This window comes from Photorhabdus khanii NC19, assembly GCF_000517265.1.
GTDB classification, from domain to species: Bacteria; Pseudomonadota; Gammaproteobacteria; order Enterobacterales; family Enterobacteriaceae; genus Photorhabdus; species Photorhabdus khanii.
The window spans coordinates 1-115,343 of sequence record NZ_AYSJ01000006.1 but is presented as its reverse complement, the minus strand read 5'-3'; the positions used below and the strand labels follow the sequence as shown (position 1 = coordinate 115,343).

Annotated in this window: 96 protein-coding genes, 1 tRNA gene and 9 pseudogenes (1 of these 106 running past the window's edge); 56 read left to right on the top strand and 50 right to left on the bottom strand. The window is 44.6% G+C overall.

Features of this window, described 5'->3' with window-relative positions; translation table 11 throughout:
- The 7 genes from PTE_RS07525 to tssH form a co-directional block, all read left to right on the top strand.
- Nucleotides 1–35, top strand: the final stretch of a protein-coding gene (locus PTE_RS07525) for a DUF2169 family type VI secretion system accessory protein (RefSeq protein ID WP_051477257.1). Its footprint begins 2,515 nt before the window's first position; only the last 35 of its 2,550 coding nucleotides appear in the window; its start codon lies beyond the left edge, outside the window; the stop codon is at nt 33–35.
- Nucleotides 32–1,090 (top strand): pentapeptide repeat-containing protein, encoded by a 1,059-nt coding sequence (locus PTE_RS07520; RefSeq protein WP_036844607.1) that lies wholly within the window; start codon nt 32–34, stop codon nt 1,088–1,090. The genes PTE_RS07525 and PTE_RS07520 overlap by 4 nt, the downstream gene beginning before the upstream one ends.
- Nucleotides 1,091–1,114: 24 nt before the next feature.
- Nucleotides 1,115–1,750, top strand: coding sequence for a DUF3540 domain-containing protein (locus PTE_RS07515; protein WP_051477255.1), 636 nt, complete (start codon nt 1,115–1,117; stop codon nt 1,748–1,750).
- Between the two features lie 3 nt (nt 1,751–1,753).
- Nucleotides 1,754–2,287: a GPW/gp25 family protein gene (locus PTE_RS07510; RefSeq protein WP_051477253.1), complete on the top strand. Its 534-nt coding sequence runs from the start codon at nt 1,754–1,756 to the stop codon at nt 2,285–2,287.
- 3 nt (nt 2,288–2,290) lie between these two features.
- The gene (gene tssF, locus PTE_RS07505) at nt 2,291–4,159 is read left to right on the top strand and encodes a type VI secretion system baseplate subunit TssF (protein WP_036844605.1); all 1,869 of its coding nucleotides are present in this window, start codon (nt 2,291–2,293) and stop codon (nt 4,157–4,159) included.
- On the top strand, nt 4,156–5,247 hold the full coding sequence (tssG, locus tag PTE_RS07500; protein WP_081738177.1) for a type VI secretion system baseplate subunit TssG: 1,092 nt from the start codon (nt 4,156–4,158) through the stop codon (nt 5,245–5,247). Before tssF ends, tssG begins: the two co-directional genes overlap by 4 nt.
- A gap of 64 nt (nt 5,248–5,311) precedes the next feature.
- Nucleotides 5,312–7,936: a type VI secretion system ATPase TssH gene (gene tssH, locus PTE_RS07495; RefSeq protein ID WP_036844603.1), complete on the top strand. Its 2,625-nt coding sequence runs from the start codon at nt 5,312–5,314 to the stop codon at nt 7,934–7,936.
- 864 nt (nt 7,937–8,800) lie between these two features.
- Here tssH and PTE_RS07490 read toward each other — a convergent pair.
- The 12 genes from PTE_RS07490 to PTE_RS07435 all read right to left on the bottom strand — a co-directional run bounded on the left by PTE_RS07490 (nt 8,801) and on the right by PTE_RS07435 (nt 21,580).
- Nucleotides 8,801–9,100, bottom strand: a complete 300-nt coding sequence (locus PTE_RS07490) for a helix-turn-helix domain-containing protein (RefSeq protein ID WP_021324192.1) — start codon at nt 9,098–9,100, stop codon at nt 8,801–8,803.
- Nucleotides 9,097–9,387, bottom strand: coding sequence for a type II toxin-antitoxin system RelE/ParE family toxin (locus PTE_RS07485; RefSeq protein ID WP_051477251.1), 291 nt, complete (start codon nt 9,385–9,387; stop codon nt 9,097–9,099). Before PTE_RS07485 ends, PTE_RS07490 begins: the two co-directional genes overlap by 4 nt.
- Before the next feature lie 317 nt (nt 9,388–9,704).
- Nucleotides 9,705–10,694 carry a type VI secretion system-associated FHA domain protein gene (locus tag PTE_RS07480; RefSeq protein WP_036844599.1) on the bottom strand — a complete coding sequence of 330 codons (990 nt, stop codon included), beginning with the start codon at nt 10,692–10,694 and terminating at the stop codon, nt 9,705–9,707.
- Between the two features lie 139 nt (nt 10,695–10,833).
- Nucleotides 10,834–11,355, bottom strand: a complete 522-nt coding sequence (locus PTE_RS07475) for an Hcp family type VI secretion system effector (protein ID WP_036844597.1) — start codon at nt 11,353–11,355, stop codon at nt 10,834–10,836.
- Between the two features lie 35 nt (nt 11,356–11,390).
- A complete protein-coding gene (tssC, locus tag PTE_RS07470) occupies nt 11,391–12,893 on the bottom strand; it encodes a type VI secretion system contractile sheath large subunit (RefSeq protein ID WP_036844595.1) in 1,503 nt (500 codons plus the stop codon).
- A complete protein-coding gene (tssB, locus tag PTE_RS07465) occupies nt 12,880–13,437 on the bottom strand; it encodes a type VI secretion system contractile sheath small subunit (protein ID WP_036844591.1) in 558 nt (185 codons plus the stop codon). The genes tssC and tssB overlap by 14 nt, the downstream gene beginning before the upstream one ends.
- A gap of 72 nt (nt 13,438–13,509) precedes the next feature.
- Entirely contained in the window at nt 13,510–14,523 is a 1,014-nt protein-coding gene (gene tssA / locus PTE_RS07460; RefSeq protein ID WP_036844588.1) for a type VI secretion system protein TssA, read from the bottom strand.
- 11 nt (nt 14,524–14,534) lie between these two features.
- Entirely contained in the window at nt 14,535–18,095 is a 3,561-nt protein-coding gene (gene tssM, locus PTE_RS07455) for a type VI secretion system membrane subunit TssM (protein ID WP_036844585.1), read from the bottom strand.
- A gap of 16 nt (nt 18,096–18,111) precedes the next feature.
- Nucleotides 18,112–19,275, bottom strand: coding sequence for a type IVB secretion system protein IcmH/DotU (icmH, locus tag PTE_RS07450; RefSeq protein WP_036844582.1), 1,164 nt, complete (start codon nt 19,273–19,275; stop codon nt 18,112–18,114).
- Nucleotides 19,272–20,621, bottom strand: a complete 1,350-nt coding sequence (gene tssK / locus PTE_RS07445; RefSeq protein ID WP_036844579.1) for a type VI secretion system baseplate subunit TssK — start codon at nt 20,619–20,621, stop codon at nt 19,272–19,274. Before tssK ends, icmH begins: the two co-directional genes overlap by 4 nt.
- A 25-nt stretch (nt 20,622–20,646) precedes the next feature.
- Nucleotides 20,647–21,174: a type VI secretion system lipoprotein TssJ gene (gene tssJ / locus PTE_RS07440; protein WP_036844575.1), complete on the bottom strand. Its 528-nt coding sequence runs from the start codon at nt 21,172–21,174 to the stop codon at nt 20,647–20,649.
- 13 nt (nt 21,175–21,187) lie between these two features.
- Nucleotides 21,188–21,580 carry a DUF4150 domain-containing protein gene (locus tag PTE_RS07435; protein WP_036844572.1) on the bottom strand — a complete coding sequence of 131 codons (393 nt, stop codon included), beginning with the start codon at nt 21,578–21,580 and terminating at the stop codon, nt 21,188–21,190.
- Between the two features lie 322 nt (nt 21,581–21,902).
- Here PTE_RS07435 and PTE_RS22720 point away from each other — a divergent pair, with 322 nt between their 5' ends.
- The 6 genes from PTE_RS22720 to PTE_RS07405 all read left to right on the top strand — a co-directional run bounded on the left by PTE_RS22720 (nt 21,903) and on the right by PTE_RS07405 (nt 31,069).
- Nucleotides 21,903–23,696: an inverse autotransporter beta domain-containing protein gene (locus PTE_RS22720; protein ID WP_051477249.1), complete on the top strand. Its 1,794-nt coding sequence runs from the start codon at nt 21,903–21,905 to the stop codon at nt 23,694–23,696.
- 378 nt (nt 23,697–24,074) lie between these two features.
- On the top strand, nt 24,075–26,876 hold the full coding sequence (locus PTE_RS07425; protein ID WP_036844570.1) for a two component system sensor kinase: 2,802 nt from the start codon (nt 24,075–24,077) through the stop codon (nt 26,874–26,876).
- A gap of 1 nt (nt 26,877) precedes the next feature.
- A complete protein-coding gene (locus PTE_RS07420; protein ID WP_036844568.1) occupies nt 26,878–27,513 on the top strand; it encodes a two component system response regulator in 636 nt (211 codons plus the stop codon).
- Nucleotides 27,514–28,172: 659 nt separating this feature from the next.
- A complete protein-coding gene (locus PTE_RS07415) occupies nt 28,173–28,610 on the top strand; it encodes a DUF29 domain-containing protein (protein WP_036844566.1) in 438 nt (145 codons plus the stop codon).
- Nucleotides 28,611–28,876: 266 nt separating this feature from the next.
- On the top strand, nt 28,877–29,977 hold the full coding sequence (locus PTE_RS07410; protein ID WP_036844564.1) for a toxic anion resistance protein: 1,101 nt from the start codon (nt 28,877–28,879) through the stop codon (nt 29,975–29,977).
- 60 nt (nt 29,978–30,037) lie between these two features.
- Nucleotides 30,038–31,069 (top strand): 5-bromo-4-chloroindolyl phosphate hydrolysis family protein, encoded by a 1,032-nt coding sequence (locus PTE_RS07405; protein ID WP_036844562.1) that lies wholly within the window; start codon nt 30,038–30,040, stop codon nt 31,067–31,069.
- A gap of 450 nt (nt 31,070–31,519) precedes the next feature.
- Here the strand turns inward: PTE_RS07405 and PTE_RS26400 are convergent, their stop codons facing one another.
- On the bottom strand, nt 31,520–31,669 hold the full coding sequence (locus PTE_RS26400) for a hypothetical protein (RefSeq protein ID WP_245219001.1): 150 nt from the start codon (nt 31,667–31,669) through the stop codon (nt 31,520–31,522).
- A gap of 664 nt (nt 31,670–32,333) precedes the next feature.
- On the opposite strand from PTE_RS26400, the gene PTE_RS07400 reads away from it, so the two are divergent.
- Nucleotides 32,334–33,746 (top strand): ABC-F family ATP-binding cassette domain-containing protein, encoded by a 1,413-nt coding sequence (locus PTE_RS07400; protein WP_036844560.1) that lies wholly within the window; start codon nt 32,334–32,336, stop codon nt 33,744–33,746.
- Nucleotides 33,747–34,434: 688 nt separating this feature from the next.
- A complete protein-coding gene (locus tag PTE_RS07395; protein WP_036844751.1) occupies nt 34,435–35,196 on the top strand; it encodes an IS5 family transposase in 762 nt (253 codons plus the stop codon).
- A 668-nt stretch (nt 35,197–35,864) separates the two neighbouring features.
- Here PTE_RS07395 and PTE_RS07390 read toward each other — a convergent pair.
- Entirely contained in the window at nt 35,865–36,539 is a 675-nt protein-coding gene (locus tag PTE_RS07390) for a Tm-1-like ATP-binding domain-containing protein (protein WP_241826089.1), read from the bottom strand.
- A 140-nt stretch (nt 36,540–36,679) separates the two neighbouring features.
- Between PTE_RS07390 and PTE_RS07385 the strand changes: the two genes are divergently transcribed.
- Both PTE_RS07385 and PTE_RS07380 read left to right on the top strand, forming a co-directional pair.
- Complete coding sequence (locus PTE_RS07385; protein WP_036844558.1) at nt 36,680–37,300, top strand: hypothetical protein; 621 nt, start codon at nt 36,680–36,682, stop codon at nt 37,298–37,300.
- A 134-nt stretch (nt 37,301–37,434) separates the two neighbouring features.
- Nucleotides 37,435–38,781: pseudogene (locus tag PTE_RS07380) on the top strand (ISNCY family transposase).
- Between the two features lie 57 nt (nt 38,782–38,838).
- Here the strand turns inward: PTE_RS07380 and PTE_RS07375 are convergent.
- Entirely contained in the window at nt 38,839–39,441 is a 603-nt protein-coding gene (locus tag PTE_RS07375) for a DJ-1/PfpI family protein (RefSeq protein WP_209435493.1), read from the bottom strand.
- Between the two features lie 783 nt (nt 39,442–40,224).
- Here PTE_RS07375 and PTE_RS07370 point away from each other — a divergent pair.
- The 7 genes from PTE_RS07370 to PTE_RS24445 all read left to right on the top strand — a co-directional run bounded on the left by PTE_RS07370 (nt 40,225) and on the right by PTE_RS24445 (nt 53,048).
- Nucleotides 40,225–41,265 (top strand): IS630 family transposase, encoded by a 1,041-nt coding sequence (locus PTE_RS07370; protein WP_036844556.1) that lies wholly within the window; start codon nt 40,225–40,227, stop codon nt 41,263–41,265.
- Entirely contained in the window at nt 41,262–41,408 is a 147-nt protein-coding gene (locus PTE_RS23475) for a helix-turn-helix domain-containing protein (protein ID WP_081738175.1), read from the top strand. The genes PTE_RS07370 and PTE_RS23475 overlap by 4 nt, the downstream gene beginning before the upstream one ends.
- Before the next feature lie 255 nt (nt 41,409–41,663).
- On the top strand, nt 41,664–42,026 hold the full coding sequence (locus PTE_RS07360) for a hypothetical protein (protein WP_051477244.1): 363 nt from the start codon (nt 41,664–41,666) through the stop codon (nt 42,024–42,026).
- Between the two features lie 208 nt (nt 42,027–42,234).
- Nucleotides 42,235–42,663 carry a transposase gene (locus tag PTE_RS07355; RefSeq protein WP_157890151.1) on the top strand — a complete coding sequence of 143 codons (429 nt, stop codon included), beginning with the start codon at nt 42,235–42,237 and terminating at the stop codon, nt 42,661–42,663.
- Nucleotides 42,664–43,081: 418 nt separating this feature from the next.
- Nucleotides 43,082–43,411, top strand: coding sequence for a lysozyme (locus PTE_RS07350; protein ID WP_422615317.1), 330 nt, complete (start codon nt 43,082–43,084; stop codon nt 43,409–43,411).
- A gap of 208 nt (nt 43,412–43,619) precedes the next feature.
- The gene (locus PTE_RS07345) at nt 43,620–51,137 is read left to right on the top strand and encodes a Tc toxin subunit A-related protein (protein ID WP_036844554.1); all 7,518 of its coding nucleotides are present in this window, start codon (nt 43,620–43,622) and stop codon (nt 51,135–51,137) included.
- 367 nt (nt 51,138–51,504) lie between these two features.
- Nucleotides 51,505–53,048, top strand: a protein-coding gene (locus PTE_RS24445; protein ID WP_422615316.1) for an IS3 family transposase whose coding sequence is annotated in 2 segments (ribosomal slippage) — nt 51,505–51,982 and nt 51,982–53,048 — 1,545 coding nt in all. Because the reading frame shifts where the segments join, the coding sequence is not laid out codon by codon here.
- Between the two features lie 44 nt (nt 53,049–53,092).
- Here the strand turns inward: PTE_RS24445 and PTE_RS23470 are convergent.
- Both PTE_RS23470 and PTE_RS07325 read right to left on the bottom strand, forming a co-directional pair.
- Nucleotides 53,093–53,440 (bottom strand): annotated as a pseudogene (locus tag PTE_RS23470) (IS66 family transposase); the annotation flags it as partial.
- Between the two features lie 312 nt (nt 53,441–53,752).
- Complete coding sequence (locus PTE_RS07325; protein ID WP_036844545.1) at nt 53,753–54,562, bottom strand: hypothetical protein; 810 nt, start codon at nt 54,560–54,562, stop codon at nt 53,753–53,755.
- A gap of 333 nt (nt 54,563–54,895) precedes the next feature.
- Between PTE_RS07325 and PTE_RS23465 the strand changes: the two are divergent.
- Nucleotides 54,896–55,363 (top strand): annotated as a pseudogene (locus PTE_RS23465) (IS66 family transposase); the annotation flags it as partial.
- Between the two features lie 269 nt (nt 55,364–55,632).
- Here PTE_RS23465 and PTE_RS25435 read toward each other — a convergent pair.
- The gene (locus tag PTE_RS25435; RefSeq protein ID WP_131601449.1) at nt 55,633–55,815 is read right to left on the bottom strand and encodes a hypothetical protein; all 183 of its coding nucleotides are present in this window, start codon (nt 55,813–55,815) and stop codon (nt 55,633–55,635) included.
- 168 nt (nt 55,816–55,983) lie between these two features.
- Here PTE_RS25435 and PTE_RS07320 point away from each other — a divergent pair, with 168 nt between their 5' ends.
- The 3 genes and pseudogenes from PTE_RS07320 to PTE_RS07310 all read left to right on the top strand — a co-directional run bounded on the left by PTE_RS07320 (nt 55,984) and on the right by PTE_RS07310 (nt 58,803).
- Nucleotides 55,984–57,354, top strand: a complete 1,371-nt coding sequence (locus PTE_RS07320; RefSeq protein WP_036844542.1) for an IS4 family transposase — start codon at nt 55,984–55,986, stop codon at nt 57,352–57,354.
- 39 nt (nt 57,355–57,393) lie between these two features.
- Entirely contained in the window at nt 57,394–57,750 is a 357-nt protein-coding gene (locus PTE_RS07315) for a conjugal transfer nickase/helicase domain-containing protein (protein ID WP_339366717.1), read from the top strand.
- Nucleotides 57,751–57,828: 78 nt separating this feature from the next.
- Nucleotides 57,829–58,803: pseudogene (locus PTE_RS07310) on the top strand (tyrosine-type recombinase/integrase).
- 549 nt (nt 58,804–59,352) lie between these two features.
- On the opposite strand, the gene PTE_RS07305 reads toward PTE_RS07310, so the two are convergent.
- From PTE_RS07305 to aspA, 5 genes are all read right to left on the bottom strand, one after another.
- Nucleotides 59,353–59,428: transfer RNA gene (locus PTE_RS07305), tRNA-Phe, on the bottom strand.
- A gap of 127 nt (nt 59,429–59,555) precedes the next feature.
- Nucleotides 59,556–60,128, bottom strand: a complete 573-nt coding sequence (gene dicD / locus PTE_RS07300) for a division control transcriptional repressor DicD (protein ID WP_036844536.1) — start codon at nt 60,126–60,128, stop codon at nt 59,556–59,558.
- 16 nt (nt 60,129–60,144) lie between these two features.
- On the bottom strand, nt 60,145–61,872 hold the full coding sequence (locus PTE_RS07295) for a protein-disulfide reductase DsbD (protein ID WP_036844735.1): 1,728 nt from the start codon (nt 61,870–61,872) through the stop codon (nt 60,145–60,147).
- Between the two features lie 179 nt (nt 61,873–62,051).
- Nucleotides 62,052–63,353 (bottom strand): anaerobic C4-dicarboxylate transporter, encoded by a 1,302-nt coding sequence (locus PTE_RS07290; RefSeq protein ID WP_036844535.1) that lies wholly within the window; start codon nt 63,351–63,353, stop codon nt 62,052–62,054.
- Nucleotides 63,354–63,578: 225 nt separating this feature from the next.
- A complete protein-coding gene (aspA, locus tag PTE_RS07285) occupies nt 63,579–65,003 on the bottom strand; it encodes an aspartate ammonia-lyase (protein ID WP_036844533.1) in 1,425 nt (474 codons plus the stop codon).
- Nucleotides 65,004–65,380: 377 nt separating this feature from the next.
- On the opposite strand from aspA, the gene PTE_RS07275 reads away from it, so the two are divergent.
- From PTE_RS07275 to PTE_RS07255, 5 genes are all read left to right on the top strand, one after another.
- The gene (locus PTE_RS07275; RefSeq protein WP_036844528.1) at nt 65,381–65,869 is read left to right on the top strand and encodes an FxsA family protein; all 489 of its coding nucleotides are present in this window, start codon (nt 65,381–65,383) and stop codon (nt 65,867–65,869) included.
- 199 nt (nt 65,870–66,068) lie between these two features.
- Nucleotides 66,069–66,362 (top strand): co-chaperone GroES, encoded by a 294-nt coding sequence (locus PTE_RS07270; RefSeq protein WP_011148251.1) that lies wholly within the window; start codon nt 66,069–66,071, stop codon nt 66,360–66,362.
- A gap of 49 nt (nt 66,363–66,411) precedes the next feature.
- On the top strand, nt 66,412–68,058 hold the full coding sequence (gene groL, locus PTE_RS07265) for a chaperonin GroEL (RefSeq protein ID WP_036844524.1): 1,647 nt from the start codon (nt 66,412–66,414) through the stop codon (nt 68,056–68,058).
- A gap of 763 nt (nt 68,059–68,821) precedes the next feature.
- Nucleotides 68,822–69,703, top strand: a complete 882-nt coding sequence (locus PTE_RS07260; protein WP_241826110.1) for a LysR family transcriptional regulator — start codon at nt 68,822–68,824, stop codon at nt 69,701–69,703.
- A 753-nt stretch (nt 69,704–70,456) separates the two neighbouring features.
- Nucleotides 70,457–70,801: a DUF4156 domain-containing protein gene (locus PTE_RS07255; RefSeq protein ID WP_036844518.1), complete on the top strand. Its 345-nt coding sequence runs from the start codon at nt 70,457–70,459 to the stop codon at nt 70,799–70,801.
- A 59-nt stretch (nt 70,802–70,860) separates the two neighbouring features.
- Here PTE_RS07255 and epmB read toward each other — a convergent pair whose 3' ends face one another.
- Entirely contained in the window at nt 70,861–71,889 is a 1,029-nt protein-coding gene (gene epmB / locus PTE_RS07250) for an EF-P beta-lysylation protein EpmB (RefSeq protein ID WP_036844515.1), read from the bottom strand.
- Nucleotides 71,890–71,928: 39 nt separating this feature from the next.
- Here epmB and efp point away from each other — a divergent pair, with 39 nt between their 5' ends.
- On the top strand, nt 71,929–72,495 hold the full coding sequence (efp, locus tag PTE_RS07245; protein ID WP_036844513.1) for an elongation factor P: 567 nt from the start codon (nt 71,929–71,931) through the stop codon (nt 72,493–72,495).
- Between the two features lie 230 nt (nt 72,496–72,725).
- Nucleotides 72,726–73,040, top strand: coding sequence for a quaternary ammonium compound efflux SMR transporter SugE (gene sugE, locus PTE_RS07240; RefSeq protein ID WP_036844732.1), 315 nt, complete (start codon nt 72,726–72,728; stop codon nt 73,038–73,040).
- 272 nt (nt 73,041–73,312) lie between these two features.
- Here the strand turns inward: sugE and frdD are convergent, their stop codons facing one another.
- From frdD to frdA, 4 genes are read right to left on the bottom strand one after another with little or no spacing between them, the layout of a single operon-like run.
- Complete coding sequence (gene frdD / locus PTE_RS07235) at nt 73,313–73,666, bottom strand: fumarate reductase subunit FrdD (RefSeq protein ID WP_036844510.1); 354 nt, start codon at nt 73,664–73,666, stop codon at nt 73,313–73,315.
- Between the two features lie 16 nt (nt 73,667–73,682).
- Entirely contained in the window at nt 73,683–74,075 is a 393-nt protein-coding gene (gene frdC / locus PTE_RS07230) for a fumarate reductase subunit FrdC (RefSeq protein WP_036844507.1), read from the bottom strand.
- 17 nt (nt 74,076–74,092) lie between these two features.
- The gene (locus tag PTE_RS07225) at nt 74,093–74,827 is read right to left on the bottom strand and encodes a succinate dehydrogenase/fumarate reductase iron-sulfur subunit (protein WP_036844505.1); all 735 of its coding nucleotides are present in this window, start codon (nt 74,825–74,827) and stop codon (nt 74,093–74,095) included.
- Nucleotides 74,820–76,610, bottom strand: a complete 1,791-nt coding sequence (gene frdA, locus PTE_RS07220) for a fumarate reductase (quinol) flavoprotein subunit (RefSeq protein ID WP_036844503.1) — start codon at nt 76,608–76,610, stop codon at nt 74,820–74,822. The genes PTE_RS07225 and frdA overlap by 8 nt, the downstream gene beginning before the upstream one ends.
- A 1,022-nt stretch (nt 76,611–77,632) precedes the next feature.
- Between frdA and epmA the strand changes: the two genes are divergently transcribed.
- Nucleotides 77,633–78,610 carry an elongation factor P--(R)-beta-lysine ligase gene (gene epmA / locus PTE_RS07215; protein ID WP_036844500.1) on the top strand — a complete coding sequence of 326 codons (978 nt, stop codon included), beginning with the start codon at nt 77,633–77,635 and terminating at the stop codon, nt 78,608–78,610.
- A gap of 41 nt (nt 78,611–78,651) precedes the next feature.
- Here epmA and glpQ read toward each other — a convergent pair whose 3' ends face one another.
- Together glpQ and glpT are read right to left on the bottom strand one after the other, a co-directional pair.
- The gene (gene glpQ / locus PTE_RS07210) at nt 78,652–79,728 is read right to left on the bottom strand and encodes a glycerophosphodiester phosphodiesterase (protein WP_036844498.1); all 1,077 of its coding nucleotides are present in this window, start codon (nt 79,726–79,728) and stop codon (nt 78,652–78,654) included.
- Nucleotides 79,729–79,907: 179 nt separating this feature from the next.
- Entirely contained in the window at nt 79,908–81,260 is a 1,353-nt protein-coding gene (gene glpT / locus PTE_RS07205) for a glycerol-3-phosphate transporter (protein ID WP_036844496.1), read from the bottom strand.
- A gap of 544 nt (nt 81,261–81,804) precedes the next feature.
- Between glpT and PTE_RS07200 the strand changes: the two genes are divergently transcribed.
- The 3 genes from PTE_RS07200 (at nt 81,805) to PTE_RS07195 (ending at nt 82,889) form a co-directional block, all read left to right on the top strand.
- A complete protein-coding gene (locus PTE_RS07200) occupies nt 81,805–82,236 on the top strand; it encodes a DUF29 domain-containing protein (RefSeq protein ID WP_036844494.1) in 432 nt (143 codons plus the stop codon).
- On the top strand, nt 82,214–82,387 hold the full coding sequence (locus PTE_RS25610) for a hypothetical protein (protein WP_152962676.1): 174 nt from the start codon (nt 82,214–82,216) through the stop codon (nt 82,385–82,387). Before PTE_RS07200 ends, PTE_RS25610 begins: the two co-directional genes overlap by 23 nt.
- 70 nt (nt 82,388–82,457) lie before the next feature.
- The gene (locus PTE_RS07195; RefSeq protein WP_036844492.1) at nt 82,458–82,889 is read left to right on the top strand and encodes a DUF29 domain-containing protein; all 432 of its coding nucleotides are present in this window, start codon (nt 82,458–82,460) and stop codon (nt 82,887–82,889) included.
- A gap of 124 nt (nt 82,890–83,013) precedes the next feature.
- Here the strand turns inward: PTE_RS07195 and PTE_RS07190 are convergent, their stop codons facing one another.
- On the bottom strand, nt 83,014–84,114 hold the full coding sequence (locus PTE_RS07190) for a glycerol dehydrogenase (protein WP_036844491.1): 1,101 nt from the start codon (nt 84,112–84,114) through the stop codon (nt 83,014–83,016).
- A 248-nt stretch (nt 84,115–84,362) separates the two neighbouring features.
- On the bottom strand, nt 84,363–85,037 hold the full coding sequence (locus PTE_RS07185; protein WP_036844488.1) for a 7-cyano-7-deazaguanine/7-aminomethyl-7-deazaguanine transporter: 675 nt from the start codon (nt 85,035–85,037) through the stop codon (nt 84,363–84,365).
- 185 nt (nt 85,038–85,222) lie between these two features.
- Here PTE_RS07185 and tusA point away from each other — a divergent pair, with 185 nt between their 5' ends.
- On the top strand, nt 85,223–85,477 hold the full coding sequence (tusA, locus tag PTE_RS07180) for a sulfurtransferase TusA (protein ID WP_036844486.1): 255 nt from the start codon (nt 85,223–85,225) through the stop codon (nt 85,475–85,477).
- Nucleotides 85,478–85,663: 186 nt separating this feature from the next.
- On the opposite strand, the gene PTE_RS07175 is transcribed toward tusA, so the two are convergent.
- The gene (locus PTE_RS07175) at nt 85,664–87,937 is read right to left on the bottom strand and encodes a zinc/cadmium/mercury/lead-transporting ATPase (protein WP_036844484.1); all 2,274 of its coding nucleotides are present in this window, start codon (nt 87,935–87,937) and stop codon (nt 85,664–85,666) included.
- Between the two features lie 671 nt (nt 87,938–88,608).
- Here PTE_RS07175 and PTE_RS07170 point away from each other — a divergent pair.
- Both PTE_RS07170 and PTE_RS07165 read left to right on the top strand, forming a co-directional pair.
- Complete coding sequence (locus tag PTE_RS07170; protein ID WP_241826109.1) at nt 88,609–89,418, top strand: HesA/MoeB/ThiF family protein; 810 nt, start codon at nt 88,609–88,611, stop codon at nt 89,416–89,418.
- Nucleotides 89,397–90,578: an MFS transporter gene (locus PTE_RS07165; RefSeq protein ID WP_051477236.1), complete on the top strand. Its 1,182-nt coding sequence runs from the start codon at nt 89,397–89,399 to the stop codon at nt 90,576–90,578. The genes PTE_RS07170 and PTE_RS07165 overlap by 22 nt, the downstream gene beginning before the upstream one ends.
- A 127-nt stretch (nt 90,579–90,705) precedes the next feature.
- Here PTE_RS07165 and PTE_RS07160 read toward each other — a convergent pair whose 3' ends face one another.
- Both PTE_RS07160 and rsmD read right to left on the bottom strand, forming a co-directional pair.
- Nucleotides 90,706–90,969, bottom strand: a complete 264-nt coding sequence (locus PTE_RS07160; RefSeq protein ID WP_036844481.1) for a DUF1145 family protein — start codon at nt 90,967–90,969, stop codon at nt 90,706–90,708.
- Between the two features lie 23 nt (nt 90,970–90,992).
- On the bottom strand, nt 90,993–91,577 hold the full coding sequence (rsmD, locus tag PTE_RS07155) for a 16S rRNA (guanine(966)-N(2))-methyltransferase (RefSeq protein ID WP_036844479.1): 585 nt from the start codon (nt 91,575–91,577) through the stop codon (nt 90,993–90,995).
- A 227-nt stretch (nt 91,578–91,804) separates the two neighbouring features.
- Between rsmD and ftsY the strand changes: the two genes are divergently transcribed.
- The 5 genes from ftsY to PTE_RS07130 all read left to right on the top strand — a co-directional run bounded on the left by ftsY (nt 91,805) and on the right by PTE_RS07130 (nt 97,125).
- Nucleotides 91,805–93,127: a signal recognition particle-docking protein FtsY gene (gene ftsY, locus PTE_RS07150; protein WP_036844476.1), complete on the top strand. Its 1,323-nt coding sequence runs from the start codon at nt 91,805–91,807 to the stop codon at nt 93,125–93,127.
- 5 nt (nt 93,128–93,132) lie between these two features.
- Nucleotides 93,133–93,798: a cell division ATP-binding protein FtsE gene (ftsE, locus tag PTE_RS07145; protein WP_036844474.1), complete on the top strand. Its 666-nt coding sequence runs from the start codon at nt 93,133–93,135 to the stop codon at nt 93,796–93,798.
- Nucleotides 93,791–94,771 (top strand): permease-like cell division protein FtsX, encoded by a 981-nt coding sequence (gene ftsX / locus PTE_RS07140; RefSeq protein WP_036844471.1) that lies wholly within the window; start codon nt 93,791–93,793, stop codon nt 94,769–94,771. Before ftsE ends, ftsX begins: the two co-directional genes overlap by 8 nt.
- A gap of 247 nt (nt 94,772–95,018) precedes the next feature.
- Nucleotides 95,019–95,876 carry an RNA polymerase sigma factor RpoH gene (rpoH, locus tag PTE_RS07135; protein WP_036844470.1) on the top strand — a complete coding sequence of 286 codons (858 nt, stop codon included), beginning with the start codon at nt 95,019–95,021 and terminating at the stop codon, nt 95,874–95,876.
- Nucleotides 95,877–95,985: 109 nt separating this feature from the next.
- Nucleotides 95,986–97,125, top strand: coding sequence for a glycerate kinase (locus PTE_RS07130; protein WP_036844468.1), 1,140 nt, complete (start codon nt 95,986–95,988; stop codon nt 97,123–97,125).
- Here PTE_RS07130 and panM read toward each other — a convergent pair.
- Nucleotides 97,113–97,511 (bottom strand): aspartate 1-decarboxylase autocleavage activator PanM, encoded by a 399-nt coding sequence (panM, locus tag PTE_RS07125; RefSeq protein ID WP_036844465.1) that lies wholly within the window; start codon nt 97,509–97,511, stop codon nt 97,113–97,115. The genes PTE_RS07130 and panM overlap by 13 nt on opposite strands.
- 389 nt (nt 97,512–97,900) lie before the next feature.
- Here panM and PTE_RS07120 point away from each other — a divergent pair, with 389 nt between their 5' ends.
- The 5 genes from PTE_RS07120 (at nt 97,901) to livF (ending at nt 102,758) form a co-directional block, all read left to right on the top strand.
- Entirely contained in the window at nt 97,901–99,013 is a 1,113-nt protein-coding gene (locus tag PTE_RS07120) for a branched-chain amino acid ABC transporter substrate-binding protein (RefSeq protein WP_036844463.1), read from the top strand.
- Nucleotides 99,014–99,074: 61 nt separating this feature from the next.
- Nucleotides 99,075–100,001 (top strand): high-affinity branched-chain amino acid ABC transporter permease LivH, encoded by a 927-nt coding sequence (gene livH / locus PTE_RS07115; RefSeq protein WP_036844460.1) that lies wholly within the window; start codon nt 99,075–99,077, stop codon nt 99,999–100,001.
- Nucleotides 99,998–101,284 (top strand): high-affinity branched-chain amino acid ABC transporter permease LivM, encoded by a 1,287-nt coding sequence (locus tag PTE_RS07110; protein WP_036844457.1) that lies wholly within the window; start codon nt 99,998–100,000, stop codon nt 101,282–101,284. Before livH ends, PTE_RS07110 begins: the two co-directional genes overlap by 4 nt.
- Nucleotides 101,281–102,054: a high-affinity branched-chain amino acid ABC transporter ATP-binding protein LivG gene (gene livG, locus PTE_RS07105; RefSeq protein ID WP_036844454.1), complete on the top strand. Its 774-nt coding sequence runs from the start codon at nt 101,281–101,283 to the stop codon at nt 102,052–102,054. The genes PTE_RS07110 and livG overlap by 4 nt, the downstream gene beginning before the upstream one ends.
- Before the next feature lie 2 nt (nt 102,055–102,056).
- Entirely contained in the window at nt 102,057–102,758 is a 702-nt protein-coding gene (livF, locus tag PTE_RS07100; protein WP_036844727.1) for a high-affinity branched-chain amino acid ABC transporter ATP-binding protein LivF, read from the top strand.
- Here the strand turns inward: livF and PTE_RS27200 are convergent.
- From PTE_RS27200 to PTE_RS07090, 4 genes and pseudogenes are all read right to left on the bottom strand, one after another.
- Nucleotides 102,721–102,867 carry a type II toxin-antitoxin system TacA family antitoxin gene (locus tag PTE_RS27200; protein ID WP_422615318.1) on the bottom strand — a complete coding sequence of 49 codons (147 nt, stop codon included), beginning with the start codon at nt 102,865–102,867 and terminating at the stop codon, nt 102,721–102,723. The genes livF and PTE_RS27200 overlap by 38 nt on opposite strands.
- 309 nt (nt 102,868–103,176) lie before the next feature.
- Complete coding sequence (locus PTE_RS07095) at nt 103,177–103,656, bottom strand: helix-turn-helix domain-containing protein (RefSeq protein ID WP_036844451.1); 480 nt, start codon at nt 103,654–103,656, stop codon at nt 103,177–103,179.
- A 131-nt stretch (nt 103,657–103,787) separates the two neighbouring features.
- A pseudogene (locus tag PTE_RS23455) lies at nt 103,788–104,018 on the bottom strand (helix-turn-helix domain-containing protein); the annotation flags it as partial.
- Nucleotides 104,012–104,176, bottom strand: a pseudogene (locus PTE_RS07090) (transposase); the annotation flags it as partial. The pseudogenes PTE_RS23455 and PTE_RS07090, both read right to left, overlap by 7 nt.
- A gap of 56 nt (nt 104,177–104,232) precedes the next feature.
- Here PTE_RS07090 and PTE_RS26395 point away from each other — a divergent pair.
- The 3 genes from PTE_RS26395 to PTE_RS07075 all read left to right on the top strand — a co-directional run bounded on the left by PTE_RS26395 (nt 104,233) and on the right by PTE_RS07075 (nt 106,344).
- Complete coding sequence (locus tag PTE_RS26395) at nt 104,233–104,424, top strand: helix-turn-helix domain-containing protein (RefSeq protein WP_241826108.1); 192 nt, start codon at nt 104,233–104,235, stop codon at nt 104,422–104,424.
- Nucleotides 104,425–105,114: 690 nt separating this feature from the next.
- A complete protein-coding gene (locus tag PTE_RS07080) occupies nt 105,115–105,726 on the top strand; it encodes a papain-like cysteine protease family protein (protein WP_036844449.1) in 612 nt (203 codons plus the stop codon).
- A 9-nt stretch (nt 105,727–105,735) separates the two neighbouring features.
- The gene (locus PTE_RS07075; RefSeq protein WP_036844447.1) at nt 105,736–106,344 is read left to right on the top strand and encodes a hypothetical protein; all 609 of its coding nucleotides are present in this window, start codon (nt 105,736–105,738) and stop codon (nt 106,342–106,344) included.
- Between the two features lie 118 nt (nt 106,345–106,462).
- On the opposite strand, the gene fis is transcribed toward PTE_RS07075, so the two are convergent.
- The 8 genes and pseudogenes from fis to PTE_RS07035 form a co-directional block, all read right to left on the bottom strand.
- Nucleotides 106,463–106,759: a DNA-binding transcriptional regulator Fis gene (fis, locus tag PTE_RS07070; RefSeq protein ID WP_010847912.1), complete on the bottom strand. Its 297-nt coding sequence runs from the start codon at nt 106,757–106,759 to the stop codon at nt 106,463–106,465.
- A gap of 25 nt (nt 106,760–106,784) precedes the next feature.
- Nucleotides 106,785–107,750 (bottom strand): tRNA dihydrouridine synthase DusB, encoded by a 966-nt coding sequence (gene dusB, locus PTE_RS07065; RefSeq protein ID WP_036844721.1) that lies wholly within the window; start codon nt 107,748–107,750, stop codon nt 106,785–106,787.
- Nucleotides 107,751–108,034: 284 nt separating this feature from the next.
- The gene (prmA, locus tag PTE_RS07060; protein WP_036844444.1) at nt 108,035–108,925 is read right to left on the bottom strand and encodes a 50S ribosomal protein L11 methyltransferase; all 891 of its coding nucleotides are present in this window, start codon (nt 108,923–108,925) and stop codon (nt 108,035–108,037) included.
- Nucleotides 108,926–108,966: 41 nt separating this feature from the next.
- Nucleotides 108,967–110,412 carry a sodium/pantothenate symporter gene (gene panF, locus PTE_RS07055; RefSeq protein WP_036844441.1) on the bottom strand — a complete coding sequence of 482 codons (1,446 nt, stop codon included), beginning with the start codon at nt 110,410–110,412 and terminating at the stop codon, nt 108,967–108,969.
- On the bottom strand, nt 110,402–110,644 hold the full coding sequence (locus tag PTE_RS07050) for a YhdT family protein (protein ID WP_036844437.1): 243 nt from the start codon (nt 110,642–110,644) through the stop codon (nt 110,402–110,404). Before PTE_RS07050 ends, panF begins: the two co-directional genes overlap by 11 nt.
- Nucleotides 110,645–111,016: 372 nt before the next feature.
- A complete protein-coding gene (locus PTE_RS07045; protein ID WP_036844434.1) occupies nt 111,017–111,484 on the bottom strand; it encodes a nucleoside deaminase in 468 nt (155 codons plus the stop codon).
- A gap of 156 nt (nt 111,485–111,640) precedes the next feature.
- A complete protein-coding gene (gene cynS / locus PTE_RS07040) occupies nt 111,641–112,111 on the bottom strand; it encodes a cyanase (protein ID WP_036844431.1) in 471 nt (156 codons plus the stop codon).
- Nucleotides 112,112–112,143: 32 nt separating this feature from the next.
- Nucleotides 112,144–112,796, bottom strand: a pseudogene (locus PTE_RS07035) (carbonic anhydrase).
- 115 nt (nt 112,797–112,911) lie between these two features.
- Here PTE_RS07035 and cynR point away from each other — a divergent pair.
- Nucleotides 112,912–113,811 (top strand): transcriptional regulator CynR, encoded by a 900-nt coding sequence (gene cynR / locus PTE_RS07030; protein WP_036844429.1) that lies wholly within the window; start codon nt 112,912–112,914, stop codon nt 113,809–113,811.
- Between the two features lie 38 nt (nt 113,812–113,849).
- Here the strand turns inward: cynR and PTE_RS26390 are convergent.
- A pseudogene (locus PTE_RS26390) lies at nt 113,850–113,960 on the bottom strand (zinc ribbon domain-containing protein); the annotation flags it as partial.
- Between the two features lie 1,086 nt (nt 113,961–115,046).
- Nucleotides 115,047–115,169 (bottom strand): annotated as a pseudogene (locus tag PTE_RS26385) (aminotransferase); the annotation flags it as partial.
- Nucleotides 115,170–115,343 lie beyond the last annotated feature (174 nt).

Genomic DNA, 115,343 nt, shown 5'->3' with positions numbered 1-115,343 from the left:
AAACCCTGCCTTGTGCCGGCGGGAAATTAATATGAAAACTTTAACCTCAGAACAATTGAGTGCGCTGATTTCGCAAGGGGAAATTATTCAAGATACATGCCTGACGAGTGATTTGCTGGCAGGGAGAGATCTTGCCGGTATGGTGTTTATCAATGTTGTCTTTGACAGCGTTGATTTCAGTTATTGCCGGCTTGATGAAACTGTATTTCAGCAGTGTCAGCTATCATCTGTCTCTTTTCAGGGAATGACGCTGAAAGGGTGTTCGTTTCAGCAATGTATCTTGTCGCAAGCCTGTTTTGATCTCGCTCATCTGGATAACTGCATCTTTAATGACTGCCAGTTGGAACAACTTTCTTTGCAAAATGTCGATCTTGGCCGTACCTATTTCATCGCTTCCCATCTTAATCGTGTGCGTTTTATCGATAGCACGCTTGATAAAGTCATACTGCATGACAGTGACATTTGTCATGGCGTTATGCATAACTGCCGTTGCCAGAGCTTGACGCTGTTCGGCATGGATCTGCGCAAGATCACCTTTACAGGCAGTTATTTTGAACGGGGGGTGTTTGCACATTGCGATCTGCGCAAAGGACAGTTTCAGGGGCTGACCTTTTTGGCCTGCCAGTTTACCGATAACCGGCTGGATCACGCCGATTTCCGGCAGGCGATATTGACGCAAAGCTGTTTTAAAGGTGCATCGTTACGCGGTGCCTGTTTGAATGAGGTACAGGCCGAAGGCGCGTTGTTTATTGAAAGTGATTTACGTGAAGCACAGTGCCGACAGGCAAAAATCAATCACGGGCAGTTTATTGCTGCCCGTCTGCATCAGGCTGATTTCTCCCATAGCACGTTAGTACAAAGCCAGTGGCGCTATGCGCAAGCGGATGGCTGTTTTCTTGTGGCCTGCGATTTGAGCTATGCCGATTTCAGTTGGGCGGATATCAGTAATGCTGATCTGCGTCAGGCGCGTTTTAAGCGCACGTTGATGCACCGGGCCTGCCAGCGGGGCAGCCAATTTTCCGATCGTCAGGGCATTTTGGAACAAGATGACGCACTGTTTGCGGCAGAGACGTGGAGTGCGCGCAGTTAGCGCTATTAATCATGAGGTTATCCTATGAACGCAACACAAAAAGCATTTCCATTAGAGATTAATCTTCCTCAACAGGCCGTGGGGCAAGTCGTCAATACATTGCCAATAGGGGATGTGATCGTGGAGTATCAGCAGCGTGGCTGGCAATGCAGTGTTGCCATAAGTTGTTTGCTGATGCCACAGATCAGTGACGAGGTGCTGATTTGCAGTGACGATAGCCAGCGGCTATGGGTGCTGGCGGTGTTAAGCCGCGCTGATGAACAGCAGCCGGTGACGCTCAGTGTTCCGGGGGATTTGCATATCGCTCCGCAAGGAGAGCTGATGCTCCATAGCGCTGAACAGATCAGTATTGATAGTCAATCTGTACAGATCACAGCGCAACAGAGTGATTGTCATATTACCCATATGCGTTACAGCGGTGATGAGTTGACGGCGTGGGTCAATGTGGCCTGTTTGCTTGGCCGGCGCGTGGAAGCATTGTGGAAAACCGTGGTGCAAATTAGCCAGCGCGTATTGCGTAAGGTCGAACAGACAGAACATGTGCGTGTTGGGCAACTGGATTGTCAGGCCCGTGATTATGTCCGTTTGCATGCACGTAATACCATTATTACCTCGCAGGCGGTGACAAAAGTGGACTCTGAACAGATTCATATAGGCTGAACGATGAGCAGAATATCAGAGAAAAACACCGGAGAACGCAGAGCTTCGGCGATATATACCGGTTATCAGACCTTTCCTATGTTGCTTGAACGTCTGACAGAAAACGGCAATGGCCGGGAAGAGGTATCGTATGGCGGCTGCGTCCGGCAGTATCGTCTGTCAGTACTGCATAATTTGCAGGCGCTATTTAACTGCGACCATTATTCCTCTGGCACTGATCTCTCATCATGGCCGAATGTTAGTACCAGTACCTTGAATTTTGGTATCCGGGCACTGGCGGGAAAGTTTGTTTCTCAGGTGAGCTGGGAAAGTATTGAGTACACGATACGTGAAGCCATTATTTATTTCGAACCGCGCATTATGCCGCAGGAATTAATTATCACGGGTATGCAGGGTAATCAGGAACTGGATGTTCACAATATTCTCTGCTTTGAAATCCGGGGGCATTTGCGGGGTTCTCCCCGCCCATTAGCATTTACTTTCAGCAGCCATGTTGATCTGGAAAACGGGCGTTTTGAGCTGGTGGATGGAGGGTAAATCATGCATGAAAAACTACTGGAGTATTACAACCGTGAGCTGGCATGGTTGCGTGAAATGGGGGATGAGTTTGCTCGCCATTATCCTGGTGTGGCCGGGCGATTAGGGATGCAGGGCAATGAAGTGACCGATCCTTACGTTGAGCGTTTGCTGGAGGGCGTCGCTTTTCTGACTTCGCGTATTCAGCTCAAGATGGATGCTGAATTTCCGCGTTTCTCCGCCCAGTTACTGGAAGCGCTTTATCCTAACTATCTTGCGGGTTTGCCTTCAATGGCAATTGTGGAATTACAGCCCGACCCCACTAAAGGGGATCTGAGTAAAGGTTTTCTGGTGCCTCGTGGTTCACTGATGGAAAACCCGGCATTGAAAAAAAAGGGACTCAGTTGCCGTTACCGTACAGCACAGGATGTGAGCTTGCAGCCGTTGCGTTTATCACTGGTAGAGTTGGGCGGTGTACCTGCGGATATCCCTCTTTCCGCGTTTGGTGGTGCTGAGGTACAGGGTGCTTTGCGTATTCAACTATCGTGTTTTGATAATGTGTCACTGGGCGAATTGCAATGTGATGAGCTGATGTTCTACCTCAGTGGCGGTGATGTTCCCGCCTTACAACTGCTGGAATTATTGATGGCGCACTGTCAGGGGGTGTTGTGCCATATTCCCGGCAGTTCGGTGCAACGGTTATTGCTACCGCCACAGGCATTGTGTCATGAGGGCTTTGCTCCTGAGCAGGCATTATTGCCGGTTGATTTGCGCAATGTCGAAGCGTATCGCTTGTTACAGGAATACTTTGCTTTTCCGGCCCGTTTCCAGTTTTTCAGCATTAGTGGTTTACAGCCACTGCTGGCACAGGCAGGCAAGCGACAGTGCTTGGAAATTCAGATCTTGTTGGATGTGCGTTCGCCACAATTGGAAAAGGTGGTGGATATTAGCCATCTGGCTTTGCATTGTACCCCTGTCATCAATCTTTTTCCGCGTACTGCCGAACCGATGACGATCAATGAGCAGCAACATGAATACCATGTGGTGGTTGATAACATGCGTCCGCTTGATTATGAGGTTTTTTCCGTCACAGCATTACGCGGTATTGGTAGCCAGCATGACGGTGACGAGCGCTATATTTTTCATCCGCTTTATCACACGCCGCATGATGATGCATTGGTTAATGCGGGGTATTTTTCTATCCGCCGTGAATCACGTTTGCTGCCACAGAATATGAACCGCTATGGTATGCGTTCTGATTATCTTGGCAGTGAGGTTTATCTCTCTCTGGCGGATGAGCATCATCCGCCCTGGCGCAGTGATTTGAAATACCTCAGTGCGGAAGTTCTGTGTACCAACCGTGATCTGCCGCTATTGCTGCAACGACAGGCTCAGGAGAACCTGGTGATGCAGGATTCGGTTCCCGTCTCTGCGGTGCGGTTGCGCAAAGGTCCCAGTGAACCCCGCCCGGCTCTGGCAGAGAGCCGGGTTTGCTGGCAGTTGATCAATCAGTTACAGCTTAACTACTTTAGTTTGCAGGATTGCGCCACTGAACAGGGTGAAACGGAATTACGGCGGCTATTACGTTTTCATGCCAGTCAGGCGGATGCGGTTATTGCACAGCAGATTAGTGGTATCCGGTGTTGTCGATTGCAAGCGCAACATCGTCATATGACTGGTATGCCACTGTTTCGACGTGGAATTAGTGTGCAGTTGGAGGTAGACGAACAGGCATTTTCTGGTCGATCCCCTTGGTTAATGGGGAGTGTTCTGGCGCACCTGTTTAGCCGTTTGGTGACGGTGAACAGTTTTGCCGAAACGACGTTGTCCAGTGTGCAGCGGGGAACGATCGGGTTCTGGTCGGGGTGTGACGGCGTGAGGGCATTGCTATGAAGATATTCGCTATACATGCCGACAATCAGATCGTACAGGCCGGGGAGAAAGCGCATACCGCGTCATCTGCACTTGGTGATCATTTTTGGACAGCAAGAGAAAAAGCGCCGTGGGATTTCGATCTGTTTCAGTTGTTGCGGCGTATTGATGCACAGTCAGGCGCACCTTATCCATTGGGGCGTTCACCTTTACCGCGCTATGAGCCATTGCGTCTGGGGCAACAGCCGGCATTGTACTTTGCGCCGGCAGAAATTGCGGCTATCGTGCCTTATCCAGATGGCATCCACTATCAGATTAATATCAATAACTTTGGTCTGTTTGGCCCGAATGGCCCTCTGCCTTTACATGTCACAGAATTTGCCTGGCAACGTCAGAAGCAACATAAAGATTATGCTCTGAGTGCCTTTTTCAATCTGTTTCAGCATCGTTTGATAACGCTATTCTGGCGGGCATGGGCGGATGCCCAGCCTTGTCTCTCCTTTGATCGTAGTGACAACCACCGTTTCGACCATTTTTTTGCCAGCCTGATCGGCATGGGTCACGTTTCAGGTTACCGCCTCCGGCAGGAGCGGACACATCACTATATGGCCGGGCACCTGAGCCGCTATCCGCGTAATAAAGATGGTTTGCTGTGTTTACTGCGTTACCACTTTGGCTTGCCGGTGACGTTACATGAAAATCAGTTTCACTGGCTGGCGATTGACCGTGATGAACAGTTGCGGTTGCATAACGGTCATGGCGGTGCCCGGTTAGGGAATACTGCTCGTCTCGGTATCGCTGTGGCTGATGTGCAATATGCATTTTGTCTGGAACTTGGCCCGCTCTCTTGGTCGGCATATCAGCGTTTTTTGCCATCTTCACGGTTTACAACATCCAATTGTGATGATCTCCGGCAATTGTGTGACTGGGTTCGGGGTTATGTCGGCCTTGAATATACTTGGAAGCTCAGAATCACGCTGGATCATCAATATTATCAGGGATGTTCATTAGGAGGCCATCAGTCGCTGGGGCAGAGTTGTTGGTTAGGATTTAACATCTCCCATCACGATCGCAGTGATCTCTGTTTCCGTCCGGATAACGCTGCGTAGTCATAGCAGACTGCACCTGTTTTCTTTTCTATTTTTCTTTTCTATCAATATGGACGAGGGTTCTATGTCGGATATCAATCGCCAGTCACTGTTTAATAAACTTAATCCGCCATTGTTTAGTGCTCTGGAAAGCGCCAGCGTATTTTGTAAACTGCGGGGCAATCCTTATGTTGAATTGGCGCACTGGTTGCATCAACTGATGCAGCAGAAGGCGGGTGATTTGCAACAAATCATAGGCCACTTTGCACTGGATGAGCAGCAAATGGCACAGGATATCGTTCGCTCTCTGGATGCATTGCCGCGCGGAGCCAGCGCGATTTCTGATCTCTCTGCCCATATTGACGAGGCAGTGGAACGGGCTTGGGTGTGTAGTTCAGTTACCTTTGTGTCAGACGAGATTCGTGGTGCACATCTATTGCTGGCATTGTTAACCACCTTTAATCTGCGTCAGCATCTGTTAGCTATTTCTGCTCAGTTTGCCTGTATTAACGCAGAAAGTTTGGCACAGGATTTGAATCGCATCCTGCATGACAGTACGGAAAACAGTTCTCAGAAAACAATGGCAGAGGCTGAAAATCGCCAACCGGCGTCAGAGAGTGCGTTGCAATGTTATGCGCAGGATATGACCGCATTGGCGCGAGCCGGGCGAATTGATCCGGTTGTCGGGCGGGATAAAGAGATCCGCCAACTGGTTGATATTCTGCTGCGCCGCAGGCAGAACAATCCGCTGATTACCGGTGAGGCGGGGGTGGGTAAAACGGCGCTGGTGGAAGGATTGGCGCTACGCATTGCATCGGGTGATTTGCCGCCGTCATTGTGCCATGTTCAGCTTTGGTCATTGGATATTGGCCGTTTGGCGGCAGGTGCCGGAATGAAGGGAGAATTTGAGGCGCGTTTACAGGCGGTCATTAATGAAGTTCAGCAAAGTTCGGTTCCCATTATTCTGTTTATTGATGAAATTCATATGTTGATTGGCGCTGGAGGGGCGCAAGGGGTGGGTGACGCGGCTAACTTGTTGAAACCGGCACTGGCGCGTGGACAGTTGCGTACCATTGGTGCGACTACCTGGGGGGAATACAAAAAACATATTGAAAAAGATCCGGCACTAACGCGACGTTTTCAGGTGTTGCAGGTCGAACAGCCGGACGAAGCGCAGGCTTTACAGATGATACGCAGTCTGTCCGCAAAGCTAGAACAGCATCATAGCGTGTTATTACTGGATGAGGCATTGGAAGCCGCGGTATCGCTCTCCCATCGCTATATCCCGGCTCGCCAGTTGCCCGATAAAGCCATCGCCCTGCTTGATACCACTTGCGCACGGGTAGCTGTCAGCCAGCACAGTCTGCCGGCGGTATTGGAAGATTATCATCGTCAGCTTGATGCACTCCAGATTGAATATGAGATTGTCTGCCGTGAGCAGCAACTGGGTGGTGATCATTGTGCTCGCTTGGCAAAACTTGACGACCAGCGCCATCAATTGCAGGCAGAAGAGCAGCAAATGGCACAGCGTTGGCAGGATGAAATGACGTTGGCTCAACAAATTATCAGTTTACGCCAGCAACTGATTTCTGGTGATGAAATACCGACGGATGATGCACAGCGTTTGGTCTGGCAGGCACAATTACAGGATTGCCGGCAACAGTTGAGTTTATTGCAGGGGGAGCAGCCATTAATTGCGGTCGCGGTGGACGCACACAGCGTTGCTGCTGTGGTTGCGGATTGGACCGGTATTCCGCTTGGCCGGATGGTGAAGAATGAGATCAATGTTGTCCAGAATCTGGAACACAGCCTTGGGCAGCGGGTGATTGGTCAACAACATGCGTTAAGTATTATCAGTGAACGGGTGCGTACAGCGCGTGCCCATCTGGGTGATCCCAATAAACCTGTGGGGGTATTTCTGCTATGTGGCCCTTCCGGGGTCGGGAAGACCGAAACGGCGCTGGCGTTGGCTGAAAGTCTGTATGGTGGTGAGCAGAATCTGATTACCATCAATATGAGTGAGTTTCAGGAGCCACACAGCGTATCAACCTTGAAAGGGGCACCGCCGGGATATGTCGGCTATGGTGAAGGTGGTGTGTTAACGGAGGCGGTTCGACGACGTCCATATAGTCTGGTGTTACTTGATGAGGTGGAAAAGGCACATCCTGATGTGCATGAACTGTTTTTTCAGGTATTCGATAAAGGCTGGATGGAAGACGGTGAAGGCCGTCGCATTGATTTCCGTAATACGCTGATCATATTGACCTCGAATATTGGCAGTCAGGAAGTTATCAGGGCTTGTACCCGGCAGGAGGGTTTGCCGGATGTGGAAACGCTGACGCAACAGTTACGTCAACCACTGTTACGGACGTTTCCCGCCGCTCTGCTTGGCCGTCTGACGATCATTCCTTTTTTATCATTGAGTAACGAAGTACTGGAAAATATTGTGCAACTGCAATTGGCGCGGATAGTACAACGTCTGTGGGAAAATTATGGGATTGAGGCACAATTTGACCACAGTGTGACGCAACAGATTATGGCCTGTTGTATGGAACAGGAATCAGGTGCCCGCAGGATCGATTCGATCATTACAAATATTTTGTTGCCGCGGATAAGTCGCAGGTTGCTTACCGCAACGATGGAGAACCAGCATTATTCACAATTAGATGTGATTTGGGAAAATGCGGTATTTCAGTGTCATTTTTGTTGAGCAATTGTCTTTCAACTTAAGCCGTGTGAATGGATTTGTCTCACGGCTTATTTGTTTTTATCATCGCATTAAGCATGACGAGTAGTTTACGCATGCAAGCAATGATCGCCACTTATGTTGTACTTACCGGCATCTTTACTTGGCAAACTTTTTAAGGTGGGGTTTCAGTATTCTCATGCTGGTTATTGTTTAAATAGATGGAAGAAGAATTTGTAAAGTATTTTGTATTTAATCAGGAAGTAGGTGTTGGTATTAAACGTATTAGTACATAGTCACTGACCGTGAAATATTATGAAGAATAAGTATCGAAAAGTCATATAAATAGTAAAACACAGGTCTTGTTGGCGGAAAAACTTAATTGGGCAAGTAAAGGCGAAATGGATCAAAAGAGGCTTCCTTTTGGGAAACCTCTTTTGAAAACCTTCGCATTCCTGAAATCCTACCATTGATCTGTTCTTGGTTGAGCCAGGGTTTAGTACTAACAGCCGTACTTCCTGTTTTCAACAGAAGGGCCACTGATAGAAGAGCTTAATTCATACGGTTTCTTAGAGTTGTGAGCATCAGGAAAAATGCAAATGTCGGTCGAGTAAGCGAAGAATGTGGATAGATTCAGCTAGCTTGCTCTCCAATTTCGGCTGATTTGCGGATAACCACCATCCCATATAGCAATAAACTCATCCAGACGCTGCAACGCTATTTCTTCCGTTGTGGTCTATAGGCCAGTGGGAGCATTTATTGGAACACTTCCAGGATCAGCAACATCGTGGGCGGGCTGAGGAACCAAGGGGGACACCGTGGACGATGACACCCTGGCACAAGGTGAGATGACCGTTAAGATAAGACTGGTCACCTATTTGGATACATTCAGATATGGAATATCCGTCCACCTCCTTCGGGCAGTTCAACGGCCAGACTCAGTTTCCCGCCCATCGCTTCAATATAACGTTTCAGTGTTGCCAGCTTAACGTCATTACCTCTTTGCTCAATTTGAGCTATGGCTGGTTGGCTTACTCCCATCGTTTCTGCCAAGGACTTTTGTGATAATTGCAATTCTTCCCGCATTAGCTGTAATCCAGTTTCCAGAATCATTTCTTCCGCCATTTCTTTAATTCGGGCTTGGCTCTCTGGCGAACGGGCAGCTATAGCATCACGTAATGTTTTCATTTCTTTTCCTCCATCGCGGCTAAATGTGCGGTAAATTCTTCATCCGCAATGCGGATCATCGTATCGTAAAACCGTTTGTCGTTACTTTTGTCACCGGCACACAGCACGATGGCTTGTCGTTTGGGATCGAAAGCAAAGAATGTGCGTACCGGACGACCTGAATACTGTATGCGTAGCTCTTTCATGTTGTTATGTCTGGAGCCTTTTACTGTATCGGCATAAGGGCGGGATAGTTTCGGGCCATATATTTCAAGGTTAGTCAGATCGGCCAGCACCTTTTCCTGCATCCCTTCTTCTTGCTCTTGCAACCAAGTGTTAAAACCTTGAGGTTAAAACTACTGCCCACAAAATCCAATCCTCATAAGCTATAACTTATGTTATATAATATAAGCCATGGCTTATATTTTCAACCCTTTTGCCACTTTTCACCGATCTCCGTGCCTTGTTTAGCATTCCTCACTACTCAGATCACCGTTCTCTCCGAAACACCTGTGAGTCTGGCCGTATCTCTATTGTGTAGATACCTATGCCTCAAGGACGATATTTCTCAGAGGCTGACTATGATAGTGGCATCATTAATGGAACAAAATTATCGCCCGTTTTATTAATCATCGCTGCTGTCGAAAGCAGCATTCAGCTTCTGTTGGTAAACACTAAGAAAAAAAGCGTTGAATAGTGTTGGCGACTGTTGACGTATCTCTTCGGCGGTTTGTTGATAGCGGTCAGTAAAGTTATCCCATAACTTTGCTTTACGGTGCTGCGTGCCATTCATGTGCCAGAAGTATGCCGCAGGGACGCTGTTTTCGTCATAGGATGGGTCAAAGCGACTGATGATGGCGTTAAGACAATAAAAAAGCGCTTCTTTCATTGCCTGCTCATGCCCGTCCGGTATTTGATATGTCTGTGGTGCAGTCATGTCGTTGGCTGTCGCTGTTGGCGGCTCTTTCTGGAACAAACATAACGGATCAAGTTGTTTTACTTGTTCTTCCCATAACTGTAGCGGTGTGACAGAAAGGCGAGGGGGCTGTTGAAACAGGGGATGACTGCCGGCACTATGACGTTGGGCCGTAAAAAGTTGTATTGGATCGATGGAGCGTGTAGCGAGTTGATCAAGGGATAGCGTGGGCTCTGTCCTTTGTTCCGGTAACATAAAATCTGCTGGAGAAAGTTGATCGCGTGTTTCTGAACTTTTTTCTGTGGGCGCTGTTTCATTTAATTCTTCCCATAGCGCCCCGGAAAAATTGGTTGTCATTTCCTGTTCGGCAAAATGATCTTTTGCTGTCTCTATTTCATTGACGATCAGGTTATAGTCGCCAATCTGGAGCTGATTATTTTCTTGCAGAGAGGTGGTTTCTCCACGCGCTAATGGAATATTATTAATCATCATGAAAGCAGTTCCAATATTAGTAATAGTGCAGGCACCTTGGGTAGAAATATGTACACTGGCTTGTAATGCCGAAATACAACCGTTCGGATTTGGTAATACAAAATGATTATTTTCGCTGGTACCGATAGTTCCACCTGGAGGATAGAAAATATGACTACTATTTTCTATCCCCTTGTCTGATGGAATATTGACAAGGGTTATTTTCATAACAACGTCGCTTATTATCTTGAGTCATCACTTAACCTTCCGCCACAAAAAAGTATGCAGTATCCTAATGGACACGAACATATCGTATTCCGGGCGGGAGGTTATTTTTTTACTGACTTAGTTGTCAGTGAGTATTTTATTATTTACTGATGTTCTTTTGGGTATCCCAATTAAATTCCACCTCAGCGCCACTTTTTCCTTCGTTATCCTGTTCCTTATAAACTACTTTGGCAATATTCGGTGAGAAGCTGTATTTCACACCGATAGTGCCGGGCATAATGGCAGCTGAACCTTCTGTCAGATGCGGAATATCGCGGTTAAAATCAACCAGTTCGATGCTATCAAGTAATGCACTGCCCAACGTAATGGTGGTGAACTCCTGTTGTTCTCCTCCAGCTTTGCGCATAGTTAATTTCACTTCAGGAAGATGTGCCCCCTGCGCTAATTTCTGCATTAACGTTGGCATTGCTTTATCCATACGGGCATAGACCACCAAAGAATGAACTTTAGCTCTTCCACTTCCGCCACCGCCGCCGCTACCGGTTTCTACCGGCTGTGACAGCTTCCATTCAAAGGTATGCACATCAATGCCGTTGGGGTGATTGCTGTCTTTGCATTCACCGGAAATATCTTTGATATCTAAATAGATGCTGTTATTCATAATCGTATTCCTTATTCATTCAGTGACTTGCAGAATTAACCACCACTCTGTTTTAAGGAGGGCAGTTTTGATACCAACCGCAGGGAAACCGTCAATCCCTCCAGTTGATAATGGGGACGCAGGAAGAATTTGGCCTGGTAATAGCCGGGGTTATCTTCCTGCTCGTTGACTTGTACTTCGGCAGCCGCCAGCGGTTTGCGCGCTTTGGTCTGTTGTGAGGAGTTGGCGGGATCGCCATCAACATAGTTGATGATCCATTTATTCAGCCAGCGTTCAATCTCATCGCGACTCTGGAATGAACCCACTTTGTCACGCACGATACATTTCAGATAATGTGCAAATCGGCAGCAGGCAAACAGATAAGGTAAGCGAGCAGCCAGATTAGCGTTTGCCGTGGCATCAGCATCCATATACTCCGCCGGTTTTTGCAGTGATTGAGCGCCGATAAACGCGGCAAAATCAGAGTTTTTGCGGTAAACCAACGGGATAAAACCGTTTTTTGCTAATTCCGCTTCACGGCGGTCACTGATGGCAATCTCTGTCGGACATTTGATATCTAAACCGCCATCATCCGTCGGGAAGGTGTGACATATCAGTTTATCTACCGCTCCACCTGACTCGACGCCCCGGATGGATGCGCACCAACCATATTCTTTAAAGGAACGGTTAATATTCACCGCCATCGCATAGGCTGCGTTGCTCCACACATAGTTACTGTGCGTGGCTCCTGCGGTTTTTTCTTCAAAATCGAATCCTTCAACCGGATTGGTGCTAATACCGTAAGGTAAGCGAGCCAAAAAACGCGGCATAACCAAACCAATGTAACGGGCATCTTCTGATTCACGCAGGCTACGCCAGGAGGCGTATTCGGTATTGAGAAAGATTTTGCTCAAATCGCGCGGATTTGCCAATTCCTGCCAGGTTTCCATCTGCATAACTCCAGGTGAGGCGCTGCTGATGAAAGGGCAGTGAGCAGCAGCAGCGATACGGGCCATTTCTCCTAACATTTCGACATCTTGCGGATTGTGATCGAAATAGTAATCGCCTACCAGGCAGCCGAGCGGCTCTCCACCGAATTGACCATACTCTTCTTCATAAATCCGCTTGAAAACTGGGCTCTGATCCCAGGCGGTTCCTTTATAGCGTTTCAGTGTGCGTCCCAATTCTTTCTTTTCGACGCTCATAATCCGTATTTTCAGCATGTCGCTGGTTTCGGTATTGCTCACCAGATAGAGCAGACCACGCCATGCGCCCTCCAGAGTTTGAAAATCAGGATGATGGAGAATTTCATTGATCTGCTGAGAGAGTTTGTTATCAATGGCGGCAATCAGCGCCTGAATGGTGCTGAAAGTGTCGCTCGATAAGGTCAGGCTGTTTTCCAGAGCCTGATGGGCCAGGGTTTTCACCGCGTTTTCCACGGCAAGACGAGCCTGATCTGTTTTAGGACGAAACTCTTTCCTGAGCAGAGCACTGAGTTCACCTTGATTGTAACCGGTAGCCTGAGTTTCACTGGCAGCATTGATTTCAGATTGGCTCATTAGTGCCTCCTTGATCTTGTTCTGCGACTGGATCGGTGGATTCTTCATTATTCAGCGGTGCGGTACTGAGCGATTTCAGCAATTCAGGATTTTGCAGGATAGAGGCGATCAGCTCTTCGGCCCCGCTTTTGCCATCCATATAGGACAGCAGGTTGGCGAGCTGAGTACGTGCTTCCAGGAGCTGATTAAGGGGTTCTACCTGGCGTGCTATCGCATCCGGCAGAAAATCATCCATCGTGTTGAACGTGAGGGCGACCTGGATCTTGCCTTCACCGCTCAGGGTGTTGTCCACCGGAAAGGCAACACTTGGGTGCAGTGATTTCATGCGGTCATCGAAATTATCAACATCAATGTCGAGGAATTTTCGCTGACTGAGCGGAGGAAGTTGATCGGCAGATTTTCCGGCTAAATCCGACATGACCCCCATGACAAAAGGCAGTTGAACCTTACGTTCATCACCGTATAGTTCGACGTCGTATTCAATTTGTACTCGTGGAGCACGGTTACGGGCGATGAATTTTTGCCCGCTGTTTGATCCTGACATAATATTCTCCATCGATAAAATCAGTGGTTATGGATAATTGGCGGAGTACAACAGCCTTGTTTTCTACCTACGTTATGTGTGATTTTTACGGCCAAAAAAGTGTTCAAGTTGATCGATGGCCTCTGGTGCAAGGTTGCTCATAATGCTCATAAAATCCTGGCTAATCAGGTGTTGTATCCGCTCAATCATCAGTGGTGCCGGATGACTGGATTCATGTAATAGAAAGTACTGTCGCACTGCTTCCAGCGCCTGTTGAGCTTGTTCACGATTTTGGATACCGGATGTTTGCCAGCGGTTGGATACCTTTGGTTGATACTCATTGCTGCCATTGTCCGGCAGAGAATGCCCGCTATCCTCTGTCGTTTGAACCGTACTGGATTGGGGAGCGAGAAGCTGAGCCAGACAATGAAGCGTCGCCATCTGGCGGCGCATATCGGGTAGTCCGCTGTCGCCAAGATGGCCGCGTAGTGTGTTAAACAAGCATTGAAGGGTGTTTGTTATTTGTGGGATCAACTTAGTGGCCGGTACTTCACTTTGTCGTAATTCAGCCATCAGAAGATCGATCCCACCGGGAAATGGGCTCTCCTCTGTATTGCTGCCATCCAGGCATTTCATCACATCCGCCATTGTGAGAATGATCCCATTCAGACGGGCAAATTCGCAGAGGCGTACCTGTTTAGCCAGTGCAAAACCATCACCCAGCCCCTGTAGAGCGTTGATACGCATCAGCGGATCCGGTTCACCATCCAGCACTGCGGCTGGCCACAATGTTTCCCAATAACGTGTGACCATCTGTTCCAATAACACAAGACCTTGTGCATATCCTGCCAGACCGTGTTGGCGGCACCAGGCTTGGATCAGCAAGATGATGATGTGCAGATCTTTGCTGCGCGCCAGCAGAGCCAGTGCGCTTTTCTCTATCTGGCGCCAGTCAGGTTCCTGTGTCGGAATGATAAAGTCGCCAAATTGCTGTTCGGCTTTTCCTTGCGCCAGTTGGATCAGGTGTATGAATTCAGCACTGTACTCCAGATCTTCTCCACAAGGGTGTTCCTGGCTGACCGGGTTAAGTAAAGATGCGATATCCATTAAGATTCTCCTTATGGTTTGATACAGGTAAATTCCGGTATGACAAACGGGTTGTGTATGCTGTCGGGGGTGAGTATCAATGTGGCTTGATGTCCTGCCAGATTGAAGGTGATCCGGTAATGCATGCTGTCTTCCCGAACCCACTTTCCGGCGTCAATCAGCCTGTTTAATGCCCAGGGCCCCGAGGTTTCCAGTGATTTGGTTTTGCCATTTGCCAGCAATATGGTGAGTTTGGCTGTACCGGTGTTGTTACTGCTGGGCCAGGTGAAGTACCAGGGTGTCAGGGGACCGTGGCTGTAGCTGACACGCTGATCGTTAAGTGTTAACGACAGGGTAAGAATATCGTTATCCATTTGCAGCGGCTGCAAGGTAAGAGAGAATGAAGGCTGTGAAGAGGCCGTACTAAAGAATGCATCCCGGATAAATTGCGCCTGCCGGAATGTTTTCAGCAGTGATTGATCTTCCTGTTTGGTGCTGCCCAGTGCCCAGGGGAAAAAGCGCCATTCATCACCCTGAGTGTTGACTTTATCCGCCAGATATTGATTAAAAAAGCGATCAATCAACCCTTGATTCGGCGCAAACATATGCGCCATATCATCAGGTGCAATATCACGTTTGCTGTAGTGGGACAGTGGATAACGTCCGGCAATTGCTTCACGGCAGAAGTCACTGAGTTGTGCTCCGGCGAGTTGGTGTATGCGTGAAACAGCCTGTTGTTGTGTATCGCCTTTTGCACCCTGCGTCATATCCATGATCATGCTGCGGAACGGCACCGGCAGACGACCGGCGTCAGCCTGTAATTGTGTCAGTATGGTGTCGGAAGAGGATGCGGTGCTTTCGCCATTTTCCTGTAAAGCGGTGAGGTAGCGATACAGATCACCCAGTTTTTTGAATAGATCGTCAAAGGCAATGGTATCGCTATGATCGCCCTGTGGACGAGCGAGATCGAGCAGGTCGCGGTAGTGGTTTCTGACAATCTGTTCTGGTGAAGGCAGTGCAGGGGGAGGGCTGACAGCCGGAAACAGGTTTTGCAGTTTACGGGTTGCTTCATCATTCAATTGCTGGCCTAGTTGTGTGAGTTTGCCGTTATCTTCCGGTGGAGAGAGTGCGACAATGCGGCTGGTATTGATCAGCAGATTGCGCAAAGGGGAATGGGCCCCGGAGAGAATACGGACATTATTAATACGCTGGTTCAGACTATGGGCTGGAATTAGGGCGATATCATTGAGAAATGTATCCCATTCCAACATAAAATCACTTATATAAAGCTGGCGCACCTGGTAAGTCGCATCCGGTTTTTCCTGTACCTGCGACGGTATATTGAGGACCCAGTGATCAGTGTCATGCAGTGCTTTTACCGTATCATCTACTTGTGCAATCAGGCCGTGCCAGTATCCGTCTGGTGTAAAGAAGCCGGGGATTGCCGCAGTATCCGGCAGGGCACTTTTTCGTTTTAACACCAATTCAGCTTGAGAACCGGCCAAATCAATCAGATTGACGGATTTAAAACGTCCGTTATTGATCACTCTTTTTTTGATGCTGGTATAAACCCGCTGGGAAAATGTGGAGCGCATGATATTTTTTATCGCCTCCTGTATCAGTTGCTGATCTTTGCGCTGGGACCAGGCAGGCTGATTCTGATTCAGTAGTTGATAGAGATGCATCTGGAGTGCTTCGCGCTGTGTCTCATCCAATTTTTCACTACCGGGGATATGAGACAGGTTCAGCATCAGCCAGGCAGTAAGGAATTTGCCGTCGTAATGTTGTGGTTGAAATAGCATCTGGTAGGCTTTCAGCGCCTCGTAGGTTGATTCGTTGCTATCGCCATCGGTTTGCTGGCGTAAAATGCTCTCGACTTGCTGTGTCACCAGCGGCAGCAATAAATTTTTTAACGCATGCTGATAAACAGGATAGCTCGTGCTGTTCAGTTGAGGGCCCCGATACAGCCCCATGCCATAAACCAATGAGGGGCTGTCCGAATCAATTTGGTGATTTGCGGTGAGTGACTGTAGTTGTGTTAAATATTGGATCAAGTGGGGTAGATCACGGGTTGATGGTTGGCTCAGTGCCTGTCCCTGCCGTTCCAGCACTGGGAGCCGGGCCATAATTTGTGCCAGATAGCTGTTATTATTGTGATAACTGGTTAGTAACAGTACGCAGATCCCGGCCATTAAAGAGAGTAATAAACTACATCCTATCAATAGGGCAAAGCGTTGGCGTAATGCATACATGCGGTTGATACCGGCTAGCCCGCTTTCAGCCAAAATGACTTTTTGAAATAACTCTCTCAGGAAGTAACTGCGGGCAGTGCGGCTGGTTACTTTGCTATCGTTGTTGCTTACAGAAGAGAGCGCATAACTGTAGTCAAACAGATTATTCTGCATAACGCCGTTGTTGTGCCATGATTCCCCTTTTTTTTGATTGGCGCTGGTGAAATAGAGGCCGTGTGGTAACCACGGCCGATCAAAGCCAGAGGTGGCGAAAATAATACTCAAATAACGCATCAGCACCGGACGCAGGGTTGCAAATGCCTGCGGGAAGGCGAAGCTTTGTTCCCGCTGAGTGATATCTTGCTGAGTTAATAAGGTATCCGTCAGTGCGGCATCCAGACGTTGTTGCAGGTGGTTGTACTGTTCATCCAGCATCTGTTGTAAATCAGTATGAGAATGCAATTCCTGTTGCCAGGGGAAGGTAAAGCCCCAGACCTGATCCAGCTCTTCGCCGTAAAAATGGCTGAAATAGCTGCTGAATCCTGGCAGGAGATCGGTTTTGGTGATCATCACGTAGATGGGAAAGTCAATTTTCAGTTGCAAACGCAGGTCCATCAGTCGCTTACGCAGCAGTAAAGCTTGATGGTATTGAGCGTCATTATCCTGTTGCAGTAGATCCTGCACACTGATTGCCAGAATAACGGCGTTGATTGGCTGGCGTGGACGATAACGTTTTAACAGTTTCAATAAAATCTGCCACAGGGGATTACCTTCTTTAAGGTATTCTCCGGCGGGGCTAAGGATGATGCCTTGAAAAGTGAAATACCATGAGCAGTGTGATTCGGCGCTGGTTTCAGGAAAGGCAAACTGACTGGGATAGGTTGTGTGGTAGAAATCTAATCCTGAGTTCAGCAAGGCTTTGTCTTTGCCGCATCCTTGGGTACCCAGAACCAGATACCAAGGCAGATGATAGAGATAGAGTTTGCCCAGACGTGTGGTTAACCGTTCACCATTCAGACGCAGCCCGCGTTTAATCAGGATTGCTGCCTGTTTAAAGCTGTCCGTCAGGGACTGAGCGGCACTGCGGGTTGTTGGTGTGACGACATTGCTGACATGGTGTAAGCGGCGGCGCAAACGGCCATTTAGCCAAACCTGATAAAGAAAAGGTAACAGCCGTAGTAACAACCACAGCGAAATTAGCACGGTAATGGCGATTTGGCGTTGCGTTTCCGTCATCAGTGGATGCAGATCGCCGATGGCGATAAATGGCCCCATGATCCAGATGAGCAGACACAATGCGGCAACAATGAGTGCTCCCCAAAACAGGCGACTGGTGATAATCGCGATAAATGCTTTCAACATTTTCTTTCTCTCCTGTCTACTGCTCTGAATTATCTGGCGTGGTGTTGAAAATAATGTCAATACGACGATTCAAGGCCCGGTTTTGAGCGTTGGTGTTGGGGACTAAAGGGGCTTCTGCGCCGGCACTTTCAACCTGTAGCCGTTGTGGTTGGAGTAAGCCGGTGCGTAACGGTTGTGCCACGGTTTCCGCTCGCGCCAGTGACAAGGCATAGTTGGAGGAATAGGCATGTGTATGAATCGGCAAGTTGTCACTGTGTCCGCGTACGATGATCTTCCCGGTAGTCAGGTTCAGTTGTTTGGCAAGATCTTGGAGAGGTGCCTGATAACGCGGATTGAGTGTTGCTGATGCAGAAGCAAACAAGTCTCCCCCCTGTAGGGTAACACTGACATGATCCGCGTTTTGGCTGACGGTGATGTCCTGCTGCTCTATCGCGGGTTGCAGCACTTGCCGTAAATGCGCAACAGAAAAGCTTTCAGCTGGTATGGTGGCTTCTGGCAATGGCAAATCGTATATGGATGTCAATACGGGTTCTGTCTGCTGATTAAGCCGGGTGTTCAGACCGAGGTAGAGCAGACCGGTCATCAATGTGCCAGATAGTGTGAAAAACACCAGGAAACGGGATAACCGTGACGGTTGATGAGTATTGATTGCGGGAGGAGGAAGAGTGCTCAATGCGGCAGGATACTCTCCTCTGACCTGACGCAAGCGTATTGCCAGACGCTGGATCAGGGTTTCCAGTTGAGCGAGGCCGTTGTCAATCAGGCGGTAGCGCCCACCAAATCCCAGAAGCAGACAGAAGTAGAACAGTTCGAGCAGATCGATATGTTTACTGGGTTGTTGCAGCAACATATCCAGTAACTTGAAAAATTTCTCACCGCCGCTGCTCTCTTTGTGGAATGTAATCAGCAAGCCATTACCTGACCATATGCTATTGTCTCCCCAGGAGGTCAATGCGACCGCTTCGTCCAGAGAAGTACACAGACAATAACGGGCGCCGAGGACAGTTTCATAACTGAATCCCGCTTGTTGGCACTGTTTCTCAAAGCGATATATTTCTCCGATCAATTGTTGACGTAACTGACCTGAGTCTTCCGGTTTGGCTGTATGACGAATATGTGGCATGGCGTTTAACAGAGGATAAGCCGCCTGCACTAAAGCATTACGATAGTCACGATTCATATACTGATATCCTCATCATCAGGCAGGCGTTTGAGTGCCCAAAATGCTATTTTCAGACCAGGAAATTCTCCGGCGACGTAAAAAGCAAATACCCTGGATTTCTCCAGCGATTGTTCAGTTTTATCGTCGAATTCCAATTTGAAGTAGCAGTACCCATTCTGATAGGGAAGTTGTCTGGGGATCTGTACCAGGTGGCGTAAGGCGATACCCGGCAACTGCAAACGCACCAGATCACGTATGCAGTCGGCTGACGAGATTTTAATTTGGGCCGGAAAGTGAGCCATAAAAGTGTCATGTACCATCTCTGACTTCACAACCAGAATAAAGTGGTAATCATCCAGGCTCATTTGTTCCGGCAATGATGCTACGCTTAATCCCGGCAGACGTTTGGTCAAGGGCAGCGATATAACATGCTCTTCCAACACAATGGACAAGCTACGTTGCAGTAAAGTAGAGAGGCGGGTGAAGCAACTGCCAATATCCAGATGATTGTAGCGGGGTAACTCTCCTTCCAGTGTATAGGGGGCTTGAAAGGAGCTCATTTCCAGTGCATAGCCGATCCAGATGAGAAAAAGCGTTTCCGGTGCCTGTTGAGGCAGATGCATGATGTGTTGAAGTTGAGCACTGAAACGGTTTAATAGCGCCAGCCGTAACAAATCACAGGTGCTGGCACCGTTACATTGCAGATGACGGCTGAGTTGTTGGCTGCGTTGCAGTAACAGGCCGTAAAGATCATGAGTCATGTTCTGTAACAACGGGTTTGCCCAACAGTTAAGTAACGGTGGAATATATCCGGTATCCAGCATGACGACGCCATCCTGATTTTTTTCTAAAACCCGCAGTACTCCCATAGCAACCCATTCGCCGTTGAGTTCATTTTCTGGTAGCAGACGCAGGCGTAATTTACCGCAATGCAGGATGGTACTGCCAAGGACCAAAGAGTTAACGTCGCTAACCTCTTTTTCAAATGCCTGATAACGTGCCAGAGAGTTTGGCGCATCATCGAAACTGACTGATTCGCGCCCGGCCAGATATGCCGGTATAGCCAGAGTGATAATCTGTGAACGCAGTGAAGTGCTGATAGTTAACGCAGGTGGAGCCTCGCCAGTTTCAGTGAATCCAAAAGCCGTACCGTCGGGCATAATACCACTGGCGGCCAGCAGTGAGATTTTCCCTAAAGCAAGTTGGCTCTCATCAAGTTTTAATGATGAAAATCCCCAATTGTAGGCTCGTTGCAGCGCTCCCCATTGATGCAGGCGTGCATCCACATATTCATCTGCTTGCTGAAAATGGTGGGGCCGTAAAAACATGCCCTCCATCCAGAGAACTTTGTGTGCATTTTTCATGGGTAGTCTCCTGAGCATGTGTGATTCATTTAGCAGATTCAGATTTCATCTGTAATCCGTGCGAAGTAACGGTAATCAACTGATAAGGCTCAGAGGATGAAAAAGGATTTAAAACCGATAAATAAGATACGGTTGTAAACGATGATAAAGGAATAACGAGCCGCCACTGTTTATCGGTAATATTTTGGTATTCTGCCCAAATAGCAATATATTTTTCTTCTGCCGGAGTATTAACCGTAATACTGATATCACTTTTTCCTTTTATTGGCAGTAAGAAGATTGATTTTTGATAAAGTACAGTATTGTCCAGAGTTGAATTAGACGTTTTTTGTAAAGACGAGGTGTCTGCCTGATTAAATTTATCTGGATCATTTAATAGCAATATATTTAATTTTAAAGGAGCGCTATTGTTAATATTCCCTTGAGCTTGAAATTTAATGGTGTAAGGAATATTTTTTTCCACTTTATTTGCAGAACAACTTACAGTCAGAAGTATGCTCAACAGAATAAAAGAGGAAAAACAGTGACTTTTATAGTGAGGAAAAAACAGCATAGAAAGTCCTCCATCACAGGCCCAGCAGGAGTACCTTAAGTTGGCTGGGAATTAAACGCATACCGATCATATTAGTGCTGTTTTGCAAACTCAGGCTAGTGACGCGCGTTGCAGGAAACCCTTTAATTAAAGTGGTGAATGAGCCGATTAAATGACGTGAAGGCCCCATGACAGTACCGGAAACAATACCGAGATTGACGCCAAGGTTATCGCCGAAACTTGAATTAGTCACTGTCGCCATATTATGTGCCGGCATTCCCATAAACAGCACTTTATAAGTATGAGGTGTTGCCATCAGACCCAGAGTCATATTGGGATAGGGAACGGGCACTGGGATAGGTAAAGGTGTCATACAGACATCTGGAAATGCCAGGTCCATACCAAAAAGTTGACAGTTTGCAAACATATCATCACCTACCAAATTAACGTGTTGCTATTTCTGTCAAATAGATTAGCAAAGGGAAAAATATAACCAATAAGGTGTTGACCTTATTTTAATTAGAAAGTGATTTCAGATATTGGAATATTAATGCTGTTGCTTGCTTTATTATAAAAATAAGGGTTTTGGCTGATTCCAATTAAATTTGTATTTCGGAAGAATTTCAGCAGTCGTAGGAGGTGAAATTGGTAATTAATATGCGGATGGAATGGCATTGTCTTTCTCTGTTTAGTGGCATGGCAGTGCCTGGATCTATTTCTAATATAATGATATTTAAATAAAAGCGCTCATGAATAAAAAAATAGGCTATGTATCTGCCATCAGCGTAGCATTGCTATTGGCAAGTTGCTATAAACCCAATAAGAAAAAAGAACCCGTGGTGAATGAAACTCAAGAAGAGAATCTTAATACCGTTGGCAGCGAACATAAACGGAAAAAAAGGTGGTTACAGCCTCAGACTGATGAAAATGTAAAACAGGGAGGCGATATTCCTAAACTGGGTACAGAAAAGGATTCCTCCGGGGAAGTGCGTGCTAATTTACCTTTATCTGATGGTGAATTGACCAGTGGTTCAATCGATCTTTTTTATCCATTATATGATGGAGATGAGCGCATACTGTTTGGTCAGGCGGGTGCTCGTCGCTTTGATGGGCGCAGTATAGTTAATTTGGGGATTGGTCAACGTCATTTTCAAGAAGACTGGGCTATAGGTTACAACACATTTTACGATGCTCAGATTTCCGGCAATGCTCACCAGCGGCTGGGGATCGGCTTGGAGTATTGGCGTGATTATCTGCATTTGGCTGCTAACGGTTATTTTGGCTTGACGGACTGGCACTCATCTTCTGCACTGAATGGTTATGCTGAACGTGTGGCGAATGGTTATGATATCCGTGCTCAGGGTTGGCTTCCCTCTTACCCGCAACTGAGTGGTAAACTGAAATTTGAGCAATATTTCGGTGATGATGTTGCGCTGTTTAATCACCAGAATCGTTACAAGGACCCGCGAGTACTGACGGTAGGGCTGGATTATACGCCTATTCCATTGATTTCATTAGGTGTTGATAGAACTTTTAGTCATAGTGGCAAGGACGATACAAAGGTTGGCTTGTCCTTCAATTATCAGCTTGGGGTACCTTTATCCCAACAGATTGATCCGACGACGGCACCGGTAAGACGCACTTTGGCTGATCATCGTCACCGTCTGGTTGAACGTAACAACAACATTGTGTTGAAGCATCGGGAAAGATCGCAACTGAGCCTGAATTTGCCAACAATACTTAGTGGATTTGGTGGCGAAAGGAAACTGATTAATTTCTCTTTCAATGGAAAATACCGCCTGAAATATATCCAGTGGGATGACAGCGTATTACGCGCGAGGGGTGGCCGGATAGTCCCATTATCGGATAATAGTTACGCAGTACATTTTCCCCGTTATAGCAACCAGCAAAGTAACCATCTTACTATTTCAGCTATGGCGCATGATGAACAGGGAAATGTATCAAATAGTAGTGAGATGGTCATATTGATTAATGAGCCGGTTGTGCTGTCTGCGCCTGTAATAGAGCCGGCAGAAGATGATGAATCTGAATTAGTTATGATCCCCGGCGAAGGTGATGAAGAGCCGCCTTTATTGGAAGAGGATGAATTGGCCCCGCCGCCGCCGCTGGATAATGAGGTATTGGTGAATGTCGATGAATTGGCCCCGCCGCTACCGCTGGATAATGAGGTATTGGTGAATGTCGATGAATTGGCGCCGCCGCCTCCGCTGGATAATGAGGTATTGGTGAATGTTGATGAATTGGCGGCGGCAATTCATCTGGATAATGAGGTATTGGTGAATGTTGATGAATTGCCACCGCCGCCGGGTAATAGACGAACATTTTTAGATGAGATAAATAGTTTGGGGCCGGATGGGATACAGGGAAGACTAAGAAAAACACCTAAAGCGGAGGAAGTAGAAAAGCCTAAACCAGGTCCATCTGGTGTAGCAGAGATCCTCGCAAGAAGGATACATATTGAAGATTCTGATTCTAGTTCTGACTCTGAGGATAGTAGTTGGAGTGATGATGAGGATAAATAACAAATGACTGCCTGCCAGGCGGTTTGTCCCATCCGTCTGAATAAAAGTGATAATCCTTTCCTGTAGATATTGTTTATAGGAAAGGAAATCCCTATCTCTGGATAATATTGATTTTCGTTTGGGTTCTGTTGATGTTAAAGAGGTGTAAAATTGATTTTAGTCACAATTTGATTACGAGATTTTGATAAATTTTATCTGATTGTTATCTGCCATAAAGCATTTATTATCTTTTGGTGTGTTTTTCTTGAATTATGGAGCATTGTAAAAATATAGCCCAAATGAGACAGGTTCTAAACCTGTTGTTAATTAACGTGATAGACACGGAGTAATTTGGGTTTTTCACAAGAAAATATCTCTGAATAATAAGGAGATTATAAAATGAGAACACGCTCATCATTAGTGATAAAACTCACTATATTTCTATCACTGATGCTGTTTCTTATATGGCTGATTTCTGTCGTAGCGACGGCATTTTTTTCTTTCAAACACGCACACCAACATGTGATGGATGAGTTATCACATCTTGCGACCTTACGGGCAGATTTAAGTAATCACCGCTTTGAAGGCGCAGAGAAAGACGCGCAGGAACTGGCGAGGCGCTATGATGCTTATTATGAAAAGTATGAAAATGATAAAAATATTTCGTCGAATACTGATAGCAAATATCTACCTATTAATGGCAACATCTGCCAGCCCGATCACGAAATAAGTCAGGATAACTGGTTTATTCAGGCATATGGCGCTGCCGGACAAGCTTATTATCTGGACAGCTTTATTTTTAAGCGATCTCAGGGAATATCTATTTATCCCCCGGAAAAAATTTCAGATGACTATTTTATCAAACGATGTCTTGAGTTGGCGAATTTCCCCATGATCCCCAACCACGATAATATTTATTGGGGACAGCCTGAGCATATTCCCGGTAGTGGGTGGAGTATCTCTGTTGCTGCGAGCGATAAAATAGGCCGGCTGACCGGATATGCTATTAAGTTCAATGATCTATTGTCATATGGACAAGCGGTAACTAATTATGACATCGATCTCTGGCTGGACAGTAATCAGCAATTATTGCCGTTTTTCAAAGGGAAATTACCGCAGGATACAGAACACCATATTTTAGCATTGCTGAAAGATGTCAAGTTGCATGATGGCTGGCAACATATTCCCGGTTATCAGGTATTACGTATCCAGCTTAGAGGCCCTGGCTGGCAGCAATTGGTACTTTATCCTACTAAGAGTGTATTTGAGGAAGTCATCGATCAAGCGATTATTCAGCTTCCCTTTGCGTTGGTCATTTTATTGATGATAACGCTGACTTTATTCTGGATGTTGCACCATTATCTGGCTAAACCGTTATGGCAGTTTGTGGATATTATCGATAAGACCGGTCCACGTGCGTTGGATGTTCGTTTACCGGAGAGTCGGCGTGATGAACTGGGTCAAATAGCCAGGGCTTACAATGCGTTACTTGATACCCTGAATCAGCAATATTCTACATTGGAAAACAAGGTAGCAGAACGTACCAAGGCATTAACAGAAGCGAAACAACAGGCAGAGTTAGCTAATAAACGTAAAAGTAGCCATTTGACGACAATCAGCCATGAATTGAGAACGCCGCTTAGCGGGACGCTTGGTGCATTGGAATTGCTGAAAACCAGTGAGATGAGCAATGAACAGTTGCAACTTGCAGAGACAGCACACCAATGTACGTTATCTTTACTGTTTATTATCAATAAATTACTTGATTTTTCGCGCATTGAAGCTGGGCAAGTTGAGTTACAGTATGCCACCAGTCAGTTGTTACCCTTGTTGGATCAATCAATGGCGACGATACAGGGAATGGCGCACAATAAAAAGTTGATGTTAGAAACCTTTGTCGCAGCTGATGTTCCACAGATATTGGAGCTTGATGCAAGCCGTGTCAGACAAATTCTGGTGAATCTATTGGGAAATGCCTGCAAATTTACCGATGATGGTGGCATTTGTCTGACTGTCACCCGCTCGGATAATACGTTGATTTTTGATGTGACTGACAGTGGGTGTGGCGTAGCGCGAGAAAATATCGCATTGGTATTTAATCCCTTTTATCAGGTGCAGGAACATGCTCAAGGAACGGGGCTTGGGCTGGCTATTGCGGCTACGCTGGCCAGAATGATGGGAGGTAATCTGGAGTTTAACAGCGCTTTTGGTTTAGGCACCAGCGTGGTATTTCAACTGCCGCTGATGGATTTTACTGAGCCGGAGTTGTTGCAGGGCGAGATAGACGCGCCGCTTGTCTTACATCGTCAACTGATAGCATGGGGTCTCATCTGTTTACCAGAAAAGCACGTTGGTGAGCTGTCCGCCAATGATTTACTGTTTTTACCCGGTCGCCTGCGGGATATTGCAGAACGTCAGTTGTCCGGTACTCCGCCACCGGTTCAGGATAATGTACCGTTACAGCCTTGGCGTATGCGGGTATTACTGGTTGATGATGCGGTGACTAATCGGGATATCATTGGCATGATGCTGACCCGGTTAGGGCAAGAAGTGCAGCATGCCCAGGATGGTGCAGAAGCATTATTATTGGGGCAGCGTTACCGTTTTGATCTGGTGCTGATGGATATATTGATGCCGGGGCAATGCGATGGTCTGGAAACTACCCGGCTTTGGCGTATTGATCCTGACAATCAGGACTCAGATTGCATGATTGTGGCGCTGACGGCAAATACAGTTGCTGAAGAAAAAGAGCGCGCTGCTCAGGCCGGGATGAATGATTACATATCCAAACCGGTCACCATTAAACAATTGGCTCAGATTCTGGAGATGACTGCTGAATATCAGTTGCGGCGTGATATTCACCTGACAGTGCAACAGGAAACGGATAAGCCGTTATTGTCGATAAATTTGTTGAGTATGCAGGAAAAAGTCCGCAGGGAATTATTCACTTTAATCGACGAAGCTGAACAACATATTACTCAACAGGAGGTATTAGAAAGGCTCTTACATTCCATGAAGGGAGTGAGTGGGCAGGCAGGACTTAATTTGTTGTTATGTATGATTGCTGAAATGGAAAACCAAGTACATAACGGTTCACTGCCGCAAAAAAATGAGCTGATGAAACTACGCAAATTGATTAACGCAACACTGTGCTCTGCTGAGGAACACGAGCAGAATGCACCTTTTTCCGTGAGGTCCTAATATGATTTGCTATAAAGTTTTGCTGGTGGATGATCATGAGCTGATCATAGATGGAATCAAGAACCTTCTTGCTGCATATCCGCGTTATCAGGTCGTCGCGCAGGTTGATGATGGGCTGTCTGTTTATGCTGCCTGTCGGGATCTGCTACCGGATATTGTTATTCTTGATCTTAGCCTTCCTGGGCTGAATGGGTTAGATATTATTCCACAACTTTGCCAACGTTGGCCGGATTTACGCATCCTTGCCCTGACGGCCCATGACGATGAGCTGACGGCCAGCCGTGTACTGCGTGCGGGGGCATTAGCCTATGTTTTGAAAACCAGTTCGCAGCAGATATTACTTGCTGCGATTACCAGCGTTGCTGCCAAAAAGAGTTACGTTGATCCTCACCTGAATCAGGAAGCAATCCGCTTATTGGGGGAAGGCATAAATGATGACAGTACATTGCTTACCCGACGCGAGCGTCAAATATTACAGCTAATCAGTGAAGGCAATGGTAATCGCCATATTGCTGAGATACTCAGTATTAGTGTTAAAACAGTAGAAACTCACCGCCTTAATATGATGCGAAAACTCAAAGTTCATAAGGTGACTGAATTACTTAAATATTCAAGAAAATTGGGGTTGATAGCTTGATCATGCAGGTAGCATTAATGCTGCTGGATGGCAAGTGGCTATTAAAAATAGCATGCAGAAACAGCTCGATTATAGAGCTGTTTTTGTGTTTTTAAGTAATATGCGAAACCGCAGGATATTTTTTATATGTCATGTAGTGATTGTAGGATAGAAAAACGACGATTCTAATTTTTTTCTGTTATTTTTTTAATAATATTGTGTCAATTTTATATTTTATTTGGTTTTTTATAAATATGTTGTTTTAAATGCCTTAAATGCCTTAAATGCCTTTAAGTTTTTTAATATTAATTGTGGTTTTTTTAATTGAAAGAAAATATATAATCATATGATTGCAAGATATTGTTTTTTATCTAAAATAATAAATGAAAGTCAATGTTTAGATTGAGTTTATTTGTGAGTTTTTTACTTATAATTCTTAATTAATACTTATTTTTGCAATTTTAATTTTCTAGGATGAAATATCTATGTAGACATTTAAATAAAACTATTATTTAACGCATCGTGTATATGGATGAAGCATATAGAGTGCATATCCGTATACCGAAACTTGCCATTCATACTATTGTTTTAATACCAATGGATTTTGACGGTTTTGATTTTCTCTGACACACTGCAATAGTGTCTTGTAAATACATTTCCTTAACCTATCGGAGGCTCCCATGGGAACCCATTATGAGACTGACGTGGTAGCTTGGGCAAATGAACAGGCTGCATTACTGCGGGCTGGTAAACTCAGTCAGATTGACATTGAAAACATTGCTGAGGAGATAGAAGACGTGGGCAAAAGTGAAAAACGCGAGCTGGCAAGCAGGATGGCGGTTTTACTGGCTCACCTTCTGAAATGGAAATTCCAGCCGACTCACCAAGGTAAAAGTTGGGAATTAACCATTAAAGGACAGCGAGAACTGATTCAGCGGCGTTTGAAAAAAACGCCAAGTTTGAAAGCGTCACTGTCTGATCCTGAATGGTTCGAAGATACTTGGTTTGATGCCCGTTCTGATGCGTCTAAAGAAACAGGCATTGGTTTGGAAATTTTTCCGACATCCTGCATCTGGACGGCAGAACAAATACTGGATACTGAGTATTATCCTGATTAGGTGTTTTGACATATTTAAACGCTGGCTTATGTTGGCGTTTTTCATTTTTGTACGCAAGGCAAATCACAGTCTGGTTAGCAAAAACCGCCGTAAATCCTTGCCCAGTGCGAGGGTGTCGCAAAAGGTTAAGGTCACTTTTTGCGACACCCTCTTGACGGCGGGGAGTAGTCACAAAGTAGAACTTGTTTTACACTCTCTGTAGACGCCATATAATATTCCTTATTTTACATGCAGTTATTTAATTATTCAGCTAACAGGATTACTTCATGAGTATTAAGGTTATGCCTATACCATCATCGGGTCATGACATGATTGCCAATGAGTCAACTGCTTTGGTTGATCAGGAACACATCAATACATTAATAGCGAAAATCGATATTTCTGAGCCTGCGGCAGTGATCAGCTATGGTGCCAAGCCTATGGGAGAAATAGCCCGTTTTGCTGATACTTTGCTGGAGAATGTACGGACAAAAGAGGCTGATGAAGTTGGTCAGAAGCTCTCGGATTTGGTTATGTTTATTCGTGGACATGATGCGTTGTCCGCAGAAGAGAAGAACAGTGGTTTTTTGAGCAAATTACCGCTGATTGGTGGGATTTTCAAGAAAATTGAACGCACCGTTATTGATCAAAAGACGTTGACACAGCAGGTCGATACCATCGCAACCCATCTGGATAATGCAATGCTTAATTTGCTGCGTGATATCACCGTGTTGGAACAGCTTTACGATCGTAACCTGGGTTTCTATAGAGAAATATCGTTCTATGTTGAAGCGGGCAGACAGAAGCTACAGCAGATTAAAACGGTGGAGTTGCCCATGTTACAGAGAAAGGCTGAAGGGTCTAAAGACCTGATGGATGCGCAGGGTGTTAAAGACATGCTGGAAAAGATTAACCGTTTTGAACGCCGCCTTCACGACTTGGAACTGTCAAAAACCATCGCTGTACAGACCGCACCACAGATCCGTATCGTGCAAAATAACAACCAGCAACTAGCGGAAAAGATCCAGAGCAGCATCCTTTCTACATTACCGATCTGGAAAAGTCAGATGGTACTTAATCTGTCACTGCAAGCTCAGGGTAAAGCAGCCAGATTGCAAAAAGCAGTGGCCGATACGACCAACGATTTATTGCGTAAGAATGCCGAAATTTTGCAACAGAGCAGCATTGCAACGGCCACTGAAGTGGAACGCTCTATCGTCGATATTGAGACCTTACACGATGTGCAGAATCGCCTAGTTAATACTATTGAGGATACGATGCGCATTGCGTCGGAAGCGCGCATTAAGCGTACTGAGATTGAAAAAGAGTTGTCCACTATGGAAGATAATTTACGTCAGCGTTTAACCTCAGCAGCTGCGCAATATTAGTCATGATCTCAACAAGGTACGTTCCTGATTAATGGATAACAGGTAAGAGTAAATACGTATATGTCTACACCTCAACCACATGATGTGGCACAGCGGAAGGAGCAGGGCGTGATGTCCTTGTTCGGTGGTATCAGACGGTCTCTATCGCGTGTACTGTTTCATATTAAAACCTTTTTGCTTGCGTTTGTGCTGTCCTGCATTGCTCTGTTTACTCCTTGGTCTTTTTTGACCTTGCCTGCGGATAACCATCATATCTCCAGCATAGTGTTGTTATCGGGCTATATCGGATTACTGACTCTTTATCCGCCGCGTCCACATAGGCTGGCTACTTTGGCCGGTTGGCTAGTAGCGATATTGAGTCCGCTCGCGGGGCTGTGGGCCGCTGCACTGTTGTTTGGCGGGCTGGCGACCTTGCTTATTACTATCATTAGACAACGTAAACTGGAGGTAGGCAGATTCCTGTTGTTGCTGATAGCAGCGAGTACCATTGTCATGCTGTTTAGAATGGACGCCTATGCGATCCCCGTCTGGTTTGGCGTCGTATTTGTTGTCATTGTGTTGGTGGCGGCGTTTGTTGAGCCCTGGCGTAATCTCCGGCAGCAGAAAGCGCTGCAACAGCAGCAACAGATTGTTGCCTGTCAACAGGTGGAAGAACAGCGTCAGCGGGATGATGCACAGGCAGTGTTGGCTGAATATCATGAACAGCTGGTGCAGATCAGGCGCTATCAGTCTGGCATGTCGTCTGATATACAGGAGTTAGTCAGCCAGATTGAAGAAAAAACTCAGGCGATAATTGGCTGTATGCGGGCTGATGCCAGGGATGTTGCTCCCGGTAAGGCATTTCTCAACCGTTATCTGCCGATGATTGCTAAGGCGCTGGAACGCTGTACTTTGTTGGAGGAGCAAAATGCCAATAGTGCACAATCCGAAGAGGTCAGGTTATTGACTTATCAGGGCCTGCAAGAAATGAGCGCGGCATTTAGTGAGATGCACCAGCATCTGTTGGATAATGATATCGACGATTTACTGGTGGATCTCAAGGTAATGAATCAGTTGATCCGTTCCCAGGGGTTTGGTGCTAAACACGATTAATGTTCGTACCGCGTGCGATTGCTCCTTCTTTTCTGATGGCGCAATCGCAGTGGCTATCCTATTTTGTGGTAGTTAAGAACTCATGAAAAATTATTGAATTACATAAATTGTCGTTTCTGGATGCATGGAATAATGTCAGCTAAACACTTTCGTTTCGATGAGTTCAATATGTAGGTTGAGATTCAGTGATGCTAAGACAATCGGTGTACCGCTGATCTGGTTTCAGATATGAGTTTAGTCCCAGAGGTATTCACTCTGATTATCTTGATGAAAATATTTTTGTTGGGGGGGGGGATATCTATCCAAGGGAATGTTATGCATTGACTTGACAAGATCGTATGATGATTAACTGATGTTTTCTTGTTTTGTGAAAAAGAGTTGTTAATTGAGTATACTGGATGGTCACTGAGCAGTGATGCCAGTATCATCACTGTTCAGGAATGCCCCAAGTCAATCAATATTAACACGAGTGCGAGCATGTTCCTGCTCACGGATTCGTTGTTGGATTTGGGTATATAACTTGGCTTTTTCATTATCACGGTCTGTAACGGTGACGACTAGGGCATAAGGTTCTTGTTCTGCACTTAATCGGTACCCCAATCTCGGTCTTGGCGTGTTACAACTACAAACCACTTTTCATTTGGATGTCGTTGACGGAATGTCCAGATCGATGACTGTACGGTACCTTTATCTCTTTGTTGAGCCGTGATTTCTCGATTGCTTGTTGCATCATCGTTTCTAGCCTTTGTTTCTGCTTGCGTTTTATGATTAAAACAGGCCTGTACTTCATTATAATTTTATTAATAGGTTTTGATATTTCTCTTTATGTTTATTGAGTATGTAAAGCGTTATTTTTACCCATAGTAACCACATTAAAAATGTGATATCTGGCCCTAAAACCAAATTAAATTACTATTGCTAATTGAGTTCGCTTGGTTAGATGGCTGGGTGGCAGTTGACTCACGATAGCGTAATGTGACAAACAACACGAAATAGTTTTTGCTAATATATAGCATCTAATGTTATTGCCGTCAGGTCATAACATATTATAAAAGTAGTAGTAAGTGTGGTTTTCGGCTTTTATGTGTGCCTAAAGGTTGTAATGGGTATAAACATTACTGTACATGTGATGACGGATAAGTGCTGATCGTTTTTCTATCCATTTTGCGGAATGCCTTGATTCTAGCTCCAGCTCCTCTGTTTGGTGTTCTGTAGGTCGGGCGATCCTACCACTTTTTACTTATTACTGGGAGCATTCATATACATGATTCAACTACATGATCTTGGTGTTTCTTTTCCCCATAAAATCTGCTTCTCTGAATTTAATGCCATTATCAAAAGGGGGCAACGTATTGCGATTGTCGGAGACAATGGCTGTGGTAAGTCGTCACTCTTACGAATTTTATATGGCAGCTTGGAGCCAAGTGAAGGAAAAGTCATTACAGATTTGGAACTTAATATTGGTTATGTTGCTCAGGAGCATGGGGACAAAGATGGCTTAAGTGGAGGACAACGTGTAAATCAGGCATTAAGTCAGGCAATGGCCAATGCATCCGATGTATTATTGTTAGATGAACCAACTAATCATCTTGATGATGGTAATCGCCGCTCGTTATCTCGCATGTTGCAGAGATCACATAACAATATCAGTATCGTGCTAGTTACTCATGATGAAACTTTAATGAATGAGGTATGCGATACTATTTGGCATATCCGAGATGGGCGTATTGAAGTATTTTCTGGCCGATATATGGACTATATTGCAGAGCAAGATCTCCAGAGGAAAATGTTGGAAAAACAATTGACAACTATTAAGCGCGCCAGAAAAGACACCCATAAGGCATTAATGAAGGAGAATGAGCGTGCAAGCCATGCGCGTCAACGTGGTATCAAAAGTATCCAAAACCGAAAATGGGCCACAGTAAAGTCTCCAACTAAACTTAGTAGAGGTAGCTCAACAGCCGGACGCAAACAAGCTGAAATTACGGAACACCGTAAAGAATTATTGGAGCAATTGTCTCAGTTGAATCCTGTCAAAGTTGTCACGCCACGTTTTCATTTACCAGCAGTTGTAAGATCAAAGCAAACTGTTTTGCAGGTTACGAATGGCGCAGTAGGATATGAAAAATTACTGTTTGAAAATATTAATTTTAGTCTTGCACAAGGCGAACGTTTAGCGCTGAAAGGCTGCAATGGTAGTGGTAAATCTACATTAGCACGTGCGATTCTTGGAGATCCGGAAATTATACGTAGTGGTGATTGGCTGATACCTCAACCCCGAGACATTGGCTATTTGGATCAACACTATGCTAATCTCAATCCTAACCATACGGTGCTGCAAGCGTTGATGAATGTTGTCCCAGATTGGAGTCAGCCAGAATTACGCAACCACCTCAGCAATTTCCTATTTCGGCAAAACGAGCTTGTTCAATCCCAAGTTTCTGTGCTTTCAGGAGGGGAGAAAGCACGTTTGTCACTGGCTTGCATTGCTGCCAAAGCTCCGCCGTTGTTGATTCTTGATGAACTGACTAACAACCTTGACATAACCATACGACAGCATGTAATAGATATTCTTCAAGCCTATCCTGGCACTTTAATCCTCATTTCCCATGACATAGAATTTTTAAAAAAAGTTAGAATTACAAAAAGTTATGTCATTGATGCGGTATACCAGTAAATGCACAGAGAAAAACCCTCTCTATATCTTCTATTCCCGATGTTGTGTTTCAACCTGGACACAATCAGATATAAATTTGCTGTGAAGATATGCATTTAGAGAGTGATTGTGAATCGTTCCTGTTTTTCTTAGGTCATAACACTCTTGGACTGACTAAATAAAAATGATGTAGTGGTGTATCAATTATTCCTGAAGCCCGATAGATTCCCAAGGAAACTCTGAAAAATGTCTAATACTCCAATAAAATCAAAATATAATATCCCAGTTCAACGATATTAGATCTGATTCACAGATAGAATTATTAAGAAATAATAAACTAAAATAAATGGAAGAATCAGACTAACGACAAAGTGCTATACTTCTAGTCGACGCTTTAGTTCTAATATAAGACTCGCACAAAAAGCGACCGACTCCCATATTAAGAAAGCACTTCTCACTACAATATCAGCCCGAAATAGGTCAATCTCGACGAATTGATGCCAAAAGATCAGCTAGGTTTGTAAAATTGACTTCTCCATTCATTTTGGTTCATTCGTGATTCTGATTAAGACAAGGTTACTGAGCTATTTATTTGATATCGAAATTAAGTATTATATCTAGGGGCTGTTGACGTTTTGAGAGGGCTTATTGAACAGCATGATGATTGGGTATAATTGCTTTCGCCAAAAACCAACCATGCCTTACCATCATGCCGAGAACAATGTTATCAAAACCCCTATGGAATACGCTAGCTGTATTCATGCAACAAAGTGGACTGATTTATCACAAAGAAGAACATCACCTGACCTTTGAGGGTATCCTTTACCGCATGAGAACCGGTTGTCCCTGGCGTGACTTACCGCCTGAATTTGGGAAATGGAATACCGTCTTTCGACGTTTTAATGAATGGGCAAAGAAAGATATTTTTAATTTAATATTCAAATTGTTATCTGAATATTCTGATACGGAGTGGCTGTTCATTGATGGGAGTATTGTGCAGGCTCATCAACACAGTGCAGGCGCGGCCTCTAAAGAAAATGAATCGATAGGAAAAAGTCGGGGTGGACATTCAACCAAGATCCATTTGGCTGTGGACAGTGACGGTTTACCTGTGCATTTTGAGCTTTCTGGGGGTCAAACACACGACATCGTTCATGCAGAAAGTCTGGTGTCACAGTCACCGCCATCGGATTTTGTGATTGCGGATAAAGGTTACGATAGCGAAGCCTTCAGGCTTGCCGTGAAACAACAAGGTGCAACGCCGGTCATTCCCTACAAGAAAAACCGTCGAAAAGCCGATAAGCGTATTGATAAATGTTTATATCGTTACCGCCACTTGGTGGAGAATGTGTTTGCTAGAATTAAACATTTTCGTGCAATAGCAACAAGATACGATAAGTTGGAGCGTAATTACGCCAGTATGCTGGCTCTGGGTTTTATCATTATCTGGTTGCCTATGTGGGCTGAATAAATTATGTACCCGAAAGGTAAACAACCCCTAGTGAAGCGTATGAGTGTGTCAAAAGATTACCAGAATCTCTTAGCTGAATTTAGTAGAAGGCAGGCCAGCAGTCTGACCACCGTTTATTACTCCCGTACCTTGTTACACTGGCTGCGGGCAGCTCTCAATCGCAAGCTCCATATTCGTTACCTTTGCTCTATGCAGCCCCCAAGTGAACTGTTCCCCAATTTCTGGACAGTTTCCTCCGGAAGCTGGTATAGCCCAAGCTTGGCATCACTCATATTTTTAGCACGTGGCCTCTCGGACTAAAAAAGCGCTCCAAGACGTTGTTGACTGAGTATCAAGCCGCACTGGAAAAATTGTTTATAACTGACTGAGTATATGGGGGTAGCGGGGGAATTTGAATATTCATCATTATCAATAAGTCAGAGTCATTACCAAAGAAAGCGCTACCGACCTTGATTAAGATATATAAATAGAGCACGACAAATTTCTTGATTTATATCACACGCCAATGTAATAAGACCTGATAAGGGTTATAAACATTCTTTAGCTACTTTTTCAAGGATCACCTCATATAAAGAAGTTGCCAGAACTGATATATGCATATCATTGATCTAATGAAACCTGTTTTTATAGTATTCCTTTGAATACACAAAAATAATAGTGGATTTAAATTAGGACTGGATAGCATATCGACTATTATCATTAGTTCTGTTATTCAAATAATCTTTAATGTTAGTCTGATCAATGCACGGAGTCGTCATACCAAACATCGTTAACCCTAAAGCGGGTTTATGAATATCAGCCAATAGCGTAAAATAATTGACAGAGCCCGCCATCATGTTTGCAGCATTAGACAAGACTGAACGAGAAATACGGTTTAGTCCGTTGAGATCGGTTACCGTATAAAGCATGGCAATATCGCTGGCTCTAACGTAGGCTGAAACATTCCCTGACGCCATAGTTGATACCATGATTTTAGGCAAACCGATAGGCAGGCTTTGCATAGCCGGAGTAATCAGCGCTGTTCCGCCTGAGCCGCCGATACCAATCACCCCCGCAATATCGTCGATTGAACTGTTCAGGAAATTCGTGAGGGCGACAGACATCGCTGTTATCGCTTTATTCTGCACGCCACAAAAAACGGGATCAGCGCCAGCAGGATGATACTCAGCCACCTGAAGTGAGTGAATATCTACCTTTTTATTCTGATGATTTTTCCCAGGAATTGATGTAGACACATAAATGATGATTGAATCAACTCCTGCGAGGTGTAAACAACATTTCAACCAGACCAGCTCGTCCAGTTTTGTGTCTGCTGTGCCAACGACAACCACAAATCGCGTCATAGTGTTCACCCCATGTGGCATACCTAGTTCAAAGACGAATGTAAACCTATTGTAATATTTTACAACATGCAAGTTATTTTTTATCATTAGTGATATTTTTTATTGCGAATGCTATACGGTTAAAATTTTAAGGGGTTTAAATGATTCTGTTCGATGAAGAAAAACTGTCGCCAGTCCGGCGTCGTACCCTGGAGCGTATCACTCATTCAGCGCTGAAGTTATACCGTGAAAAAAAATTTCCGTCTCCTGAAGAGATTGCTAATGAAGCTGAGTATGCGAAGGTCACGTTGCGCAGCTACTTTTCAACCCATAGTGATTTTGTAGAATATGTTGTAAAACAAGTCATTGGGTCATTCGTTGTCCCCCCTATGGGCAATGATGCAGAGGAAAATATTGAGAAATTATTAAGATGGGGTTATGAAGAAATAGAAGCCAATGAGGCACTGATGAGGGATGCTTTACGCATTTCTCAGCTACGCTGGCAGGAATCTTTATCAGGTGAAGGTAACCACGAACGACTCGTTTTGAAGAAAAAAAGTAACCGTAAAGAGACGCTTTCTACGGCGTTAGCGCCTCTAAAAGGTCAGCTTAAAGATGACACAATACATAAGATTATTATGTTGATTTCCGTTTTATATGGTACAGAGGCTATGACTATTCTGAAAGATACTTTTGGTTTAGAAAATGATGAAATCATCAACTTAACGAGTTGGGCCGCAAAGTTGATTGTTCGGCAGGCCATTAATGAGGAGCTAAAATAATCAGAAGACCATTTTTTAACATTAAGGGTAAAAAAACCGGGCATGAGGTGTAGCAGTAAAGTAGTAATGTCACTTTTTGCAGCATAAAGGATAAAACCTTTTGCTGCGACAAGGACATTCGGATGTTGGTGACTATGTCAGATAAAGAATTAAACCGGGTTAACGTCATTCAGGCGGTTTGTGAAAAACGGCTCAGACGGCGTGATGCCGCTGCGCAGCTGAACCTGACCGAGTGGCAGGTTCAGCGTCTCGTCAGTCGTTACCGTGCGTCAGGTGTTGCTGCATTAGCTCACGGCCACCGGGGAAAGCAAGGAAATCATTGCCTGCCTGAATCCTTTAAACTTCGGGTACTGGCTCTGCGTCATGAAAAATATAGTGATTTTGGTCTGACACTGGCGGCTGAAAAACTCAAAGAACGACACAATGTTATCGTGTCAGTTGAAACGCTAAGAAAATGGATGATCGCTGATGGTTTGTGGATCCCTTACGTTCGACGTAAGCCCCGTATATATCAGCTCCGTAACCGCCGTGATTGTCTTGGCGAACTGATCCAAATCGATGGTTCCCCTCATGATTGGTTTGAAGGTCGAGTGCCAAAATGCTGCCTATTGGTCTTTGTTGATGATGCGACGGATCGCTTGATGCACCTGTGTTTTGGTGAAACTGAATCCGCATTTGATTACATACTGGCAACTCGAGAATACATTGAAAAACACGGTAAACCCTTAGTTTTTTACAGTGATAAACATGGCATTTTTCGGGTAAATCATCCTAATGGTGCGATAACAGGAACAACCCAGTTTGGTCGGGTACTTCATGGTATTGGTGTTGAGCTTATCTGTGCTAACAGCCTGCAGGCTAAAGGGCGCGTAGAGCGTACAAACCAGGTGCTTCAGGACAGGCTTATCAAAGAAATGCGACTGGAAGGTATTAGCAGTATTGAAGAAGCTAATGCATGGCTGGAAGCCTTCATGAATGATTTTAACCAGCGTTTTGCCCTAGCCCCAAAATACCCCAAAAACTTACATCGACCAGCCACTGAGAGCGACGAAGGACTTGATGATATGTTTGCCTGGCAGGAAACACGCAAGCTCACTAAATCATTAACATTCCGCTATGACAAAATGATTTATCTGGTTGAGCCGACAGAAGAAAACTCACGCATTGCTGGTGAAACTATCAAAGTCTATAACTATCCGGATGGCACACTGGCATTTAAATATGGTTATCGCTCACTGAAATATCAGGTGTTCGATAAACTGGATTGTATTGACTAGGGACAAGTCGTTGATAACAAACGTCTTGGTATAGTGCTGAAACTGGCTCAGGACAAAATGGACGAACTGGAGCGTCAGGATAAGCGAAGCAGAAGTAAAGCAATACCAAGACGCCGAGCTTAGGCCAGAATTCAGGAACAACTGAGAGCCATCAATCCGGTGCTTGCTGACCCTGATGAATTCAGAAAAAGCCTTAAAAGTTAGTGCAACGAAAAAGTATGTTAATATCTACTCAATATTACTGGGCTAATATTCGCCTGCCTATTTGAATGGATCTTCTTCATATTGAAGAAGATAATTGTAATAGCCTAATCTAAACAACTCATGATCTTTTTTAATTATATCTAGTGTTTCAAAATCGATATTTTTTAGTACATTTTCTGATAATTCAATACATGCCGTACCATTTGCAGTAATTAAATTTCTATCAACAACCACTTGTTTTAAAATGAAGTTATCAGTATTTCTATATTTGTTGTAACCTCTCCATAAATATGGAGAGTTTCCAGTGTGTTTATAATCATTTAACATTCCACCTCTAGCCAAAAAATCAACAGCTCCACAAATTGCAGCAACAACAACCCTATCATTGAGATAAGTGGAAATAAGCTTATTTAGTTTACTTGATTCTATATTCCATGAATTTCCACCGATCAAGACAAAAAGATCAACGTGGCGCGGAAGAGCTTCAATGGAGTGTTCAATCATGGTGGTGAAACCACCTATTGATTTACAGATGCCTTTTTCCAGAGAAGCGGTCTCTACTGTCCACCCTTTGCTTGCATTCAGCCTACTGGCAAGAAAGGCACCTTCCCAATCTGCATAGTTATCAAGTAAGAAAAATAAAGCTTTTTTTATCCCCAACCTCTTTTTGTACCTGAGTTTCAAATCATTAATCAGTATCTCTATTCTTTCAGATAAAAGGTGACATTTCTACTTTGCAGGATTGGGTGACAGTTTAAAATTGGTTTGACAAATATTCTTTAGAAATATATAAGTGTGGAGTGCAGATGGTTCTAATTGCTGTATCGTATGGTGCTCTTTCGGCTAAGGCTATTTGATCGTGGATGTGTAATGCAATGTGAGTGAATACTTGGTCAAGATTATCAACAGCTCTATACCAAGTGTCAGTATATCAATGTATTAACCATATATGGATGCCTCCAGTTTGCAAGAACTGAATTGATACGGTTTACGACTATATATCCGGCGTCATTATGGGCTAAATCACCCGTGCCATAATGTCATCCAAACCTTGTTTCCTTTATCACTACTGGAAATAGATACCTTTCATTGCACTATACACTCCGTTTTATTTCTGACCAATTCCTCGGTTATTGGGGCATTTTATTCACCAAGGCAGTAACGGCTTTATTCACTCCGTTGCGGGATATGAGCCCTTTCAGCCCATGTTATAACCCGTTACATCGGTCATCCGGTATTTTACTCACCCGATAAACGACTGAATGGTCACCGTGGATAACGTGTTGTGATACCCAATAAGTTGATTTTTCACCACAACTGTGCCCTTTGGGAACCCACCCTAAATAAGCTTTCGAAATAATAGATCACTTGGAAGGGAACTCAGTCCGATTTTTGCGATCTGATCAATCGCTAAAAATCACAAACCCCAAAACGGACTGAGCGATGCCCATCATAGCACCCATCCCCCGAAATGAACGACAGCAGATGAAAAAACTTATCCATAAAACCCGTGATAAGGATTATGCCCGCCGATTAATGGCATTATTAATGCTACATGAAGGTCATACGGTGACTCATGTCGCCGAAACCCTGCATGCTGCACGTTCTTCGGTTAATCGCTGGATTCACTGGTTTACCTTGTATGGCCTGGAAGGGCTGAAAAGTTTACCCGCCGGCAGGCCCATTGTCTGGAATTTAGCCCCGCTCTATCCGCTCTTGTCTTTCTTATTGCAGCACTCGCCTCAAGATTTTAGCTATCTTCGCTCACGCTGGAGCCTGGAGCTCATCACTCAGACTCTCAATCAATTGCTCAAGTTATCTCTCACACAAAGTACGTTATATCGCGACTGCCAACAGGTCGGTATTGTCTGGCGCAGGGCCGCCCCCACCCTAAAACGACCTGATCCTGAATATCATGAAAAAATAGCAAAAATCACAGAAGCCCTGACCCATATCTCAGCACAACATCCGGTGTTTTATGAAGATGAGGTCGATATTAATTTGAATCCGAAAATCGGGGCGGACTGGTGTTTTAAAGGGCAGCAAAAACGCGTTGTCACGCCAGGAAAAAATGAAAAACATTATCTTGCCGGCTGCCTCAATGCCGAAACAGGGAAAGTGACTTATGTTAAAGGGACAAAGAAGGACTCTAATTTATTTATCAAGATGTTAGATGAGCTTAATACCCACTATCCTGATGCGAAAACGATAACATTAATCTTAGATAATTACTGCATCCATAGCAGTCAGAAAGTCAAACATTGGTTGGCACAGCATCCGAAATTTAACCTCGTATTTTTACCGAGTTATTCCCCCTGGTTGAATAAAATAGAACGGCTCTGGCAATCGTTGCATGAGACAGTCACCCGGAACCACAGCTGCCAATCTATGTGGCGATTGCTAAGTTATGTTGATGCTTTCTTGGCGTCGATTTCAGCACAGCAAAAACCAGGAATGAATAAAATCGGTGTAGCATCATTATGAATTCTTATTTAGCATCATCAACATTATCTAATGCTTTGCAAAGACCTTGGCATAAAGGTGAAACAATTATTGCGAATGCATTAGGACAGAAGCCAGATGAAATCTGGCCTTCCCGTTATCAGAAAAGAAGGAAGAGATATTGATCTCTAAGAGAAAGAATATGTTGACAGTTATAGGAACTATAAAAGCAACGCTCTGAAAGTGCTGCAACACAATCAGAGCGTCTAACCAAAACATTATCGGAACTAATGCTATGGCTAATATGAATAGTAACATATCCTCATACTCAAAGCGTTATACATTTAACGCTCAATCTAATGTAGAAACCGAAGTACACACTTTGCTCACAGACTTTTCTTTGGTTTTAATTTTTTGTAAACCAATTGAGAAGCAATATTATGCACAGTAGCACCCCAGACACTCCCGGCGACAGTGATATATCTGATGTGAATATCCTATGGTCTGGCATGTCGGATGCGATTGCATCACTGGATCTTTCATGTGTTAGCGATACTGTACTGTGTCAGCTAATTGAATCATCTAAAGAAAATGCTATGGGTATTTGTCATGGTGTAACTTTTCTTGGTGACTCAATGTTGTCGTTTGCCGGTAACGGTATCCATGAATTTACTCCAGAGAGTTTGTGTCAGCTCGGGCATAGCCTATCGGCGCTGAGTTCTCTATTACCTATGTTGTTTACCATGCATGAAAAAGCGAGTGGTGAATATCGTCGTAGGGTTTTGAAAGACGAAATAAAATAGCCTTGTCAAATGAAACCGGAAAATTTTTGGATAGTTTTCCGGTTTAATGTATGAACCATTAAGTAATTAGATCTCTTTAAAAATTAATATGTTCATCAATCCTTAATGGTAACGACTTATGTTTGACGTTATGTAAGTCTGTATTTATCTGAAGACAAATCGTTTATCCTGCATGTTGCGCCGTCTGCTGAATTCGTTACAGGAAGCGATGCGAGAATTAAACTGTTGTATTGATGAAATGGACAATGAAATCACCGCGCTTTCTCGCCAGCAAACGGCTTATCCACACCTGCTTACTATTCCCTGTGTCGATCCTCTGATTGCAGGTGCTTTTGTGAATGAAGTCAATGCGGAACAATTCTTGAATGGCCGACAGTTGTCCGCTTGGTGCGGTCTGGTTCCACGGCAACATAGCTCAGGTGGTAAAGCTCGGTTATCTTCTCTGAGTAAAAATGGGAACCACCACCTGCGAACGTTGATAATTCACGGTACCCGGTTCGTGATGCGCTGTGCCAGAAAACGGGATGATACGTTAGGTTGGAAACATATCAATCTGATCGACGATTGCGTCTGGCGTAGCAGCATGGAGATAGGCTCGGAGCAAGTTCAGGTTGTTATGGTCATGCCCTCAGCTTAACAGGTTTTAAATTCCGTTTTCTGAGTTACTTCCATTATCTGCAGATGCCTGAACTTATCAACAAAATAAAAACATGCTTAGTACACCACTTGCTTATATTAAACATATTATTCTCTAACATGCTTTATTATTTCATAATGAAACAATAAAGTATGTTGTCGTTTTGATATATCCATCTTATTTTGCTAATCATTCAGGCCGCTTAATTAAAAAATCTCTATTTCTCAGTAAGTTTGCCAAGCATATGTAAAAAAATAAATAACTATACAAATTAAATGGGTTAGCAAGAGCTGATACGTTGGCTACTATTGTTTCCGGACTTGATTATGTCATAAGACATAGTTTTCTGAGCATTAATGTCTCTGTGTTCTTTGTTCCGGGCGTAAAGATAACCTGTTTAACGGAGGAGAGAATGAAGGTGAGCGAAAAAGAAGGGCTTGAACTGATAAAACATTTTGAAGGTCTTTGCTTTTATGCCTATCAGTGTTTGACAAACGTCTGGACCATCGGTTACGGCCACACCGCCAGCGAGCGCCCCGGCGATGTTATCAGTGCTGAAGAGGCGGATACTTTTCTGTACCAGGATGTAGTTGATGCTGAACGCACGGTAAACAATGTGGTCAGGATTTCGATTAATCAGTATCAGTTCGATGCGCTAGTCTCCTTTGTTTTCAATCTGGGGGCCGGGAATTTCCGTTCTTCAATGCTGCTGAAAAAACTGAACATAAGCAATTATGCCTGCGGGTAAAAACTGGACGGTCTGGTGTACCGGCGGGAAGCCGAAAAAATGCTGTTTGAAACACCAGTGTAACTGGTATCCGGACAAAATCATGACGCATTTTGTTCAGGGGAAGGTTCTGCTGTGGAGCCGAATGCAGCCTGCATCCGTCACGGATGAGTAATAGACATACGTTGCCTGTCGGCAACTGGACACTGAAATGATGAGGGTAATTTCGATGTATTTTACTGATGACATACTGGAAAAACTGAACAACCATGAAAAGACAAAAAACGGCCGGGAATCAGACGATAGCCGACTGGTCACCCTGCCTGATATTATGGTGTGCTCCTTTCCGGAAGTCAGAACGCTGGTCGGGGATGCCCTGACCTGGGGAGAAACAAACTTCCTGTATAAACAGGCACAACAGGAACTAAAAGAAAATAAAATGGCAGAATCCCGCATTCTTAGCCGTGCCAATCCACAGCTGGCCCGTGCCGTGCGTCTGGGTATTTGTCAGTCAACCATGCTGCGCGGCTATGATGATCTGTTTCCGCAGCGCGCCAGTAAGTTTGTTAAACCGGGCTCCGTGGCCTCCATGTTTTCCCCGGCAGGTTACCTGACCGAGCTCTATCGTGAAGCCAGAAAAATACACCCGGACGACTCGAAATATAACTTGGATAAACGCCGTCCGGACTTGGCTTCCCTTTCCCTGTCACAAAACAATATGGATGATGAGTTGTCCACCCTCTCACTTTCCAGTGAACTATTGCTGAATAATATTCGGACGCAAGAGAATAAGAATTATGACGGTGTGATGGAGATGTTCTCTACCTACCGCCTGACTGGGGAAACCCCGTATCATCAGCCTTATGAGGCGGTACGTCAGGCTATCCTGCAGCGGGATGCGGATTTTGATGCCTTCCGGCGTAATCCGGACGTGGCGGCCAGGATGGATGATGCCTCCCTGCTGGCGATTGAGGCGAATATTTCTCCGGAACTGTTTAATATTCTGAAGGAAGTTATTCCTGACGATGTCAGTAATGACACTAACAAAAATACAGTGGAAAAACTGCTGAAAGATAATTTTGGAACCAGCGAAGATATCAGTATTTATCAAAGCCTGCCCTATCTCGCCCGTTACTATGACCTGACCTATGATGAGTTAACCTCGCTGCTGGGCATGGTCAGTGCGGGTAGCAATTCTGATCCGTCTGTGCAGTATTACAGAAATGACCAGCTGGTAACCCTGACAGGACAGGGTGGTAATGTGAACTCTGTTCTGCTAAAACGCACGCCGAAAGATAACTATGGACAGTTTGGCTACATTGAACTGATTCCTGTCAAAGAAGATAACTATGTTCTTAATCTTACAATTGCAAGCAATGCAGCCCAGGGGTCATTCAAAGTAGGAACTAAGGGATATCTTTCTGATGATATCTTTTCCAGTGACGATTTCGACAATCAGAATAATGTACCCGTCTCCTTCCCGGTCACCTCATCACAAGACAGAGTCACTATAGGAGTGACACGCCGGGGTGGTGGGTATTATGCCGAAGTCATATTTGACGTCAAAAAATTCCCTTTTAGTATTTTCCTACTGAAACTGAATAAATTTATCCGCCTTTATAAGGCTACGGGTATCTCTCCGTTTGATATCCGCACCGTGATTGAAAGCTGCAATGACCAGCTGGCTATTGATTACAACGTGCTGGCGCGTCTGTCCCTAGTTAGTTATTACACGAAGTATTACCAGACAGACAGCGCGACGGCGTTAGTACTGGCGGGCGCGGCTATTAGTCAGGCCGCACACACCAACCGCCCCAGCGCCTTTACACGTCTGTTTAATACGCCGCGGCTGAATAACCGTGAGTTCTCGGCTGATGGAGAAATGCTTGACCTGACTCCCGGAGCTTTTGCTGACAGTTTCCGTACCGGCGTACTGAAACGGGCATTCCAGGTGAACGATACAGAACTGTATACGCTTTATACTCTTGCCTTTAGCGATAGAGATAATGATGGTAAAGACATCGCCTTTACCACCACCCTCAGCAACCTGTCCGCGCTTTACCTCACCCGTCTGCTAGCCTCAGTCAATAGCCTGTCGGTCACCGAACTGTTTATGCTGATTTCCGTCTCTCCTTATGCCGGGAAAAAAGTGGACGCTCTCTCGGTGGATGAACTGTCCGGGCTGGTCAGTTTCCTTGACCTATACGCGCAATGGCTGAAGACGCAGGGGCTGACGGTCGGTGAGCTGTACCTGATGACCACTAATAAATACAGCACGGATATGTCGCCGGATATTAAGAATCTGGTCACCACGCTGAAAAACGGTCTGGCGAATCAGGATAAAAATCTTGATCAGATGAAAGAGTCTAAACGGATCAAGCTGGCAGCACCGTTTATTGCCGCCGCCACCCAGCTGGCTTCAGCGGAAACTGCCGAAGCGGTTCTGCTGTGGCTAGACCAGATTAAACCTCAGGGTATGATGTTTAAGGATTTCTGGGCGCTGGCGAATAAATATAAACCCGAACTCAAACCCGAAAACGAAGACACAATAAAGCTGGTCTCTTTCTGCCAGGTTATGGGGCAATTAATGCTGATTGTTCGTTCCCTGTCTCTGACCACAGGCGTGCTGTCACTGGCTGTCACGCAGCCTGACAAATTCCGAGTCGGAGCAACAACCTTAGCGCATGATATTGCTACCATACGCAGTCTGGCTCGTTTTCATAGCTGGCTGCAGCAATGTGGGGCATCAGCGACGGAAATACTGTCAGCGCTAGGTGATGGCACGCTGACGCCGGCGCAGTTGGCACAGTCTATGACGCTGGATGAGCAGATGGTGGCCCAGGGGCTGGCGCAGCAGGACAGTGCAGCGAAGACATTTAGCAGCTGGGAGGCGGTGGATATCACCTTACAGTGGGTAGATATGGCCAGCACGCTAGGCATCACGCCTTCTGGTGTTGCCGCACTGATAAATCTGAAATATATCGACAATGCGTCCATTCCCTCCTATGAGAACTGGCTGGCTGTCAGCCACACCCTGCAGGGCGGGCTAAGTGAGCGGCAGACCACGCAGCTACAGGGCATGCTGGATGAGTCGCTTAGCAGAGCTGTCAGCGCATACGTCATTAAAAATATTAGTCCGGACTCAGTCAACAATCGCGATGAGCTCTATAGTTGGTTACTGATTGACAGTCAGGTCTCCGCGCAGGTGAAGACCACCCGCTTGGCGGAGGCGATTGCCAGCGTGCAGCTCTATGTCAACCGCGCGCTCAGTGGTCAGGAAGACGGGGTGGTGAGCAGTATCAGGTCGGGAAAATTCTTTAAGGAGTGGGACATCTATAACAAACGCTACAGTACTTGGGCCGGGGTGTCGCAGCTGGTCTACTACCCGGAAAACTATGTTGACCCGACAATGCGTATCGGACAGACCAGCATGATGAATGAAATGCTGCAGTCGCTCAGCCAGAGTCAGCTGACCAGTGATACGGTGGAAGATGCCTTTAAGACGTATATGACACGTTTTGAAGAGATTGCCAATCTCGATATTGTCAGTGGTTACCATGACGATGTCAGTGATCAGAAAGGTTTGACTTATCTTATCGGGCGTTCAGCTATTGGCGATTATTACTGGCGCTCGGCAGATGTTGGAAAAATGTCGGATGGCAAACTGCCGGCTAATGCGTGGAGTGAATGGAAGAAAATTACCGCAGCCGCCATTCCTGTTAGTAACCTTATCCGTCCAGTTATTTTACAGTCAAGACTGTATATTTTTTGGATGGAAGAAAAAGAAACCGTTACTGTTGGCAAGGACGGTAAATCAAACAAAGCACAGGAAAACTTACTGAAGTATGCGCATATACAGCATGACGGAACATGGAGCGCACCGTTAACCTATGACTGGAATGATATAAAATTATCAGGCATGTCCAGACCTGGAATGTATTGCGCAAAAATTCAGGGTGAAAGCGATATCATTATTGTTATTTATGATGGAGAGAATAACAAAATTACAACTCCTGAAAACGGCTTTGGCGTTAAAGTGAGCCAGAATGGAGAGGTGAAAAAAATACAGGATTTAAACTCAATTATTAAATTCATTTCCACTCAGTTTGACAATAATTCCAGCATCATGCTGAACACTCCCTATATTAAAGGGAGTTCGGATATGGTAACGGTATCCACACCCGAAGTATCGCAGAATGGTTCCAACCTGCCGTACCTTTTTATGTTCAAAGACACTGGGAAAATTCTGAGTATAAATGCCGATATAGACAAAAAAAATGTCATACTAAAAATAGATGCCAGACAGTCTTTCAACTTCACAGATATGGACAGCCCCATTTTAAAAATGATACCTGACACCGGTAATATGGGAGATACTTTCTACATATCTTCAAAAAAATCCATATACCCCACATCTGGTAATACTGACAATAAAATACAATGCGTAGCTTCAAGTTCAGGTGCATCGATACAAACCAATTTCAGCGGTTTAGGCAGAGAAGCATATATTGATGGAGTGGAGAATAAAAATCTGCGTGTCATGGGTAGAAAATATCCTGGCTACCACATAATGAAAATAATACAACAGCTCAAATCTGCCCCTTCCAGCGTGGAGCTTATTTATTATGCAGATCAAAGATATGTGCATAAGTTTTCAGATTTCAACGGAACTATTGATACCACTATTGATGTTGAAAAGGTAGGTATTAGTCTTTATTCGAATTCTGGCGACAAATTGGGGGAAGAAACTGCTTCGAAAAGAGATTGTTACACATTTGATGAAACTTCCTTTTCATTTGATAATGTAAAATTTAATATTCCGCTGGAAAATTTTAACGAATCTAACAGCATTGATGTTAAAATAAGCATGGGTATTTTCGGAAACGAGGGTTATACGGCTCATTTACAGGTAACCAGAACGCTGAATAACAAATTCCCCGTAATTCCGCTGTATCGACTTAGTCATGGCGCCCAATACTTACAGTACGGTCCATATCGCATAAGGGTGAATACCTTGTTTGCTAGGCAGCTGGTCGCCAGTGCCGGCTTGGATAATATTCTTTCTATGAATACGCAGCAACTGCCGGAACCCAAAGCTGGGCATGGCAGTTATATCACTATAACTCTTCCCAGTTATAATGCATCGTTACACGGCACTAATTCACATGTGCAGATATTGATATCTCCTGAAGGAAACAATACCGCCACTAAGCGTTATTCCTTCTGGTCTGGTGAGTTGCAAGATACAAAACAAACTGTGACACTTTTTGTCCCCATCTCGCGAACTAAACTGGGCGATCCTGTCCAGTTTCCGGCAGACCTCACTAGTGGGCTGGCGGTTTTCTTTCAGTGTCAGGCAAAGACTTACTATCAGGGCGTTCTGAACGGGATATCTGAAAGTGACTACTCGCTGGGCAAATTTACACCCGGGAGTGACAGTGATGATGCGCGGGATATCTCCATTGCCGTGTTACCACAGAGCTATACCGAAGCCATGGACTTCAATGGCGCCAACGCCCTCTATTTTTGGGAGATGTTCTACTACGTCCCGATTATGGTGTTCAGGCGCCTGCTGCAGGAAAGCCGCTTCACCGAAGCCACTCAGTGGATAAAATATATCTGGTCTCCGGACGGCTACTTGGTTAATGACCAGTCTGCTACTTATCAGTGGAATGTGCGTCCGCTGCAGGAGGAGACCACTTGGCACAGTAACCCACTGGACTCCACAGATCCGGACGCTGTGGCCCAGGCTGACCCAATGCACTACAAGGTCGCCACTTTTATGGCTTGGCTTGACCTGCTGATTGCCCGCGGAGATGCGGCCTACCGACAACTTGAACGCGACACCCTGAACGAGGCGAAAATGTGGTACATGCAGGCGCTGACGTTGCTCGGAGATGAGCCCTTGATGACTCAGGACAACACGTGGACCAACCCGAGTCTGAAGGATGCGGCCGATAAGACCGTTCAGGCTACAATCCAGCAGGCCCTGCTGACCGTGCGCCAGCATACAACGTCGGATAGTATACTGTATACCGCCAACTCCCTGACTAGCCTCTTTCTGCCGCAGCAGAATGAGAAGTTGCAGGGGTACTGGCAGACGCTGGCGCAGCGTTTGTATAACCTGCGTCATAATCTTTCCATCGACGGCCAGCCCCTTTCTCTGTCCATCTATGCCTCTCCGTCCGACCCGGCGGCCCTACTAAGTGCGGCGGTCAACTCTTCGCAGGGCGGCAGTGCGCTGCCAACTGTTGAAAACATGCCACTCTGGCGTTTCCCAGTGATGCTGGAAAGCGCACGCAGCATGGTCAGCCAGTTGACCCAGTTTGGCAGCACCCTGCTCAGCATCAGTGAACGTCAGGACGCGGAGGCGCTGTCCGAGCTGCTGCAGACGCAGGGCTCAGCGCTGGTACTACAGAGTATTTCCCTGCAGGAGAAGAATATTGATGAAATCGATGCGGACAAAACGGCGCTGGAGGCCAGTCGAAGCAGGGCGCAGTCGCGGCTGGACAGCTACACTACGCTGTATGATGAGGATGTGAATACCGGCGAGAAGCAGGCCATGGACCTTGCCCTGTCCGCTTCGGTGCTTTCCACCACTGCTACTGTGTCCTATACCGTTGCGGCCGGGCTGGATGCTGTGCCCAATATTTACGGCATGGCGTTCGGTGGTTCCCGGTATGGCTCCATTGCCCGGGCGGTCGGCACCAGCATTGAGATTGGTGCGGCGGCTTCACGGACTGCTGCGGACCGCCTCAGCCAGTCCGAAGCCTACCGCCGACGCCGTCAGGAATGGGAAATCCAGCGCAACGCCGCTGAGTCTGAAGTGAAGCAGATTGATGCCCAGCTGGACGCGCTTGACGTACGCCGCGAAGCGTCCGTGCTGCAGAAAACCTATCTGGAAACCCAGCAGAGCCAGACTCAGGCCCAGCTAACCTTCCTGCAGAATAAATTCACCAGTAAGGCGCTGTACAACTGGCTACGGGGCAAACTGGCTGCCATTTACTACCAGTTCTACGATCTGACGGTCTCACGTTGCCTGATGGCCGAGAAAGCTTGGCAGTGGGCACTGAATGACACCGGGATGTCATTTATTCGTCCGGGTGCCTGGCAGGGCACCTGGGCCGGTCTGATGGCAGGGGAAACCCTGATGCTAAATTTGGCGCAGATGGAGCAAAAATATCTGGAAAAAGATGAGCGGGCGAAAGAAGTGATGCGTACAGTATGCCTGTCTGAGGTCTATGCGAATCTTTCCAGCGGTAAAATTGACGACTTAGCTGCTGCGCTTGCTGATGTGATCAATAATCCGAATAAAACATACGGGGATGGGACGAATGGCCTGAAGGTGGAGAATAAACAACTGCAGGCCACCCTGAGACTCGCTGACCTGAAGATTATGGATGATTATCCGGACTCATTGGGAACAGTCAAACGTATCAAACAAATCAGCGTCACCCTGCCGGCGCTGGTAGGGCCGTATCAGGATGTGCGCGCGGTGCTCAGCTATGGTGATCCGAAAGGGCTAGCACGGGGCTGTGATGCGTTGGTGGTGTCGCACGGCATGAACGATAGCGGCCAGTTCCAGCTCGATTTCAATGACAGTCGCCGGCTGCCATTTGAGGGTATTCCCGTGGCTGACGGTGGCACGCTGACCATGAGCTTCCCGGATGCAACTGGCAAGCAGAAAGACCTGTTGCTTAGCCTAAGCGACATGATTCTGCATATCCGTTACACCATCATGAGCTGAATCCCCCTTTAACTTCACCAGGCTCCCTACGGGGAGCTTGTCAGGAGTTCTGTATGCAAAATTCAGATGAGCCGCTTACTTTGCTGCCGCAAACTGTATTAACTTCGCTTCACTGTTGGGTATCCCTCCGGCAACAATTTCCGCCGCTTTCTGTGGCGTCATCTGCTCATTTGATAGTAAGCGTCCGGTCATCTCACCTTGCTTTATCAGATAACAACAAAATAGGATGTTAACTGAAAGTATTATCCGGCCAGGGGAGCAGCTCATTCAACAGATTGTTCGGCCATAGGTATTTTCATCCAAGCAGATCACCCAATAACCCCCTGTGTCAGCATAGTTGTCGCCCCAATTTTTAAGGAGAATTACTATGCCTGCACATGCAGTACCGATTGATGTTAAAGAACAAGGGATTATTTGGCTTCTGCCTCCCTATTGCTGGTCCCACAGACAGATAGCCCGTAAACTGGATATCAGCCCTTCTGTTGTATCAAAATGGAGATGTGAACTGGTGGAGCGCGGTTTATTACCTGAAAACGAAAAGGTTTCCTCTGCTGACAGTGATGAGTGGACGCCTGAACGACGATTTTCAGTTGTGCTTGAAACAGCAACATTGTCGGAAATGGAGTTGGCTGACTATTGCCGACGTATGGGACTTTTCGTCGAGCAGGTCAAAGAATGGCAGGTTATCTCCATTCAAGCCCATGAGATTAAACTCACAGAAAACCGTCGTGCCGATAAGGAACTGCGTGAAGCCCGGAGTAAATTACGGGAACTGGAGAAAGAGCTTCAACGCAAGAATAAAGCGCTGGCTGAAGCTGCTGCGCTCCTGATATTAAGGGAAAAGTTCAATGCCCTCTGGGACAACAGCGAGGAAGGTTGACACCTCTTCCAGAGCGGCAAAAAATAATTTCGCTCGTCAACGACGCCGTTACACAAGGGGCGAGTAAAACCCGTGCATGTCAGTGCATAGGTATCTCAGTCAGAACGCTTCAGCGCTGGGTGGAATCGCCAGACGGGCAGATACTTGCCGATCGCCGTCCCGAAGCCATTCACCGGCTCCCTGCGAATAAATTATCGGAGACTGAGCGTCAGCAGATTATGGATATTTGCAACTCGCCGGAGTTTGCTGGATTGTCACCAAATGTCATTGTTCCCGCACTTGCTGATAAAGGAATTTACATCACTTCAGAAGCAACTTTTTACAGGATACTTAAAGTGAATAAACGACTGACCAGAAGACGTCGGGAAAGCCAGTATAAGCGTCCTGACGCATTAAAAGCAGTATCACCCAATCAGGTCTGGAGCTGGGATATCGGTTATTTGCCTTCATGGATCAAAGATCAACATTTTTATCTTTACATGATTCTGGACATATTTAGCCGGAAAATTGTTGCTGCTGAAGTCTTCCTCAACGAATCAGGAGAACATGCAGCAAATCTACTTCAACGGGCCGTGTGGAGCGAAAAGTGCTCAACCCAGAATATCATATTGCATTCAGATAATGGTGGCCCGATGCGCAGCTACACCATGCTGGCTAAGATGTACAGTCTCGGTATCCTCAGTTCCTATTCTCGCCCCAGGGTCAGTAATGATAACCCGTATTCAGAGTCGCTGTTCCGTACGCTGAAATATTGTCCCTGGTGGCCCAAAAATGGATTCAGCAACATTGATGAAGCAAGGGGCTGGGTGACTCGTTTCGTCAACGGGTACAACTTTGAGCATAAACATAGCGGGATCAGGTATGTCACCCCGGATGAACGTCACCGGGGCATAGATACCCAAATATTATTGAACAGAAAAGCAGTATACCTGGCCGCATGTCAACATCATCCGGAGCGCTGGAGTAAAGAGATCCGTAACTGGGAGCACATACAGGAAGTTTATCTAAATCCGGAAAAAGAAGCGGCATAAACGTAATTTTATTACATCAGGCGACAGCTACCTTGAAAAACGCCGGCATTCTCCGCCCGGTTGTTGTCTATCGGCACCCGGCCATCATCCAGGTAACACACTAGGGCTGGCCAGCGCTTCAGGGTATAATCTATCGCTTTGCGTAACCCGGAGTTGGGGGCCGTTTTGGCCTGAGTCGTCTGCAACCAGGACCGGAACTCATTCAGCCATGGCCGGGCATAACGCTGCCGCCACTGACGCCGTTTATCCGGGGGCCGGTGTTTGATTTTTCGCTCCAGTTTGTACAGTTCACGAATACCCTCCAGCGCCTGTTTGGCCGTCGGATTGGCGCTGGCCTGGTAGTGTTCAAAGAACTTACGCCGGGCATGGGCCCAGCAACCCGCTTCGGTGATTCAGCCCGGGTGAATATTACCATGAAAAATGCCGTTACTCAGTGATCTCCATCGTGGTAATACGCACCCGATGAGTTACCCATGATATATACGATGAATTGATGTAGTAGAAGTCCTTAAGTAGATGTATTGACAGGTAGTACCGATTCTCTGTGAACTTGGTAAATAACTCAGTCTATCGAGACTGTTGAAATAATGAGGGCAGAGAGTGCGGATTTTCATCAGGGCTCATTGAAGCCGAATATATGTTTGCGACTACATTGTCAAAAAAAATTTACTCACCTACTTGAATTAAGTCGGTGTCCATATAAGTCATTTAATTATTGGGTAGCTAACACAAGTATGGCCATTACTTAAGGCATACATTTGATTACCTTTAAGGCCAACAAATGGAAATGTCGTAAATTCATAATTCTTAGTTGTCATGTTAAAAACGAGGTGCGTGTCTTTAAGGTTTAAAGAAGATGCGTGAGCTGGAAAAGTCCCCTGTTCTTTTACCGTGATAATGAAACCGATAGGGAAAAAATGCAAAGCGCACATGAACGCTACATGACCTTGATTCATGAAAGCTACACTTTGAGCTGAAATATGCATTCGGTGGGGATAAAACCAATAGTAGATATCATGTGTATCCTCAAAGCTTGAAGTTTTCCCTAAGACAAAGTTTTTTAATGGCGTATAGAATGGGCTATCGACTGGTTCATTTCTACAATCCTCAACAGAAGTGGCAGATAAAATGTGACCAATCATGGCCTTAGTAAAAGATAAGCTATCGAATGGTATTCTAATGACTGGGTTCATTTGTGTTCCTGTCAAGTATAGCTCTAACTTAGACTTAAATTCCTTAGTAACATCTTCAATTGATTTATCTAGTCCCCCTAATACATAGTTATTACAGTGACGGCAGATCGTTCTAAAATATGCGCCATTTTTGGCATTTAATGGTTTTACCGGCTCGCTGGTATGAAAAAATTCACTAACTGTTTTTTGTAGGACGGGCCCTAAAGTTATGGCACACTTTGGTGGCACATGATCTTTTGTAAGCAAATCGTATTTGCCACAGATATTACAATAACCATGAGTAATACCGTTGGGCTTCTGCCTTTCACTAATTTTCGTCATGTGTACTTCACGTCCTTCGCAACTTACCTATGCTTTATTGGCATCAACCAACATCTATCACACTCATATATTAGCTTTTAATAGATTACCATTTTGTGTGTAAAGGTGACATTTTAACTTTGCGAAACAACACGACATTTTAACTTTGGGTAGACAATGAGGCCCGGTAAAAGTTTCTTTTGGTGTATGGACCTGTGCATTTTGTGAGTGGTTATGTAATGTTCTTGTCATCTTATCTTGCAATGTCCGTAGCTCTTTGGCAACAGCAACACATTGCTATGCACCTGTACAGCTTGTTATTCTCTTCAACAAGAAACTACATTAACTACAGATTTGCCGCTGTATCGTCAGGAAACGTTGTTTAAACAATATGGCATTGAACTCAGCCGCCAGACACAGAGTGGTTGGATATTAAAATCGGCCCAGTTGTTTTGTCCCTTTGGTAGCAAAATTCAGGGAAACTCTGTTACAGTAGCCGATTCTTCATACGGACTAAACCACAGTAAAGATGGTGACTTCAGAAAAATGACGCATTATATGTGGGTCTATTGTGTGGGTACTGACTCCCCGGTGCCACACACAACAACGCCCAACATCGTGTTGTATGACTATTGCGTATTACCGCGAAGGAGTTCGCTCTTTAATGCGTTTTTCAAGGTAACTGATCCCCTCAGGTATGAGCAGGTGCATTATTATCCAATGACGATAATCTGTTACCCCACATCTGCCTTCCGAATATTTCCGGTGCCATGCCCGTGTCATCGAGAATTTGCGAATCTAACTAACCTGAACTCTGCTTAAGAAAGGAAAGAAAAAAGGAACTAAGAGCCTGAGGCACGATCAACGTTTTTGTATAGAAAACAAAATCGTGGAGATCCTCAGGCTATGATGACTTTAGAAGAACTTTATTGCTACTAGGCTATTACACGGTTTAACTGCTCGTCGACGCTTTCTCAAAATTCTCTGCTCGTGCAAAAGCTCTCGAGATAATTGCTTATCGCCACCGCGCAGCCTTCCGTACCAGTCGAATCTGACGCCCCTATTCCATTCTACTGAGCCATATTCGTCTTCTAAAGCGCCCCACACCAGCACTGCAACAGCATCCAAGGCTCGACCCCCCCCATCCGGTCAGTGACAACCGAACAACAACCTCGAAGAAAGCGCGACCACCCCGCCTGCGCCCCCCCCCCCTCACGCAAAGAAAAATCACAAGGCATGGCCCCCACCGACTCACCAAAATCGCCGCCCGCCACAATCCTCGTATTCTCCGAAACAAGGCCCCCAGCGGGTAGCACAACGGGGGAAAACCAGTATGGGGCTTTCTCTTATACAGAATCCTTCACTTAATGTGAAGGATTTTTTGAACTAAATACTTTCCTCGTGATCAGATCTTCAAAGTGTTTAATTTGAGGATTTCTGTGATGATTAAAAGCAATGTTGAATGGGCTTGCCATTTTGGCCACGCTGAACTCGGTGACCCAAGAAGAGCCGCAAGATTAGTCAAAATGGCTTCAGAGTTAGCCCTACACCCCGGTAAATCCGTTGTAAAATCTTCATTATCTCCAGCCAGTATGGAAGGCGCTTATCGATTCATTCGCAATGATAATATTGCCTCGAAAGATATTGCCGAGGCGGGATTTACAGCAACGGCAAATCAGATTGAGCAATACCCATTACTCCTTGCTTTGGAAGACACAACAACGTTGAGCTATCAGCATCATTCGATACGGAAAGAATTAGGACATGTAAATCAAGGTAACCGCTGGCGAGGACTTTTCGCCCACAGCATTTTGTTATATGCGCCAGATAAAAATGACCTTGTTGGGCTGATAGAGCAACAACGGTGGACAAGAGATATAAAAACTCGCGGCATTCGTCGTCATGGCCTTAAACGACCCTATGAAGATAAAGAAGGATATAAATGGGAAAGAGCATCTAGAAATATGACTTCTCGTTTAGGTGAGGCAATGACAAATGTTATTTCTGTCTGTGATCGTGAAGCAGATATTTATGACTATTTAACCTATAAGGTATCAAATAACCAACGTTTTGTGGTTCGTTCAATGATGAGTAGACATATCCTTGAAGGAGCAAACAAATTATACCAATTTGTCGCAGAGCTTAAGAGTGCTGGGCAACGACAAATACGCGTAGCTCAAAGAGGAGGACGGAAGGCAAAAGTCGTGACTCTTGATATAAAATATGCGCCTGTAACATTAAAAACCCCATCCAATAAAACGGGAAATGCGATCCCTCTCTACTACGTCGGCTGCTCAGAAATAGGCAGTGAGGATAAGAAGCTCATTTGGCCTATTTTAACGAGTGAACCGATCCATAATGAAGAAGATGCTCTTACGATCATGGGTTATTACGAAAAACGCTGGCTAATAGAGGAATATCATAAAATCTGGAAAAGTGAGGGGACTGATGTAGAAAAACTGAGAGTTCAAAGCAAAAACAATCTAGATAGATTAGCCACAATTTATGCCTTCTTAGCGGTAAGGATATTCCAGTTAAAATTTGCTAATGAGCAACTTGAAGATATTAACTGTGAAACAATATTGTCACCAAAAGCGTGGAAACTGCTTTGGCTGAAAAGTGTCAAAACAGCGCTTCCTGAAACCCCACCTACCGCTAAATGGGCCTATGAACATCTTGCAAAATTAGGTGGTTGGAAAAATAGCAAACAAAGTGGTAGAGCATCAGTCAAAACGTTGTGGGAAGGATGGCTAAAATTACAAGCCATCCTTGAAGGTTATGAACTGGCGCATTCTATCCAGCAAGACTTGTGATCAAGAGACAGCTGTATTGGAGAGCAGTTTTGGGACTAGCTGTCCGCTGACTTAATGCAGGGTGTGATGACCATTAATACGCCGAAAGCCCGGATACATCTGGTTGGTGGCTTTGTGTTTGTGAGTGCGCCGGCCATTTTCTTCCCGTTTCTCAGTGAGAAGAAGCAGGCGGATGGCAACGAGGTTAACCAAAAATGGAAACGGGTACAAACCGCATTTGAGCGGCTGGGACGACATCGAGTCAGTAGTGGAAAGTGTTTTTGTTGCTGTCATCTTTATGATTCGGCTGATCGGACAGGCTCCTATCAACGTGTTCATGGTTACTTAATCAAAAGCACTTTGCTTTATCGTGGCCGTTCTGTACCAGACGATAGCCCTTTTCTAATGATTTTCTGAGAAAGCATCTTTAATAACAATGTGTTATGTTCTGTGCCCCGCAATGGGTTTTTAAATTGAAGACGTGAGGAAGTAGAGATGGACAGTATGACCTGGGATAACCTGCTGGATGAATATTTTTTTGCCAAAATCTTGCGGCCGGATACTGAGTCAAGTTATCGCAAGGTGATGAATACATTCCTGGTGTTTGCAGGTGTAGACAATCGGCCTGCTCAAGTGACCCGACAACAGGTCCTGGCGTGGCGCAGATATGTGTGACCTGGAACAGTAAGATTGCGCATATGCGGGCGGTGTTCAATTTTGCGATAGAAGAAAAAATACTGTCCCAAACGGAAAACCCATTTTGGTGTGGTGGTTAATGCGAACAAGAATAAAAAGAAAACATTGACCCAAAAACAACTGACAGCCTTGTATCTCACGATGGGGCAATTCGAAGAGCGGGAGCGACAGATGGGGGATAACCATCGTGCCCACTGTGCATTATATCCGACCNGGTACTGGCNGACGGTACNGGATACGNNGCGTTANACCGGGATGCGGCAAAATCAGNTGNTACATGTCCNGCTCGNGGATATNGACCNGAATGAGCGTCGGANTATTCTTNGCTCCGAGGGGAGTAAGAACCATTATGAACATCAGGNGCCGGTGGTGAAANGGTTATATCCGCGACTGGAGATTTTGCTGGAACGTGCGCAAGCCGCCGGGGCAAAACTGAGTGATCTCCTGTTCTGTGTGAATTATTTTACCGCCAAAACAGACCGAGGAAATGAAACTGATCAATTACAGACGATAAAATCATTTTTTCGGCGCTTGTCAAAGGAGTGTGGATTTGATGTGGGCCCCCACCGTTTCCGGCATATTTTGGCAACTGAACTGATGAAAGCGCCTGATCGTAATTTGCAAATGGTGCGCGGATTATTGGGACACCGCAATATTGCCACGACGATGGAATATATTGATATCAATCTGGATATTGCCGGGCGTGCGCTGGAGCGCGAATTGATGCTGTATATTGATGTTGAGCCAGAGAGAGGAGAAATGTTAATCAGATAAACCGAAATATTTTCGCGGTTGCCTGGACTTGTTTTTTCTATACAAATTCCCTGTCGCAAGATGGGGAGTTTTTTCGAACTGATGCAATCTCCCATAACTGACCTTCTTCTGAACAATTAGGAAAATTGAGTAACCGATAAATAGCTTTCCATAATACCGATACACCTATGCACTTTGTTTTCTTCTTGAACAATATTGGTTCTATAGCCTATCTCACTGTTTCCACGGGCCGTTTAGATGAAAAGGCTGTATGTCTTGGTACACAAGGGCTGGTTGGAAGTGAAGCATAATTATGAAAACTTATTTATACAACATCGTGTTAATTAATTCATTGATTTTGGTTTGGATGGCTTGACAGTTGCAATAGAACTTGTAAATATCTCCCTCGAACGAAAAAAGGACATCTGATTTCTCAGATATCCTAATCTTAGAACCTTTATACTTATATCTAAGTAGCGCAAGATTGAACAATCTACAATTATGCACTTTTAGGTTCCGGTATCGAACGCTCGTTGAGTTTTCTCATCTCTCAACCAACGCACTTTGATATGGTGCCCGGAGGCGGAATCGAACCACCGACACGAGGATTTTCAATCCTCTGCTCTACCGACTGAGCTATCCGGGCAACGGGGCGAATTAAACCGTATTCAGCCTAAGTCGTCAATGCCTTTCTGATAAAAAATGATAAAAGACGATTGATTGCTGACTTTTTACCCCAAATTTGTGTGGTTATTCATCTTGGCTGATTTTTATTAGCTTAACGCACCATTTTTGCGGCATTTGGCGATAGCCAAAACATCTTCTGCCAGCAGTTTTGCCGTCGCGATATCATCAATATCCCGTTTGATCAGTAGCTTGCTCAGGCAACCTTCCAGAATCAGTTCCATCTGTTTGGTAATCAGTTCACAATCTTCGATATCTAGTTGATGTAATAACTCGGTGGTGTAATGGGAAGAATTCTGTTTTTGCAATTCAGCTAATTGATGGATAGGGTGGTCAGATTCAGGGAATGCACTACAGGCCGCGATAAACAGGCAGCCTGGATAGCGTTTCTCTTTTACTTTTTCACCAAGCGCTGCATAACGAGCCAGTAGCTTTTGCTCTGGTGTCAGATTTTCATCCAGTAACATCTGTCGTTGCCAGACTTCAATCTGTTGGCCGTGATAACGCAGGCAATCATAAAGCAGCGCTTCCCGATCGGGCCAGAACTGCTTTAGATATTCCATATCCATGTTAAGTGAACCAAGGAGTATCTCAGTTGTGGCGGATAAGCCATGTTGTTCCAGCAAGTTTAAGACATGACTAAGAACTTGTTCTCGTTGCACGGTGTTCTCCTTCAGATCATTTTTGCAGATGTTGCAAATGCTCGTTAAAGCGGGTTGTATTCATAAAACCATTTACCCGTGAATCAGGGATCTCTTTTCCTTGAGAGTCAAAAAACAGAATAGTCGGTAATCCCCGAACATTCAGTTTTTCCAAAAGTTGTTTTTGCTGTGGGCTGTTATTGGTGACATTTGCCTGTAATAGTAAGGTTTCACGTAGTTGTGATTGAACCTGTGGATCACTGAAAGTATATTTTTCAAATTCTTTACATGCGGCACACCAGTCAGCATAGAAATCAAGCATGACGGTTTTATGGTTGTTTTGTGCCATTAGGTGTTCCAATTCTTGCCAGTTATTTATCTGGCGGAAATTGAGGCTGTGTTGCGATTGTTGTGTCGCTGCCGTACCCCAAAACCAATCCTGCAATGGGCGGGTGGCTATCAGCGTCAGAACTAACAATATCAGTTGTATGACTCTTATCCAGCCATTTTGGCTTCTGAGTGTCAGAGCAAATCCCCATCCCAGGAAACTGACCGCCAGCAGGCTCCATAATCGTATTCCCCATACATCGCCGATAACTCTTTCCAGCAGGAAAACAGGCAGTGCAAGGATAATGAAGCCAAAAGCTTCTTTAACATATTGCATCCAGGGACCGCTGCGTGGCAGGAGTTTATGACCAAACAGGGTGACGGCAATAAGCGGTAATCCCATTCCTAAAGCATAAAGATAAAGGGTTACGCCCCCTGCTACTGTATTACCACTTTGGGCAATATAGAGCAGTATGGCGCTTAAAGGCGCGGTAGTACAAGGTGAGCAAATTAATCCCGCTAATGCACCCATAGCGAATACACCAAAGAATGAGCCACTTTTTTGCTGGTTACTCCAGCTGACCAGGCGGGTCTGAACGGAGGAAGGCAGTTGCAGGGAATAAAGGCCGAACATCGATAGTGCTAGTAGAATAAACAGTATCGACAAACCAATCAGCACATATGGATGTTGCAATGCGGCTTGAAATTGTAAACCCGCAGCCGCGACAATCAATCCAAGTAAGGTGTAGGTGATTGCCATTCCTTGAACATAGCTTAGGGCCAACCAGAAAATCTGTTTTAGGTTCTTAGGGCGCTGACCACCAAGAATAATGCCGGAAATCAGTGGATACATCGGCAGTACACAAGGTGTAAAGGCGATACCAATGCCAATCAAAAGTGCCCAAAGTGGTGAAAAAGGTAAATTTTGTTGGTCATTTGATGCACTTTCTGGCGTTTTATGAACAGGTTCGGTGGGTATTACGTTAGTTGTTTTTGATGGGATAACTGTACTTAATGGAACCAGGCGGGTTTCCGGTGGGTAGCAGTATCCTGCCGCGGCACAGCCCTGATAAGTGACGACAATATTGGATTTATCATTTGCCTCTGTAACAGGAACATTTACCGCGAGTTGTTGGAAATAAACTTCAGTTTCACCAAAGAATTCATCCTGATGAGCCGTACCTTGTGGCAACGTAATTTTACCTAGTGTGGCCTGCTGTGGCTCAATACGAAGTTGTTTGCGGTAAAGGTAATAACCCGGTTTGATCTGCCAATTTAGTGTCAGTTTGTCGCCTTTTTGCTGAAAATCAAACATGAATGCCTGATCTGCCGGCAAATACAGGTTTTGCCCCGGTTGTTCAAACAGCGCATTCGCTGCCAGTGGGGTAAACATCGTACTGCAAAGCAGTAAAAACAATATCAGAGTACGTTTAATCATAAGGTTAATGATCGCTAATAGAATAGAAATATTCAGCACTATAACCGAAGGCTGTCAGACCAGAAAGTGTTCTGGTTAAGATTAAGACAATAATTAAGGGCTTGCAGAGAAAAGAACATTATTTCAGAGAAGAGTTCAGGAGCGGTGTACGCCCCTGAATTAGGTTGTTATTGACGGGATTAGAGGATCATACCGCCGAACAGGAAGCCGAGGGCAACCGCCAGAGCAACCCCGATGGTGCCGGGAATAAAGAACGGATGGTTGAAGACGAAACGGCCGATACGGGTAGTTCCAGTGTCATCCATCTGAACTGCGGCAACCAGGGTTGGATAGGTAGGCAGAATAAACAACCCGGAAACTGCGGAGAAAGAAGCGATTGCCGTCAGTGGTGTGACGTTCAGAACCAGAGCCATCGGCATCAGCGCTTTTGCGGTTGCCGCCTGTGAATAGAGCAGGGCGGAACAGAAGAAGAAAATAACCGCCAGCAACCAGGGTTGAGATTGGATTAAGCCGCCGGCAGTGCCTTTGATCCAATCAATATTCGCCTGTACAAAAGTGTCACCTAGCCATGCAACACCCAGAATACAGATACATGCGCTCATTCCTGCTTTAAAGGTACTGGAATTCAGGATGGCGTCAGTATCAACTGAGCAGGACATCGTAGTGATAGTTGCGACACTCAGCATAATGATCAGAATAGCGTGAGTGGTGTTCATCAGTGGTTCTGCAACCAGACCGATACTTGGGCTATTGACGATAGCGTAAATAACAACACTGATAACACCTACTAAGAACAACAGAACAGAAGCCTTAGCCCTTGGTTTAACTTCAATCTGTTTGCTGCCACGCAGAGTCACCAGGTTTTCTGCCAGACGTTTTAGATAAACAGGGTCATCAGACAGTTTGGAATTAAACACCCAAGAGACGATGAAGGACATTAGAACGATAGCCGCGAAAGTGGATGGCAACAGGACCATCAGCAGATGAATATAGCTGACTCCGTGGCCTTCCATCAGAGAAGACATATAAACGACCGCAGCGGAGATTGGCGAGGCGGTGATACCAATCTGGGCTGCGACAACCGCAGTGGAAAGCGGACGGCATGGTTTAATGCCTTGTTCTTTTGCAACTTCGGCAATCACCGGCAGTGCTGACAGAGAGATGTTACCTGTACCTGCAAACAGTGTCAGGAAATAGGTAACGATAGGTGCGAGGATCGTGATGTATTTTGGGTTTTTACGCAGCAATTTTTCAGTTTGTTGAACCAAATAATCCAGACCACCGGCGACTTGCATGGCAGAGATTGCAGCGATAACCGCCATAATGATGGAAATAACATCGAATGGAATATGCCCCGGTTTAACACCCATTGCTGACAGCACCAAAACGCCAAGACCGCCGGCAAATCCAATGCCGATCCCCCCTAATCTGGCACCCAGGAAGATGGCCAGCAGAACGATAACCAATTCTACGGCTAACATAATATTTACTCCTTGAAATAATTAAAAATTTGAAAATTTTAGGTTAATACTTTGTGCATGTAGGGAAGTAAAAAGGCACGCTATCCAGTTGGAGTTGCGTGCCTTGATTGCTAAGAGCTATTTTTTATTATATTCAAAAAGTTATCACTATTATCGTTAGGCTGTTTTATTTGTCATTCTTTGCCGTTAAGAGCAGCCTGCAATAATAACGCCTACTCGATAGGTTTAATCATCACAACGTTTTGCTTTATAAGCCGGGCGTTTTAAGTTCTCTACACAGAAGATATCATCCAACTCAGTTTCAGTCAGTAAGCCACGTTCCAGCACGACTTCACGAACACTTTTGCCAGTTTCAGCACAGATCTTACCAACGATATCACCATTATGGTGACCGATGAATGGGTTCAGATAAGTAACGATACCGATCGAGTTGAATACGAAGTTTTCGCAAACTTCTTTGTTCGCCGTGATGCCGTTAATGCATTTTTCTACCAGGTTGCGGCAAGCGTTGCTTAGCAGGGAGATAGATTCAAACATGGCCTGACCAATAGCGGGTTCCATTACGTTTAGCTGTAACTGGCCGGCTTCGGATGCCATAGTAACACAAATATCGTTGCCGATGACTTTGAAGCAAACCTGATTCACAACTTCTGGAATAACAGGGTTAACTTTTGCCGGCATGATAGAAGAACCCGCCTGCAATTCAGGCAGGTTGATTTCGTTCAGGCCAGCACGAGGACCGGAAGAGAGTAAACGCAAGTCATTACAGATTTTAGACAGTTTAACAGCCAGACGTTTCAGCGCGCCGTGAACCATAACGTAAGCACCGCAGTCGGAGGTTGCTTCAATCAGGTCTTCGGCGGGTATGCAGGGTAAGTCAGTGACCTCAGCCAGTTTTTCAACAGCCAATTTTTGATAACCCGGTGCGGTGTTCAGACCGGTGCCGATAGCAGTAGCACCAAGGTTAACTTCCAGCAACAGTTGAGAAGTCCGGTTCAGGTTTTTAACTTCTTCTTTCAGCAGGATTGAGAATGCATTGAATTCCTGTCCTAGCGTCATAGGAACTGCATCCTGTAACTGGGTGCGACCCATTTTCAGAATGTCATCAAATTCTTTGGCTTTTTTATCGAAGCCGGCGATCAACAGTTCAAGAGACTCGACCAGTTTCATGATGGAGTTATAAACTGCGATGCGGAAACCGGTTGGGTAGGCATCGTTAGTTGATTGGCTTTTATTCAGATGATCATTAGGGTTCAGGTGTTCATATTCACCTTTTTTATGGCCTAACAATTCCAAACCGATGTTTGCCAGAACCTCGTTGGTATTCATGTTGAGTGAAGTACCGGCACCGCCTTGAAACACGTCAATTGGGAACTGGTCCATACATTTGCCAGTATTGAGCACTTCGTCGCAGGCTTTGATAATGATATCCGCAATTTTTTTGGGGATGGTTTGCAATTCCTTGTTAGCTAAGGCGGCGGCTTTTTTTACCATCACCATGCCACGGATAAATTCGGGTACATCATTGATGGTGCTGTTACTGATGTAGAAGTTTTCAATCGCACGTAAGGTGTGAATACCGTAATAGGCTTCAGCGGGGACTTCTCGTTTACCTAACAGGTCTTCTTCGATACGAATGTTGTTTGACATGAGAACCTTCTTATTAGATTACGTTTTTACTGTCTAATGATGCGTTTGTTAAATAATTATGTTGCCAACAGCAATAGTTATGATATGAGCCCTTCATCACCAGATTGCTGGCGTGATCATATGCTGGTTAGCAATAAATGCATTGAATCTGGATCACTTTATAGTGGTATTTGCTTAACGTGATTTGATATATGTGATATTAATCACAATTATGAGCCTGATCAGTAAGATTTTCAGAGGATTGAAAACGATGGCTGTGACCCCAATCATATCTCTAATAAACTGAAAAAATGTTAATTTAGTTGTTCCTTGGATTTTGTTGATATGATTTATCCAGGATACAACCTTTTCATCCCAATTAATTGAAGGAGCACCAAGTGCGTTGGTTGCCATTGATCCTGATATTTTTGCTTGTCTACATTGAGTCAACCTTATTTGTACGTGTTGCCTCTGAATTAGGTGTGTTATTAACGCTGTTACTGGTGCTGTTTACTTCTTGTGTCGGTATTTCTCTGGTACGCAATCAGGGTATGAAGAATTTTATCCAGATCCAGCAAAAGTTGGTTGCCGGGGAGAGCCCGGCGGCAGAAATGGTAAAAAGCGTGTCTCTTTTGCTGGCGGGTTTCCTATTACTATGCCCTGGCTTTTTTACTGATTTCCTTGGTTTGCTGCTGTTATTGCCGCCGGTTCAAAAAACATTAATGATGAAACTGATGCCACATATCAATTTCTATCGTCCTCATAATAGCGGTGGGTTCAGACGGGATAATAATACCTTTGAAGGGGAATATGAGCGCAAGCAAGATGACCCCTCCCGTAAGTTGAACGACCCTAAATCCGATGATGACGAACATAAGCCCCGTTGATAAGAGGTTATCTGCTGAATGTTGTGTCAAATCATCAGTTTTTTTCTGTAGGTAAGAAAAAAGTAAAATATTTTTTTTTGCCTGCCCTTGAAGTATCATAAATAAGTCCCCATTTAATCTATTATGATACTAGTTCAATGAAAGCATACTGGTATCAATCCTCTTACCTGATATGGACTTTCTTATAGGAGAGCTATCAATGAATATTCGTCCATTGCATGATCGTGTAATCGTCAAGCGTAAAGAAGTTGAATCAAAATCAGCTGGCGGTATTGTGCTGACTGGCACTGCTGCGGGTAAATCTACTCGTGGTGAAGTTTTGGCTGTAGGCAATGGCCGCATCCTTGAAAGCGGTGACGTAAAAGCACTGTGTGTGAAAGTTGGAGATATCGTTATTTTTAACGATGGTTACGGTGTTAAGTCAGAGAAGATCGACAACGAAGAAGTGTTGATCATGTCTGAAAGCGACATTCTGGCAATTGTTGAAGCGTAATTGTTGCGCTTAGATCTTCTTAACTGAACGAATTTAAAGGAAAGAAACAATGGCAGCTAAAGACGTAAAATTTGGTAGCGACGCTCGCGTTAAGATGCTACGTGGTGTGAATATTCTTGCTGATGCAGTAAAAGTAACCCTGGGCCCTAAGGGCCGTAATGTTGTTCTGGATAAATCTTTTGGTGCGCCTTCAATCACTAAAGATGGTGTTTCTGTTGCTCGTGAAATTGAACTGGAAGACAAGTTCGAAAACATGGGTGCTCAGATGGTGAAAGAAGTTGCCTCTAAAGCGAATGATGCTGCGGGTGACGGTACAACCACTGCAACTGTATTGGCTCAGTCTATTGTTACTGAAGGTCTGAAAGCCGTAGCCGCTGGCATGAACCCAATGGATCTGAAACGCGGTATTGATAAAGCCGTGGTTGCCGCAGTTGCAGAACTGAAGAAGCTGTCCGTACCTTGCTCAGATTCCACCTCTATTGCTCAGGTAGGTACTATCTCCGCTAATTCCGACGAAACTGTGGGTAAATTGATCGCACAAGCGATGGATAAAGTCGGTAAAGAAGGTGTAATCACCGTTGAAGAAGGTACAGGTCTGGAAGATGAACTGGATGTTGTTGAAGGCATGCAGTTCGACCGTGGCTACCTCTCTCCTTATTTCATCAATAAACCAGAAAACGGTTCTGTTGAGTTAGAAAACCCATATATTCTTCTGGTAGATAAAAAAATCTCCAATATCCGTGAACTGTTGCCAGTTCTGGAAGGCGTAGCTAAGGCAAGTAAGCCTTTGCTGATTGTTGCTGAAGATGTTGAAGGTGAAGCACTGGCAACTCTGGTTGTTAACACTATGCGTGGCATCGTAAAAGTTGCTGCGGTTAAAGCGCCTGGTTTCGGTGACCGCCGTAAAGCTATGTTGCAGGATATCGCTGTTCTGACTAACGGCATTGTTATCTCTGAAGAGATTGGTCTGGAGCTGGAAAAAGCCACTCTGGAAGATCTGGGTCAGGCAAAACGTATCGTTATCAACAAAGACACCACAACCATTATTGACGGTGTTGGCGAAGAGACTGCGATTTCTGGCCGTGTTGTTCAGATCCGTCAGCAGATCGAAGAGTCTACTTCTGATTATGACCGTGAAAAACTGCAAGAGCGCGTAGCTAAACTGGCTGGCGGTGTTGCTGTTATTAAAGTCGGTGCGGCGACAGAAGTTGAAATGAAAGAAAAACGTGCCCGTGTTGATGATGCTCTGCATGCAACCCGCGCAGCAGTGGAAGAAGGCGTGGTAGCTGGTGGTGGTGTTGCACTGGTTCGCGTTGCTGCTTCTATTGCTGGTCTGAAAGGCGACAACGAAGATCAAAACGTAGGTATCCGTGTTGCAATGCGCGCAATGGAAGCACCTTTGCGTCAGATTGTTGACAACGCAGGTGAAGAACCATCTGTTATCGCAAACAACGTGAAAGCAGGTGAAGGCAATTACGGTTATAACGCGACTACTGAACAGTATGGCGATATGATCGCAATGGGTATTCTGGATCCAACCAAAGTGACCCGTTCTGCACTGCAATTCGCAGCATCTATTGCTGGCCTGATGATCACTACTGAATGTATGATCACTGATCTGCCTAAAGATGATAAAGCTGATTTAGGTGCAGCAGGCGGTATGGGTGGCATGGGCGGTATGGGCGGCATGATGTAATGTGACGAAAGTCGCATTGTTTTGATGTAGCTATACGTCTTGTGTGAGCAGGTTAATCCTGCTCACACGCCCTTTTATAGAAAACATGCCACAACAAGATGAATAGTTTTGTGCGGTGTTTCAATTCAAACTCAAAATAAGTCACTGGCTGTGACAATAGCGATTTTCCCCACCGCGAAGTTGCAATCCACGATCTCGGTGGATTCTTGTAACCTGTCCCGTGTCAGATATATTGATACTTCTATAGAGTACCTTGCCTTAATTGTGAGCTAAGATTAAGAGAGGGTATCCTCAGCAAGTTCGTCGAGCATTTCAAGCAATAGATCGAATGCCGTAGGTGCATCCCTGATAGTCAACCCCTGTAGTGTAGGGTTTTCGTAAGTAAACAATTAAAGGTTTCCGTCTATCTTTGCTTCGAATCAGTACGGGATTGGGGGCAGTTCTGGATCAAATGACAAATTCAGATAGTAGCCGCTTTCCTGACCATACCTTGTGCAAATAATCCACTGACTCTCGCAGAGAATTTCCTATTTTATCAAAATTAACTGCCCATAGGAGGAAACTTAACGGGTCGATTCCCGGTGGTGAACCCCAAAATTAGGCGTCTTTTGGAAAGGGCAAACACTAAAGCTGCCGGGTTGTCGTAGTAAAAATATATCTTTAACTTTAGAAAAAACGAGCTTATTAGACTAGAATTCATTTATTCATAGGATTTTGGAAAAAAATTCAAATATCTATGCACAAATTCAATAGATCTACAGAAATGGCTGTATTCGTTCAGGTAATTGAGTCGGAAAGCCTCTCTGCTGCTGCTCGCAAGCTCGGTATGACGCCATCAGCAGTCAGTAAGCTTATCAATCGACTAGAGATACGACTCGGTGTACGGTTGCTGAATAGAACGACACGTAAGCTTCAGTTAACATCTGAGGGCTCTGTTTTCTATGAGCGCAGTATTAGGATTTTGGAGGACATCGTAGCCGCTGAACAAGAAGCAAATCAGGGTGCGGCGCCTCGTGGACGAATACGCGTGCATTGCCATGTTGCGTTTGGAAAACACTGCTTGATGCCTTTGTTGCCGGATTTTCTGCAACGCTACCCGGAGATCACACTCGACATCTCATTGTGCGACTTGATAGTGGATTTACTTGATGATCGCAGTGATGTGGCGATTCGCGTTGGTCCTCTGGACGACCCGCGTCTTATGGTGCGGCGGTTGGGTTCAAGCCGAATGGTTGTGGTAGGAGCTCCTTCATACCTTGAAAGGATGGGGATACCTTCTACGCCTGGAGACCTTGGTCGCTACAATCGGCTCGGTTTTGGCTTTACCCGCCATGTGAAAGCTTGGCCTTTCATCGATTCAGAAGAGCGGGTGCAACAACTGCCTTCAGGAAATTTGTTGCTCGGTGATGGAGAAACCATGCGCAAAGCTGCGATAGCCGGACTTGGTTTAGCACGTCTGGCACGTTTCCATGTGAGTGCCGATATTCAGGCTGGTCTGTTGCTACCTGTACTCGAAAATTATAATCCTGGTGATGAGGAAAAGATATATGCGGTTTTTGTTGGTCCAGGTCGCCAATTCCCATCACGAGTTCGGGTATTTTTGGACTATCTGACAGAGAATATCCACATTGGTGATGAGGAGTGATAACTGCAAAATATGACATCATGAAAATGCCTGATTGGGTGTTATCATGGTGTCAATGGATACTATTTTCGGTATTTCTGACTAAATGCGACACCTCTTTCTTAACTCATGTTCCATATTAGTGAACGGCAGTTAATGATCACTTTTACACTCTGTTGTTAATAGTTCCTTTATAATCGTGTTTGATACAGTGATGTATTATCCCCGATATGTCAGCTGTCACTGTGACAATTGAAAAACAGAAAATCTTCAGGTATTTAATATAAAAAATACCATTATATTTAATCCATTAGAGTAGTGATTGAAAAAGTAGTAATTATTTAAATATAATCAAGTCCATGTAAAACCTAGATGAATATAATATCTAAATACCTTAATGGGTGGCTTTCCATAAGATGTAATGTCATATAATTTCTCGATAAAAAATCAAATGGAGTTAATTAAATTACAGGCTCATTTTTGTGCTTGTACTATGAATGTAACGGATGTCACTTATTTTTCTGTTTTCATACGATATAAAATAGTCAATGTACTAACCAGCTAATTAATTTTCATGAGATAAATAGTTTATCCATATTATCTATTCGGCTATTCTCTCTATTTTTTGCTGAATTCATACTGGTGCAAAAAGTTTCTGGCTTAAACACTTCATCTTAAGGGTTCCTTTATAAATTATTTGTTTTGCGATATTGGTGTACAACAAGGTATATTGATGATTAGTTGTGAAATTTCCAACGATAAATGGGGAAAGAAATGCGAATTAAAGTTTTGCTCAGTGCTTCAGCATTGTTACTGTTAGCAGGGTGTACAGCCTCAAATCAATTAACTTCCGGCGGTTCACAGGTTCGTTTTGTTGATACTAAGCCAGGCAGTGAGTGCCAGTTATTAGGTGAAGTGGCAGGTACTCAAAGTAACTGGATGACTGGCGTAAGTAATGAGAGTAGCTCAATGCGTGGTGCGGCTAATGATTTACGCAATAAAGCCGCAGCTATGGGCGGAAATGTGATTTATGGTGTAACCAGCCCAAGTGAAAGCCTGTTATCGAGCTTTGTTCCACTGGATAGTAAAATGATTGGTCAAGTCTATAAATGTCAGTAATTGTATTCTGGATTTGAATGACATGCCCGGCTGAAAAGCATCCGGGCATGAATTTTCTGTTAATTTTGCCTTAGTCCCAAATCTAATGGCGTCTTACTCGGTTCTCCGCCTATCTCCCTTGCCAGACGTGGCACCAGATAACCTGAAACTTTTGTCAGCAATTCCCGGATAAGCTCTCTGGCTTCCTCATCACTGACCATAAAATGAGTGGCTCCTTGTACTTTATCCAGTACATGAATGTAATAGGGCAGAATCCCCGCATCAAACAGAGCGTTGCTCAGATCAGCCAGAATATCAGAGTGATTATTGATACCGCGTAATAATACACTTTGGTTTAGTAACGTGATGCCTGCTTGTTTTAGCATCATCATACTGCTCTGTAAGGATGGGTCGATCTCATTAGCATGATTGATATGCGTCACCATGATCACTTGTAATCTCGATTGTGACAGCCGATCGCAAAGTGTTGTTGTGATCCTGGCGGGGATAACCACAGGCAAACGGGTGTGAATACGTAGTCGTTTGATATGGGAAATTTTTTCCAGGTTGCTGATCAACCAGTCCAATTCATGATCTTTTGCCATTAACGGATCGCCGCCAGAGAAGATAATCTCATCAAGCTCAGGATGCTGTTGAATATAATTTAACGCTTGCTGCCAGTTGCGCTTATTACCTTTGTTATCCTCGTATGGGAAATGACGGCGGAAGCAGTAACGGCAGTTAACCGCGCATCCTCCTTTAACCAGCAGCAGTGCGCGGTTACGGTATTTATGCAATAAACCGGGAACGGCACTTCGCTGTTCATCCAGAGGATCGGTGGAAAAACCAGGTGTAAGCGTAAATTCTTCTGGTGTCGTTATGACCTGTAGTAACAACGGATCATTAGGATCGTTTGCTTGCATACGGGCAGCAAAGGCTCTGGGTACTCGTAGTGGAAACAGCCGACGAGCGCCACTCCCTTTGGTTAGCTCCGGGTGTTCATGTAACGACAATAATTGTAATAATTCGTCAGGATCGGTAATAACATCTGTAAGTTGTTTCAACCAGTCTTCTCTGATGAGGATCTTTGGGGTTATAATATGCGCCATTTTTTGGCAAAGCCATTTTGTTTAAATTAGAGGGTCTCCATGGCTACTTATAGTACCAACGAATTCCGTTCAGGTCTTAAAATCATGTTAGATGGCGAGCCATGCTCTGTTATTGAGAGTGAATTTGTTAAGCCGGGCAAAGGCCAGGCGTTTGCCCGTACTCGTATTCGTAAGCTGATTTCCGGCAAACTACTAGAAAAAACGTTCAAGTCTACTGACTCTGTAGATGCCGCAGACGTAATGGATATGAACCTGACTTACCTGTATAACGATGGTGAGTTTTGGCACTTTATGAACAACGAAACCTTCGAGCAGTTAGCCGCTGATGAAAAAGCGGTTGGAGAGAATGCGAAATGGTTGGTTGAGCAGGCTGAGTGTATCCTGACGCTATGGAATGGTCAGCCTATCTCTGTAACGCCACCGAACTTTGTTGAATTGGAAATCACTGAGACTGATCCAGGTCTGAAAGGTGACACTGCGGGTACGGGTGGTAAACCAGCAACCCTGAGCACTGGTGCTGTGGTAAAAGTACCTCTGTTCGTACAAATCGGTGAGGTGATTAAAGTGGATACTCGTTCTGGCGAATATGTTTCCCGCGTAAAATAACCGCTGGTTGTATTCGGTAAAAACCGCCGTTCTGGGCAACAGGCTGCGGTTTTTCTTTAATTAATGTGGAAGGCAATAGCTATTTATGTCTTCAGACTGCTGTAATATTATTTTATTGATACCACACTCTTACACGATTATAATCTGCCTTCATTTCTAATAGTTATTCGGGACGACCTGGATATACTTCGGTTTTTCGGGGACGACCCCACAACTCTATGGGCGTTGATATGTCCTGGTTTATTCTTATTATCGCTGGTTTGTTTGAAGTTATTTGGGCGGTTGGCCTGAAATACACTCATGGTTTTACCCGCTTGACACCAAGTCTTATTACTGCCGGTGCTATGGCTATCAGTGTAGGGATGCTCGCTTATGCAATGAAAGGCTTACCAGTGGGCACAGCCTATGCCGTATGGACTGGAGTAGGCGCAGTAGGTACCGCCATTTTTGGCATTATGGTTTTGGGTGAGTCAGCAAGCCTTGCCAGAGTATTGAGCCTCGTCCTGATTGTTGCCGGTATTATTGGTCTGAAACTGGCTAGTTAATTTTAAACCGCACTCCAAAGGTTAAATATAGCGTCTTACAGGTTGGCAGTGCGGTTGGTTAATGAGATTCACCCCTACCCTGTGAGCGGTACGCTGGCCTTTTGCGATAGCTTCATATGATTGGCGGGGCACAAACAAGCAATCAGAAAGTCCAATATCAGAGCAGTATGATTTAAAACTTATCCAGATGATGTGCCGCCGCGCATTTACTCATGAGTTTTTACGCTATTGTCATCAGTACCTTCCTCATACTTCGGCGACTGCTTTGCCAATTACAGAGTGAAAACAGCGATGATAGCGACAACACTCAGGATCGCTGCCAGACCGTAGAAAACCCATTTACCTGCTGGGACATGAATTTTCAGGTCATGCATACCGTGATGAATACGGTGTAAACCGCACCATAGCGGCAGAGTAATCATTAGTAATAAGAAAGCACGACCAATCAAGCTCTGACAGAAAACCAAAATTCTTTCATAGCTTAACGTTTCCGGTGCTATTCCCAGTGGTAATAGGATAGTTACCAGTAAGATAATGGCTGGAGCCACAATTGCGCCCCACATACCCCCGGCACCAAATAATCCCCAGAAAATCGGTTCATCGGAACGTTTAGGTATTTGATTCATCAGATTCTCCTTGGGGTTAAAGTAAGGCTATGCCTAAGATCATAGCGGTGACAATAATAGTGACGGCCCATAACAGCTTGATTATGGGTTCAGGTCCCATTTTTTCACCTTTTATCACTACGTTAGCTGCCTTTGGTGCCAGTTCAAACCACGTTTTGGTGTGTAGCAGAGCGCCCAGTAGAGTGACGATGTTAATCAGTAGGATAACTGGGTTTTGCAAGAAGGTGACGAATCCATTCCAGCTTTGTGCACCACCTTTTAGAGCGAATACACCGCATATCAGCAAGATACTGAACCACACAGTCGTAACCGCAGTACTTTCACGCAGAATATAGAAGCGATAAAAGTCCAGTTTCTGCCACCAGTTGGGAGCCATGCCGCGGACATAAGGTTTACGTTTGGTAGTCATTGTACTATTTCTCCCCTTTATTGTGGTTTCAGCATGGCGATCATGAAGTCTTTTGCACTTTCGATCTTGCCTTGTTGAATAGCGGCAGCCGGATCGACATGTTTTGGGCAGATTTCAGAACAATAGCCGACGAAAGTACAGCTCCATACCCCATTCTGGCTGTTAAGTTGTGGCATACGTTCCTTCTTACCGTGGTCACGGTTATCAAGATTGTAACGGTGAGCCAGAGTAATTGCTGCCGGTCCGATAAACTCAGGGTTCAAACCGAACTGAGGGCAAGCGGCATAGCAAAGGCCACAGTTGATACAACCAGAAAACTGATGATATTTTGCCATTTGTGCCGGAGTCTGAATGTTCGGACCTTCAGAAGGTTTACGATCATTTCCGATAATGTATGGTTTGATAGCTTCCAGACTTTCAATAAAGTGAGTCATATCCACTACCAGGTCACGCTCAATAGGAAAGTTAGCCAGCGCTTCAACTTTCATACCTTGTGGATAGTCACGCAGGAAGGTTTTACAGGCCAGTTTCGGCACACGGTTAACCATCATGCCGCAAGAGCCACAGATAGCCATCCGGCAGGACCAGCGGTAAGAGAGGTCGGCGGCCAGATTGTCTTTAATGTAACCTAACGCATCAAGTAACGAGGTCTGTTCATCGTAAGGAACCTCATAGGTTGTAGAATGAGGTTCAGCATCATTTTCCGGGTTGTAACGCATGACCTCCATTCTCAGTGTTTTCATATCAGCCATTCGCCTGCTCCTTTTTTTCTTGTGCCGCTGCTTCACCGCCGTATACTCGTTTCGCTGGAGTGGATTTGGTAATTTTTACGTCACTGTATTCCAGACGAGGTGCACTTTCAGAGTGATAGAAAGCCAGCGTATGTTTCAGGAAATTTTCATCATCACGCTCGGTACAACCTGTATCTAGACGTTGATGCGCCCCCCGGGACTCTTTACGGTTTATCGCAGAATGAATCATACATTCGGCTACATCCAGACCAAAGCCAAGCTCAATGGTGTACAGCAGATCAGTGTTGAAAACACTGGTTTTATCAGTGATATTCACGTGTTTGAAGCGATCTTTCAGCTCAGCAATCTTATCAATCGTTTTCTGCATGAGTTCAGGGGTACGGTAAATGCCGCAGCCTTCCTCCATAGAGATACCCATTTCATCACGGATCTTCGACCAACTTTCCGTTCCTTCCTGTTTCAGCAAGTTGTTCAAACGCGCAGCTACATCACTTGCCTGGGCATCCAGTGCGCGGTTATTGACAGATTTGGCTTGTTGAGCGTGTTTAACTGCTTCTTCACCAGCCAGACGACCAAAGACCACCAGTTCAGCCAGAGAATTGGAACCAAGACGATTTGCACCATGTAGACCGACAGAAGAACATTCACCGACAGCGAACAGACCTCTAATGCGGGTTTCACATTTCTGGTCAGTTTCAATACCGCCCATAGTGTAGTGTGCGGTAGGGCGAACCGGAATGGGTTCTTTAACCGGATCAACGCCAACATAGGCTTTTGCCAGTTCGCAGATAAAGGGCAGACGCTCAAGTAATTTCTTCTCACCCAGATGGCGCAGATCCAGATAAACCACGTCGCCACGCTGAGTGGAAATAGTACGACCGGCACGCCATTCATGCCAAAAAGCCTGAGAAACTTTGTCACGGGGACCCAGTTCCATATATTTGTTTTCAGGTTTGCCCTGTGGGGTTTCAGGGCCGAGGCCATAATCTTGTAAATAGCGGTAACCATCCTTGTTGACCAGAATCCCACCTTCACCACGACAACCTTCGGTCATCAGGATACCGGAACCTGGCAGGCCAGTTGGGTGATACTGAACAAATTCCATATCACGTAGTGGTACGCCATGACGGAATGCCATGCCCATACCATCACCCGTTACGATACCGCCGTTCGTGTTGTAGCGGTATACACGGCCTGCACCACCGGTCGCCATAATAACAGCATTGGCCCGGATCTGAATTTTGGTGCCTTCCATCATATTCAGTGCAACCAAGCCATGTACCTGTCCTTCATCTACCAAAATGTCGAGGACAAAATGTTCATCAAAACGTTGGATTTGGGGGGATTTCAGAGAAGTCTGGAATAGGGTATGCAGCATATGGAAGCCGGTTTTATCCGCCGCGAACCAAGTGCGCTCTATCTTCATACCACCGAAACGACGCACATTGACAGAACCATCTTCTCTACGGCTCCACGGACAGCCCCATTGCTCCAGTTGGATCATTTCTGTCGGACAATGTTTGACAAAGTATTCAACAACATCTTGTTCACACAGCCAGTCACCACCGGATACAGTGTCATTGAAATGGAAATCGTAGGAGTCGTGAGCTTGAGTGACAGCCGCTGATCCGCCTTCTGCTGCCACCGTGTGGCTACGCATTGGGTAGACTTTTGAGATTAAAGCAATCTTCATTTGAGGATTGGCCTCAGCTGCGGCAATTGCGGCACGTAGACCTGCTCCCCCGGCTCCGATGATAGCGAGATCGGCATTAAAGGTTTGCACTGTGCTTCTCCATTGTTTAAGTGAAATGAGTTAGTAAATAAAAGTGTCGGTAACTTTCCTGAATGTTGTTGTTATTGTTTCTCATATAGTAGGATTCTATAGGTAAAATCCGGTGCTTTAACGATTAAGGATAGCTATTTGTTACTTTTTGTGTGGGATTAAGTATAGCGAATGGCAAGCGAGGGAAATTTGATATGAAAGGGTGTTTTGTCCGATTTGATCACTAAAACATGATCTGAGACAGGAATTAGTCACCCAGAATTGGGTTGTAGAACGGTTGTTTGAGTATAATGATAGTATGAAATTATGGTGCTGAACATTCAAGCTATTCAATGTAAATTTGACTTATCCCATATTTGTGTATTGATATAAAAATTATGCAAATTCAACGATATTATAAAAACGTGTTCTTTCTTATTTTTAAAATAATATGATGAGTAATTTAATAACACTAAGTTAAAAAGGATAATTACTTATTATAAAATAAAACGTTAAAGATGTTCTCTTAGAATTATTTATAATATTGTAATTAATAATTTTGAATGTTTTTTATTTGACTTATGTTTTTTTTAATTTAAATGTGAAAATAACTCGTGGTTATTTAATAAATAAATGTGACAATAGAATATGATGGCACTATCAGATCACACTATCGCATTGCAGGCAGATAATGGAAAATATTTGAGTCGGATTAACATAAATGGTCTTAATTATATTAAGCCGGATAAGACTGATATAGACGTATTTTGCCAATTTAAATTGATAACTCTGTTTGAGTAGATAGTGATTTTGGCTAGCATCGTTTTTGTCGTGATTAAGTAAAATCTCTCATGACTTTAGTATTTATTTGACGATAATATTTCGGCAGGTAGCTGATAATGATATATCTGGCTATAGCAAATTTGCTGTAGTTTTGAGGTAAGGCAATTTAAGTTGTTCCGGGATGATCAGTCGGTAATAATTTGTCTGATATGTGTGATGCAGGTAGACTGCATGTTTTGTTTTATTTTGGAGTCATTTACATGAGCGAAACAGCAAACTGGCAGCCAAGTGCACCTATCGCCAACTTGTTGAAACGGGCGGCTATTTTAGCAGAAATACGACGCTTTTTCGCAGAACGTGGGGTACTAGAAGTTGAAACACCTGCGATGGGGCAGTCTACAGTGACTGATATTCAATTGTTTTCTTTTCAGACAGAGTTTGTTGGTCCAGGCGCCGCAGATGGCATGACTCTATATCTGATGACAAGTGCGGAATTTCACATGAAACGCCTGCTGGCGGCAGGAAGTGGCCCTATTTATCAGATCAGCCGCTGCTTCCGTAATGAAGAAGCGGGTCGTTATCATAATCCTGAATTTACCATGCTGGAATGGTATCGGCCTCACTATGATATGTATCGTCTGATAAATGAGGTTGATGACTTACTTCAGCAGATTTTGGACTGTGAAAGTGCAGAGCCACTCTCTTATCAGCAGGCTTTTCTGCGTTATCTGGATATTGACCCGTTGTCCGCAGAGAAAGAAAAATTGCGTGAAGTAGCCGCTAAACTGGATCTGAGCAATATTGCTGATACAGAGGAAGATCGGGATATTTTGTTGCAACTTTTGTTTGCCGTCGGTGTTGAACCGCATATTGGTACTGAAAAGCCAACTTTTATCTACCATTTTCCTGCTTCTCAAGCTTCTTTGGCGGAAATCAGTAAAGAAGATCATCGGGTTGCAGAGCGTTTTGAAGTCTATTTCAAAGGTGTTGAGCTGGCAAATGGTTTCCGTGAACTGACTGATGGTGATGAACAACGTCAGCGTTTTGAACAGGATAACCGTAAACGTGCGGAGCTGGGTTTACCTGTCCGGCCGATTGATGAAAACTTGATTGGCGCTCTGAAACAGGGGATACCTGAGTGTGCCGGTGTGGCGCTTGGTGTTGATCGTCTGGTGATGCTGGCTTTAGGTGCAGAAAGGCTCAGTGATGTCATTGCCTTTTCGGTAAATAAGGCATAAAACAACAGGGCGTTGATTAAGACGCCCTGCTTGCATCTGTCTCACTTATGTTGATGCTGTTTTTGTAGGAATTTCACACCTAAATCAGGAAAATCGGTAAATACGCCGTCTACATCCGCTTGGTTATAAATAATATCGAAAAGTTGATCGCCGTTGGTGGCATATTTAGGAAGTGCATCAACCCGAATGGTGTATGGATGGACTTCCATATTATTAGCGTGGGCATCTTTCACCATACCGGTTAATTTAATATTGGTTGGTGTGGAATCTTCCGATATAACCATATGGTAATCAGGGCCAATACCATCGGCATATTGTGCCACTTCTTTCATTGCCCCTGGTTTGAACATCCAATCATAGCTGTAATTTACCCATTTGCCGTTTGATTTTTGTTCATAGGTTTCATTCCAGTTGGTATAGGCGATAAGTTGAACCAGTTTCAAATCCATGCCCAGCTTAGGTTCAAGCTCGTTTTTAATCCGCTTGAGTTCGTTGGCATCAAAACATTGCAGATAAACTTTATCGCTTTTCTTGGTGTAACCATATTCTTTCAATACTGCCAGCACCTGAGTGGAAATATCTTTGCCCTCTTGCCGATGGAACCACGGTGCTTTGATTTCAGAGTAGATACCGATATTTTTACCCGTTGATTTATTCAACCCTTGAACAAACTCAATCTCTTCCTGAAAAGTGTGGATCCGAAAATCAGATTTCCACATCGGGAAACGGTTTGCATGGCTTTGTATCTGTTGGTCATTTTTGATATCAAAGCCTTCTGTGAATTTCAGTGATTTGATTTCAGGCAGGGTAAAATCAATGGCATAGTAACGGCCGTCCTGACGGGCTCGGTCAGGAAACTTATTTGCAACGTCAGTCACACGATCAAGGTAATGATCATGTAATACCACCAGCTCGTTATCTTTAGTCATAACCAAGTCTTGTTCCAGATAATCAGCACCCTCGGCGTAAGCCATAGCTTTAGCAGGCAGGGTATGTTCCGGTAAGTATCCGCTTGCACCGCGATGAGCGATAACAATCTTATCTGCCGCCTGCGCTATGACCGAAATAGATGATGCTAAAATCATGCCTGTGACTATTGTTTTGATTGGAGTTTGCATATTGTTTTTTCTCCGTTTTAGCGATGAGGTAAAAATCAATCCTATTAAGCTGCTTGTCTTGTTATATTAATAATGCTGCTTGCTGGCAATCTCTTAGTTTACAAATTGAAAAGCCGCGGCATAAATAATATCGCGGCTTGTTATATTATCAGTGATATATCACAGTTTAGTGACAGTGATTAGCCATACTGACGGGCTAATTCCTGTTTATGTTTGTTTTCTGTGATCATGACAATCAGTAATAGAATAACGGCCAGGATACTACCACCAATCATCACCATAAAACCGCTGTCCCAGCCGAAGAAGTCAACGGTGTAGCCGACGATAGCACTTGCTGCAACGGAGCCACCTAAGTAACCAAATAAGCCAGTGAAGCCGGCGGCTGTACCGGCAGCTTTCTTCGGTGCCAACTCAAGAGCGTGCAGACCTGTCAGCATAACTGGGCCGTAGATAAGGAAGCCAATAATCAACATACAAGCCATGTCTACAGTTGGATTACCGGCTGGGTTCAGCCAGAATACGACAGTTGCGATAGTGACTAATGTCATAAAGAATACGCCTGTTGCACCACGGTTACCTTTAAATACTTTGTCTGACATCCAGCCACACAGTAATGTACCTGGGATACCGGCATATTCGTACAGGAAGTAAGCCCATGAAGATTTATCCAGTGCGAAATGCTTGACCTCACGCAGATAGGTTGGTGACCAATCAAGAACACCGTAACGCAGCAGATAAACAAACACGTTAGCCATAGCGACCATCCACAGTAGTTTGTTCGGTAATACATACTGCATGAAGATCTGCTTGGCTGTTAATTCTTCTTCGTTTTTCTCTGTGTAATCAGACGGGTAGTCGTTTTTATGTTCTTCAATTGATGGCAAGCCACAAGATTGAGGTGTGTCACGCATTAAGGCAAAAGCGATCAGTGCAACGAGAATTGCGGCGAACGCTGGCATATAAAGGGCGGCTTTCCAGTCATTAAACCACGCCATGCCCAGCAGGAATAATAATGGAGGTAAACCACCACCGACATTATGCGCACAGTTCCAGACGGAGACGATCCCGCCACGTTCTTTCTGTGACCACCAGTGCACCATAGTACGGCCGCAGGGAGGCCAACCCATACCCTGAAACCAACCACACATGAACAGCAGCACAAACATAACAGCGATACTGGAAGTCGCCCAGGGTACAAAGCCCATAAACAGCATGACAGCCGCAGCGAGAATCAGACCCGCCGGTAAAAAGACTCGCGGGTTAGAACGGTCGGATATGGAGCCCATGATGAATTTGGAGAAGCCGTATGCGATAGAGATCCCTGATAGCGCGAAACCAAGATCTCCTTTGGAAAAACCTTGTTCAATCAGATAAGGCATTGCAAGTGCAAAGTTCTTCCTTACTAAATAGTAAGCGGCATAACCAAGGAAAATACCCATAAAAATTTGCCAGCGTAGGCGACGATAGAGTGGATCTATCTGTTGTGTTGGCAGTCGGGGCTTATGAAGCGCCGGCTTGAAAATACTTAACATATTTTGCCTCCGATGGCTTTTTGGTTATGTGAACAACTCACCGGTTGACTAATGCCACCGGATGGGAAAGTGAGAGGTTTTGTAAGTGATTATTTTCCATAACGAAAATTATGATAGTCGAAATAACCCAACCTATCTGTGAGACAAGACTCAGTTGTTAAAATCGTTTTGCCTTGGCGGTGATTTTGAGTGATTTGTTAACTTTTTAAAACGTACTTTACCAATGAAATTGTGACTACTGTCACAATAACGAGCTTTACTTAATTGTTGGTGAGCGTTTTTGGTTCGTTATTGTTCTTTATCAAACAAAAAACCCAGTTTTTTGCCTGTTCTATTTAGGATAAGAACATTATTAGCTAGTAATCTGGTTGGAAAGCCGTTATGCATGATGGGCAGTTTTCCTGTGACAGAGAAATGGATGTCATCACAGGAAATGAGCCGTTAATCGATTTTAACGATGATATATTACTTTGACGGTGTGGTTATAATTTGACAGACTAAATCAGCTACACAATTGTATAGCTGGTATGCCAGTGGAGGAACCATGACAACACGTTATGACAGTGACTTTTATGGCTGGACGCAGGAGCAGGCAAGTTTGCTTCGTTCCGGCAATTTGAGTCAATTGGACACGGAAAACCTTTCGGAGGAAATAGAAAGTATGGGAAATAGCCAAAGAAACGAGCTGGAATCTCGTCTTGAAGTGCTGTTTCTCCACCTTCTAAAATGGCGATTTCAGTCTGAACGGCAAGGCAGAAGTTGGAAATTGACGATTGAAGAGCAACGAAGGAAAATAGCTCGCCGTCTTAAAAAAAATCCTAGCCTAAGATCAGAACTTAGTGAAATTTTCTCTGATGCTTATGGTGATGCCATTATTGCCGCAGAGCGGGAAACTAATATTAGACGCAGTGTATTCCCTGAAACTTGCCCCTGGACGTTTGAGCAAATCATGGATGAGAATTTTTGGCCTGAATAACGCCGACGCATTTGTTTATCTTGACGCACTGGCTTTGGTCAGTGCGTTTTATGCATTATTCCAGACGAAGGAAACTTCGGTGTTGATTTTTCCACTGCAATCTATAGGAAATGAGCCGTTAATCGATTTTAACGATGATATATTACTTTGACGGTGTGGTTATAATTTGACAGACTAAATCAGCTACACAATTGTATAGCTGGTATGCCAATGGAGGAATCATGACAACACGTTATGACAGTGACTTTTATGGCTGGACGCAGGAGCAGGCAAGTTTGCTTCGTTCTGGTCATCTTGAGCAACTGGATACTGAAAATCTTCTTGAGGAAATAGAAGCGATGGGGCGAAGTGAGCGCAGAGAACTACGGTCCCGGCTGGAGATTTTACTCGCACACTTGTTGAAATGGAAATATCAGGCAAATCGCCGGGGGCGTAGCTGGGAATTGACTATTGAGGAGCAGAGGGATAAGGCTACTGAATGTTTGAAAGAATCTCCCAGTCTGAGAAATAAGTTGGATGAGCATTTGGAAAAAGCCTACATTGCTGCTCGTCGATTAGCAGAAAAGGAGACGATGATTAATCAGAATGTATTTCCTGTAACCTGCCTTTGGACATTTGAGCAAATATTGGATGAGAATTTTTGGCCTGAATAACGTCGACGCATTTGTCTATCTGACGCACTGGTTTTGGTCAGTGCGTTATTTATCAGCTTTTTCATTCCGAACTCCGGTTGTCCGAACAAAATAAGAGCGGGAAGTTTCCCCGCTCTTTTCTGGTTTAATACAGCCAGTCGCGTCCCATCCGGTCAGCAGTAAGAATAGCGGCATACACTTTTTCCGGTGTAACTTCAAAAGGCAGGTTGTGAATGGTTTCGCCTTCAGCACAACTGGCTTCCGCCACTGCCATCACTTTTTCTTTCAGTTTTTCACCATCTTTTACGCCAAGCTGATCTAACGTAATCGGTAGCCCGACCTGCACGCAGAAATCAAGTAAAGTATCCAGTTCTTCATTTGTGCTATTTTCCAGCACTAGTTGAACCAATACCCCGAAAGCGACTTTTTCGCCGTGATACATATGGTGGCATTCTTCCAATACGGTAAAGCCGTTGTGTATGGAATGAGCGGCAGCTACACCCGTATTTTCAAAGCCCAGGCCACTCAAATAAGTAATGGCTTCGATAACATTTTCCACCGCAGGTGTACTGACTCCTGCCTCAACAGCCAGTTTTGCTTTATAACCTTCTTCCAATAAAGTTTCGTAACAGAGATGGGCAAGAGCCATCGCTGTGCGGGATATTCCACCACCGGTCATTCTAGGCTTATGGCCTGCATGACAGACGCGTGCTTCGAAGTAAGTTGCCAGTGCGTCGCCAATTCCGGCAATCAGGAAGCGGGTTGGGGCTTTAGCAATAATACTGGTATCAAGCAGTACAATATCTGGGTTGGTTGGGAAAAACAGATAATCCTCATATTCGCCGTCATCAGTATAAACAACAGAGAGAGCGCTGGTTGGGGCGTTAGTAGAGGCGATAGTCGGTGCAATCAGAATAGGTAATTTGGATTCGTGAGCAACTACTTTTGCGGTATCTTGTACTTTACCGCCACCGATACCAATAACAGCTTGGCATTCGTGTTTTTTAAGCATGTCAGACAGGCGCTGAATTTCATTACGGCTACATTCACCGCCAAACACTTCAAAATGGCTGGTAACATCAGATTCTTCCAGGCTGCTATGAACAGTATCTCCCACTAGTTTCATAGCAGAGTTACCGATAATAACAAAAACATGGTCGGCGATGGTTTTTGTGTATTTACCGATATGGAGCAGGGCATCAGGTCCCTGAATATATTTGGCTGGGGATTGAATAACTTTCAGCATAAAAATACTCCTTTTGTGGAAACTCAATGTCTGTTTGCCGTATAAATCTTCCTGACAAACAGGGAGCAGAATGTGACAGACCAGGAAATTGGCTTCGGATGAAAAAAGTACTTAATTACTTAACAGATTAACACCGTATGATAAAAAGTAATGGTTGATTATGGATAAATAAAGTTGTTATACCCGTTTTATCGCGGGAAATATGCATTTTTTTGATCTATGCCCGGTATCTGCCGGGCAGATGAAAATCAGCGAACCTGGATATGAGCATTGCCAGCCGGGTAAGCGAAAAAATACTTCAGAATCAGGTTCAGTGAAATACCGTAAGCTGGCAGGAAAAAGAGCAAGCATATTAATAGCTTAAAGCAGTAATCCACTAACCCAATCTCGACCCAGTTAGCGGCCATGAAGGCATCGGTACTGCGGTAGAAGGCGATAAAGAAGAAGGCAAGAGTATCAAGCAGATTGCCAAAGAACATAGCGACGGCGGGAGCGACCCACCAGTTACGTTTTTGGCGCAGGCGGTTAAAGACGTATACATCCAGTATTTGTCCAAGTGAATAGGCCATAAAGCTGGCACAAGCGATACGGGCAACAAATAGATTGAATTCAGACAGCGCGGCAAACTTTTGCCACGCTCCTTGGAAGAAGAGAGCTGAAATAATATAAGAGATCAGTAATGCAGGGATCATGACAGTAGTAATGATTCGCCTTGCCAGTGATGCGCCGTAGATACGAACAGTCAAATCTGTTGCAAGAAAGATAAATGGGAAAGTAAAAGCTCCCCAGGTGGTATGAAAACCAAAAATAGAGACAGGTAATTGCACCAGATAATTACTGGAAATAATGATCAGGATATGAAATAACGAAAGCCAAATCAAAGCAGTCGTTCGCTGCTGCGTAGTTGTAGTTAATAAAAGCATATTATACCTTTTTGGATAATGGGGTGAGGGAACCCAATGAAATAGCTGCCGCTTTAGCTGACGGCGCTTCGTATGATACGTCTGTTGCCTGAAAAATCAAAATGTCTGCCTGTAAAGTTAATTTTTGATAGCTTTTTTATAATATAATCCACCGTCATAAGTTACCTGAAATTACAGAGATAGTTATGCCAGATATTTTTACCAATCCAGATAAGACTCTTGATACACAAGGACTTCGTTGTCCTGAACCTGTGATGATGGTACGGAAAACCGTACGTCATATGGAAGCAGGGCAGATGTTATTAATTCTTGCTGATGATCCGGCAACCACGCGTGATATTCCCGGTTTCTGCCGTTTTATGGAGCATCAGCTTGTTGCGCAAGAAACGGAACAGACACCTTATCGCTATCTGGTGCGGAAAAAAGAGAGTCAACGCTGAACATGCCTATAGATATAGATGTAAAAGGGGATTTCTATTGTGTGAATCGTATAGACAACATCAAAATAAATGCGCTCTTGCAGGGATAGGTTTTATTAGTACAGGATATGGGTTGACCTTTGGAATAAGACCCATATCCTTATTGATATTACAGAAATCACTCACTGTATAGCTAAACAGATTTCATTATTTCGCTTTAATGCTCAGTAGCCTGACAGCGTTTGCAGTCACAAGGGCGGTAGCGCCAGAGTCTGCCAGTACTGCCATCCACAGGCCAGTAATACCTAACAGACTGGTGACAAGGAAGATCCCTTTTAGCCCCAGCGCAATAGCAATGTTCTGGCGAATATTATTGTGAGTGGCGCGAGAAAGGGCAATTATTTCCGACAAACCGGTCAGACGGTTGTGAGTCAATGCTGCATCTGCGGTTTCCAGCGCAACATCAGTACCACTTCCCATTGCCACACCGATACTGGAAGCTTTCATTGCGGGGGCGTCATTAATGCCGTCACCGACCATCATTGTGTTGTGATCTTTATTCAGCTTCATAACAGCTTTGACTTTATCTTCCGGCATTAATCCAGCGTGGAAATCTATTCCTAACTGACCCGCAATTGCAGTCGCAGCACGCGGGTTATCACCTGTCAGCATCACTGATTTTATACCCTGATCTTTCAGTAAACGAATGGCGTCTATTGCATCCTGACGCAATGTATCCTGCATAGCGATAAGGCCGGTAAATTGCCCATCATGCATCACGGCAACAACGGTTTTACCGTGATCTTCTAATTGCGCAATTTTCTGTTTCCAACGATCGGACAAAATGCTTTCTGGCAGTTTTCCAGGCGCACTGACTAGAATGCGTTTGCCGTCTAACTGACCTTCAACACCAATACCTGCCAGCGCCTTACGATGATCAGCTTCAGTAACATTAATGTTTTTACTTTCCGTATGTTGCAGGATAGCTTTGGCCAGTGGGTGATGGGAGCCACTTTCTACTGCGGAAGCCAGCGCTAATAGCTGAGATTCGTTGATATTTTCTACTGGTTGTACATCAGTGACTTGTGGTTTACCGGCTGTCAGTGTACCCGTCTTATCAAAGGCGATGGTTGTGATTCGGCCCAGTTGCTCCAGTGCTGCACCACCTTTAATCAGTGCACCCCTGCGGGTTGCAGTTGCAAGTGCTGAGGTGATTGCGGCTGGTGTGGAAATCACCAGAGCACAAGGGCAACCAATCAGTAGCAAAGTAAGGCCACGGTAAATCCAGGTTTCCCACGGCTGGCTGAATACAGTGGGCGGAATGATAATAACCAACGCAGAGAACAGCATAATCAGCGGCGTGTAAATCCGGCTGAAACGATCAATAAAGCGCTCAATCGGTGCGCGGCGTTCTTCTGCTTCTTCAATCAGTTGCAGGATGCGGTCAATGGCGTTGTTACCCTGTTCAGACAGCACTTTCATCTGTACTGAACGATCCACAGACAGACAACCTGCCGGGACTTTTTCTCCCTGTATTCGTTCAACCGGAATGGATTCACCTGTCAGAGCACTTTCATCAAAGCTGGCGAATGAACTGAGTAATTCAGCGTCAGTCGGTAAACGTCCGCCTGGTGCAACCTCAATAATGTCGCCGGGGCGAAGGTCTGCGACCGGGACAGTTTTTTTCTCACCATTTCTTACCAGCAGCGCTTCTTCCGGGACCAATGCCATCAATGCACTCACCCCTCGACGTGCACGGCCGGCGGCGTAGGATTCCAGCATTTCACCAAGCATAAACAGCAGCAGTACCATCGCCGCTTCGGCGGTGGCATCAATAAATAGCGCGCCGATTGCTGCAACGCTCATCAGTGTTTCAATAGCGAATGGTGTGCCTGACCGTATTAGCTGCCAGGCTTTGCTGGCAATAGGTACCAATCCAATTACGGTGGTGATAATAAAGGCAATGCGACCAAGTGGGGCGTTAACATTGGAAATTCCCCAACTTATTAGCATCATCAGTGAAAGAATAATGATCGGTGTAAATTCTTTCCAACGGCTGCTTTTTGGTGCTTTCTGATTTGAATCTGGGTTGTGTAAGTCAAATCCAGCTTGATTAACGGCTTTGATAACTGCTGAACGTATATCTGTATCGGCATCCACGACCAGTTTTTCAGTAGCAAATAGAACCTTGGCTTGTTTCACTTCTGGAATTTTACTGACTGCCGTTTCAATTTTGCGGGCGCAGCTTGGGCAATCCATGCCATTAACAATCCAACTAAAACGCTGGTTTGCTAAAAGCTCAGGCGCTTGTGTCTCTTGTGTTCCATGAGAATGGTTGTGCTCATGTGAATAAGACTTATCATGTTCATGGTTATGTGAATGCTCACTAACGGTTTTTGCCTGATCTGTGCAGGCAGTAGAACCACAACAGCTTCCATGCTGGTGGCTATGTTGGTGAGTGTTATTTTTGTTTGAGTGCATGGGCTCCCCCTTGGCAGAGTCAATTCAACGATAATGACTAAACTCTACACTTTGGAGCCTACTCCAGAGTCAAATAAAAAAGAGAAAATAAATTGGTAAATTGTGTGGCCTATCATTGATACTGATTTTCATCTGCAATATCGGTTTCATGATGCAAAGCTCTTTTGTGAGTGTATCTTTATGTTGAGAAAGGTAAGTACAGTTATAGTTCTTATCTTTGATAATATTTTTGTTGACTTGTTTTTTATTATGTGAATAAATGAATTGTTATTGATTTGTTAATGAAATTTATCAACATTCTTGTTTCGGGAGGGGAAAAATGATCAGTATCGCTTCTAACTAGTTACGTTAATAATGATTATGTTGTATGCCGTAGAAGGTTATTTCTATGGCATAGTACCCAGCATATAAATAGAGGGTTGTTTATGGTTAAGATTGCTAGATATATTCAAGCTGGAAGGTTTGAATCTGGTGGGATTTTTGGTGTAGGTTCTAATCAAGTACTCATACTATAGAAGAAGCGATTTGAATCTTTAGTTAAAATCGCTTCTTTTCTAAAAAAAGAAACGGGTAGTGATAACCTCTATGAATACATAAAGAATAACGTTAGTGATGTAAGTGAGGATGACATAAATTTTTCCCTTTCTCTTTTTAGAGAGAAAAATTCACTGATGAGTTCTTCATATTTTGATTCTGATGATAGGTATAGTAGAAACGTACTCTATTATCATTACTTAGGTGCTAACTCTAAAGAAGTTCAGGAAAAAATAAGTAAATCAAACGTTACCATTATAGGGTGTGGGGGAATAGGAAATCATATTTCATATCTTCTGGCGACCTCTGGAGTTGGTACTATATCTATAGTTGATAGTGATATAATTGAGATAAATAATTTAACTCGGCAAGTTTTATTTTCGGAAGAAGATGTAAATTCTCTTAAAATTGACATATTAGAGAGAGAGTTATTAAAACGAAATTCAGAGCTAAATGTAAAGAAGGTGAATTTAGAGATAAAACATAAGGATGATTTGTCTAAAATAGAAAAATCTGACCTTTTCATTGTGTCCGCTGATACTCCATTTGAACTGATTAGGTGGGTTAATGATTATTGCTTTGAAAAAAAACAACCTTATTTAAATGTTGGGTATATAAATGATATATCTGTTATAGGCCCTTTTGTCATTCCAGGAGAAACAGCTTGCTTCAATTGTTCTAAGATAGTGCCTGATTACGTTTGTGATGATGAGCTACAAGATAATTTGACAACAATAAATTCTGATTTCAAAGCAGCCACTTTCCCCAGTGTCAATGGGGTAGCTGCTTCATATGCTTTTGGGGATGTTATGAAATTCTTAGGAGGGTATGGTGAAATACTTAGCAAGAATAGAAGAATTGGAATTCACTCTCGTAAAATAAAAATAGAAACACAAGAAATACCTAAAAATGAAAGGTGTAATATATGTGGTCTTCAACCAAAATAATAATAACATATTCTGTTATTTTTAATTCTTTGAGGATGCTCATTGGTGCTACTTCATCGATTTATCTTTTAAGCAAAGGCGTATCTCTTGTCGATCTTGGTTTAATGAAAACCATGCAGGCCAGCGTTTTTTTTATATTGGATATACCAACGTCTTATCTTGCTGACAGGATTAGTAGAAAATATGCGATAGCGATTTCTGTTTTTTTTAGTGGAGCTTGGTTGGTTTTAACGGGAGTTTCATCCAATTTGTATGGTTTTTATCTGGCCGAATTTTTTAATGCGATCTCTTTGACGATAATAGGTGGAACATATAACTCATACTTGATTGATGTATATCAATCAGAGGGTGGTAAAGACACTCATCGAATACTGGGAATTAACGGTAAATATCATTATATGTCTATGGCTATTGCCGCTATGATTGGCGCTGCGATAGGTGATGTAGATTCACGATGGATATGGATTTTTGCCGGATTCGGTAGTTTTATATTGATGTTTTTTTCCTTTTTGCTTCCTGAATCAAAGGTTAAATCAGTAGATGGGAAAAAATCAGGGTTAATAAATGATATAAAGGAAATATATTCTCTTTTAATTAAAGGAAGTAAAGACTTCTTATTCGTATTTTTCGCTGTTGTTTCAAATATAGTGTATTTTCAAATATTACTTCAATATTGGCAACCCTATGCTTTTTATGGGTTTTCTGGTGGAGTTAAAGGTTCTTTGTCATATGGAATATTATTTGTTTTTATTCTTATGGCTCAATCTGTCGCAGGATGGATCATCAGTAAAATCAGTGACAATAAAAAACTGATTTGGTTTGGCTTCCTTTTGATGTTTGTTTCCACCGGAATATGCCTGTTAGGAGGGGAAAATTATCCATACTTAATACCTATAGCTTTAATTTTTATGTTTGGTAGTAATCAATATCTAACAATGGGGCTGAGAGCCGTTTATCATGGCTATTTTGATGCCAGTTTAAGGTCAACATTTGACTCTTTATTATCGACATTTGCACGCTTAATCGTTTTGATACTTTTTCCGGTGGTTGCATATCTTACGGAAACTTTTGGATGGCAAATAATGTCATATTCACTCATTATCTTGTCTTCAATAGTTATTGCTTTTTATGTGTTCAGCTTGAAATTATCGCTTAGGTAAACACTCTAAGGATCTCTTCCAACATAGAATAAGATAAGCGGGCGGCTATGAACGAATGGTGGTATCTATGCTTATTCGTTTTCGCCAGTTTGCCTGTTACTACAAGTTGGCATTTTTCGCTGATGGTTTATTTTTTTAGCTGTTTTTTCTGCATTGCCAATAGCTCAAAGACACCAAAAAAGAAAATTTTGGTTTGCATCAGGCCAGAAAGTTTTTGGTCCTTGGGTTGGCTGGCTTTCATAAGCAGCATTTGAAATGCATGCATTACCACCATGAAAATCATGGCGACATCCATAAAATACTTCAATGGTTTGGGAAATGGGTGAATTAAGTTAAATACCAAAAATCCCCAAACACAGACCATTAACAGCTTGCCCAGTTGAATAAACATCAGTGTGTACTCCAAGATAATAATTATGCGGGTAAGTAGCGGATATAAAGCCGGTATGCCACTTGCCCGGCAATTTTTTCGCGATGAAGTTGCCAGTTAACGGGCACATCAGTCGCCGCTGATTCAGATTCAGCCTCAACATAAATCCAGCTTTCATCTGCCAGCCAATTCTGTTCTTCCAACAATTTTATTGTTTCAGCAAGCATTCCTTTACGGAAAGGTGGATCAAGGAAAACGACATTATAGGGTGTTCCCGGTGGAGATAAATAGTTTAACGCACTGTCGTTAATGACTTCGGCATTTTGAGCGCCAAGCAGAGCTAGATTAGTGGAAAGTTGTTTTGCGACATTACGTTCATATTCGATAAGCGTAGCCTGTGCTGCATAACGGGAAAGTGCCTCTAATCCGAGCGCTCCGCTTCCCGCATAGCAATCCAAGCAGCATGCTTCCTGAATAACAGGAGCCAGCCAGTTAAACAGGGTTTCTCTGACGCGATCGGTGGTTGGACGTAACCCGGGGCTTTCCGGTACAGGTAATTTCCGGCCTCGCCATTTTCCACCAATAATGCGGATTTGTCCCATAGATTGCCGTTGTGGTTTTTTTGCCATAATTTACATAACTTAATAATTAGTCATCAGATAGTGCTGCATAACCGAGACATATTTTTGAACATGTCAGATAAAGGAAATACGCGTTAAGACTTGCTGGCATTAATTTACCATGAAATACATGATTGATATGTATTGCGCTACTACGAAAATGTTAGACTGCGTCTAATTTCGTTATTATTCACTGTTATAACGCCATGATTTAACCTTGAGGAGTGTAGTGGCTAATGGCAAAAGAGAAAAAAAGAGGCTTTTTCTCCTGGTTCGGGCGTGGCCGTCAGGAAGAACAGCAAAAAGAAGAACAATTGGCAGCAGAGCAGGCAGAGCAGCAGCGCCTTGCCGAAGAGTCTGCAAGATTAACGGCGGAGCAAGCGGAACAACAACGCCTTGTTGAGGAAGCAGCCAGATTAGCGGCGGAGCAGGCAGAGCAACAGCGCCTTGCCGAAGAGTCTGCAAGATTAGCTGTGGAACAGGCGGAACAACAACGTCTTGTTGAAGAAGCAGCAAGATTGGCAGCGGAGCAGGCAGAACAACAGCGTCTTGTTGAAGAAGCCGAAAGATTAACTGTACAACAGGTACAAACTGAACAGTCAAAGCCAGCTATATCAAAAGAGCAAGAGCGTCCCACTAAAGAGGGCTTTTTCACTCGTTTGAAACGCAGTTTGGGTAAAACTCGTCAGAATCTGGGTTCCGGTTTTCTCAGTCTGTTCAGTGGTAAAAAGATCGATGATGATCTGTTTGATGAATTGGAAGAGCAGTTATTGATTGCTGATGTTGGTGTTGATACTACCCGCAAAATCATTGGCAGCCTGACAGATCATGCCAGCCGTAAAGAGTTAAAAGATGCGGAAGCATTGTATGCCAAATTGAAAGAAGAGATGTCTGGCATTCTGGTTAAAGTCGATAAACCGCTGGATATCGAAGGAAAAGCACCGTATGTCATTCTAATGGTTGGTGTTAATGGTGTTGGTAAAACGACAACAATTGGTAAATTGGCACGTCAGTTTCAGGCGCAAGGTAAATCGGTCATGTTGGCAGCTGGGGATACTTTCCGGGCAGCTGCGGTTGAACAGTTACAAGTATGGGGGGATCGCAACCATATTTCGGTGGTGGCGCAGCATACTGGTGCTGATCCCGCTTCCGTGATTTTCGATGCTATTCAATCAGCTAAAGCGAAAGGTGTAGATGTACTGATTGCAGATACCGCAGGTCGTTTGCAGAATAAATCTCACCTAATGGAAGAGTTGAAGAAAATTGTCCGGGTGATGAAAAAACTGGACGAAGATGCGCCACATGAAATTATGCTGACATTGGATGCCAGCACCGGCCAGAATGCGATAAGTCAGGCTAAATTGTTCCATGAAGCTGTTGGGCTGACAGGTATCTCACTGACAAAACTAGATGGGACTGCCAAAGGTGGGGTGATTTTTGCCATTGCTGATCAGTTTGAAATTCCTATCCGTTATATTGGTGTCGGTGAAGGAATTGAAGATCTGCGGCCATTTAAGGCAGATGATTTTATAGAGGCACTTTTTGCCCGAGAGGATTAATTACCATGATTCGCTTTGAACAGGTCAGTAAAGCTTATCTGGGGGGACGGCAAGCCCTGCAAGGGGTGAATTTTCATTTGCGCCCTGCGGAAATGGCATTTCTAATTGGTCACTCAGGGGCAGGTAAAAGTACCTTGCTGAAACTTATCTGTGGCATTGAGCGACCTAGTGCCGGGCATATCTGGTTTTCAGGTCATGATATCAGCCGGTTAAAGAGTCGTGAGGTGCCTTTCCTGCGTCGTCAGATTGGTATGATTTTCCAGGATCACCATTTGCTGTTGGATAGGACGGTATACGATAACGTGGCAATGCCACTGATTATTTCAGGTGCGAGTTCTGAAGATATCCGTCGCCGGACTTCTGCGGCATTGGATAAAGTCGGTCTGCTGGACAAAGCGAAAAATTTTCCAATTCAGCTTTCGGGTGGTGAACAGCAACGTATCGGCATTGCTCGAGCAGTTGTGAATAAGCCAACTGTTTTGTTGGCGGATGAACCGACCGGTAATCTTGATGGTGAATTGTCAGAGGGCATTTTACGGCTGTTTGAAGAGTTTAACCGGGTAGGGGTGACAGTGCTGATGGCGACCCATGATATGGCACTGATTGAACGACGGAAATATCGTATTCTGACTCTGAGCCAGGGCCGTATGGCGGGAGAGCATCATGGTTAAAAATGTGCGTAAGGCGGCGGGGAAAGTAACAAGATCAAGATCTAAAAGTAAAGCTCTGCAAGGGGGATGGCGTGAACAGTGGCGCTATGCGTGGATGAATGCGCTGACAGATATGTTGCGTCAGCCACTGGCAACTCTGCTGACGGTTATGGTTATTGCGATATCGCTGACATTACCAAGCGTTTGTTACATTGTGTGGAAGAATGTTAGCCAGGCCGCGGAAAAATGGTATCCCACCCCTCAATTGACGGTGTATCTCGATAAATCACTGGATGATAACAACGCTCAAAAATTAATAAGCGAACTGAAAGCACTTGATGGTGTGGATAATGTTAACTATCTCTCGCGTCAGGAAGCGATGACAGAGTTCCGCACTTGGTCTGGTTTTGGCGGTGCGCTGGATATGCTGGAAGAGAATCCACTACCCGCAGTCGCTATCATTACGCCGAAAATTGATTTTCAGAGCTCACAGACTTTGACTACATTGCGTGACAGGGTTTCTCAGGTCAAAGGTATTGAAGAAGTTCGGATGGATGATAGCTGGTTTGCCCGTTTGGCGGCGCTGACGGGGCTTGTCGGTCAGATTGCGGCAGTGATTGGTATTCTGATGGTCATGGCGTTGTTTTTGGTCATCGGTAATAGCGTGCGCCTCAGTATTTTCAGCCATCGTGATACGATTAACGTGATGAAGCTGATTGGCGCGACTGATGGTTTTATTTTGCGTCCATTCCTCAATGGCGGCGCTTTGTTAGGGGGACTTGGTGCGATGTTATCATTGATACTCTCGGCCCTGTTGGTATGGAAGCTCTCTGATGTTGTCACACAGGTTGCCAGTGTATTTGGTACCACGTTTAATTTACATGGGCTTTCATGGGATGAATCCCTGTTGTTAGTTTTAATTTCCGCGATGATTGGTTGGGTAGCTGCTTGGTTGGCGACAACCCAGCATTTGCGCCACTTTACGCCAGAATAATTGACTTAATGCTTGTTATGGCTGGTACAAATAAAGTTACTTGCATCAATATAAAACAATCTGCTATTTTTTGTTCCGTGATTCCACGGTGGATGTTATCTGTCCTGAAATTATTACAACCCCACGCATCTGTAACTTGAATATGCACATTCTGGTGATAGACTGTACCGCTGTATGTTGAGCATTGGTTTATAAATACTGATGTAATCTGTACTAACGATTTGAGCCTTAATTTGAGAGGATTTGAATGGTCAAAGAAATGCAAACCTTAGCGTTAGTTCCTCAAGGAAGTTTAGAGGGCTATATCCGTGCCTCTAATACCTACCCGATGCTGACAGCAGAGGAAGAGAAGGAACTGGCTGAAAGGCTGCATTACCAGGGAGATCTGGATGCAGCTAAGAAGCTGATTCTGTCTCATCTGCGCTTCGTTGTTCATGTCGCTCGCAGTTATGCTGGTTATGGCCTGCCCCAGGCGGATTTAATTCAGGAAGGGAACATTGGCTTGATGAAAGCAGTACGTCGTTTTAACCCAGAAGTGGGGGTGCGTCTGGTTTCTTTTGCTGTTCACTGGATTAAAGCTGAAATCCACGAATATGTACTGCGTAATTGGCGTATTGTTAAAGTCGCGACAACTAAAGCACAGCGCAAGCTGTTTTTTAATCTGCGTAAAACTAAACAGCGTTTAGGTTGGTTTAATCAGGACGAAGTGGAAATGGTCGCCAAAGAACTTGGTGTGACCAGTAAAGATGTGCGTGAGATGGAATCTCGTATGTCAGCACAGGATATGGCGTTTGATATGTCTGCTGCTGATGAGAGTCAGGAAGGCTTGCCGGTTGCCCCAGTTCTGTATCTTCAGGATAAAGCTTCTGATTTTGCAGATGGCATTGAAGAGGATAACTGGGAAAACCATGCCGCTGATAAATTGTCGGTAGCGATAGAAGGCTTAGATGAGCGCAGTCAGGATATTATCCGTTGCCGCTGGTTGGATGATGATAACAAATCTACCCTGCAAGAGCTGGCTGATAAATATGGTGTTTCTGCGGAGCGTGTACGTCAGCTTGAAAAGAATGCCATGAAAAAACTGCGTGTAGCAATTGAAGCGTAAATAAAGTGATTTTGCGTTAACACATTCACGATTAATAAGTTAAAAGGGCGATAATGATTTATCGCCTTTTTTATTCCTTCTTTCAGAGTATTACAACCAAACTAATCCGATGAAAATTGTTATTGCACCTGATTCATTTAAAGAGAGCCTTGGTGCCTTGCAGGTTGCTGAAGCGATAGAACAGGGATTTCGTGAAATCTATCCACAAGCTGAATACATTAAACTGCCGATGGCAGATGGTGGTGAAGGTACGGTCGAATCAATGGTAGCAGCCACCGATGGGCAAGTTATCCATTTGCCTGTTACCGGCCCGTTAAATCAGCCGGTGGATAGTTTTTTTGGCGTGCTGGGTGATGGAAAAACCGCTGTTATTGAAATGGCGGCGGCTTCTGGCTTACATCTGGTTCCGATGGAAAAGCGTAATCCGCTGATAACCACGACGTATGGTACCGGAGAGCTGATACTGGCTGCTTTAGATAAAGGTGTCAGTAAGATAATCCTCGGTATCGGTGGTAGTGCGACTAATGATGGTGGTGCCGGTATGATGCAGGCACTGGGTGCTCGTCTGCTTGATGATTGTGGTGAAGAGCTGAGGGCCGGCGGGGGCGTGTTGAGTCAGCTCGCTGAAATCGATCTTTCTGGTTTGGATACTCGTTTGAGTCAGACTGAAATTATCGTCGCCTGTGATGTGGCTAACCCGTTGTGTGGTGAGTTTGGTGCATCTGCTGTTTTCGGACCACAAAAAGGGGCGACCCCAGAGAGGGTGAAAGAATTGGATGCTGCTTTGCGTCATTACGGTGAAAAAATTGAATTCCTGACAAAAATGAAGATCATTGATGTGCCCGGCACGGGAGCTGCGGGTGGTATGGGGGCGTCTTTACTGGGTTGGCTTAAAGCGAAATTACAACCGGGAATTGATATTGTTATCTCCACGTTGGAACTGGAGAAAGTGGTACAAGGTGCTGATTTGGTTATTACTGGGGAAGGCCGGATGGATAGCCAAACTATTTACGGTAAAACACCTATCGGCGTTGCCCGTATCGCTAAAAAGTATGCTATTCCAACCATTGCATTGGTTGGCGGTATGAGTCAGGACTATAACGTCGTTCATGAGCATGGATTGGATGCTGTTTTCTCAATTATGCCCGGCGTTTGTTCTCTTTCTGATGCTCTTGCTTGCGGGCGTGAGAATTTGTGGGTGACAGCCCGCAATGTGGCTGCCGTCTGGAAGATGAGTCAGCCCAAATAATAGTTTGAAGTGGTGTCATAACGAAAATCACAGGCATTCATAAAACCTTTTAACGCCGGTTCGTTGGCATCAGGGAACCCCTTGAGACTGAGCTTCCACTGTTTAACAGTAGGATGTCGGGCCTTTATTTCATTGACCAGATATAAACCCACACCCCGGCGACGTGTTATTTCACGAACATATAAATCTTCAAGCAGGCCGGATTGATTACTGAGAGTGATTTTTACTGCGGCCAACAATCTGTCATTAAAACGGGCAGCAAGCAGTTTATTGCTGTTTTTTAGATGGGCTTGCCATTGTTCTGGCGTTTGCTGAGGCCAGATTTTCCCCAAATCAATCATATCTTGTGCTGATAAAACAGTCAGTTGTTCAATAGTTAACTTCATGGTTTTTCCATATCCATTGTAGATGAATAAACAGTCAGAATGTTGTGTGACCATTTTTATACGTTACTGGAAAAAATGTTTTTAACGCGATCGATCTTTCGAGTTAAAGATTGCTTTACTAATATTTAACCAGAATATCACACTATAAATAGTCTAAATTACAACCCGCTCTGGCGGTATTTTATTCTGTATTTGATGCTTTTTGCTACCTTGTCAATTTGATTTTAAGCATGAAATGCTATTTTAATAACATGAAAAATAAAATCTTATTAATAAAAATCACTTTATCTAATCATTAATCACAAACGGTCATGATTTCCAGCCAGATAATGAAAGATCTTAAAGGCAAATACAATCAATCAGACCAATAACAATACGGGGATAAATAAATGAAAATCGTAACAGGTAAGGCATTATTAACCGGTTGTATTGCCATGGTGATGAGTTATTCACTGTGGGCAAAAGAGATTAAAGTAGCGATTGTAGGGGCGATGTCCGGTCCGGTTGCTCAGTATGGAGATATGGAATTCACTGGCGCACGTCAGGCGATTGCGGATATTAATGCTAAAGGTGGCATTAATGGCGATAAGCTGGTGGGCGTTGAATATGATGATGCCTGTGATCCAAAACAGGCTGTTGCAGTTGCTAACAAAGTGATTAATGACAACATTCGTTATGTTATCGGTCATCTTTGCTCTTCATCGACTCAACCAGCATCTGATATCTATGAAGATGAAGGTGTGATTATGATTACGCCCGCGGCAACTAATGCTGATCTGACAACTCGTGGCTACCAAATGATTCTGCGTACCACTGGGCTGGATTCTGATCAGGGCCCAACGGCAGCGAAATATATTGTTGAAAAGATCAAACCTCAACGGCTGGCAATTGTTCACGATAAACAGCAATACGGTGAAGGATTGGCTCGTTCTGTTCTCAATACACTGAAAAAGGTGGGAGTCAATACGGTATTGTTTGAAGGTGTTACTGCTGGTGATAAAGATTTCTCAGTGCTGGTTGCCCGCCTGAAAAAAGAAAATGTGGATTTTGTCTATTTCGGCGGTTACTACCCTGAAATGGGACAAATTCTGCGCCAGGCTAAACAAGCGGGTTTGAATATCCGTTTTATGGGACCGGAAGGCGTTGGTAACTCTTCGTTGTCTAATATTGCCGGGGCTGCTTCTGAAGGCATGTTCGTAACACTGCCTAAACGGTACGATCAAGTTCCGGCAAACAAAGCTATCGTTGATGCAATCAAAACTAAGAAAGAGGATCCAACGGGCCCATTCGTCTGGACAACCTATGCCGCCCTGCAATCTCTGACAACGGCAATGAGCCGTACCGGCAGCATGGAACCTGCTGATTTGGTGAAAGATCTGAAAACTAATCCGGTCGATACCGTGATGGGAACACTGAGCTGGAATCAGGCTGGCGACCTGAAAGGGTTCGAGTTCGGCATTTTTGAATGGCATGCAGACGGTTCTTCTACTTCTGTGAAGTAAAGCCATCCGAATGGCCGTCAGCCCCTGCTTGACAGGGGCTGCTATTCCAGAGGTACAAGGTATGTCAGAGCAATTTCTCTATTTTTTACAGCAGATGTTAAACGGGGTTACCCTGGGTAGCACTTATGCATTGATTGCCATTGGCTATACGATGGTTTACGGCATTATCGGGATGATTAACTTTGCTCATGGTGAAGTTTATATGATTGGCAGTTATGTCTCCTTTATTGTGATTGCTGCTCTGATGATGATGGGAATTGATCTGGGCTGGTTGCTGATTACTGCTGCTTTTTTAACATCAATTGTGATTGCCAGCGCTTATGGTTGGAGTATTGAACGGGTGGCTTACAAACCCGTTCGCCATTCCAAGCGCCTGATTGCGCTGATTTCTGCAATTGGGATGTCTATTTTCCTGCAAAATTATGTCAGCTTGTCACAGGGTTCCCGTGATCTGGCATTGCCGGGGCTGATTTCCGGGCAGTGGGTATTGAGCGAAAGTGATGGATTTTCTGCCAGTATTACTGCGATGCAACTGATTATTTGGGTAGTGACATTCCTTGCCATGCTGGTACTGACGATGTTTATCCGTTATTCCCGTATGGGGCGTGCTTGCCGTGCCTGTGCTGAGGATCTGAAAATGGCCGGTTTGCTGGGGATCAATACTGACAAAGTTATTTCTTTAACCTTTGTTATCGGCGCTGCAATGGCAGCGGTAGCCGGTGTTTTACTGGGGCAGTTTTACGGTGTGATAAATCCGTATATCGGTTTTATGGCAGGCATGAAAGCGTTCACCGCAGCCGTATTGGGAGGCATAGGTAGTATTCCGGGGGCGATGATCGGCGGCTTGATCTTGGGTGTTTCAGAAGCCCTGACTTCTGCTTATTTGAGCACAGAATATAAAGATGCTGTTTCTTTTGCTCTGCTTATCGTTGTGCTGTTGTTTATGCCTACCGGGATTTTAGGTCGCCCAGAGGTAGAAAAAGTATGAAACATGCCAATTGGATTAATGCCATTATTGCCTCAGTCGCTTTATTTGTTCTGGCTGTTTTTATGATGGGGATGCAGTTGTCACTGGATGGTACGAAGTTGGTCGTTTACCGTGCCGATGAAGTCCGATGGCTATGGATTGGCATTGGCTGTACGGTTGTTTTCCTGTTCCAGCTATTGCGTCCGGTTATTCAGAAGACGATGAAGAAAGTGCCAGTTAAAAGCTGGACGTTGCCGGATTTCGATGGTTCAACTAAAGGACAAAAGTTACTGGCAGCATTGATTATTGTTGCCGCGATTGTCTGGCCATTTATTGTCTCCCGTGGCAGTGTCGATATCGCTACGCTGACATTAATTTATGTCATGTTGGGGCTGGGGTTGAATGTAGTCGTTGGTTTGTCCGGGTTGCTGGTGCTTGGATATGCAGGTTTTTATGCTATCGGCGCTTATACCTATGCCTTACTAAGCCACTATTACGGGTTAGGATTTTGGCAGAGCTTGCCGTTGGCGGGATTAACGGCTGCTTTATCGGGGCTGTTGTTAGGTTTTCCGGTATTGCGATTGAGAGGTGACTATCTGGCCATTGTCACACTCGGTTTTGGCGAGATTGTTCGCATTCTGCTATTGAATAATACCGAAATAACGGGTGGCCCGAATGGTATCAGCCAGATTCCAAAACCCACTTTCTTCGGGCTGGAATTTAACCGCGGCGTGAAAGAGGGCGGTTGGGATACTTTCCATAACTTCTTTGGTCTGAAATACGATCCAAGTGACCGGGTTGTTTTTCTCTATTTGGTCACATTGTTATTGGTGATACTGACCGTATTTATTATCAATCGGTTACTGCGTATGCCATTAGGTCGCGCGTGGGAAGCACTGCGTGAAGATGAAATTGCCTGTCGCTCTCTTGGGCTGAGTCCAACCCGTATTAAACTAGCCGCGTTTACTATCAGTGCTGCATTTGCCGGTTTTGCCGGAACCTTGTTTGCTGCCCGGCAGGGTTTCATCAGCCCGGAATCCTTCACCTTTGTTGAATCTGCTTTCGTGCTGGCGATTGTGGTACTGGGTGGAATGGGTTCGCAGACAGCGGTAATTCTCGCGGCCATTCTGCTGGTGGTTTCCCGTGAGATGATGCGTGATTTGAATGCTTATAGTATGTTGCTGCTGGGGGCCATGATGGTGCTGATGATGGTTTGGCGTCCGCAAGGATTGCTACCGATGAAACGCCATAATGTTAAATTTAAACAGCAGGAAAGCCAGCCTCAGGGAGGAGAACAGGTATGAGTGCAACACCATTATTGCAGGTTTCCGGTCTGACCATGCTCTTCGGTGGTTTGCTGGCAGTTAACAATATTGCCCTGATATTAAATCAAAGCGAAATTGTCTCTCTTATTGGGCCTAATGGCGCAGGGAAAACCACGATTTTTAATTGCCTGACAGGATTTTACCGTCCGACCTGCGGCACAATAAAATTGCGGGAAAAACATCTGGAAGGGTTATCCGGGCAGGCTATTGCCCGTATGGGCGTTGTCAGAACATTTCAGCATGTGCGATTGTTCCGTGAGATGACAGTGATTGAAAATCTATTAGTAGCGCAGCATCAGCATCTGAAAAGTGGTCTTTTTTCCGGGCTTTTCAAAATGCCGGCATTCCGCCGTGCGGAATCTGAGGCTGTAGATCGAGCCGTCATTTGGCTGGAGCGGATTGGTTTGTTACCACTGGCAAACCGACCAGCGGGTAATTTGGCTTATGGTCAACAGCGCCGTCTGGAGATTGCACGCTGTATGGTAACACGTCCGGAAGTTTTGATGCTGGATGAACCTGCTGCGGGTCTGAACCCGAAAGAGACAGCAGAACTTAATGTCTTAATTGCTGAACTGAGAAAATATCATCAGGTTTCTGTGTTGCTGATTGAGCACGATATGAAACTGGTGATGGGGATTTCTGATCGTATTTATGTGGTTAATCAGGGGACACCTTTAGCGCAAGGGAGACCAGAAGAGATTCGTAACAACCCAGACGTTATTCGGGCATATTTGGGAGAGGTATATTAATGATGTTGGAATTCAAACAGGTATCTGCCCACTATGGCGAAATTCAGGCGCTGCATCAGGTGAGTCTGAATATTCAACAGGGAGAAATTGTCACTCTGATAGGTGCAAACGGCGCAGGAAAAACGACGCTACTCAATACGTTATGTAGTGAACCCAGAGCGACTGAGGGCGCTATTATTTTTCGCGGCAAAGATATCACGCAATGGCCGACTGCACGTATTATGCGTGAGGACATTGCAATTGTTCCGGAAGGGCGCAGAGTTTTTGCCCGAATGACAGTGGAAGAAAATTTGGCAATGGGCGGCTTTTTTGCTGATAAAACTCAGTATCAGCAGCGCATTGAACGGGTTTATGATTTATTTCCCCGGTTACAGGAAAGGCGAAATCAGCGGGCTGGAACGATGTCTGGTGGTGAACAGCAAATGTTGGCGATTGGTCGCGCTTTGATGAGCCAGCCACAGTTATTATTGCTGGATGAACCTTCACTGGGATTGGCACCGATAATTATCATACAGATTTTCGATACCATTCAGCAGTTGCGGGAAGAAGGGATGACAATCTTTTTGGTTGAGCAGAATGCAAATCAGGCGCTAAAACTGGCTGACCGGGGATATGTCTTGGAAAACGGCAAGATCGTACTGGAAGACAGCGGTGCGGCGTTATTGGTTAATGAGGCAGTGAGGAGTGCGTATTTGGGTGGTTGATATTTTCGGCTTCCCGATAGGCAACATCTAAAATAAAGGTGCTTCTATCTTTATGAAAAAGTGCTGCGGCTTTGGTTAATAGAGCGTGCTGGATAGGTTCGGCGCGCATATTAATGGGGACTATTTTGGACATAAGAAAATTACGCCTGTGTATCTGTTGGATATACATTATAGTGTGGTGAATCATTATAGAAAAGCTTAAATTATCTTCGATCTATTAGTCGCATTCTTTCCTGAAAATATGCTGTTACTGCCTGAAATTAAAGATATGTAATCTAATTTTTCTGTAAAAACATGACTTTTCGACCAATAAATTATTTGATTCTTGGCTTAGATGTCAGTTAATTATTAAATAATATAGCCAGAAGAATTATTCTCTTTTGGCTTTAAAGTTAAATTTGTTATTTTAATAAAATGATTATTTGTTTTTTAATTTATTTATTCTTTTGTTTTTCCATCGATTTATATATTTATGAATAAAGAAAGTTTTCAGCCAGCGATTAATGAGTAATACACCCAATATGAAAATAACAATACCAGACCATGAAATAGTATAATTAATTACCCAATTGATTAACAAAAGGATAATGCTGGTAATAACAAACTTCGCTAAATGACGATAAAATTCTGCTTCCAATGCAACTTGTTGCTGAATTTCATCTCGCTTTTTATCAATGGATTTAGCTTGTTCTTGGGTGATTTTGTCAGTTTCTGGGGAATAGAGGTCTGTCACTTTTATATTAAATGCGGATGCTATTGCGGCCAGTGTTTCTAAACTTGCTTTTTCGCCATTTTCCAGACGTTGTATGGTCCTGGCACTTAAAGATGATAGTTCAGCAAGTTGCTCCTGTGACCAGGCTCTGGATTGCCGTAATTCTTTGATTCGATATCCACTCATTTTTAATACCTTCTTTAGCATTCAACAGTGAATCTATCATAAAAGAAGCATAACAACAGGAACACGACAGATACCAGACAGGAAGCTGACACTTGGCTGCCAGATGCCTATTTGGCATTATGGGTTTTATCTCAATCATTACGCTCCTTATAAGCAGACATATATTCTCTTGGTGGTTGCCCGGTCATTTTCTTGAAAAAGATTATAAAAGCGCTATCACTGGAAAATTCTAATTCGTCAGCGACGGATGATAAATTACCCTGTTTCGCCAGTAATTCTATAGATTTGATCAAACGCCACTGTTGTCGCCATTGCTGATAATTAAGTCCTGTTTCCCGGCGAAATATCCGGCTGATAGTTTTGCGGCGGCTGACCTGAAGGCGTCATCTAGCTGCGCTATCATTTGCCCGTCAAATAGCTTCCGGCGGTACTTTGTGGTGAATATTAAATGCACAACCAGTTTGCTGACACTGTGTCGCTTCCGGAGAAAGCCTTCCAGCAATTCAGAGTGATTACTCAATTGATATATCTCTTTAACATGCTAAAATAAATGAGTTATATCAATGAGCGCTGAATATGTTAAGAGCCACAAAGGTACGCATTTATCCCACACCAGAACAGGCGGAATATCTTAACGCCCAGTGCGGTACGGTTTGCGTACAACCAGGCTCTGCGTATCAAAAAACACGCCTGGAAACGGCATGGCGTAAATTTAAGTCCACGGAACGATCTGAAACCGCTGCTTGCTGTCGCAAAGAAATCACGTAAGTATGCATGGCTCAAAGCATTCGATTCCATTGCATTACAGCAATCGGTTATCAATCTGAATACGGCATTTGACAACTTCTTTAATCCGAAGCTTCGGGCAACATTCCCAACGTTTAAACGTAAACATGGCAAACAGTCCAGTTATCATTGTGTTGGCGTGAAGGTATTGAATGGCGCGATAAAGATCCCGAAGCTGTCGTTAATAGAAGCGCGCATCCACCGTGAAATTGCAGGAGACGTCAAGAGCATCACCTTATCCAGAACGCCGACAGGGAAGTATTTTATTGTTGGCTGTAATTAATTGTTTAATACTAATAAAGTCAGAGAATAACACATCAATTACGAAATAATTGGATATTGGAATAATTCTGGATGAACGGCAATTATTTGACAGATTAATAATATCTTATTTAAATAAATATCCATATTTGAAAAAATATGTGGCTAAAAGAAAGTTTCACTATAAAATCTGATTAAAAATAACAAATTAATCTCTTTCTGAAAGAAAAATATAGCTTGATTTACGGTTTTTGAGTGAAAAAACATTTAAATATATTGTGCTATACTTTATAAGTGACAAATTGAAGTGAGCAAACTACTTAGCTCACTCATTAACAATCTGGTCATTATCCTGAATTATCTGAATATTTAATGGATATTTAGATAAATAAGAATTATGGAGAACTGATTATGTCACGTTCTAAAGATATGTGTGTAGCAAGTCGTGATTCAGATTCAAAAAATATCTTTCCGAAATGTTTATCTGGAAAGCATATCACGCCAATACCGCTAGGGAATTTGGGTTCTTCATCAGAATCTATCATTTTTTTTAGAGAATTACAGTTTAACATGCAGTGGCAAATTCAGAGTAATTGGTGCTGGGCAGCTGTGTCTGTATCTGTTGGGCTTTATTTCAACACAGGTTTCTGGACGCAGTGTAATGTAGCTGATAAGCAACTTAAAAGGAGTACATGTTGTAGTTTTCCAGGTCCATGTAATGTTTACGGCTATTTAGATCAGGCTCTTATGTATACAAGAAGCCTGGCAAGTTTTTATACTAATTTGATGAATATGTCAGAAATTAAAGCCCAAATTGATGTCGGGCGTCCGATCTGTTTGCGTTGTGCCTGGTATGGAGGCGGTGCTCATTTTCTGGCTGTTATTGGCTACAACTCCGTGACTGGAAATATATCCGTTGTGGATTCTATATATGGTAACTCTATCCAATCATTTAGTTTATTTCCTGTCTCATACAATGGTGGTGGGAACTGGACTCATACTTATCTCACTCGAAAAAACTAGGGATGCATCATGAAAATTTTATATCCTGAGGCGCCTCTGGGTGGAGTAGATGTTATCATTCCTGTGCTTCGAGAAGCATTACAAACAGCTCAGAATAGGCCAACAAGTCCTTTTTCAAGCGTAGATCCGAACAGCCTGATTATCTCAGATCCTTATCGTTGCTATTCGCTGGGTATTGAAAACCTGGTCAATGGTGAAGTTTTGAATAATGCTATTCCAGGTAATTGGCGCTACTTTATTTTATCGGATGGTAAAACAATTGCTGATCTGGAATTAAGAGAGGTTGACGGTGAACTTAAATTTTCGTCTTTAAACGAAGGCCCTATCGCTTCGTCTGCGGTTAATGCTCTACGTTTGGCAGAATGCTCTACCAGGCACGAGGGAAAAATGTATGAACTCAGAATGCTGTTAGTTTCTGGGTTACACTTTGTATCAATGTGGCTTCATGCAATAGATAAAGGGCTTAGTGATGCGGTTATTCCAACAGAACCAACACCAGCGAATCTGGCCGGTATGAGATTGTATGATGAGGTGGAAATAATAAAGCTGCTTCATATTGCTGCAAAACAGGCAAAAGAGAGACTTGATGCAGATGATTCAGAATTGCTGGGCAACTAAATAATCTGCATTTTTTCGCGTAAGGCCCCTAAAATGTGACATTACTTTTCTTGATTAGGCAAAAAAGGTACTTTACCAAAAGGTAAAGTGCCTTTTTTGATGAACTAATTGATAGTTATTAGTTCATGCCATATTTTTTCAATTTCTTACGCAGTGTGCCACGGTTGATGCCCATCATCAGGGCAGCACGTGTTTGGTTGCCACGGGTGTATTGCATCACCATGTCCAACAATGGCTGCTCCACCTCAGCCAGTACCAACTCATACAGGTCATTAACATCCTGACCATTTAGTTGAGCAAAATAGTTCTTCAGTGCTTGTTTAACTGAGTCACGCAAAGGTTTTTGAGTAACCTGATCTTGTGAATTTACAGTAGCAACGGTTAGTACGTCAGAATTTACGCGTTGTTCGAACATAGTTCTGTCAGCTCTTTTCTTTATATTACGCAAAATTTTCGAAATATGCCTTCAACACCTCCAGCTGTTCGCTGGCATCCTCTATGGTGTTGAATGTGCGCCGGAACTGGTCATCAGGAGCATGTTCCCGGAGATACCAGGATACATGCTTACGTGCGATACGGGCTCCCTTGCCTGGACCATAAAAGTCGTGCAATTCCCGTATATGCTCGTTCATTAAATGCTGCACCTCGCCAATCGGCATCGGTGGCAGCAATTCCCCTGTTTCCAGATAATGCTGGATTTCCCGGAAGATCCAGGGTCTTCCCTGAGCAGCGCGGCCTATCATCAGGGCATCAGCCCCAGTGTATTCAAGCACTGCTCTGGCCTTAAGCGGGTCAGTTATGTCACCATTGGCAATAACCGGGATGGCAACAGTCTGCTTAACTGTCCGAATATTGTCGTACTCTGCTTCTCCGTTAAACAAACAGGAGCGAGTCCTGCCGTGAATCGTCAGAGCCTGAATACCACAATGCTCGGCCAGTTGGGCAATCTTTACACAATTTCGTTCTTCTGGCGACCATCCAGTGCGGATTTTCAGCGTAACAGGAACATCTACTGCGTTTACAACCGCGGATAGGATCTTTTCGACCCATTCCGGGTAACGCAATAAAGCCGAACCTGCCAGCTTACGATTCACTTTCTTGGCTGGGCACCCCATGTTGATATCAATAATCTGAGCACCATTAGCGACGTTAATCTTCGCTGCTGCTGCCATTTCATCAGGATCATTGCCGGCAATTTGCACAGAACGAATTCCCAGTTCGTCACTGTGAACCATACGTAGCCGGGATTTGTCTGTCTTCCAGACCTGTGGGTTGGAAGATAGCATTTCCGATACTGTCATACCTGCACCCATTTCGTAACATAGTGACCGAAACGGACGGTCAGTTATGCCAGCCATTGGGGCCGCAATAAGACAGTTTTTCAGCTGGTATTGTCCGATACGCATAGACGAAGAAAGAGTGGCCATACTGTGACTGCAAGGGCGCGTATATTACGCATTTTTCGCAAAATATGAAAGGCCAAACTTTGAGCAAATCGACATTTGTTACAACTTTTTTCCAGCTATCCTTCTGAGATAAATATAATTATTCATAAATAACATGGTGTTATACGTTATCGGTAAAGTTTATCACTCAAGATTTTTCTATCAGCCAGTTTGCTGATAGCACGGATTATCATCAGTGAGTGATCAAAAATTACTCTCGCCATCATAACAAAGATAAAATAATCTTAATTTGTTACTATTCTTACCCCAGATATCCGACACCATTCTTCCTGCTCCGCAACAGGGTCGATCATGAATTTATCAGTATAGGCTTGAATAACACTTTCTGCCTGACTTGCTAAAATACCCGATAAACCTAACAGGCCACCCGATTTTGGTAATGCACCGATTATAGGAGCAAGTTCACGTAGAGGGCCTGCCAGAATATTAGCAATTACTATATCAGATTCAAGATCGTTTGGCTGATCTTTCGCCAAATATAGCGTTAAACGCCCTAGAACGCCATTACGCTCTGCGTTATCGCGGCTGGCCTGAATGGCTTGCGGATCGATATCTATGCCGATAGCGTGTGCGGCACCGAGTTTTAGCGCTGCAATTGCCAATATGCCGGAGCCACAACCAAAATCAATGAGGGTTTTACCCTCCAGATTGAGGCTGTCCAACCATTGCAGGCATAACGATGTGGTTGGGTGGGTGCCTGTACCAAAAGCCAGTCCAGGGTCCAGCATGACGTTAACGGCATCTGGATCAGGAACGTCACGCCAGCTTGGGCAGACCCACAAGCGGTTACCAAAGCGCATTGGGTGGAAGTTATCCATCCATTCACGTTCCCAGTCTTTGTCTTCCAATTGCTCGATCTTATGAATAAATCCTTGACCTAACTGAGGAACTTGTTCGAGCTGGCTGATAACGGCTTTCATATCCGTTTCAGCATCATAAAGTCCGATAACATCTGTATCTCCCCATAAACGGGTCTCGCCTGGCAGAGGTTCGAATACAGGGTTATCGTGGCTGTCCTGAAAGGTGACTGATACTGCTCCACTTTCCATTAGATTATCCCCCAGGGATTCTGCCAGCTGTCCTGTGGTATTTAATCGAAGTTGTATCCAAGGCATAAAAATTCTCTTTAATTAAAAAATAGGTTAAAACGACCCGCTTAATAAACCTTGGCCACCCATTGTGGCAACCGGTGGCCGATGGTATTACCAATCCCGAAAGCCAACAGGCTGAGTAGCAGTGATGGTACGATCGGATGGAAGTCTAATAGATAAACATCGGAACTGGCGAGCAGAGTGTAACTTGCTGCCCCTGTAATCATCGAACTGACAGCGCCATATGCATTGGCTTTTTCCCAGTACAGTCCCAGCACTAATGGCCATAGGAATACGGCCTGTAAGCCACCGAAAGCCAGTAGATTCAACCAGATAATCATCTCTGGTGGGTGCCAGGCCGCTAAAAGTAGTAACAAACCAATAACCAGGGTTGAAAGACTGGAAATCCGGGCCAGTTTTTTCTCCTGTACGATTTGTTGTGGAAACAGGTTTAGATAGAGATCTTTCACGATTGTCGCAGAAGATTGTAACAATTGTGCATTAATCGTTGACATAATTGCTGCCATCGGTGCGGCCAGAAAGATTCCGGCAGCGAATGGAGGCAAGACGGTGATCATTAATGTTGGGATGACTTGATCGGGAATGGCCAGATCAGGAATAATTGCCCGGCCAAGGGCTCCTGCCAGGTGCATACCAAACATGAGGATTGCCATGACAATGGTGCCGATGATAATTCCACGATGGACAGCTTTGCTGTCGCGGTAGGAGATACAACGAACGGCGGTATGTGGTAGCCCAATGACACCAAAACAGACCAATACCCAGAATGATGCCATGAAAGGCCAGCTAAGGATATGGTCCGCCCCTTGTGGGGAAACGAGTTCAGGATTGATCGTTCGTAATGTGGCGACTGCTTCCGCCAGACCACCTGTTTTATAGATAATCGCTACCAACAGCAAAACGGTGCCGAACAGCATGACCAGCCCTTGCAGGGCATCATTGAGGACACTCGCTCTGAAGCCGCCAAATGCGGTATAGAGCGCGATAGAGACACCGAAAATCATTAATCCGGTGCCATAAGGGATACCTGCGGCAGTTTCCAGCAGGCGTGCACCGCCAATAAACTGAACGGTCATCGCGCCGACAAAAGCGACTAAAAGACTCAGGCTGGCAAACCAAACTAGGAGACGACTGCCATAACGGGCATACAACATGTCATTGAGGGTGACGGCATTATAGCGACGAGCAAGAATGGCAAATTTCTTACCCAATACACCAAGGGAAAGCCATATTGCCGGTAACTGAATCAGCGACAGTAATACCCATCCCAGACCATATTTATAGGCTGCTCCTGGCCCGCCAATAAATGAGCTGGCACTGATATAGGTGGCGGTAATAGTCATTGCCAGTACAAAGCCGCCCATTGAACGGTTACCCAGGAAATACTCAGTCAGGAAGGTGCCTTTCTGGCGGTGCCGGTAAGCGTAGATTGACAGAAGAAATACCAGCGCAAGATAGCCTAGCAGAGGTAAGATAACGTCACTTTGCATTCTCATCCTCCAGCGGGACTTCTTTGAAAATAAACTTCACCATTAACCAGCAGAGGATGATAAATACTACGGGTAGTAGCAGACATGCCATTTCAAACCAACGAGGTAAGCCCGTGACACCCGGGGCATCACTGGGTAAATAGGCTGTTATCAGCCAGCCAATGAGATAAGCAAGTGTCAGGAACACAGCCCAGCGTGCTTCTTTATGGGATTGAACAAATCGTCTGTCCATTCGTTCTTCCGGTAATTAAATAAATAAGATGGGAAAGGAGGAATTGTACGGCAAGATGCGGATTTATTCAGGAAAAATGTGATATGTAGTTAATAGCCTGAGTTTTGTTTAAAAATAGCAACGGACAAAAAAGAGAGAATCTGTTTACACAGACTCTCTTGGTTGATGAGTTAAAAACCGGTGAAGACTAAATATCGCGTTTTATAGCTTCTCTCCCACTGAACCTGATGCGCGAGCATATTAATATGCAGAAACATTATTGAGGGTTGAGTTGATGTAGACCTACCCAATCACTCCGCATTGACTATTCGCCATGTCTATCTCAAATTCTGGATGTCTCGGTTCGTTCTACCCCGACCAGAAGCTCGAGAATCACTTCTTGTTCAGCTTTTGCCAGCGTTGGTACACCTTGATAGCGCTTTCGTCCTTCTTCTGGATCATGGGCAGGCGGCGTTCCTCGATGGGCTTCGCGTACTCTGCGTAGAACGTATCCAGCTCGAAGTACTTGCGATCATCCTTGTAGAATGGTGCGTAGTCTTCGCGTGTGGTGATGTAGATGACCTGTTTCGGACTACAGTAGTAGAGCGAGCCTAGGCACATAGGGCAGGGGCTGGCGAGAATGTAGATATCGCAGTCGGTCAGGTGCTCGGTCCCGAGCTTCTTGCACGCTTCCCGTACGGCCAGGATTTCCGCGTGTGCGGTCGGATCGCTGGTCTGCGCTACCAGGTTCGGGCTTTCAGCGATGATGTTGCCGTCATGTACGATCACGGTGGCGAACGGCCGGCCCCCTTCCTCTACATTTTTCATCGCAAGGTCGATAGTGCGTTTTACAAAATTCATGAGAAAAACCTCATTGGAAATAGATTGAACCAAGGCGTGGTTGCCGACTCCGAGAGTTCGCGATGGAACGAGCCACCAATGACCACGCCGCGTTACTCATTGCCAAGGTTACCCGATTGCGGTGACGGGCAATGATTTCTGGCAACAGCCAGCGGGTTAGAACGGCTTGGTCGGCAGATACTTGCCGTCCAGGATGATCACGGCGCGCGATCCGCCTTCCGGATCTTCGACCTTCTTCAAGTCCAGCTTGAAGTTGATGGCACTGATGATACTGTCACCGAACTTCTCGTGAATCAGGACTTTTAGAGTGGTGCCGTAGACCTGTAGCATCTCGTAGAAGCGGTACATGGTTGGGTCGGTCGGCACGCTATCCTCAATGCAGCCGCGTAGCGGGACGGTTTGTAGAAGTGCCATGGCGTCGGCGTCGAGGGCCAGCTTGTTACCTACCACCTTGGCAGCGTCAGCCGGTAGCGCGTGCTGACCGAGCAGCGCCGCAGTGACGAAAGCCTCGTTCAGGCCAGTGCCTTCGGTGATCTGGGCGAAGGAGAGATCCTTCTTGGCTTTGGCAATGAGAATGACTTCCGACAGGGCATGACGGGCGTTCTTGCTGGTTTGAGACTGGATCATAGTGATACCTCTTTTATATTGGAAGTTGAAGGTCAAACAGCTGTAAGGAGCTGGATGGGATTGGCGCGGACTTCAGGGTTGTTCGCGAGCGAGACAAACTTGCTGGTGGCACCGTCATACGCATTGATGCACCCGCTTTCGATATCGTAGATCCAACCGTGCAGGGCGACGCATCCCTCTTCGAGCGCTAGGCGAACGGAGGGATGCGTCTGGATGTTCGCGAGCTGTGCAATCACGTTCTCGCGCACCATAGACTCGACATGATCGTGCTGGTTCTTGTGGTTGCGTGCTTCGTTGACAATGCGAGCGGAATCCGCATAGCGCAGCCAACTGCCGGCATATGATCCATGCACTTGCAGGCCGCAATAGCGGTCATCGCGCCACAGTCGGAATGGCCGCAAATCACGATGTCCGAGACACGCAGTGCGGCGACCGCGTATTCAACGGAGGCAGATACACCACCTGGCTCCGGGCTGTACGACGGAACAATGTTTCCTGCATTGCGGATCACGAACAGATCGCCAGGCTCGCGTTGGGTCACTAACTCTGGTACTAGGCAACTATCGGAGCAGGAGATGAATAGTGCGCGTGGGTTCTGCTGGGTTGCCAGGTCCTTGAACAGTTCAGCGTGCTTTGGAAAAGCTTCGCGCTGGAATTTCAGAAAGCCTTCGATGATGTCTTTCATGGTTGATCTTCTGTGTCGTGTAACGAATCGGTTGATTGAAGATTACTTCTGGATATCCATAAGGTAACAGACTGATTTATTATGCACCCCATAGGCATTCCTTATGGAGATCCACATGCTTTTACGACATATCAACTACTTTCTTGCTGTGGCTGAGCACCACAGCTTCACGCGTGCCGCTACAGCCTTGCATGTGTCTCAGCCGGCACTGTCCCAGCAGATTAAGCAGCTCGAGGAAACCCTTGGGGCGCAGTTGTTTGATCGGACCGGACGTACCACACGGTTGACGGATGCTGGCGAGGTCTATTTCCGCTACGCACGACGGGCATTGCAGGACTTGGAGGAAGGAAAGCGGGCGATCCACGATGTTGATGACCTGAGTCGCGGTTCTCTGCGCGTTGCTGTTACGCCGACGTTCACGACTTACCTTATCGGCCCCTTGGTCGAGTCGTTCCACAATCTCTATCCCAACGTCACGTTGACGGTTCGGGAGATGTCGCAGGAGCGCATTGAAGAGCTTCTGGTCGATGATGAACTCGATGTCGGGGTTGCGTTTGATGAGATCCACTCGCCTGACATCTACGCACAACGACTTTTGGTGGAGACGTTAGCGCTGGTTGTCTGTAAGGGCCATCCCCTTGCAAAGTGTCGAACGATGAGTCTGAAAGCCCTGAACAACGAGTCTCTGGTTCTCCTCACGTCCGAGTTCGCTACACGGAAGCAGATCGATCGTTATTGCAGGCAGAACGACATTCGTCCCCGCGTTTTGATGGAGGCCAATTCGCTGAGTGCTGTCATTGAGATCATCCGACATACAGGCCTTGCCACGTTGCTGCCGGCAAAGATTGCCAGTGACCGGGAGGAATTGGTTTCGATTGTTCTAACCCCCTCACTGCTGCAAAGAACGGCGGTTCTCATGCAGCGAAAAGGAGCGTACCAGACGGCTGCGGCGCGGGCATTTATCGAGCTTGCACTGAAGTATGGAACAGCTAAGTGCGTGTGGAGACCGCAGTGAGGACATTCTAAACGATGTTTGTTACGTCTACCGATACAATCGCAGCGGGAACAGGTTTTACTGCTGTAAGCCGGGTTAACATATTTAACCTGAATGCCTACCGCCTGGATCTTGTATTCCACATAACCGCGCTGGAATGATATAAACATGTGTCCATTCTCGTATTGGGCACTGAGTTTGTGTAAAAAAGCAATCAAACACTGTTTTTTGATAATTTCATCCTTTCAATACTTCGTGATATTTAAGCGTTAAATAAGAATTCAAAATTGTAGGTCACTTTACATAATGCACTATTATGAAAGGTTATTTAACAGGGAGAAAAAATAGTGTGGAAAATAACGATATAAATTGATTTTAGCGTTAAATAATCATAAAGGTATAAAAAGAGGAAAGGTTTAATCAAACCGTAGAAGAGCTATGCTATTGGCGAGTTAAAATAGTGAAAAGCCAGTTTAAATTACAGTCGCGAGTAAAACGATTCTCATTTAATTAATGGTTTTCACTGAGCAGTTTTTTTAAATATAATGGTTTTTCCCATTTTTTAATCCATAGTTAACTTTACCATTTTCATTAAACTGATACTGAGTTTTTTCGTTTTCCCTTTTTCTGTACTTAATTTTCTATATTTAAAACCAGAGAAGGTAACAGGTATGCGAATGATATTAAGATTAATACCTATTTTTTTAATTATTTTTAACGCGACTAAATAAATTTTTTTATTCTCTTTTCGTTGCTAATCTATTTAACTCAAAGGATTATCGGCTTTCTTTAATGATTGTTTCTGATTTTACGTAAAATTTTTACAGCCATGCAAAATCGTTTATTTGAGAAAGTTTGCTTAATGTGGTTAATCCTGTTAAATGTTTTGATATAATCTCATATCCTTGTTATTGGATTAATGCTGTTGTTTTGTCATCTAAAACCCATTTTTACGGTGTTTTCCCATACCGAGTTTTTCGAGGGTGATGATTTAATTGGTTTATGACAAAGTGTATTTTTGGTTGAAAGCGTTATTAAAGTCAGCTCGTTTTGGTAAATATATTACCTGATTAACCTGTTTATATTATTATTTATCCTTTTTTTAGGGGTGTATAAGATCAATAAAACCAATTTTTATTTCTCGTTTTTCATTGATAACTTTATGAGATCAGGTTTTAAACTGTTATTAAAAGTCATTGTTTTAACTCCTGATTATCTCGCCATTATCGGATGCCGATTAATATTGTATTTTTATTTTATGATCTTAACTGAATTAAACCGGTGATCACCTTTTCAAGGTACTGACGAGGGCAACCTAAATTTATCCGGATAAACCCTTTTCCCCTATCGCCAAAATTCCATTCCATTGAAACGGCTAGCACCAAGAGGCAGTTCACATCCTTGATAATCCGAATTATCCGTCAGCGGCTGCGTTACAGGGATAACAAAAGTCAGAGTCTTTTCGGTGTCTTTTTACACAAAAAAATTAAATTACGTGATGTTCATCACAAAAATAAACGAAAACGAAATTATTTTGAAATTATTACCATTGG

Excerpts from the sequence above, each read along its gene's own strand:
- PTE_RS07520 (WP_036844607.1), top strand. The coding sequence starts at position 32 with ATGAAAACTTTAACCTCAGAACAATTGAGTGCGCTGATTTCGCAAGGG.
- PTE_RS07515 (WP_051477255.1), top strand. The coding sequence starts at position 1,115 with ATGAACGCAACACAAAAAGCATTTCCATTAGAGATTAATCTTCCTCAA.
- PTE_RS07510 (WP_051477253.1), top strand. The coding sequence starts at position 1,754 with ATGAGCAGAATATCAGAGAAAAACACCGGAGAACGCAGAGCTTCGGCG.
- tssF (WP_036844605.1), top strand. The coding sequence starts at position 2,291 with ATGCATGAAAAACTACTGGAGTATTACAACCGTGAGCTGGCATGGTTG.
- tssG (WP_081738177.1), top strand. The coding sequence starts at position 4,156 with ATGAAGATATTCGCTATACATGCCGACAATCAGATCGTACAGGCCGGG.
- tssH (WP_036844603.1), top strand. The coding sequence starts at position 5,312 with ATGTCGGATATCAATCGCCAGTCACTGTTTAATAAACTTAATCCGCCA.
- PTE_RS07490 (WP_021324192.1), bottom strand. The coding sequence starts at position 9,100 with ATGAAAACATTACGTGATGCTATAGCTGCCCGTTCGCCAGAGAGCCAA.
- PTE_RS07485 (WP_051477251.1), bottom strand. The coding sequence starts at position 9,387 with ATGCAGGAAAAGGTGCTGGCCGATCTGACTAACCTTGAAATATATGGC.
- PTE_RS07480 (WP_036844599.1), bottom strand. The coding sequence starts at position 10,694 with ATGAAAATAACCCTTGTCAATATTCCATCAGACAAGGGGATAGAAAAT.
- PTE_RS07475 (WP_036844597.1), bottom strand. The coding sequence starts at position 11,355 with ATGAATAACAGCATCTATTTAGATATCAAAGATATTTCCGGTGAATGC.
- tssC (WP_036844595.1), bottom strand. The coding sequence starts at position 12,893 with ATGAGCCAATCTGAAATCAATGCTGCCAGTGAAACTCAGGCTACCGGT.
- tssB (WP_036844591.1), bottom strand. The coding sequence starts at position 13,437 with ATGTCAGGATCAAACAGCGGGCAAAAATTCATCGCCCGTAACCGTGCT.
- tssA (WP_036844588.1), bottom strand. The coding sequence starts at position 14,523 with ATGGATATCGCATCTTTACTTAACCCGGTCAGCCAGGAACACCCTTGT.
- tssM (WP_036844585.1), bottom strand. The coding sequence starts at position 18,095 with ATGTTGAAAGCATTTATCGCGATTATCACCAGTCGCCTGTTTTGGGGA.
- icmH (WP_036844582.1), bottom strand. The coding sequence starts at position 19,275 with ATGAATCGTGACTATCGTAATGCTTTAGTGCAGGCGGCTTATCCTCTG.
- tssK (WP_036844579.1), bottom strand. The coding sequence starts at position 20,621 with ATGAAAAATGCACACAAAGTTCTCTGGATGGAGGGCATGTTTTTACGG.
- tssJ (WP_036844575.1), bottom strand. The coding sequence starts at position 21,174 with ATGCTGTTTTTTCCTCACTATAAAAGTCACTGTTTTTCCTCTTTTATT.
- PTE_RS07435 (WP_036844572.1), bottom strand. The coding sequence starts at position 21,580 with ATGTTTGCAAACTGTCAACTTTTTGGTATGGACCTGGCATTTCCAGAT.
- PTE_RS22720 (WP_051477249.1), top strand. The coding sequence starts at position 21,903 with ATGAATAAAAAAATAGGCTATGTATCTGCCATCAGCGTAGCATTGCTA.
- PTE_RS07425 (WP_036844570.1), top strand. The coding sequence starts at position 24,075 with ATGAGAACACGCTCATCATTAGTGATAAAACTCACTATATTTCTATCA.
- PTE_RS07420 (WP_036844568.1), top strand. The coding sequence starts at position 26,878 with ATGATTTGCTATAAAGTTTTGCTGGTGGATGATCATGAGCTGATCATA.
- PTE_RS07415 (WP_036844566.1), top strand. The coding sequence starts at position 28,173 with ATGGGAACCCATTATGAGACTGACGTGGTAGCTTGGGCAAATGAACAG.
- PTE_RS07410 (WP_036844564.1), top strand. The coding sequence starts at position 28,877 with ATGAGTATTAAGGTTATGCCTATACCATCATCGGGTCATGACATGATT.
- PTE_RS07405 (WP_036844562.1), top strand. The coding sequence starts at position 30,038 with ATGTCTACACCTCAACCACATGATGTGGCACAGCGGAAGGAGCAGGGC.
- PTE_RS07400 (WP_036844560.1), top strand. The coding sequence starts at position 32,334 with ATGATTCAACTACATGATCTTGGTGTTTCTTTTCCCCATAAAATCTGC.
- PTE_RS07395 (WP_036844751.1), top strand. The coding sequence starts at position 34,435 with ATGCCGAGAACAATGTTATCAAAACCCCTATGGAATACGCTAGCTGTA.
- PTE_RS07390 (WP_241826089.1), bottom strand. The coding sequence starts at position 36,539 with ATGACGCGATTTGTGGTTGTCGTTGGCACAGCAGACACAAAACTGGAC.
- PTE_RS07385 (WP_036844558.1), top strand. The coding sequence starts at position 36,680 with ATGATTCTGTTCGATGAAGAAAAACTGTCGCCAGTCCGGCGTCGTACC.
- PTE_RS07370 (WP_036844556.1), top strand. The coding sequence starts at position 40,225 with ATGCCCATCATAGCACCCATCCCCCGAAATGAACGACAGCAGATGAAA.
- PTE_RS23475 (WP_081738175.1), top strand. The coding sequence starts at position 41,262 with ATGAATTCTTATTTAGCATCATCAACATTATCTAATGCTTTGCAAAGA.
- PTE_RS07360 (WP_051477244.1), top strand. The coding sequence starts at position 41,664 with ATGCACAGTAGCACCCCAGACACTCCCGGCGACAGTGATATATCTGAT.
- PTE_RS07355 (WP_157890151.1), top strand. The coding sequence starts at position 42,235 with ATGCGAGAATTAAACTGTTGTATTGATGAAATGGACAATGAAATCACC.
- PTE_RS07345 (WP_036844554.1), top strand. The coding sequence starts at position 43,620 with ATGTATTTTACTGATGACATACTGGAAAAACTGAACAACCATGAAAAG.
- PTE_RS07325 (WP_036844545.1), bottom strand. The coding sequence starts at position 54,562 with ATGACGAAAATTAGTGAAAGGCAGAAGCCCAACGGTATTACTCATGGT.
- PTE_RS07320 (WP_036844542.1), top strand. The coding sequence starts at position 55,984 with ATGATTAAAAGCAATGTTGAATGGGCTTGCCATTTTGGCCACGCTGAA.
- PTE_RS07295 (WP_036844735.1), bottom strand. The coding sequence starts at position 61,872 with ATGATTAAACGTACTCTGATATTGTTTTTACTGCTTTGCAGTACGATG.
- PTE_RS07290 (WP_036844535.1), bottom strand. The coding sequence starts at position 63,353 with ATGTTAGCCGTAGAATTGGTTATCGTTCTGCTGGCCATCTTCCTGGGT.
- aspA (WP_036844533.1), bottom strand. The coding sequence starts at position 65,003 with ATGTCAAACAACATTCGTATCGAAGAAGACCTGTTAGGTAAACGAGAA.
- PTE_RS07270 (WP_011148251.1), top strand. The coding sequence starts at position 66,069 with ATGAATATTCGTCCATTGCATGATCGTGTAATCGTCAAGCGTAAAGAA.
- groL (WP_036844524.1), top strand. The coding sequence starts at position 66,412 with ATGGCAGCTAAAGACGTAAAATTTGGTAGCGACGCTCGCGTTAAGATG.
- PTE_RS07260 (WP_241826110.1), top strand. The coding sequence starts at position 68,822 with ATGGCTGTATTCGTTCAGGTAATTGAGTCGGAAAGCCTCTCTGCTGCT.
- PTE_RS07255 (WP_036844518.1), top strand. The coding sequence starts at position 70,457 with ATGCGAATTAAAGTTTTGCTCAGTGCTTCAGCATTGTTACTGTTAGCA.
- epmB (WP_036844515.1), bottom strand. The coding sequence starts at position 71,889 with ATGGCGCATATTATAACCCCAAAGATCCTCATCAGAGAAGACTGGTTG.
- efp (WP_036844513.1), top strand. The coding sequence starts at position 71,929 with ATGGCTACTTATAGTACCAACGAATTCCGTTCAGGTCTTAAAATCATG.
- sugE (WP_036844732.1), top strand. The coding sequence starts at position 72,726 with ATGTCCTGGTTTATTCTTATTATCGCTGGTTTGTTTGAAGTTATTTGG.
- frdD (WP_036844510.1), bottom strand. The coding sequence starts at position 73,666 with ATGAATCAAATACCTAAACGTTCCGATGAACCGATTTTCTGGGGATTA.
- frdC (WP_036844507.1), bottom strand. The coding sequence starts at position 74,075 with ATGACTACCAAACGTAAACCTTATGTCCGCGGCATGGCTCCCAACTGG.
- PTE_RS07225 (WP_036844505.1), bottom strand. The coding sequence starts at position 74,827 with ATGGCTGATATGAAAACACTGAGAATGGAGGTCATGCGTTACAACCCG.
- epmA (WP_036844500.1), top strand. The coding sequence starts at position 77,633 with ATGAGCGAAACAGCAAACTGGCAGCCAAGTGCACCTATCGCCAACTTG.
- glpQ (WP_036844498.1), bottom strand. The coding sequence starts at position 79,728 with ATGCAAACTCCAATCAAAACAATAGTCACAGGCATGATTTTAGCATCA.
- glpT (WP_036844496.1), bottom strand. The coding sequence starts at position 81,260 with ATGTTAAGTATTTTCAAGCCGGCGCTTCATAAGCCCCGACTGCCAACA.
- PTE_RS07200 (WP_036844494.1), top strand. The coding sequence starts at position 81,805 with ATGACAACACGTTATGACAGTGACTTTTATGGCTGGACGCAGGAGCAG.
- PTE_RS25610 (WP_152962676.1), top strand. The coding sequence starts at position 82,214 with ATGAGAATTTTTGGCCTGAATAACGCCGACGCATTTGTTTATCTTGAC.
- PTE_RS07195 (WP_036844492.1), top strand. The coding sequence starts at position 82,458 with ATGACAACACGTTATGACAGTGACTTTTATGGCTGGACGCAGGAGCAG.
- PTE_RS07190 (WP_036844491.1), bottom strand. The coding sequence starts at position 84,114 with ATGCTGAAAGTTATTCAATCCCCAGCCAAATATATTCAGGGACCTGAT.
- PTE_RS07185 (WP_036844488.1), bottom strand. The coding sequence starts at position 85,037 with ATGCTTTTATTAACTACAACTACGCAGCAGCGAACGACTGCTTTGATT.
- tusA (WP_036844486.1), top strand. The coding sequence starts at position 85,223 with ATGCCAGATATTTTTACCAATCCAGATAAGACTCTTGATACACAAGGA.
- PTE_RS07175 (WP_036844484.1), bottom strand. The coding sequence starts at position 87,937 with ATGCACTCAAACAAAAATAACACTCACCAACATAGCCACCAGCATGGA.
- PTE_RS07170 (WP_241826109.1), top strand. The coding sequence starts at position 88,609 with ATGAGTTCTTCATATTTTGATTCTGATGATAGGTATAGTAGAAACGTA.
- PTE_RS07165 (WP_051477236.1), top strand. The coding sequence starts at position 89,397 with ATGTGGTCTTCAACCAAAATAATAATAACATATTCTGTTATTTTTAAT.
- PTE_RS07160 (WP_036844481.1), bottom strand. The coding sequence starts at position 90,969 with ATGTTTATTCAACTGGGCAAGCTGTTAATGGTCTGTGTTTGGGGATTT.
- rsmD (WP_036844479.1), bottom strand. The coding sequence starts at position 91,577 with ATGGCAAAAAAACCACAACGGCAATCTATGGGACAAATCCGCATTATT.
- ftsY (WP_036844476.1), top strand. The coding sequence starts at position 91,805 with ATGGCAAAAGAGAAAAAAAGAGGCTTTTTCTCCTGGTTCGGGCGTGGC.
- ftsE (WP_036844474.1), top strand. The coding sequence starts at position 93,133 with ATGATTCGCTTTGAACAGGTCAGTAAAGCTTATCTGGGGGGACGGCAA.
- ftsX (WP_036844471.1), top strand. The coding sequence starts at position 93,791 with ATGGTTAAAAATGTGCGTAAGGCGGCGGGGAAAGTAACAAGATCAAGA.
- rpoH (WP_036844470.1), top strand. The coding sequence starts at position 95,019 with ATGGTCAAAGAAATGCAAACCTTAGCGTTAGTTCCTCAAGGAAGTTTA.
- PTE_RS07130 (WP_036844468.1), top strand. The coding sequence starts at position 95,986 with ATGAAAATTGTTATTGCACCTGATTCATTTAAAGAGAGCCTTGGTGCC.
- panM (WP_036844465.1), bottom strand. The coding sequence starts at position 97,511 with ATGAAGTTAACTATTGAACAACTGACTGTTTTATCAGCACAAGATATG.
- PTE_RS07120 (WP_036844463.1), top strand. The coding sequence starts at position 97,901 with ATGAAAATCGTAACAGGTAAGGCATTATTAACCGGTTGTATTGCCATG.
- livH (WP_036844460.1), top strand. The coding sequence starts at position 99,075 with ATGTCAGAGCAATTTCTCTATTTTTTACAGCAGATGTTAAACGGGGTT.
- PTE_RS07110 (WP_036844457.1), top strand. The coding sequence starts at position 99,998 with ATGAAACATGCCAATTGGATTAATGCCATTATTGCCTCAGTCGCTTTA.
- livG (WP_036844454.1), top strand. The coding sequence starts at position 101,281 with ATGAGTGCAACACCATTATTGCAGGTTTCCGGTCTGACCATGCTCTTC.
- livF (WP_036844727.1), top strand. The coding sequence starts at position 102,057 with ATGTTGGAATTCAAACAGGTATCTGCCCACTATGGCGAAATTCAGGCG.
- PTE_RS27200 (WP_422615318.1), bottom strand. The coding sequence starts at position 102,867 with ATGCGCGCCGAACCTATCCAGCACGCTCTATTAACCAAAGCCGCAGCA.
- PTE_RS07095 (WP_036844451.1), bottom strand. The coding sequence starts at position 103,656 with ATGAGTGGATATCGAATCAAAGAATTACGGCAATCCAGAGCCTGGTCA.
- PTE_RS26395 (WP_241826108.1), top strand. The coding sequence starts at position 104,233 with ATGTTAAGAGCCACAAAGGTACGCATTTATCCCACACCAGAACAGGCG.
- PTE_RS07080 (WP_036844449.1), top strand. The coding sequence starts at position 105,115 with ATGTCACGTTCTAAAGATATGTGTGTAGCAAGTCGTGATTCAGATTCA.
- PTE_RS07075 (WP_036844447.1), top strand. The coding sequence starts at position 105,736 with ATGAAAATTTTATATCCTGAGGCGCCTCTGGGTGGAGTAGATGTTATC.
- fis (WP_010847912.1), bottom strand. The coding sequence starts at position 106,759 with ATGTTCGAACAACGCGTAAATTCTGACGTACTAACCGTTGCTACTGTA.
- dusB (WP_036844721.1), bottom strand. The coding sequence starts at position 107,750 with ATGCGTATCGGACAATACCAGCTGAAAAACTGTCTTATTGCGGCCCCA.
- prmA (WP_036844444.1), bottom strand. The coding sequence starts at position 108,925 with ATGCCTTGGATACAACTTCGATTAAATACCACAGGACAGCTGGCAGAA.
- panF (WP_036844441.1), bottom strand. The coding sequence starts at position 110,412 with ATGCAAAGTGACGTTATCTTACCTCTGCTAGGCTATCTTGCGCTGGTA.
- PTE_RS07050 (WP_036844437.1), bottom strand. The coding sequence starts at position 110,644 with ATGGACAGACGATTTGTTCAATCCCATAAAGAAGCACGCTGGGCTGTG.
- PTE_RS07045 (WP_036844434.1), bottom strand. The coding sequence starts at position 111,484 with ATGAATTTTGTAAAACGCACTATCGACCTTGCGATGAAAAATGTAGAG.
- cynS (WP_036844431.1), bottom strand. The coding sequence starts at position 112,111 with ATGATCCAGTCTCAAACCAGCAAGAACGCCCGTCATGCCCTGTCGGAA.
- cynR (WP_036844429.1), top strand. The coding sequence starts at position 112,912 with ATGCTTTTACGACATATCAACTACTTTCTTGCTGTGGCTGAGCACCAC.